This window comes from Hydrogenophaga sp. SNF1, from assembly GCF_034421675.1.
Classification (GTDB): Bacteria; Pseudomonadota; Gammaproteobacteria; order Burkholderiales; family Burkholderiaceae_C; genus Hydrogenophaga; species Hydrogenophaga borbori.
In genome coordinates this window covers 4,010,035-4,121,829 of sequence record NZ_CP139793.1, presented here as the reverse complement: position 1 = coordinate 4,121,829, position 111,795 = coordinate 4,010,035, and the positions used below count along the sequence as shown (strand labels likewise).

The 111,795-nt window shown below is 70.8% G+C and carries 96 protein-coding genes and 2 pseudogenes (1 of these 98 only partly in view); 34 read left to right on the top strand and 64 right to left on the bottom strand.

The genetic code is table 11. The features are described 5' to 3' along the window. Positions 1–122 precede the first annotated feature (122 nt). The 3 genes from SOM08_RS19705 to SOM08_RS19695 all read right to left on the bottom strand — a co-directional run bounded on the left by SOM08_RS19705 (position 123) and on the right by SOM08_RS19695 (position 4,661). A complete protein-coding gene (locus tag SOM08_RS19705) occupies positions 123–1,892 on the bottom strand; it encodes a hypothetical protein (RefSeq protein ID WP_322469563.1) in 1,770 nt (589 codons plus the stop codon). A gap of 69 nt (positions 1,893–1,961) precedes the next feature. Then, positions 1,962–3,734 (bottom strand): hypothetical protein, encoded by a 1,773-nt coding sequence (locus SOM08_RS19700; RefSeq protein ID WP_116959632.1) that lies wholly within the window; start codon positions 3,732–3,734, stop codon positions 1,962–1,964. Between the two features lie 9 nt (positions 3,735–3,743). Then, entirely contained in the window at positions 3,744–4,661 is a 918-nt protein-coding gene (locus tag SOM08_RS19695; protein ID WP_181936502.1) for a DMT family transporter, read from the bottom strand. 109 nt (positions 4,662–4,770) lie between these two features. On the opposite strand from SOM08_RS19695, the gene SOM08_RS19690 reads away from it, so the two are divergent. Both SOM08_RS19690 and SOM08_RS19685 read left to right on the top strand, forming a co-directional pair. Beyond that, positions 4,771–5,016 carry a hypothetical protein gene (locus SOM08_RS19690; RefSeq protein WP_322469562.1) on the top strand — a complete coding sequence of 82 codons (246 nt, stop codon included), beginning with the start codon at positions 4,771–4,773 and terminating at the stop codon, positions 5,014–5,016. A 22-nt stretch (positions 5,017–5,038) separates the two neighbouring features. Continuing rightward, positions 5,039–5,824 carry a hypothetical protein gene (locus SOM08_RS19685; protein WP_116959634.1) on the top strand — a complete coding sequence of 262 codons (786 nt, stop codon included), beginning with the start codon at positions 5,039–5,041 and terminating at the stop codon, positions 5,822–5,824. Positions 5,825–5,837: 13 nt separating this feature from the next. Here the strand turns inward: SOM08_RS19685 and SOM08_RS19680 are convergent, their stop codons facing one another. From SOM08_RS19680 to SOM08_RS19670, 3 genes are read right to left on the bottom strand one after another with little or no spacing between them, the layout of a single operon-like run. Continuing rightward, positions 5,838–6,731: an NAD(P)-dependent oxidoreductase gene (locus SOM08_RS19680; protein WP_181936503.1), complete on the bottom strand. Its 894-nt coding sequence runs from the start codon at positions 6,729–6,731 to the stop codon at positions 5,838–5,840. Positions 6,732–6,786: 55 nt separating this feature from the next. After that, positions 6,787–7,923 carry a PilT/PilU family type 4a pilus ATPase gene (locus tag SOM08_RS19675; RefSeq protein WP_116959636.1) on the bottom strand — a complete coding sequence of 379 codons (1,137 nt, stop codon included), beginning with the start codon at positions 7,921–7,923 and terminating at the stop codon, positions 6,787–6,789. Positions 7,924–7,948: 25 nt separating this feature from the next. Then, the gene (locus tag SOM08_RS19670) at positions 7,949–8,992 is read right to left on the bottom strand and encodes a type IV pilus twitching motility protein PilT (protein WP_116959637.1); all 1,044 of its coding nucleotides are present in this window, start codon (positions 8,990–8,992) and stop codon (positions 7,949–7,951) included. A gap of 41 nt (positions 8,993–9,033) precedes the next feature. Here SOM08_RS19670 and SOM08_RS19665 point away from each other — a divergent pair, with 41 nt between their 5' ends. After that, positions 9,034–9,756, top strand: coding sequence for a YggS family pyridoxal phosphate-dependent enzyme (locus SOM08_RS19665; RefSeq protein ID WP_070399419.1), 723 nt, complete (start codon positions 9,034–9,036; stop codon positions 9,754–9,756). Between the two features lie 115 nt (positions 9,757–9,871). On the opposite strand, the gene SOM08_RS19660 is transcribed toward SOM08_RS19665, so the two are convergent. Continuing rightward, the gene (locus SOM08_RS19660) at positions 9,872–10,342 is read right to left on the bottom strand and encodes an Lrp/AsnC ligand binding domain-containing protein (protein WP_116959639.1); all 471 of its coding nucleotides are present in this window, start codon (positions 10,340–10,342) and stop codon (positions 9,872–9,874) included. Between the two features lie 98 nt (positions 10,343–10,440). Between SOM08_RS19660 and SOM08_RS19655 the strand changes: the two genes are divergently transcribed. From SOM08_RS19655 to SOM08_RS19645, 3 genes are read left to right on the top strand one after another with little or no spacing between them, the layout of a single operon-like run. Next, a complete protein-coding gene (locus tag SOM08_RS19655) occupies positions 10,441–13,437 on the top strand; it encodes an L-glutamate gamma-semialdehyde dehydrogenase (protein ID WP_322470719.1) in 2,997 nt (998 codons plus the stop codon). A gap of 47 nt (positions 13,438–13,484) precedes the next feature. Further along, positions 13,485–14,543: a cupin-like domain-containing protein gene (locus tag SOM08_RS19650; protein ID WP_322469561.1), complete on the top strand. Its 1,059-nt coding sequence runs from the start codon at positions 13,485–13,487 to the stop codon at positions 14,541–14,543. Between the two features lie 28 nt (positions 14,544–14,571). Beyond that, a complete protein-coding gene (locus tag SOM08_RS19645) occupies positions 14,572–15,912 on the top strand; it encodes a glutamine synthetase family protein (protein ID WP_116959641.1) in 1,341 nt (446 codons plus the stop codon). A 15-nt stretch (positions 15,913–15,927) separates the two neighbouring features. Here SOM08_RS19645 and SOM08_RS19640 read toward each other — a convergent pair whose 3' ends face one another. Further along, a complete protein-coding gene (locus SOM08_RS19640; protein ID WP_322469560.1) occupies positions 15,928–18,864 on the bottom strand; it encodes an EAL and GGDEF domain-containing protein in 2,937 nt (978 codons plus the stop codon). A 245-nt stretch (positions 18,865–19,109) separates the two neighbouring features. Between SOM08_RS19640 and SOM08_RS19635 the strand changes: the two genes are divergently transcribed. Together SOM08_RS19635 and SOM08_RS19630 are read left to right on the top strand one after the other, a co-directional pair. Continuing rightward, entirely contained in the window at positions 19,110–19,415 is a 306-nt protein-coding gene (locus SOM08_RS19635) for an RNA recognition motif domain-containing protein (protein WP_239478184.1), read from the top strand. Between the two features lie 35 nt (positions 19,416–19,450). Beyond that, a pseudogene (locus SOM08_RS19630) lies at positions 19,451–21,271 on the top strand (carboxyl transferase domain-containing protein); the annotation flags it as partial. A gap of 7 nt (positions 21,272–21,278) precedes the next feature. Here the strand turns inward: SOM08_RS19630 and SOM08_RS19625 are convergent. The 3 genes from SOM08_RS19625 to SOM08_RS19615 are packed head-to-tail and all read right to left on the bottom strand — an operon-like array spanning position 21,279 to position 27,182. Beyond that, positions 21,279–21,764 (bottom strand): response regulator, encoded by a 486-nt coding sequence (locus SOM08_RS19625; RefSeq protein ID WP_070399425.1) that lies wholly within the window; start codon positions 21,762–21,764, stop codon positions 21,279–21,281. After that, positions 21,761–25,630 (bottom strand): PAS domain-containing protein, encoded by a 3,870-nt coding sequence (locus SOM08_RS19620; protein WP_322469559.1) that lies wholly within the window; start codon positions 25,628–25,630, stop codon positions 21,761–21,763. The genes SOM08_RS19625 and SOM08_RS19620 overlap by 4 nt, the downstream gene beginning before the upstream one ends. Positions 25,631–25,679: 49 nt before the next feature. Further along, the gene (locus tag SOM08_RS19615) at positions 25,680–27,182 is read right to left on the bottom strand and encodes an FAD-linked oxidase C-terminal domain-containing protein (RefSeq protein ID WP_322469558.1); all 1,503 of its coding nucleotides are present in this window, start codon (positions 27,180–27,182) and stop codon (positions 25,680–25,682) included. A 184-nt stretch (positions 27,183–27,366) separates the two neighbouring features. Here SOM08_RS19615 and SOM08_RS19610 point away from each other — a divergent pair, with 184 nt between their 5' ends. Beyond that, positions 27,367–27,789 carry an Hsp20/alpha crystallin family protein gene (locus SOM08_RS19610; RefSeq protein WP_070399428.1) on the top strand — a complete coding sequence of 141 codons (423 nt, stop codon included), beginning with the start codon at positions 27,367–27,369 and terminating at the stop codon, positions 27,787–27,789. 31 nt (positions 27,790–27,820) lie between these two features. On the opposite strand, the gene SOM08_RS19605 is transcribed toward SOM08_RS19610, so the two are convergent. Beyond that, positions 27,821–28,690 (bottom strand): LysR substrate-binding domain-containing protein, encoded by an 870-nt coding sequence (locus tag SOM08_RS19605; protein WP_322469557.1) that lies wholly within the window; start codon positions 28,688–28,690, stop codon positions 27,821–27,823. A 106-nt stretch (positions 28,691–28,796) separates the two neighbouring features. Then, positions 28,797–29,645: a formyltetrahydrofolate deformylase gene (gene purU / locus SOM08_RS19600; protein ID WP_322469556.1), complete on the bottom strand. Its 849-nt coding sequence runs from the start codon at positions 29,643–29,645 to the stop codon at positions 28,797–28,799. A 119-nt stretch (positions 29,646–29,764) separates the two neighbouring features. Here purU and SOM08_RS19595 point away from each other — a divergent pair, with 119 nt between their 5' ends. Then, positions 29,765–31,108, top strand: coding sequence for an aminotransferase class III-fold pyridoxal phosphate-dependent enzyme (locus SOM08_RS19595; RefSeq protein ID WP_116959649.1), 1,344 nt, complete (start codon positions 29,765–29,767; stop codon positions 31,106–31,108). Here SOM08_RS19595 and SOM08_RS19590 read toward each other — a convergent pair whose 3' ends face one another. Next, positions 31,109–31,906: a ChaN family lipoprotein gene (locus tag SOM08_RS19590; protein WP_322469555.1), complete on the bottom strand. Its 798-nt coding sequence runs from the start codon at positions 31,904–31,906 to the stop codon at positions 31,109–31,111. A gap of 21 nt (positions 31,907–31,927) precedes the next feature. Here SOM08_RS19590 and SOM08_RS19585 point away from each other — a divergent pair, with 21 nt between their 5' ends. Continuing rightward, positions 31,928–33,055, top strand: a complete 1,128-nt coding sequence (locus tag SOM08_RS19585; RefSeq protein WP_416186974.1) for an AbrB family transcriptional regulator — start codon at positions 31,928–31,930, stop codon at positions 33,053–33,055. Between the two features lie 33 nt (positions 33,056–33,088). On the opposite strand, the gene SOM08_RS19580 is transcribed toward SOM08_RS19585, so the two are convergent. The 3 genes from SOM08_RS19580 to SOM08_RS19570 all read right to left on the bottom strand — a co-directional run bounded on the left by SOM08_RS19580 (position 33,089) and on the right by SOM08_RS19570 (position 35,205). Then, positions 33,089–33,373, bottom strand: coding sequence for a DUF3567 domain-containing protein (locus SOM08_RS19580; protein WP_116959652.1), 285 nt, complete (start codon positions 33,371–33,373; stop codon positions 33,089–33,091). Between the two features lie 162 nt (positions 33,374–33,535). Beyond that, on the bottom strand, positions 33,536–34,303 hold the full coding sequence (locus SOM08_RS19575; protein WP_181936504.1) for a DUF3108 domain-containing protein: 768 nt from the start codon (positions 34,301–34,303) through the stop codon (positions 33,536–33,538). Between the two features lie 17 nt (positions 34,304–34,320). Beyond that, a complete protein-coding gene (locus SOM08_RS19570; protein ID WP_116959654.1) occupies positions 34,321–35,205 on the bottom strand; it encodes an IclR family transcriptional regulator in 885 nt (294 codons plus the stop codon). A gap of 83 nt (positions 35,206–35,288) precedes the next feature. Between SOM08_RS19570 and SOM08_RS19565 the strand changes: the two genes are divergently transcribed. Then, the gene (locus SOM08_RS19565; protein WP_116959655.1) at positions 35,289–36,302 is read left to right on the top strand and encodes a fumarylacetoacetate hydrolase family protein; all 1,014 of its coding nucleotides are present in this window, start codon (positions 35,289–35,291) and stop codon (positions 36,300–36,302) included. Between the two features lie 29 nt (positions 36,303–36,331). On the opposite strand, the gene SOM08_RS19560 is transcribed toward SOM08_RS19565, so the two are convergent. Further along, positions 36,332–36,691, bottom strand: coding sequence for a TraR/DksA family transcriptional regulator (locus SOM08_RS19560; protein ID WP_116959656.1), 360 nt, complete (start codon positions 36,689–36,691; stop codon positions 36,332–36,334). Between the two features lie 109 nt (positions 36,692–36,800). Here SOM08_RS19560 and SOM08_RS19555 point away from each other — a divergent pair, with 109 nt between their 5' ends. The 3 genes from SOM08_RS19555 to SOM08_RS19545 are packed head-to-tail and all read left to right on the top strand — an operon-like array spanning position 36,801 to position 39,824. Further along, positions 36,801–37,643, top strand: coding sequence for an enoyl-CoA hydratase/isomerase family protein (locus tag SOM08_RS19555; RefSeq protein WP_175442845.1), 843 nt, complete (start codon positions 36,801–36,803; stop codon positions 37,641–37,643). Between the two features lie 29 nt (positions 37,644–37,672). Continuing rightward, positions 37,673–38,500: a PhaM family polyhydroxyalkanoate granule multifunctional regulatory protein gene (locus tag SOM08_RS19550; RefSeq protein ID WP_322469554.1), complete on the top strand. Its 828-nt coding sequence runs from the start codon at positions 37,673–37,675 to the stop codon at positions 38,498–38,500. A gap of 31 nt (positions 38,501–38,531) precedes the next feature. Beyond that, on the top strand, positions 38,532–39,824 hold the full coding sequence (locus SOM08_RS19545; RefSeq protein WP_116959658.1) for an FIST signal transduction protein: 1,293 nt from the start codon (positions 38,532–38,534) through the stop codon (positions 39,822–39,824). Between the two features lie 4 nt (positions 39,825–39,828). Here the strand turns inward: SOM08_RS19545 and SOM08_RS19540 are convergent, their stop codons facing one another. Together SOM08_RS19540 and SOM08_RS19535 are read right to left on the bottom strand one after the other, a co-directional pair. Further along, positions 39,829–40,479: a ProQ/FINO family protein gene (locus SOM08_RS19540; RefSeq protein WP_116959659.1), complete on the bottom strand. Its 651-nt coding sequence runs from the start codon at positions 40,477–40,479 to the stop codon at positions 39,829–39,831. A 53-nt stretch (positions 40,480–40,532) separates the two neighbouring features. Beyond that, positions 40,533–41,264: a helix-turn-helix domain-containing protein gene (locus SOM08_RS19535; RefSeq protein WP_116959660.1), complete on the bottom strand. Its 732-nt coding sequence runs from the start codon at positions 41,262–41,264 to the stop codon at positions 40,533–40,535. A gap of 135 nt (positions 41,265–41,399) precedes the next feature. Here SOM08_RS19535 and SOM08_RS19530 point away from each other — a divergent pair, with 135 nt between their 5' ends. Then, complete coding sequence (locus SOM08_RS19530; RefSeq protein WP_322469553.1) at positions 41,400–43,349, top strand: MFS transporter; 1,950 nt, start codon at positions 41,400–41,402, stop codon at positions 43,347–43,349. Positions 43,350–43,352: 3 nt separating this feature from the next. Here SOM08_RS19530 and SOM08_RS19525 read toward each other — a convergent pair whose 3' ends face one another. Together SOM08_RS19525 and SOM08_RS19520 are read right to left on the bottom strand one after the other, a co-directional pair. Continuing rightward, entirely contained in the window at positions 43,353–45,704 is a 2,352-nt protein-coding gene (locus SOM08_RS19525) for a PAS domain S-box protein (RefSeq protein WP_322469552.1), read from the bottom strand. Further along, entirely contained in the window at positions 45,701–48,031 is a 2,331-nt protein-coding gene (locus SOM08_RS19520) for a PAS domain S-box protein (protein WP_322469551.1), read from the bottom strand. The genes SOM08_RS19525 and SOM08_RS19520 overlap by 4 nt, the downstream gene beginning before the upstream one ends. A 116-nt stretch (positions 48,032–48,147) precedes the next feature. Between SOM08_RS19520 and SOM08_RS19515 the strand changes: the two genes are divergently transcribed. Then, positions 48,148–48,927, top strand: coding sequence for a hypothetical protein (locus tag SOM08_RS19515; protein WP_322469550.1), 780 nt, complete (start codon positions 48,148–48,150; stop codon positions 48,925–48,927). A gap of 80 nt (positions 48,928–49,007) precedes the next feature. On the opposite strand, the gene SOM08_RS19510 is transcribed toward SOM08_RS19515, so the two are convergent. The 3 genes from SOM08_RS19510 to ssb all read right to left on the bottom strand — a co-directional run bounded on the left by SOM08_RS19510 (position 49,008) and on the right by ssb (position 50,943). Beyond that, complete coding sequence (locus SOM08_RS19510) at positions 49,008–49,367, bottom strand: hypothetical protein (protein WP_116959664.1); 360 nt, start codon at positions 49,365–49,367, stop codon at positions 49,008–49,010. A 251-nt stretch (positions 49,368–49,618) separates the two neighbouring features. Then, positions 49,619–50,224, bottom strand: coding sequence for a LuxR C-terminal-related transcriptional regulator (locus SOM08_RS19505; RefSeq protein WP_239478182.1), 606 nt, complete (start codon positions 50,222–50,224; stop codon positions 49,619–49,621). A 221-nt stretch (positions 50,225–50,445) separates the two neighbouring features. Continuing rightward, a complete protein-coding gene (ssb, locus tag SOM08_RS19500; protein ID WP_322469549.1) occupies positions 50,446–50,943 on the bottom strand; it encodes a single-stranded DNA-binding protein in 498 nt (165 codons plus the stop codon). Between the two features lie 116 nt (positions 50,944–51,059). On the opposite strand from ssb, the gene SOM08_RS19495 reads away from it, so the two are divergent. Further along, the gene (locus SOM08_RS19495) at positions 51,060–52,529 is read left to right on the top strand and encodes a chloride channel protein (protein ID WP_116959666.1); all 1,470 of its coding nucleotides are present in this window, start codon (positions 51,060–51,062) and stop codon (positions 52,527–52,529) included. On the opposite strand, the gene SOM08_RS19490 is transcribed toward SOM08_RS19495, so the two are convergent. From SOM08_RS19490 to SOM08_RS19465, 6 genes are all read right to left on the bottom strand, one after another. After that, entirely contained in the window at positions 52,530–53,699 is a 1,170-nt protein-coding gene (locus tag SOM08_RS19490; protein WP_116959667.1) for an MFS transporter, read from the bottom strand. 155 nt (positions 53,700–53,854) lie between these two features. Continuing rightward, entirely contained in the window at positions 53,855–55,222 is a 1,368-nt protein-coding gene (locus tag SOM08_RS19485; RefSeq protein WP_322469548.1) for a CoA-binding protein, read from the bottom strand. Further along, a complete protein-coding gene (locus tag SOM08_RS19480; RefSeq protein WP_245980994.1) occupies positions 55,203–56,291 on the bottom strand; it encodes an NAD(P)H-dependent flavin oxidoreductase in 1,089 nt (362 codons plus the stop codon). Before SOM08_RS19480 ends, SOM08_RS19485 begins: the two co-directional genes overlap by 20 nt. Next, positions 56,291–57,271, bottom strand: coding sequence for a tripartite tricarboxylate transporter substrate binding protein (locus SOM08_RS19475; RefSeq protein ID WP_116959670.1), 981 nt, complete (start codon positions 57,269–57,271; stop codon positions 56,291–56,293). Before SOM08_RS19475 ends, SOM08_RS19480 begins: the two co-directional genes overlap by 1 nt. Before the next feature lie 24 nt (positions 57,272–57,295). Further along, entirely contained in the window at positions 57,296–58,459 is a 1,164-nt protein-coding gene (locus SOM08_RS19470) for an acyl-CoA dehydrogenase family protein (protein ID WP_322469547.1), read from the bottom strand. 12 nt (positions 58,460–58,471) lie between these two features. Then, on the bottom strand, positions 58,472–59,317 hold the full coding sequence (locus SOM08_RS19465; RefSeq protein ID WP_416186973.1) for an IclR family transcriptional regulator: 846 nt from the start codon (positions 59,315–59,317) through the stop codon (positions 58,472–58,474). 181 nt (positions 59,318–59,498) lie between these two features. Between SOM08_RS19465 and SOM08_RS19460 the strand changes: the two genes are divergently transcribed. Further along, positions 59,499–60,656, top strand: coding sequence for a CaiB/BaiF CoA transferase family protein (locus SOM08_RS19460; RefSeq protein WP_245981018.1), 1,158 nt, complete (start codon positions 59,499–59,501; stop codon positions 60,654–60,656). A gap of 40 nt (positions 60,657–60,696) precedes the next feature. Here the strand turns inward: SOM08_RS19460 and SOM08_RS19455 are convergent, their stop codons facing one another. From SOM08_RS19455 to SOM08_RS19445, 3 genes are read right to left on the bottom strand one after another with little or no spacing between them, the layout of a single operon-like run. Next, a complete protein-coding gene (locus tag SOM08_RS19455) occupies positions 60,697–61,182 on the bottom strand; it encodes a MaoC/PaaZ C-terminal domain-containing protein (protein WP_116959673.1) in 486 nt (161 codons plus the stop codon). A gap of 5 nt (positions 61,183–61,187) precedes the next feature. After that, entirely contained in the window at positions 61,188–62,210 is a 1,023-nt protein-coding gene (locus SOM08_RS19450) for a YhdH/YhfP family quinone oxidoreductase (RefSeq protein WP_181936505.1), read from the bottom strand. Between the two features lie 29 nt (positions 62,211–62,239). Next, positions 62,240–63,460: an acyl-CoA dehydrogenase family protein gene (locus tag SOM08_RS19445; RefSeq protein ID WP_322469546.1), complete on the bottom strand. Its 1,221-nt coding sequence runs from the start codon at positions 63,458–63,460 to the stop codon at positions 62,240–62,242. A gap of 186 nt (positions 63,461–63,646) precedes the next feature. On the opposite strand from SOM08_RS19445, the gene SOM08_RS19440 reads away from it, so the two are divergent. Further along, on the top strand, positions 63,647–64,765 hold the full coding sequence (locus SOM08_RS19440) for a CaiB/BaiF CoA transferase family protein (protein ID WP_116959675.1): 1,119 nt from the start codon (positions 63,647–63,649) through the stop codon (positions 64,763–64,765). A gap of 86 nt (positions 64,766–64,851) precedes the next feature. Further along, positions 64,852–67,908: an excinuclease ABC subunit UvrA gene (gene uvrA / locus SOM08_RS19435; RefSeq protein WP_416187023.1), complete on the top strand. Its 3,057-nt coding sequence runs from the start codon at positions 64,852–64,854 to the stop codon at positions 67,906–67,908. A gap of 28 nt (positions 67,909–67,936) precedes the next feature. Here uvrA and SOM08_RS19430 read toward each other — a convergent pair whose 3' ends face one another. The 3 genes from SOM08_RS19430 to SOM08_RS19420 are packed head-to-tail and all read right to left on the bottom strand — an operon-like array spanning position 67,937 to position 70,581. Further along, entirely contained in the window at positions 67,937–68,815 is an 879-nt protein-coding gene (locus SOM08_RS19430; protein ID WP_322469545.1) for a MipA/OmpV family protein, read from the bottom strand. After that, positions 68,812–69,354, bottom strand: a complete 543-nt coding sequence (locus tag SOM08_RS19425; protein ID WP_245980995.1) for an RcnB family protein — start codon at positions 69,352–69,354, stop codon at positions 68,812–68,814. The genes SOM08_RS19430 and SOM08_RS19425 overlap by 4 nt, the downstream gene beginning before the upstream one ends. A gap of 39 nt (positions 69,355–69,393) precedes the next feature. Further along, a complete protein-coding gene (locus SOM08_RS19420; protein WP_322469544.1) occupies positions 69,394–70,581 on the bottom strand; it encodes a DUF4382 domain-containing protein in 1,188 nt (395 codons plus the stop codon). Between the two features lie 127 nt (positions 70,582–70,708). On the opposite strand from SOM08_RS19420, the gene SOM08_RS19415 reads away from it, so the two are divergent. Continuing rightward, on the top strand, positions 70,709–72,256 hold the full coding sequence (locus tag SOM08_RS19415) for a CYTH and CHAD domain-containing protein (protein ID WP_116959680.1): 1,548 nt from the start codon (positions 70,709–70,711) through the stop codon (positions 72,254–72,256). A 30-nt stretch (positions 72,257–72,286) separates the two neighbouring features. Here SOM08_RS19415 and SOM08_RS19410 read toward each other — a convergent pair whose 3' ends face one another. The 6 genes from SOM08_RS19410 to SOM08_RS19385 all read right to left on the bottom strand — a co-directional run bounded on the left by SOM08_RS19410 (position 72,287) and on the right by SOM08_RS19385 (position 78,527). After that, positions 72,287–73,270: a DUF1513 domain-containing protein gene (locus SOM08_RS19410; RefSeq protein ID WP_322469543.1), complete on the bottom strand. Its 984-nt coding sequence runs from the start codon at positions 73,268–73,270 to the stop codon at positions 72,287–72,289. A gap of 190 nt (positions 73,271–73,460) precedes the next feature. Continuing rightward, positions 73,461–74,501 (bottom strand): imelysin family protein, encoded by a 1,041-nt coding sequence (locus tag SOM08_RS19405; RefSeq protein WP_116959682.1) that lies wholly within the window; start codon positions 74,499–74,501, stop codon positions 73,461–73,463. Beyond that, positions 74,501–75,961, bottom strand: coding sequence for a di-heme oxidoredictase family protein (locus SOM08_RS19400; RefSeq protein WP_322469542.1), 1,461 nt, complete (start codon positions 75,959–75,961; stop codon positions 74,501–74,503). The genes SOM08_RS19405 and SOM08_RS19400 overlap by 1 nt, the downstream gene beginning before the upstream one ends. After that, complete coding sequence (locus tag SOM08_RS19395; RefSeq protein WP_322469541.1) at positions 75,958–77,112, bottom strand: imelysin family protein; 1,155 nt, start codon at positions 77,110–77,112, stop codon at positions 75,958–75,960. Before SOM08_RS19395 ends, SOM08_RS19400 begins: the two co-directional genes overlap by 4 nt. 102 nt (positions 77,113–77,214) lie before the next feature. Then, on the bottom strand, positions 77,215–77,817 hold the full coding sequence (locus tag SOM08_RS19390; RefSeq protein ID WP_116959685.1) for a glutathione S-transferase family protein: 603 nt from the start codon (positions 77,815–77,817) through the stop codon (positions 77,215–77,217). Next, on the bottom strand, positions 77,814–78,527 hold the full coding sequence (locus SOM08_RS19385) for a glutathione S-transferase family protein (RefSeq protein ID WP_322469540.1): 714 nt from the start codon (positions 78,525–78,527) through the stop codon (positions 77,814–77,816). The genes SOM08_RS19390 and SOM08_RS19385 overlap by 4 nt, the downstream gene beginning before the upstream one ends. A 161-nt stretch (positions 78,528–78,688) precedes the next feature. On the opposite strand from SOM08_RS19385, the gene SOM08_RS19380 reads away from it, so the two are divergent. Both SOM08_RS19380 and SOM08_RS19375 read left to right on the top strand, forming a co-directional pair. Further along, entirely contained in the window at positions 78,689–78,973 is a 285-nt protein-coding gene (locus tag SOM08_RS19380) for a hypothetical protein (RefSeq protein WP_322469539.1), read from the top strand. A gap of 169 nt (positions 78,974–79,142) precedes the next feature. Continuing rightward, the gene (locus SOM08_RS19375) at positions 79,143–79,685 is read left to right on the top strand and encodes a hypothetical protein (protein ID WP_322469538.1); all 543 of its coding nucleotides are present in this window, start codon (positions 79,143–79,145) and stop codon (positions 79,683–79,685) included. An 8-nt stretch (positions 79,686–79,693) separates the two neighbouring features. Here the strand turns inward: SOM08_RS19375 and SOM08_RS19370 are convergent, their stop codons facing one another. From SOM08_RS19370 to pyrF, 3 genes are all read right to left on the bottom strand, one after another. Then, the gene (locus tag SOM08_RS19370) at positions 79,694–81,127 is read right to left on the bottom strand and encodes a DUF1501 domain-containing protein (protein WP_322469537.1); all 1,434 of its coding nucleotides are present in this window, start codon (positions 81,125–81,127) and stop codon (positions 79,694–79,696) included. Between the two features lie 10 nt (positions 81,128–81,137). Beyond that, positions 81,138–82,979: a DUF1800 domain-containing protein gene (locus tag SOM08_RS19365; protein WP_322469536.1), complete on the bottom strand. Its 1,842-nt coding sequence runs from the start codon at positions 82,977–82,979 to the stop codon at positions 81,138–81,140. Between the two features lie 150 nt (positions 82,980–83,129). Then, a complete protein-coding gene (pyrF, locus tag SOM08_RS19360) occupies positions 83,130–83,972 on the bottom strand; it encodes an orotidine-5'-phosphate decarboxylase (protein WP_116959695.1) in 843 nt (280 codons plus the stop codon). 75 nt (positions 83,973–84,047) lie between these two features. Between pyrF and SOM08_RS19355 the strand changes: the two genes are divergently transcribed. Continuing rightward, positions 84,048–84,959 carry a DMT family transporter gene (locus SOM08_RS19355; RefSeq protein WP_116959697.1) on the top strand — a complete coding sequence of 304 codons (912 nt, stop codon included), beginning with the start codon at positions 84,048–84,050 and terminating at the stop codon, positions 84,957–84,959. A gap of 15 nt (positions 84,960–84,974) precedes the next feature. On the opposite strand, the gene SOM08_RS19350 is transcribed toward SOM08_RS19355, so the two are convergent. From SOM08_RS19350 to tsaB, 3 genes are all read right to left on the bottom strand, one after another. Beyond that, complete coding sequence (locus SOM08_RS19350) at positions 84,975–85,820, bottom strand: uracil-DNA glycosylase (RefSeq protein ID WP_322469535.1); 846 nt, start codon at positions 85,818–85,820, stop codon at positions 84,975–84,977. Continuing rightward, entirely contained in the window at positions 85,817–86,362 is a 546-nt protein-coding gene (gene rimI / locus SOM08_RS19345; RefSeq protein WP_116959910.1) for a ribosomal protein S18-alanine N-acetyltransferase, read from the bottom strand. The genes SOM08_RS19350 and rimI overlap by 4 nt, the downstream gene beginning before the upstream one ends. A gap of 140 nt (positions 86,363–86,502) precedes the next feature. Beyond that, positions 86,503–87,264 (bottom strand): tRNA (adenosine(37)-N6)-threonylcarbamoyltransferase complex dimerization subunit type 1 TsaB, encoded by a 762-nt coding sequence (gene tsaB, locus SOM08_RS19340; protein ID WP_322469534.1) that lies wholly within the window; start codon positions 87,262–87,264, stop codon positions 86,503–86,505. Between the two features lie 61 nt (positions 87,265–87,325). On the opposite strand from tsaB, the gene dacB reads away from it, so the two are divergent. Further along, positions 87,326–88,795: a D-alanyl-D-alanine carboxypeptidase/D-alanyl-D-alanine-endopeptidase gene (gene dacB / locus SOM08_RS19335; protein ID WP_245981004.1), complete on the top strand. Its 1,470-nt coding sequence runs from the start codon at positions 87,326–87,328 to the stop codon at positions 88,793–88,795. 4 nt (positions 88,796–88,799) lie between these two features. On the opposite strand, the pseudogene SOM08_RS19330 reads toward dacB, so the two are convergent. From SOM08_RS19330 to purE, 3 genes and pseudogenes are all read right to left on the bottom strand, one after another. Next, positions 88,800–89,796, bottom strand: a pseudogene (locus SOM08_RS19330) (L-threonylcarbamoyladenylate synthase). 13 nt (positions 89,797–89,809) lie between these two features. Continuing rightward, complete coding sequence (locus SOM08_RS19325) at positions 89,810–91,048, bottom strand: 5-(carboxyamino)imidazole ribonucleotide synthase (RefSeq protein ID WP_322469533.1); 1,239 nt, start codon at positions 91,046–91,048, stop codon at positions 89,810–89,812. An 88-nt stretch (positions 91,049–91,136) separates the two neighbouring features. Beyond that, complete coding sequence (gene purE, locus SOM08_RS19320; protein WP_322469532.1) at positions 91,137–91,631, bottom strand: 5-(carboxyamino)imidazole ribonucleotide mutase; 495 nt, start codon at positions 91,629–91,631, stop codon at positions 91,137–91,139. A 77-nt stretch (positions 91,632–91,708) separates the two neighbouring features. On the opposite strand from purE, the gene trxA reads away from it, so the two are divergent. After that, entirely contained in the window at positions 91,709–92,617 is a 909-nt protein-coding gene (trxA, locus tag SOM08_RS19315; RefSeq protein WP_116959707.1) for a thioredoxin, read from the top strand. An 82-nt stretch (positions 92,618–92,699) separates the two neighbouring features. On the opposite strand, the gene SOM08_RS19310 is transcribed toward trxA, so the two are convergent. From SOM08_RS19310 to SOM08_RS19300, 3 genes are all read right to left on the bottom strand, one after another. After that, positions 92,700–93,608: a phosphoribosylaminoimidazolesuccinocarboxamide synthase gene (locus SOM08_RS19310; RefSeq protein WP_116959709.1), complete on the bottom strand. Its 909-nt coding sequence runs from the start codon at positions 93,606–93,608 to the stop codon at positions 92,700–92,702. Between the two features lie 118 nt (positions 93,609–93,726). Then, positions 93,727–94,725 (bottom strand): tripartite tricarboxylate transporter substrate binding protein, encoded by a 999-nt coding sequence (locus SOM08_RS19305; protein ID WP_116959710.1) that lies wholly within the window; start codon positions 94,723–94,725, stop codon positions 93,727–93,729. 68 nt (positions 94,726–94,793) lie between these two features. Continuing rightward, complete coding sequence (locus SOM08_RS19300; protein ID WP_322469531.1) at positions 94,794–96,488, bottom strand: long-chain fatty acid--CoA ligase; 1,695 nt, start codon at positions 96,486–96,488, stop codon at positions 94,794–94,796. A 166-nt stretch (positions 96,489–96,654) separates the two neighbouring features. On the opposite strand from SOM08_RS19300, the gene SOM08_RS19295 reads away from it, so the two are divergent. After that, on the top strand, positions 96,655–97,482 hold the full coding sequence (locus tag SOM08_RS19295; protein ID WP_116959713.1) for an IclR family transcriptional regulator: 828 nt from the start codon (positions 96,655–96,657) through the stop codon (positions 97,480–97,482). Positions 97,483–97,560: 78 nt separating this feature from the next. On the opposite strand, the gene fba is transcribed toward SOM08_RS19295, so the two are convergent. Next, a complete protein-coding gene (gene fba / locus SOM08_RS19290; RefSeq protein WP_116959715.1) occupies positions 97,561–98,625 on the bottom strand; it encodes a class II fructose-bisphosphate aldolase in 1,065 nt (354 codons plus the stop codon). Between the two features lie 164 nt (positions 98,626–98,789). Here fba and SOM08_RS19285 point away from each other — a divergent pair, with 164 nt between their 5' ends. Further along, the gene (locus SOM08_RS19285; RefSeq protein ID WP_181936508.1) at positions 98,790–99,554 is read left to right on the top strand and encodes a DUF481 domain-containing protein; all 765 of its coding nucleotides are present in this window, start codon (positions 98,790–98,792) and stop codon (positions 99,552–99,554) included. An 18-nt stretch (positions 99,555–99,572) separates the two neighbouring features. Here the strand turns inward: SOM08_RS19285 and pyk are convergent, their stop codons facing one another. After that, on the bottom strand, positions 99,573–101,000 hold the full coding sequence (gene pyk, locus SOM08_RS19280) for a pyruvate kinase (RefSeq protein ID WP_070399482.1): 1,428 nt from the start codon (positions 100,998–101,000) through the stop codon (positions 99,573–99,575). A 235-nt stretch (positions 101,001–101,235) separates the two neighbouring features. On the opposite strand from pyk, the gene SOM08_RS19275 reads away from it, so the two are divergent. Beyond that, positions 101,236–101,394: a hypothetical protein gene (locus SOM08_RS19275; protein WP_322469530.1), complete on the top strand. Its 159-nt coding sequence runs from the start codon at positions 101,236–101,238 to the stop codon at positions 101,392–101,394. A gap of 33 nt (positions 101,395–101,427) precedes the next feature. Here SOM08_RS19275 and SOM08_RS19270 read toward each other — a convergent pair whose 3' ends face one another. The 6 genes from SOM08_RS19270 to SOM08_RS19245 all read right to left on the bottom strand — a co-directional run bounded on the left by SOM08_RS19270 (position 101,428) and on the right by SOM08_RS19245 (position 105,903). Then, positions 101,428–102,780, bottom strand: coding sequence for an ATP-binding protein (locus tag SOM08_RS19270; RefSeq protein ID WP_116959719.1), 1,353 nt, complete (start codon positions 102,778–102,780; stop codon positions 101,428–101,430). Next, a complete protein-coding gene (locus SOM08_RS19265) occupies positions 102,777–104,195 on the bottom strand; it encodes a CHASE3 domain-containing protein (protein ID WP_116959721.1) in 1,419 nt (472 codons plus the stop codon). The genes SOM08_RS19270 and SOM08_RS19265 overlap by 4 nt, the downstream gene beginning before the upstream one ends. Before the next feature lie 12 nt (positions 104,196–104,207). Further along, positions 104,208–104,633 (bottom strand): response regulator, encoded by a 426-nt coding sequence (locus SOM08_RS19260; RefSeq protein ID WP_116959723.1) that lies wholly within the window; start codon positions 104,631–104,633, stop codon positions 104,208–104,210. 169 nt (positions 104,634–104,802) lie between these two features. Then, entirely contained in the window at positions 104,803–105,123 is a 321-nt protein-coding gene (locus SOM08_RS19255; protein ID WP_070399486.1) for a BON domain-containing protein, read from the bottom strand. A 25-nt stretch (positions 105,124–105,148) separates the two neighbouring features. After that, entirely contained in the window at positions 105,149–105,586 is a 438-nt protein-coding gene (locus SOM08_RS19250; RefSeq protein ID WP_116959726.1) for a BON domain-containing protein, read from the bottom strand. Positions 105,587–105,657: 71 nt separating this feature from the next. Continuing rightward, positions 105,658–105,903 carry a CsbD family protein gene (locus tag SOM08_RS19245; RefSeq protein ID WP_116959728.1) on the bottom strand — a complete coding sequence of 82 codons (246 nt, stop codon included), beginning with the start codon at positions 105,901–105,903 and terminating at the stop codon, positions 105,658–105,660. Positions 105,904–106,145: 242 nt separating this feature from the next. Here SOM08_RS19245 and SOM08_RS19240 point away from each other — a divergent pair, with 242 nt between their 5' ends. Then, a complete protein-coding gene (locus SOM08_RS19240; protein ID WP_116959730.1) occupies positions 106,146–106,778 on the top strand; it encodes a response regulator transcription factor in 633 nt (210 codons plus the stop codon). A 16-nt stretch (positions 106,779–106,794) separates the two neighbouring features. On the opposite strand, the gene SOM08_RS19235 is transcribed toward SOM08_RS19240, so the two are convergent. Beyond that, positions 106,795–108,240, bottom strand: coding sequence for a phospholipase D-like domain-containing protein (locus tag SOM08_RS19235; protein WP_322469529.1), 1,446 nt, complete (start codon positions 108,238–108,240; stop codon positions 106,795–106,797). Positions 108,241–108,489: 249 nt separating this feature from the next. On the opposite strand from SOM08_RS19235, the gene SOM08_RS19230 reads away from it, so the two are divergent. The 3 genes from SOM08_RS19230 to ngg form a co-directional block, all read left to right on the top strand. Next, positions 108,490–108,654, top strand: coding sequence for a DUF1328 domain-containing protein (locus SOM08_RS19230; RefSeq protein ID WP_009515886.1), 165 nt, complete (start codon positions 108,490–108,492; stop codon positions 108,652–108,654). A 429-nt stretch (positions 108,655–109,083) separates the two neighbouring features. Then, entirely contained in the window at positions 109,084–110,856 is a 1,773-nt protein-coding gene (locus SOM08_RS19225) for an N-acetylglutaminylglutamine amidotransferase (protein WP_116959734.1), read from the top strand. A 22-nt stretch (positions 110,857–110,878) separates the two neighbouring features. Then, positions 110,879–111,795 carry the 5' portion of an N-acetylglutaminylglutamine synthetase gene (gene ngg, locus SOM08_RS19220; RefSeq protein WP_116959736.1) on the top strand. The gene runs 814 nt beyond the window's last position, so 917 of the gene's 1,731 nt are visible here — the first part of the coding sequence; it begins with the start codon at positions 110,879–110,881; its stop codon lies off the right edge, out of view.

The window sequence follows — 111,795 nt, the reverse complement described above, 5'->3', positions numbered from 1 at the left end:
GATGGTGTTGTTGCGTCGAACGAATTCGAATCGCAAGTTGATTGAAGCTGAATTGCCTTCTTGATGGTAATGGCGTAGGATTGAGAGAAGCTGTTCTTGCCGGCTCGGCTAAACGATCAACTTTACGGAAGACCCAATTGCCGCATGGCTTTGGCCACGCGCTGGCGCAAGGGATTTTCGGCGCTGCCCATGGAGAGGTACGACGACACGGTCAAGTCCGGTGCCTCGGTTCTGAGTTGGTAGAGGACGGCCAGTCCTTCGTCGATCTGCCCAAGCTCTGTGTGGGCCGTCAATAGCAGGCGCAGCGTGGGGATATGGTGCTTGTTGGCCTTCAGTGATTGACGCCCATAGGCGATGGCCTGCTTCAACTGATGATTGGCAATAAAGGCATTACCCGTGAGCAGATCGAAAAAGTACTGCAAGGGGTCGACCGGCGATAGATTGCGCGCGAAGCTCGCTTCGGACACTGACAAAGAACTCGAGCCCCAACTGGCCGAATAGAGGCTTTTGAACAGCCAAGCCATGGGCTCGCTGGGATTGGCTTCGATGGCCAAGGTCAGGTGACTTCGCGCCTGCTGAGGATCGTTTAGCAATTGGCTCTGGATATAGCCCGTGACCGCCAGCGCCATCGCATGGTTGGGATCGATCTGCAAAGCGCGCAGGGCCTGCTCGCGGGCTTGCTGGATGTCTCGGCCCACGTTGGCACTTCTACCCTTGATCACGTTCAAGGCATGCCACATGGCCAACCAGGCACGGGGCAGGGCGTGCCCAGGATGTCGTCCGGTCAAGGCGACCCAGGCATCGCGCCCGCGCTCAAATATCGCGTCCGAGTGGCTGTGCGTCATCGAAATGCTCGCCAGCATGAGATGGCCGCTGTCCAGGTTTGGCAGGGGTAGCGACAAGGCTCGGCTGAGTTGGGCCTGGCCCAGGGCCTGCGCCACGGCGCGTGCCAATTCGTGCAGCAGCTCGCTGGCCTCGTGAAACAGGTCGGGCAGTGCCCGCTGCAGTTGCCCTGTCCACAACAGCGTCTGGCTGTGCAACTCGACGAGTTCGGCGGTGACGACGAGTCGGCGGTTGCGAATGCTGTAGCGGCCCGAGAAGACGAAGTTGATTCCCAGATGGTGCTTGATCTTTTTGAGGTCCTTGGCGTCGTGCAAGGCGGAGGTGGATCGCGGGGAGATCACCCGCAATCCCACGCTATGGAACAAGCGCGTGACGACCCCCTCGGCAATCAGTTCGCCGATCACCCAGTGCATGGACTCCGCAGCGTCTGCCCGAAAAGGCATCACGGCCAATCCCGGGCGAAGGTCGCTGCCCACTACCGCCACTGCGCGGCGTGAGATGTCTGAACATCTGGGGCGGGCATGAAACAGGCGCACCATTTGATCAGGCCGCCCGGCTCGATGCCCCAAGTCCTCAAAGTCCGCATCGAGACCGTTGACCAGCCGGTCGCGCAGCTCGGCGGTCACCAGAACTTCTCCAGGTCCGGCCCATGTGGTGAGTGCCGAGATCGATTGCATGTCTCGGTCGAGCGATTTCTTTTGTTCGCAGGGAAGGTGGGCCAGATGGGCAACGGCGTGCAAGTGCAATTGGCTGGACCCATCGTCTTGCGCATTCAGAGAGTCTGCCAACTGGTTTAAGGCAAATGCTGCTTGCAGGCAGTGATGAGCATCTTCGAAGGCGATTACCAACCCAGTGCCCGTGTCCCTGACGATCTGACCTTCGTGACGCGACAACACTTGCCGCAGCGCACTCCCTGCCCATCGAAGCCACCGCTCCGCGGGCAATGCTTCTCCGCCCGCTGCGCTCCGACAGAGCCTGGCAATGTTGATCGCCAGTAGCGGGCGCTCTACCAATCCATGGTGTGAAATGGCGGCGTCGGCAGTTTGCAAGTTGGGGTCAGCGACGCGAAGGGCCTGCAAAGAGAGGGCGTGGTCAATGGGGCTCAGGTGCTCACGTACTCAGGTCTCGGGAAGGCCCAGTTGCCGCATGGCATTGGCGATGCGCTGGCGCATGGGGCTTTCTGCGCTGCCTATGGCGAGATACGAGGACACAGTCAGTTCCGGTGCCTCGGCTCGCAACTGGTTCAGGATGGCCTTGCCTTCGTCGAACTGCCCCAGTTCCGCATGAGCCGTCAGCAGCAAACGCAGCGTGGGAACGTGGTGCTTGTGGGCCCGCAATGACAGGCGTCCGCAGGCGACTGCTTGATCCAACTGGCGGTCAGCCAGCAAGGCATTGCCCGTGAGCAGGTCAAAGAAGTATCGCAAAGGGTCGACGGGCGAAAGGGACCGCGCGACGTACGCCTCGGTCACCGACAGGGAACTGGAGCCCCAGCCAGCGGAATACAGGCTTTTGAATAGCCACGCCATGGGCTCGCTGGGGTTGGCTTCAACGGCCGACGCCAGATAGCGGTTCGCCTGCTGAGGATCGCTCAGCAACTGGCATTGGATATAGCCTTCCACCGCGAGGGCCATCGCATTCTTGGGTTCGACGTCCAGCGCATGCTGCGTCTGCTCGCGGGCCTGCCTGATGTCGCGGGCCACGTTGCCACTTGTTCCCTTGACCACATTCAAGGCGTGCCACATGGCCAACCACGCACGGGGCAGTGCGTGTTCGGGGTGCCGCATGGTCAACTCGTTCAAGGTTGCGCGCCCACGATCGAAGGCCTTGCTGGAATGGCTGTGCACCATCGAAATTCCGGCCAGCATCAGAAAGCTGCTGTCCAGGCTCGGCAGCGGACGCGTCAAAGCCTGGCTCACCTGCGCCTTGTCCAGCGCCTGCGCCACCGTGCGCGCCAACTCGTGCAGCAGTTCGCTTTGTTCCTGCAGCAGATCGCGCAGCGCGTGCTGCAATTGACCGGTCCACAGAAGGGTGTGGCTGCGCGCTTCGGCCAGTTCGGCCGTCACCACGAGCTTGTCGTTGCGTATGCTGTAACTGCCCGACAGGATGAAGGTCGCGCCCAGATGTCGTTCGATCTCGGCGAGTTCGCCACTGCCGCGCAGGGCAGACGTGGATTGCCGCGCGATCACCCGCAGGCCGATGCTGTGGGACAAGCGCGCGATCACCCCATCGGCGATCAACTCGCCGAGCACCCAGTGCTTGACTTCTGGTGCGTTGGCCTGAAAGGGAATAACGGCCAAGGCCGGGCGGAGGTCCTGATCCTCTGCGGTAAGGCGGTCCGAAATGGCCCCGTGGGTTGGATGGGCCCGGAATAGGCGCACGGGTTGGACGAACGACTCCACCCAATGGCCCAGGTCTTCGAAGTCGGCGTCGAGACCGTTGGCCAGCCGATCGCGCAGTTCGGCGGTGACCAGGACTTCGCCGGGCGCGGCCAATGCCGTCAACTCCGAGGTCAGTTGCACGTCGCGATCGACGGGCTCAAGCTGGCCGTGGCCATAGCTGGCCAGATGCGCACCCGCGCGCAACTGCAAATGCTTCGAGGCATCTGTCCGCCCATTCAAGGCATCCGCCAGCTGATTCAGCGCAAAGGCCGCCTGCACACAGTGGCGAGCGTCGGCAAATTCCATCATCAGGCCGTGGTTCGTTTGCCTGACGATGTGCCCCTTGTGGTGCGACAGCAACTGCCAATACGCATCGCCCGCCCACTGCTGAAGTCGGTCCATGAGCGGATCGGTTCCGCCCCAGGTACCTGTCGTGTTGTCGGCGATGTCCATCGCCATCAGTGGGCGTTCTTCGATCCGGGAACTGGGGAAGGTGGTGTCGGCGGCACTCATGGCGTGATCTCAGGACTGAATGCGGTTGTTCCTTGAAAAGGGAGCGGATTTCGCAGGGTCGATGCCGGCGAGCACACTGGCGATGAGGATGCCCGAACTGACCAGCACTACCGCCATGGCCTCATGGGGATGGATGCCGTCGCCGACGATAGCCCGGCCAAGGAACATGGACAACACGGGGATGGCAGCGAAGAAGACGGCAACGCGTTGGCTGCCGAGTTGGCGCGTGGCGTAGCTGGCCAACAGAACAGCGCAGGCCCCCATGCCGAGGCCCTGGAAGATTGCCTGAGCCAGCACCTCCGAAGCGGGCGCCGTCCAGAGTGCGGACGACGCAGGCGATGCCAGCAGCAACAGTCCCCCAACGATGCCCGAATACACCGCCACCAATGCCGCGGCCTGCATGGGGTCCACCTCATGTTGTTGGACATACACGAGGTAGGCCGCCGCCAGTGCCGACGACAGCAGAAAGAACAGGTCGCCAATCCATATCCGGTTTTCGAAGGACGTCCACGACGAGTAGCCCAGCAGCATTAGCGCGCCCATGGCGATCAAGGCAAGACCCAGGGTTTGTCGCCAATCTGGCGCTGCCCCGTACCCCAGCCGGCGCCACAGCATGACCCAGACCGGGAGAAAGCCCGGCCCCAAGGCGGACGCATGACTGGCGGGGGAGAACTGAAGGCCGGCGATCGCTGTCAGGTGCATTCCCCAGCCGTGCAGAAAGGCGAGCGCCAAGCCGGTCACCGCCAGTTTCCTCGGCAACTGCCGCCAATGGATCAGCAGGAATGGCAGAAACACCAGCCCGCCGATGCCGCAGCGCAGCAGGACCAGGTCCAGAGGGCCCAGATGGTGCGTGAGGGACAGTCGCGTGACCGCTGGCGCGCTGGACGCCAGAAGCACCACAGCCACTGTGGCTCCGTAGGCGTTCAAGCGACGGTTGGATGGCGCGAATTGCACGGTACTCCCCCTGGTGGTCTGATCGACCCGGCTCGCGAGCGGGCCAGTCTAGTCCTTTCTTTGAAACTTTCAGGAGATTCTGATGAACATCACTCAAAGCTCATCTTCGAACCGTGCCACCGAGAAAAAGGCCGTCATTGGTGGGGGGTGGATCACCACGCCAGCCGTGGCGGCGCATGTGCGCCGGCATCTGGCCGATGCGGAATATCGGGTACCGCAACAGCCTGCGGGCGGTGATAGAAAGGCGCTCATCGGTGGCGGCTGGATCACAGCGCCTGTTGTCGCTGCGCATTTGCGGCAGAAAATGCGGACCACGCCCCAGCGCTGATCCTTTCAGAAAGCCCCGCACCATGCCCCAGCAGCCGGATAGGCAACCGCAACCCACCATCAAGTTCCACCGCATCTATCCGGCTGCCATCTCGCCCATGCGGGCCGACAAATCCGCGCTGGGCCTGATGCCCACGATGGCTTACCGCCATTGCGAGGCCATGCGAGTGGCCTCTTCTTTCGGTTGGTATGCCTTTCCGGCGGAGGAGGTCCACCTCCGCTGGAACGGCGCCGACGTTTTCGTCAGGGAAGGTGGCGGCCAGTGGCAGCCACTGGTGCGGTCCGAGTTGCCAGGGTTCGCGGACCACTGGAACGAACACGCGCCGGCCGACCTGGTGGACCTGGCCCCGCCCTTTCTGACACGCCTGCCCATGCCCGGCCTGGTGCAGGTCTGGACCGGCCTGCTCTGCAGCACCGCCCCCGGCTGGAGCGTGCTGGTGCGCCCGCCGAGCAATATGCGCGGCAGTTTTCTCTATTCCGCGTTCGAAGGAATCATCGAGACCGACCGCTACCGGCCGTGTCCCCTGTTCATGAACATCCAGCTCCTGGCCACCGACGTGGACATCATGTTGCCCAAGACGGTGCCGCTGCTGCAGGTGCAACCGCTCTTGCGCGAGACCTACGACGAGCGCGCGCATGCGTCGCAGGAAGTGGATGGCCTGGGCGCGCAGGACGACGGCGCGCCGGCCCTGAGTCCGCAGGAGTGGCAGGCCTACCGGCGCACCATCCGCGTCGAAACCGAGGGCCTGCCGCCCGAGTCAGGTCACTACGCCGCCGACACGAGAAAGCGGGACAAGTCCGGCGACTGAGGCCGGACGCCGCTCACTTCAGCCGCTTGATCAGGCTGGACGTGTCGTAGCGCTGGCCGCCCATGGCCTGCACGTCGGCGTAGAACTGGTCCACCAGCGCCGTGACGGGCAGGCGCGCGCCGTTGCGCTTGGCCTCGTCGAGCACCAGGCCCAGGTCCTTGCGCATCCAGTCCACCGCGAAGCCAAAGTTGAACTCGCCGGCCACCATGGTCTTGCCGCGGTTGTCCATCTGCCAGCTTTGGGCCGCGCCTTTGCCGATGACCTCGAGCACGAGGTTCATGTCCAGCCCTGCCTTCTGGCCGAAGGCGATGGCCTCCGACAGGCCCTGCACCAGGCCGGCGATGCAGATCTGGTTGACCATCTTGGTGAGCTGGCCCGCGCCCGGCGCGCCCATGAGCGTGAAGGCGCGCGAGAAGGCCATGGCCACCGGCTTGACCGCATCGAAGGCCGGTTGATCGCCGCCACACATGACGGTGAGCAAGCCGTTCTCAGCGCCCGCCTGGCCGCCGGAGACGGGCGCGTCCACGAAGGCGATGCCCAGGGCCTTGGCGGCGGCATACAGCTCGCGTGCCACGTTGGCCGAGGCGGTGGTGTGGTCCACGAGGATGGCGCCGGGCGCCATGCCGGCGAGGGCGCCGTCGGCGCCCAGGGTCACCGAGCGAAGGTCATCGTCGTTGCCCACGCAGCAGAAGACGATGTCGGCGCCCGCCGCGGCTTCGCGCGGCGTGGCCTTGAAGGCACCGCCGTGCTGCCGGGCCCAGGCCTCGGCCTTGGCGGTGGTGCGGTTGTAGACGGTGACCTGGTGGCCGGCCGCTTTCAGGTGGCCTGCCATGGGACTGCCCATGACCCCCAGTCCGAGGAAGGCGACGCGGCGCGAGGGAGTGGCTTCGTAGGTCTTGGGGTTCAAGGCGGGTCTCCTGGGTTGGCTGTGGTGCAACCCGGAATGGTACCCAGACCCCAGGTCAGACGATGGTCAGGTGCTCGGTGCCGGCCGCCAGGTCCAGGGTCTTGGCGCGTTGGCTGTTGAGCTTGATCTGCAGGCGCAGGTCGTTGAGCGAGTCGGCGTTGCGCAGCGCGTCCTCGTAGGTGATGAGGTTGGACTCGAAGGCGTCGAACAGGGCCTGGTCGAAGGTCTGCATGCCCATCTGGGTGCTCTTCTTCATCACTTCCTTGATCTCGGCCACTTCGCCCTTGAAGATCAGGTCGGAGATGAGGGGCGAGTTGAGCAGGATCTCGACCGCGGCGTAGCGGCCCTTGTTGTCCTGCCGCGGCACCAGCCGCTGCGAGATCAGCGAGCGCAGGTTGAGCGACAGGTCCATCAGCAGTTGGGCGCGGCGCTCTTCGGGGAAGAAGTTGATGATGCGGTCCAGCGCCTGGTTGGCGCTGTTGGCGTGCAGCGTGGCCAGGCACAGGTGGCCGGTCTCGGCGAACTGGATCGCGTGCTCCATGGTCTCGCGGTCGCGGATTTCTCCCATGAGGATCACGTCGGGCGCCTGGCGCAGGGTGTTCTTGAGCGCCGCCGCCCAGCTTTCGGTGTCCAGTCCGACCTCGCGCTGCGTCACCACGCAGTTCTTGTGCGGGTGCACGAACTCGATCGGGTCTTCCACCGTCACGATATGGCCGTAGGAATGCTCGTTGCGCCAGTCGACCATGGCCGCGAGCGAGGTGGACTTGCCCGAGCCGGTGGCTCCCACCAGGATGCACAGGCCACGCTTGGACATGGCCACGTCTTTGAGCACCTGTGGCAGGCCCAGCTTGTCGATCGTGGGCAGCACGGCGGGAATGGTCCGCAGCACCAGGCCGACCTTGCCCTGCTGGATGAAGGCATTGCAGCGAAAGCGCCCGATGGCGGGCGGCGAGATCGCGAAGTTGCACTCCTTGGTGCGCTCGAACTCGGCGGCCTGCTTGTCGTTCATGATGGCGCGCGCCAGCGCCAGCGTGTGGCCCGCCGTCAGCGGCTGAGGCGAGACCTTGGTGACCGCGCCGTCGACCTTGATCGCGGGCGGGAAGTCGGCCGTGATGAACAGGTCGCTGCCGCCGCGGCTGAGCATGAGCCGCAGCAGGTCGTTGATGAATTTGGATGCCTGATCGCGTTCCATCTGGTGCCCCTTGCCCCGTGTGGGATCAGCCCGGGAAGTTCTCGGGAATCTTGGCCTTGCTGCGCGCCTCGGCCGGGCTGATGATGTTGCGGCGCACCAGATCGGTGAGGTTCTGGTCCAGCGTCTGCATGCCCGCGCTGTTGCCGGTCTGGATGGCCGAGTACATCTGCGCCACCTTGGCCTCGCGGATGAGGTTGCGAATGGCGCTGGTGCCCAGCATGATTTCGTGCGCGGCCACGCGGCCGCTGCCGTCCTTGAGCTTGCACAGCGTCTGCGAGATGACGGCCACCAGCGACTCGGACAGCATGGCGCGCACCATCTCTTTTTCCTCGGCGGGGAAAACGTCGATGATGCGGTCGATGGTCTTGGCGGCGCTGGAGGTGTGCAGGGTGCCGAACACCAGGTGGCCGGTTTCGGCCGCCGTCATGGCCAGGCGGATGGTCTCCAGGTCGCGCATCTCGCCCACGAGGATGGCGTCCGGGTCTTCGCGCAGGGCCGAGCGCAGGGCGTTGGAGAAGCTCAGGGTGTGCGGGCCCACCTCGCGCTGGTTGACCAGGCACTTCTTGGATTCGTGCACGAACTCCACCGGGTCTTCCACGGTGAGGATGTGGCCGTACTCGGTCTCATTGAGGTGGTTGATCATGCCGGCCAGGGTGGTCGACTTGCCCGAGCCCGTGGGCCCGGTCACCAGCACCAGGCCGCGCGGACGCAGCGCCAGGTCGGCGAAGATCTTGGGCGCGTTGAGCTGCTCCAGCGTGAGGATCTTGCTCGGGATGGTTCGGAACACGGCGCCGGCGCCGCGGTTCTGGTTGAAGGCGTTGACGCGAAAGCGCGCCAAGCCCTCGATCTCGAACGAGAAGTCGCATTCCATGAACTCCTCGTACTGCTTGCGCTGGCTGTCGTTCATGATGTCGTACACCATCGAATGAACGGCCTTGTGGTCCAGCGCGTCGACGTTGATGCGTCGCACATCGCCATGCACCCGTATCATGGGCGGCAACCCGGCGGACAAATGAAGATCGGAAGCTTTGTTCTTGACGCTGAAAGCCAGCAGTTGGGTGATGTCCATCCCGGGTTTTTCCGTGTGATGAGGGGCAGTTGCAAACGATTATGACGACGATCGCAGGCAATCTCCAGCAAGTGAAGGAGCGCCTGTGGCGCGCTTGCGATGGGGCTTCGCGAGGCAGCGCAGAGGTTACGCTGCTCGCGGTTTCAAAGACCTTCGGGCCCGATGCCGTCCGTCAGGCCCATGCCGCCGGCCAGACGGCTTTCGGCGAAAACTATGTGCAGGAAGGCGTCGAGAAGATCGCGCTGGTGGCCGAGTCGCTGCCGCGCGCGGCCATCGAATGGCACTGCATCGGACCGGTGCAGAGCAACAAGACGCGGCTCGTTGCCGCGCAATTCGATTGGGTGCAATCGGTCGATCGCCTGAAGATCGCGCAGCGCCTGAGCGAGCAGCGCCCGCCCGAGTTGCCGCCGCTCAACGTGTGCCTGCAGGTCAACGTGGACGGCGGACCGAACAAGGCCGGCGTGCCGCCGGCCGAGTTGCCCGCGCTGGCCGAGGCGGTGGCCGCGCTGCCGCGCCTGCGCCTGCGCGGCCTGATGTGCATTCCCGAACCCGCGCCCGACTTCGAGTCGCAGCGCGCGCTGTTCGCGCTGGCGCGCGCGGCCTACGACGACCTGCGCGCGCGGGGCCACGCGCTGGACACCTTGTCGATGGGCATGAGCGAGGACCTGGAGGCCGCGGTGGCGGCGGGCGCCACGATGGTGCGCGTGGGCCGGGCGGTGTTCGGCGCCCGGGCGCCGAAGCCGGTGGCTTCGCCCGCGGCCTGATCGCGCCGCAGGCGCTGGCGATCCCCCGGCCCTGGCCGCGGGCCGCTGGCGAGGTCATGCCCTGCCCGGCGCAGCCTCTGCAAGCGCCGTGTTCATGCGCGCATGCGCTGCGGCATCACAGCGGCAGGCGCGTGCTGGTCTTCACTTCCTCCATCACGGCGTAGGTGCGCGTCTCGCGCACGCCGGGCATCTGCCACAGCACCTGGCCGGCAAAGGCTCGGTAGGCCGCCATGTCGGCCATGCGGGTCTTGAGCAGGTAGTCGAAGCCGCCGGCCACCATGTGGCATTCCAGGATGTCGTCGTGCACCTGCACGGCGGCGCGGAACTGGTCGAAGACATTGGGCGTGGTGCGGTCAAGCAGCACCTCCACGAAGACCAGCAGGCCGCGCCCGAGCTTGTGCGGGTCCAGTCGCGCCTCGTAACCCTGGATGACGCCTTCGCGCTGCAGGCGCTGGGTGCGCGCCAGCACGGCCGTGGCCGACAGGCCCACGGCCTCGGCGAGCTTGAGGTTGGGCAGGCGGCCATCGGCCTGCAGCAGGCGCAGGATCTTGAGATCGATGCGGTCGAGGTCGGGAGGGGGATGCATGCCGAATTATTCACTTTCATTGTTCAAAAATCAGAGAAAAATTCAGCCAAATGGCGATCACGATGCGGGAATTCACCATCCTGCAGACCCCAGCCGCCATGCTCCATCCCATCCCCCAGGCCCCGCTCCCGCGCACCGACCGCCTGCCCGACCCCTACCGCGCCGAGGCCGGCGTGCTCGCCGACCGCCTGGCCGCGCTGGATGGCGCGCTCGACTGGGCGGCGGTGAAGGCCCAGGCCGGGCCCTGGGTGCGCGTGGTGCGCGAGAACCCGCCTGCCTTCTGGGCCCTGGAGCGCCTGCTCACCGAATACCCCATCAGCAGCGACGAAGGCCTGGCCCTGATGCGCCTGGCCGAGGCCCTGCTGCGCGTGCCCGATGCCGAGACCGCCATCGCGCTCACCGCCGACCAGCTGGGCCGGGCGGATTTCGACGGGGCGTCCGACGCGGCGATGGCGCGGCTGTCCTCGGCCGCCATCGCGCTGAGCAAGCGGTGGTTGCCCGCCGAGGGTGAGGCCCCCGGCCTGGTGGCACGCGTGGGCGCGCGCTCGGTGGTCGCGGCCACGCTGCGCGCGGTGCAACTGCTGGGGCGCCAGTTCGTGCTGGGCGAGGGCATCGAGGACGCGCTGCGCCGCGCCGAGGCCGGGCGGCGTGCGCAGCCCAGGCTGCGCCACAGCTTCGACATGCTGGGCGAGGGCGCGCGCACCGAGGCCGACGCCGAGCGTTACCTGGACAGCTACCGCCACGCGCTGGAGGCCATCGCGCGCCGCGCCGACCCCGCGCGCCATCCCTCGCTCAACGACGGCCTATCGATCAAGCTCAGTGCCTTGCACCCGCGCTACGAACCGGCCCAGCACGAGCGCGTGATGCGCGAGCTGGTGCCGCGCGTGTGGACCCTGTGCGAACGCGCCGCGCAGGCCTCGCTCAACCTCACCATCGACGCGGAAGAGGTGGAGCGGCTGGAGCTGTCGCTCGATGTCTTCGAGGCCCTGGTCGCTCGCGTGGGGCGCGAATGCCCGCGCTGGGAGGGCCTGGGTCTGGCGCTGCAGTCCTACCAGACGCGAGCGGTCGAGCTCGTTGCCGAGGTGGCCGCGATCGCTCGCCGCCACGGGGTGCGGCTGATGTGCCGGCTGGTGAAGGGCGCTTACTGGGACAGCGAGATCAAGCGCGCGCAGGAGCTGGGGCTGGCCGGCTACCCGGTGTTCACGCGCAAGCACCGCAGCGACGTGAGCTACCTGGCCTGCGCAAGCGCCCTGTTCGACGCCGACGATGCGGTCTTTGCGCAGTTCGCCACGCACAACGCCGGCACCATCGCCGCCGTGCTGCAGATGGCGCGTCGGCGCGGCACGGCGCGTTTCGAGCTGCAGCGCCTGCACGGCATGGGCGAAGGCGTGTACCGCGAGGTGCTGCGCGAGGGGTCGGTGGGCTGTCGCGTGTACGCCCCCGTCGGCGCGCACCGCGACCTGCTGGCCTACCTGGTGCGCCGCCTGCTGGAGAACGGTGCCAACTCGTCCTTCGTGCACCAGCTCGCCGACGAATCGGTGGCGCTGGACACGCTGCTCGAATCGCCTTTGGCGCGTTGCGCCGGCGAGGGTGGCGGGCCTGCCTTCGCCCCGCCCCCGCGCCTGTACGGCGTGGCGCGCCCCAACAGCGAAGGCCTGGACCCGGCGGTGGCCGCGCACCGCGAGGCACTGGCCGCCGCCTGGCGCCAGACGACCGTGCCCCCGGTGCCGGAGGCACGGCCCGACGAGATCGCGCCGGCCGTGCGGCGCGCCGTGGAGGCCTTCGAGGCCTGGAACCAGCGCCCCGTGGCCGAGCGCGCCGCCGCGCTGCGCCGCGCCGCCGACGCGATGCAGGCGCAGCTGCCGCCGCTGTGCGCCCTGCTGGTGGCCGAGGCGCGCAAGACCTGGCCCGACGCCATCGCCGAGGTGCGCGAGGCGATCGACTTCCTGCGCTACTACGCGGCCGAGGCCGAGCGCCTGCTGGCACCGCAGGAGCTGCCCGGCCCGACCGGCGAGCGCAACACCCTGCGCCTGCACGGGCGCGGCGCCTGGGTCTGCATCAGTCCCTGGAACTTCCCGCTGGCCATCTTCACCGGCCAGGTGGCGGCCGCGCTGGTCACGGGCAACACCGTGCTGGCCAAGCCGGCGGAGCAGACGCCCGCGATCGCCCGCGAGGCCGTGCGCCTGCTGCACGCGGCGGGCGTGCCGGCCGCGGCGCTGCAGCTGCTGCACGGGCCGGGTGACACCGTGGGCGCCGCCCTGGTGGCCGACGCCGCCGTGGCCGGCGTGGCCTTCACCGGCTCCACGCCGGTGGCCAAGGCCATCCAGCGCGCGCTCGCGGCCCAGGACGGACCCATCGTGCCCCTGATCGCCGAGACCGGGGGCGTGAACGCCATGCTGGTGGACAGCAGCGCCCTGCCCGAGCAGGTGACCGACGCCGTGGTGCAGAGCGCCTTTCGCAGCGCGGGGCAGCGCTGCTCGGCGCTGCGCCTGCTGTGCGTGCACGAATCCATTGCCGACGGCGTGATCGAGATGGTGCGGGGCGCGGCCCGCGCGCTGGTGGTGGGCGACCCTTCTGATCTGGCCACCGACGTCGGCCCGCTGATCGACGCCGAGGCCTTCGCCGGCGTGGCGCGGCACCTGGCGCGCCTGCGCGCCACGGCGGTGGCGCTGCTGCCCGAGGGGGAGGACGCGGCCACGCACACCGTGGCGCCGCAGCTGTTCGAAATCCGCGAGGTCGCCGAGGCCTCGCAGGAAATCTTCGGCCCGGTGCTGCAGGTGCTGCGCTGGCGCGGTGACCCGAAAGCCGTGATCGCCCAGGTCAATGCCCTGGGCTATGGCCTCACGCTGGGCCTGCAGACCCGCATCGACAGCCGTGCGCTGGCGCTGGCCGCGCAGGCGCGCGCGGGCAATGTCTACGTCAACCGCAACACCATCGGGGCGGTGGTGGGGGTGCAGCCCTTCGGCGGCGAAGGCCTGTCGGGCACCGGTCCCAAGGCCGGCGGGCCGCACTACCTGCCGCGCTTCTGCGCCGAGCAGACGCTCACCATCAACACCACGGCCGCGGGCGGCAACGTGGCGCTGTTCGTGGCCTGAAAAGCGGCCCTGTCGGCGGCGAAGGCGGTGCCATACTGACGCCCCGCATGAGTACCCCGCCCGTCGCCTCTCCCGCACCGCGCCCGCGCGAGGCCGGCTTCCGCGCATTGGACGCCGGCTGGCGCCAGTGGATCGCCGAAAACCGGCTGCGCCGCTGCACCCCGGAGTCCATGCTGGCGACCATGGTGCAGGCGGGGCTCGATCCGGCCGAATGTGAGCCGGCGATCCGCGCCATGGACAGCGACCCGGTCTTTCTGGCCGCGCGCCAGTTCCAGCAACTGCAGGACAAGCTGGCCTCGGTGATGGCCAACCAGCAGCGCCTGCTCGAGCTCGACCCGCTGTACGGCCACGTGGAGAAGCGCAGCCAGGTGTCGCCTGGCGAATTCCTGGACAAGTACATCGTGGGCAGCCGCCCCGTGGTGCTGACCGACGTGGGGCGCGACTGGCCCGCCATGGGCCGCTGGTCGCCGCAGGACCTGCGCGAGCGCTTCGGCCACCTGGACGTGCAGGTCCAGGCGGAGCGCAGCGCCGACCCGAACTACGAGCGCAACAAGCTCGACCACCAGCGCCACACCCGCCTGGCCGACTTCGTGGACCGTGTGCTGGCCGGCGGCGCCACCAACGACTACTACCTCACCGCCAACAACGAGCTGCTGAGTCAGCCAGGCTTCGCGCCCCTGCTGGACGACATCGGCAGCCTGCCGGTGTTCTGCGACCGTTCCGAGCTGGCGCGCCGCGCCTCGTTCTGGTTCGGGCCGGCCGGCACGGTCACGCCCCTGCACCACGACACCCTCATGCTCTGCCACACGCAGATCGTGGGGCGCAAGCGCTGGCGCTTCATCTCGCCGCTGCAGACACCGCTGCTCTACAACCACTTCGAGGTCTACAGCCCGGTGGACCTGGACCGGCCCGACCTGGCGCGCTACCCGCTCTTCGCCCAGGCCAAGGTGCTGGAGGTGGTGGTCGAGCCCGGCGAGACCGTGTTCCTGCCGCTGGGCTGGTGGCACCAGGTCACGTCGCTGGACGTGAGCCTGTCCTTCTCCTACTCCAACATCGCGGTGCCCAACGAGTACCGGTTCGACAACCCCCGCATCACCAACTGGTAGCCCCGGCATTCCCGGGGGAGACGATCGCATGACAGACGCCCAGCGCATCCAGCAGTGGCTCGACGAGCACCGCATCACCGAGGTCGAGTGCCTGATCCCCGACATGGCGGGCCAGGCGCGCGGCAAGATCGTGCCGCGCCACAAGTACGACCCGGCCGTGGGCCTGCGCCTGCCCGAGGCCGTGCTCACCATGACCGTGACCGGCGACTACCCCGAGAAGGACTACACCTCGGTCGCCGACCCCGACATGCAGCTGCGCCCCGACCCGGCCACGCTGCGCCCCGTGCCCTGGGCCAAGGAGCCGACGGCTCAGATCATCCACGACTGCTTCTCCTTCGATGGCAAGGCGGTGGACCTGTCGCCGCGCAACGTGTTGCGCCGCGTGCTCAAGCTGTACGAGAACGAGGGCTGGAAGCCCATCGTGGCGCCCGAGATGGAGTTCTACCTGGTGCAGGTCGAGCCCGACGAGGACATCCCGCTCAAGGCCCCGGTGGGGCGCACGCGCCGCAGCGAGGCGGGCATGCAGAGCTTCTCGATGGACGCCATCAACGAGTACGACGACATCTTCGACGTCATGTACGACTGGTGCGAGGCCGAGGGCATCCAGCTCGACACCCTCATCCACGAGATGGGCACGGCGCAGATGGAGATCAACCTGGACCACGGCGACCCGCTGCCGCTGGCCGATCAGGTCTTTCTGTTCAAGCGCACCATCCGCGAGGTGGCGATCCGCCACCAGATGTACGCCACCTTCATGGCCAAGCCCATGCAGGGCCAGCCGGGCAGCGCCATGCACATCCACCAGAGCGTGGTGGGGCTGGCCGATGGCCAGAACATCTTCAGCCGCGCCGACGGCGAGGCCTCCGAGCGCTTCTTCCATTTCATCGGCGGCCTGCAGACCTACCTGCCGGCCGCCATCGCCTTCTTCGCGCCCTATGTGAACTCGTACCGGCGCCTGTCGCGCTACACCTCGGCGCCGATCAACCTGAGCTGGGGCTACGACAACCGCACCTGCGGGCTGCGCGTGCCGCATTCGGCGCCGCAGGCGCGGCGGGTGGAAAACCGGCTGGCGGGGGTGGACGTGAACCCTTACCTGGCGCTGGCGGCCAGCCTGGCCTGCGGCTACCTGGGCATGAAGCAGGGCATCAAGCCCACCGAGCCCCTGTCGGGCAGCGCCTACGAGCAGCCGCACCAGCTGCCGCGCCACCTGGACGACGCGGTCGAGAACCTCATGCGCTGCGCGCCGCTGGTGGAGCTGTTCGGCGAGCACTTCATCCAGACCTACGCGGCGATCAAGGACACGGAGTACCGCGAGTACTTCGACGTGGTCAGTCCCTGGGAGCGGCGCTTCCTGCTGCTCAACGTCTGAGGCGGGCGGGCGCGCTCAGCCCACCACCACCATGCCCGACACGGGGTTGGACAGCAGCGCGTCCAGCGCCTCGACGGGCAGGGGCTTGGCGAACAGGTGGCCCTGGAACTGGTCGCAGCCCTGGTAAGCCAGGAAGTCGCGCTGCTCGATCGTCTCCACGCCCTCGGCCACCACCTGCAGGCTCAGCGACTGCGCCAGCGCGATGATGGCGCGCGAGATCGCCGCGTCGTTCGGGTCGGTCAGCACGTCGGCCACGAAGGCGCGGTCGATCTTCAGCTGGTCCAGCGGCAGCCGCTTGAGCAGCGACAGCGAGGAGTAGCCCATGCCGAAGTCGTCCAGCGAGAGCGTCACGCCGAGCGACTTCAGCATGCCCATCTTCTCGATGGTGATCTCCATGCGGTCGGCCAGCAGGCTCTCGGTGAGCTCGAGCTTCAGCCGCTGCGGCCGGATGCCGCTGGCGCGGATGCAGGCCATCACCGAGTCCACGAAGTCCGGGTGGCGGAACTGGCGCACGCTCACGTTGACGGCGATGCTGAGGTTGGCCGTCTCCGGCCGCTTGGACCAGGCCGCCAGCTGACCGCAGGCCGTCTCCAGCGCCCACAGGCCCAGCGGCAGGATCAGGCCGGTGTCTTCCGCCACGGGAATGAACGCCGCCGGCGAGAGCAGGCCGCGCTCCGGGTGGTTCCAGCGCAGCAGGGCCTCTACGCCGATGATCATGCCGGCCTTGTCCACCTGCGGCTGGTAGTGCACCACGAACTCGCGCCGGCGCAGGCCGTCGCGCAGGTCGGACGCGGTGCGCGCGTTGTCGCTCATCTCGGCCTGCATCGCCGGGTCGAAGAAGGACAGCGTGTTGCGGCCCATGGACTTGGCCTGGTACATCGCCAGGTCGGCCTGCTTGAGCAGATCGCCCACGTCGGCCTGCGTGCCGTGGAAGATGGTGACGCCGATGCTGGGCGTGGCGAAGTGCTGGTGGCCAGTGAGCGCGAAGGGCTCGCGCAGGGTCTGCAGCACCTTGTTGGCCAGCACGCGCGCCTTGTGCGCCGCCGCCACCGGGCTGGGACTGAGGTCGTCGGCCATCACCACGAACTCGTCGCCACCCAGGCGCGCCACCAGGTCGGTCTTGCGCACGCTGGAGGTCAGGCGCTGCGCGACCTTCTTGAGCAGCTGGTCCCCCATCTGGTGGCCCAGGGTGTCGTTGAGGATCTTGAAGTTGTCCAGGTCGATGAACAGCAGCGCGCCGTGCTGGCCGCTGCGCGCGCTGCTGGCCAGGGCCTGCTGCAGCCGGTCGAGCAGCAGCTGGCGGTTGGGCAGGTCGGTCAGCGGGTCGTAGAAGGCCAGGTGGCGGATCATGTCCTCGGCCGTCTTGCGCTGCGTGATGTCGCGTCCCACCGCCACCCAGTGCGTCACCTCGTCCGCGCTGGGCTGCACCGACACCACCTCCAGCTCGACCCAGAACAGCGCGCCGTTCTTGCGCCGCACCATCAGCTCGGTGCGGGCCTTCTGCGTGTCGCGCAGGCCGCGCGAGATCTCGCGCAGCTTGGACACCGCCGGGTCCAGGTCGAGCAGCATGCCGGGCGACTGGCCCAGCACCTCGGCGCGCGAGTAGCCCGTGTGCAGCTCGAAGGCGTCGTTGACGAAGACGATCTTGGGCTCGTTGCGCAGCTCCTGCGCGCCGGTTTCGGCGATCAGCACGATGTCGTTGAGCCGCGCGACACTGGTCTCCAGCAGCATCAGCTGCTCCTGCGAGCGGCGGCGTTCGGTCACGTCGCGGAAGTACACGGCCAGGCCTTCGGCGAAGGGATAGGCCCGCACCTCCAGCCATTTGCCCAGGGTGGCGAACCAGTCCTCCAGTTCCACGCGCCGGTTGGTCTGCAATGCGCGGCCCAGGTGTTCCTTCAGGCGCTGCGCGACGCTGGGCGCGAAGCCGTGCCAGACCTCCACGCCCAGCAGGTCGGCCGTGGTTTTTTGCAGCAGGCGTTCGCTTTCCTGGTTGAGGTCGGTGAAGCAGCACTGGCGGTCCAGCGTGACGAAGGCCTCGGTGATGCTGGCCAGCGTGGTCGTCAGGCGCATGGCCAGGCGCAGGGTTTCCTGCTGGGCCTGCTTGGTGGCCGAGATGTCGTGCACGGTCACCTGCACGCGCATGGGGTTGCCGTTGTCGTCCAGCACCGCCGCGCCCACGACGCGCACCCACTTGGGCCCGCTCGTCTCGATCAGCACCTGCACCTCTTCGTCGAAGGGGTCGGCGCTGGCGGCGCAGCGCTCCAGCCGCTGGCGCAGGCCCTGCCGCCACTCGGGCGCATGGTGTTCCAGCAGGTCCTCCAGGGTGCGCGGCTGCGCCTCGGGGCCGATGCCCAGCAGGCTCAGCAGGCCGGCCGAGCAGTCCACGCGCTCGCCCGAGGTCTCCACCGACCAGCTGCCCAGGCCCGCGGTGCGCTCCACCAGCTCGATCTGGCCCTGGTGGCGGCGCTGCATCGCCACCTGCGTGGCCAGCAGCTCGCGCTGGTGGCGCTGGGTCAGCACCAGGTCGGCCGCGGTTTCGCTCATCAGGCCGATGCCGATTTCGTTGCGGCGCTCTTCCCGCGGGTGGTGGTCGAGCAGCAGCAGGAAAGCGCCCGGCGCGCGGGCCAGCGGCAACCAGTGCAGGTGATGGACCGCGCGCCGGCCACGGCCCAGGTCGAGCGGCACCCAGCGCGATTCGCGGTGGGTGTCGCCCACCCAGGTTTCCTGCGTTCCCAGGGTCCGGGCGATGTCCAGCGCCAGCTCTTCCATCGGCGCGTCCAGCCCGAAGCGGCCGAGCACGCGAACACCTGTATCCGAGCGTTCGAGCAGCAGGGCGGCCGCGGCGCGGCCTTCGCGCGCGGCCAGATGGGCGGCGCGGTCGAAGGCCTCGCGCGGCTCGGGGAACCGAGTGGCGTCGGACGTCGGCACATTTGAGGGACGGGCGGTGCGCATGGTGGCCTTAGGATAGCGAGGCTGGCGCGGTCCGCGCCGGCGGAACGGTCCGGGTACGCGCCCACCGTTCGTGAACTACCGCACGTCGCGCCGCGTCGCGACGGATTTTTGTAACAGACTTGTGACTTTTTGTAGCCTCTGCCCTAGCATCCGACCCATTGTCATTGGTGCACCGCGATTCAAGGACACACTCCATGCAAGCCATGTCCACCACTGACATCCGAACCGATGGGGGAGCCCGCAAGGTGAGCGCACTCGCAGAACTCCGGCAGCACAACGATGTGTCGAGCCTGAAATCGGCCCTGCACCAGCTGTGCAGCGAATTCGGCCGCATTTCGCGTCTGGACATCCTCACGGCCATGCACGAAGGCACCAAGCAGGCCATCTGCTTCCTGCGCATGGAACGCCCCGAGCAGGAGCAGCAGCTCATGAAGACCCTGGGCGTGGGCCGTTTCGGCGGCGAGGTGGTGTTCGTGCTCAACCTCAACGTGCCGAGCAAGCAGAACGATTTCGGCCCCTCGTCGCAGTGGTGCGACTCCGACATCTACTGAGCGGCCCCGGGGCGCGCTCCCACCTCCCCTAGACCTTGCGCTCGCCGCTCCAGGCCCAGGTCGTTCAATGGCTGGTGCAGCCGGGCGATCCGGTTCGCCTGGGCCAGCCGCTGCTGGTGGTCGAGGCCATGAAGATGGAGCATGAACTCCCGGCCGAGCGCGACGGCCGCCTGGCCGACCACCTGGTGGCCCCGGGCGAGACCGTGAACGCGGGCGATCCGCTCTGGCGCATCGAGCCGCTCGAGCCGCTGGGGGTGCCGGCACCGCCCCCCGCCGCCCAGCCTCCATCGCCCGCCGCTCCCGCCGCCGACAGCGAAGCGCTGCAGCGGCTGCGCGCCCGGCTGGCCTTCGTGGAGGACGCCGCGCGCCCCGAAGCCGTGGCGCGGCGCCATGCGCTGGGCCTGCGGACCGCGCGCGAGAACGTCGCCGACCTGTGCGACTCGGACAGCTTCATCGAATACGGCGCGCTCGCCGTGGCCGCCCAGGCCGCGCGCCGCGGCGAGGCCGAACTGATCGCGCAGACGCCGGCCGACGGCCTGGTCACCGGCATCGGCGCGGTCAATGGCGCGCTGTTCGGCGCCGAGCGCTCGCGCACGGCCGTACTGGCCTACGACGCCACGGTGCTTGCCGGCACGCAGGGCATGCGCAACCACCAGAAGACCGACCGCCTGCTGGGCATCGCGCTGGACCAGCGCCTGCCCGTGGTGCTGTTCGCCGAAGGCGGTGGGGGCCGGCCGGGCGACACCGACATGCCCATCGTGGCGGGCCTGCACGTGGGCACCTTCGCGGCCATGGCGCGCCTGTCGGGGCGGGTGCCGACCATCGGCGTCGCGGCCGGCCGCTGCTTTGCGGGCAACGCGGCCCTGCTGGGCTGCTGCGACCTGGTCATCGCCACGCGCGGCAGCAACATCGGCATGGGCGGCCCGGCCATGGTCGAGGGCGGTGGCCTGGGCCGCTTCCCGCCCGAGGCGATCGGCCCGGCGCAGGTGCAGCACGCCAATGGCGTGATCGACCTGCTGGTGGACGACGAGGCGCAGGCCGTGGCCGCGGCGCGCCGCGCCCTGGCCTTCTTTCAATGGCGTGTGGCGCCGCTGCCCTCGCCGCCGCCCGAGCGGCTGCGCGAGGCCTTGCCCGCCAGCCGCTCGCGCAGCTACGACAGCCGCGCGGTGTTGCATGGCCTGGCCGACGGCGGCAGCGCGCTCTGGCTGCGCGAAGGCTTCGGCCTGGGCATCCACACCGCGCTGGCGCGCTTCGACGGCCGCGCGGTGGGCGTGCTGGTGAACAACCCGCGGCACCTGGGTGGCGCCATCGATCCCGACGCCGCCGACAAGGCCGCGCGGTTCATGCGCTGGTGCGATGCCCATGGCCTGCCGCTGCTGAGTCTGGTCGACACGCCGGGTTTCATGGTCGGCCCCGAGGTCGAGGCGCGCGCCCAGGTGCGGCACGCGAGTCGCCTGTTCGTGGCGGCGGCGGCCTTGCGCGTGCCGTTCTTCAGCGTGGTGTTGCGCAAAGGCTTTGGCCTGGGCGCCATGGGGATGACGGCCGGCGGCTTCCATGCGCCGGGCTTCACAGTGGCCTGGCCGGGCGCCGAGTTCGGTGCCATGGGCCTGGAAGGGGCGGTGCGCCTGGGTTACCGCAAGGAACTGGAGGCGGTGCCCGAGGGGCCGCAGCGCCAGGCGCTGTTCGATGAACTGCTGGCGCGGCAGATGGCCCAGGGCGCGGCGATTCCCATGGCCACCACGCTGGAGATCGACGCCGTCATCGACCCGGCGGACACGCGGGCCTGGCTGTTGCGGGGGCTGGAAGGCGCCAAGCTGCGCGACGGGCCGGCCGTGCGCACGGTAGACCCGTGGTGAGGCGCCGCTAGAGCAGCTCGCCGAAACCGGTGCTGCGCACGCCCGCGGTGGCCAGCGGCGGCGCGGTCTGGTTGATGTTCACCCAGAACTCGCACACGTGTTTCATGGCGCTGAGGAACTGCGAGAACTCGGTCGGCTTGGCGATGTAGGCGTTGGTGCCGGCGTCGTATGCGCGCAGCAGGTCGCTCGGCTCGGTGGACGAGGTGAGCACCACCACGGGGATGTTGTGCAGGATGTCCGAGCTCTTGATCTCGCGCAGCACGCCGATGCCATCGAGCAGCGGCATCTTCAGGTCCAGCAGCACCAGCACCGGGTTGCTGCCCGGGCGGTTGGCGAACTGGTTGCGCCGGAACAGGTAGTCCAGGGCCTGCATGCCGTCGGAGACGTGCGTCACGCGACCGTCCAGACCGTGGCGCGAGAGCGCGAGCTTGGTGAGTTCGGCGTCGTCGGGGTTGTCCTCGACGAGAAGGATGGCATCGGCGGTCTTGTTCATGGTTCCAGGGGTGCCGGCATGGAATCGGTGGGATCGGGTGCTCGGGGGCCGTCGATGGGAAGGGCGAAATGGAAGACGCTGCCTTCACCCAGGCGGCTTTCCGCCCAGATGCTGCCGCCATGGCGCTCCACGATACGACGGGTCAGGGCAAGGCCGATGCCCGTGCCCTCGAATTCCGACGCGCGGTGCAGGCGCTGGAACACGCCGAAGAGTTTCTGCGCGTACTTGGTGTCGAAGCCGACGCCGTTGTCGCGCACGGAGAAGGTGTAGCCGCGCACCGGGTCCAGGTGCCAGCTGACCCCGATGACGGCGCGCTCGCGTGGCCGCGTGTACTTGAAGGCGTTGCCCAGCAGGTTGGCCCACACCTCGCGCAGCAGCAGGGCGTCGCCGTGCACGATGGGCAGGTCGGAGGCGATCTGCCAGTCCACCACGCGCCCATCGGTGTCGTGCGCGAGCTGCGAGACCACGGCGCTGACGAGGTGGTTGAAGTCGACCGGCGCGATGTTCACCGCCGCGCGGCCCAGGCGCGAGAAGGCCAGCAGGCCATCGATGAGCTGGCTCATGTGGCGCGCCGAGTTGCCGATGGTGGCGAGGTAGCGCGTGGTGGTTTCGTCGCGCTGCAGGCCCAGGTGCTCTTCCAGCAGGCTCACGAAGCTGGAGATGTGGCGCAGCGGCGAGCGCAGGTCGTGCGAGACCGAGTAGGAGAAGGACTCGAGGTCCCGGTTGGCGGCCAGCAGCTGCTCGGTGCGCTCGACGACGCGCTTTTCCAGCTCGTCGTTGATGTTGCGCATGAGGTCGTCGAGCTGCTTCGCGTCCGTCATGTCGCGGTTGATCTTGGCGAAGCCCTTGAGGTCGCCGCGCTGGTCGCGCAGCGCGATCAGCACCGAGTGCGACCAGTAGCGCGAGCCGTCCTTGCGCAGCTGCCAGCTCTGCACGTCGTGCTGCCCGCGCGAGGCGGCCAGGCGCAGCATGCGCTCGGCGTCGGCGCGGCCGGCGGCCTCGTCCACCGGATCGAACAGCACGCCGTAGTGGCGGCCCAGCATCTGCACGGGCGAGTAGCCGTCCATGCGCTGGGCGCTGTCGGTCCAGTCGGTGATGAAGCCGTTGGCGTCGAGGAAGAAGATGCAGTAGTCGCGCAGGTTGTCCACCATCAGGCGGAAGCGCTGCTCGCTTTCCAGCAACTCGGCCGAGCGTTCCTGGATGCGTTGCTCGAGCTCCTCGTTCAGGTGGTTGACGCGTTCCTCGACGCGCTTGCGCTCGGTGATGTCGATGATCTGCACGAACACGCCGCGGACCTTGCCGTCCGGCCCCGGGTCGGGCAGGTAGTTCGCGCTCATGAAGATCGGCGTGCCGTCGGGCATGCGGCGCCAGGCCTCGAAATGCTGCGAGGTGCCGGCCAGCGCGCCGCGCATGCGCGGCTCGATGTCGGCCCAGATGTCGGGGGCCACGCAGCGGCTCAGGTGCTGGCCCACGATGCGCTGCGGGTCCATGCCGTAGACCCGCAGGTGCTCGGCGTTGGCGAAGCGGAAGTGCAGGTCCGCGTCGAGGTAGGCGATGAGGCCCGGCACGCGGTCGGTGATGGACTGCAGGAAGTGCTGCTGGCGGCGCAGCGCGTCCTCGGCCGCCCGGCGGCGGGTGATGTCGACCACCGTGGTGTTGCTGCGCAGGAAACGGCCCTGCGGATCGCGCACCGTGGTGGACGAGACCAGCGCGTAGAAGCGTGTGCCGTCGCGGCGCAGCATCTCGTACTCCACGCCGTCGAGCGCGTCGTCCTGCAGCATGCGGTGCATGTGCGAATCCAGCAGCGGCACCTGGTGCGGCGGGATCACGTCGCGGAAGTTGAGCTTGCCCACCACCTCGTCGCGCGTGTAGCCCAGCCACTCCAGCTCGGTGTCGTTGATGGAGACGAAGATGCCGTCGATGTCGAGCGAGTGGTAGCCGCAGGGCGCGCGGTTGTACAGGGCGTTGGCCTGCTCGAGCGCGCGCGCGAGCCGCTGGTTGGCCTGCGAGACGCGGTCTTCCGAGGCCTTGCGCTCGGTGATGTCGATCATCTGGATGATCAGGCCCTGCACCTGGCCATCCATCTGGAAGGGGATGTATTCGATGCTGGCGTAGTACGGCTCGCCGCCCGGGAAACGGCGTTCGCCCTCGAAGCGCTGAGGCTCGCCCGCGAGCGCGGCGCTCAGGCGGTCGCGCACGGACTCGTAGACCTTGCGGTCGGCGATCTCACTGAGGTGCAGGCCGACCACCGAGTCGTGCGAGCGGTCCTCCCGCCAGCGGGTGTAGCTGGCGTTGGCGAAGCGGCAGATGAGGTCGCGGTCGAAGAAGGCGATCTGCACCGGCGCGTTGTCGCTGATGGTCTGCATGAACCGGCTCTGCGCGGCCAGCGCCTGCTGCGCCGCCTTCAGGGCGGTGATGTCGATCAGTGTGTTGTTGGAGCGCAGGAAGCGCCCCTTGCTGTCGCGCACGGCCGTGCTGCTGACGAGCGCCGAGAAGGTGCTGCCGTCGCGGCGGCGCACCACGGTCTCGATCGGGTCGAGCTTCTCGCCGGCGACCAGGCGGTTCAGGCGCTCCAGCACCAGTTCCTGGTTGCCGTCACCGGGTGGCACCATGTCGCGCACGTTGAGCTTGCCGATCACCTCGTGGCGCTCGTAGCCGAGCCAGTCGAGTTCGGTGCGGTTGATGAGCACCAGGGTCCCGTTGGCATCGAACGAGTGGTAGCCGCAGGGGGCCTGGTTGTAGAGCGCCTGCGCCTCGGCCAGCGCCATGCTCACGCGCTCCTTGGCTTCGGCCAGTTCCTCGGTGCGTTCCTTGACGCGCTTTTCGAGCTCGGCATTGAAGCGGCGGATCTCGTCCTGCTGCTGGTGCAGTTCGGTGATGTCGCGCGAGACCGCCAGCAGCATGACGGGCTGGCCCTGGGCGTCGCAGATCGGCGTGAGCGCGGTGTCCCACCACTTGGGCGTGCCCTTGAAGGTGTTGCCAAAGGCGACGAAGCGCGAGCCCTTGCCCTGGCGCGCGGCGGCGACGGCGTCGCGCGCGAGCGTGCCACCTTCCTCGGGCCACCAGGTGGTCCAGTCGCTCAGGCGCACTTCCTCGAAATCGTCCACCTCGACCAGCCGGCAGCCCTGCTCGGTCATCTGCACCACGCGCCCTTCCAGGTCGAGCACCTTGGTGCAGTCGGGGCTGCTGGCGATGATCTGGCGGTTGAGTTCGTCCTTGATGCGGGCCTCGGCCTCGAGCACGCGCATCGGGGTGATGTCCTGCACGAAGCCGAGCTGGCTGACGACACGGCCGCTGGCGTCGCGCAGCGGTGCGTTGCGCGTCAGCACGTACACGGTCTCGTTGCCCGGCTTGACGATGCGGAACTCGACGTTGAGGCTTTCGCCGCGCGAGATGCCACGCACCCAGGCGGCCTGCACGCGCTCCAGGTCTTCGGGGTGCACGCGGGCGAGCCAGCCGAAGTTGGGAAAGTCCTCGCGCTGCAGGCCGAAGATCTGCTGCAGCTGGCTGTCGATGTGGGTCAGCAGCCCGCCCTCGTCGGTGCGGAACACGCCGATGGGGAACACGCTCGCCAGCGCGGCGAACAGGGCCTCGAACTCGAGTTTGGCCTGGGCGGGACGGCCGTCGCGGTCGGCGTCCAGGGCCGAGGCCAGTGACAGCGGCAGGTCGGCGCGCAGCCCCGGCTGGCTCGCGTCGGCGGCCGGGTTCAGGCCGCTGAGCTGCTGGGCGTAGCGCTGGCGCAGGTACTCGTTCTCGGCGCGCAGCGTGCGCAGCTCCAGCTGCATGGCCCGCTCGCGTTCGCTGACGCCGGCCTCGCCGTCGCGGCGGGCCAGGGGCGCATCGGTGGGCGAAAGGCGGGCGCTCATTGGAGGCAATGTACCCCAGCCCAGGGGGCCTGCCGCGTGGAACAGCGCCCTAAAACCGGGGGAGATCCGGGTGCGGCAACCGCCCGCCGCGCACCAGCAACCGCCCGTACTCCGCACAACGTTGCAAGGTCGGGATCACTTTGCCAGGGTTGAGTAATTCTTTGGCATCAAAAGCGCGCTTGATGCCGAACATCTGATCGTTCTCTTCCGCGCTGAACTGCACACACATGCTGTTGAGCTTTTCCACACCAACGCCGTGCTCGCCGGTGACGGTGCCGCCCATGGCGACGCTGGTCTCCAGGATGTCGGCGCCGAAGCGCTCGCAGCGCTGGAGCTGGTCGGGGTCGTTGGCGTCGAACAGGATCAGCGGGTGCAGGTTGCCGTCGCCCGCGTGGAAGACGTTGGCGCAGCGCAGGCCGTAGGTGGTCTCCATGGCCTGGATGGCCAGCAGGATGTCGGCCAGGCGCTTGCGCGGGATGGTCGAGTCCATGCACATGTAGTCGGGGCTGATGCGCCCGCTTGCCGGGAAGGCGTTCTTGCGGCCACTCCAGAAGCGCAGGCGCTCGGCCTCGTCGCGGCTGACGGTGATGGCGGTGGCGCCGCAGCCGCGCAGCACGGCACTCATGCGCTCGATTTCCTCGGCCACCTCCTCGGGCGTGCCGTCGCTTTCGCACAGCAGGATGGCCTCGGCGGAGAGGTCGTAGCCGGCGTGCACGAAATCCTCGACGGCGGCCGTCATGGGCTTGTCCATCATTTCCAGCCCGGCCGGGATGATGCCGGCGGCGATCACCGACGCGACCGCGTCGCCCGCCTTTCGCACGTCGTCGAAGCTGGCCATGATGCAGCGCGCCAGCTGCGGCCTGGGCACCAGCTTGACCACCACCTCCACGGTGATCGCCAGCATGCCCTCGCTGCCGACCACCAGGGGCAGCAGATCGAGGCCGGGCGTGTCCAGGGCCTCGCCGCCGAAGGTGACGGGCTCGCCTTCGATGGTGAAGCCGCGCACCTGCAGCACGTTGTGGATGGTCAGGCCGTACTTGAGGCAGTGCACGCCGCCCGAGTTCTCGGCCACGTTGCCGCCGATGGTGCAGGCGATCTGGCTGCTGGGGTCGGGGGCGTAGTACAGGCCATGCGGCGCGGCGGCCTCGCTGATGGCCAGGTTGCGCACGCCGGCCTGCACGGTGGCGGTGCGCGAGCGCGGGTCGATGCGCAGGATGCGGTTGAACTTGGCCAGGGACAGCACCACGCCCAGGGCATGCGGCATGGCGCCGCCGGACAGGCCGGTGCCGGCGCCGCGCGCCACCACGGGCACGTCCAGCGCGTGGCAGGCCTTGAGCACGGCGGCCACCTGGGCCTCGGTCTCGGGCAGGGCCACCACCATCGGGCGCTCGCGGTAGGCGGTGAGGCCGTCGCATTCGTAGGGGATGGTGTCCTCGGGCTGCCACAGCAGCGCGTGGGCGGGCAGCAGGGGCGCCAGGGCGCGCACCACGGCGGCCTGGCGCTCGGCGCGGGCCAGGCGCTGGGCCTGGTCGGGGTGGGGTGGGGCGTTCATGGCGGGGGCGTGGGTGGCGGATCAGTGTAGGCGCGCCGGGCCCGGCGGGGGTTGAAAAATCCTGCAGCGGCTGTTGACGAGCGGCGGGGCGCGGGGTCTTGAAATGTTCCGGGGGCGACTTCAGTTGGGAGGCTCACCGGTGCCGCGGTGGTCGCGGCGCCCTCGAATCTGGAGGACTTTCACCATGACCGGACTCATTGCCCGCAACAGCCTGTTCGATGACCTGTTCCGCGACGTCGCGCCCGGCTTCTTCGTCAAGCCGCTGCACGGCGACGCCCTGCCCGCGCAGATCAAGGTGGACGTGAAGGAAACGCCCGTGGCCTACACCGTGGACGCCGAACTGCCGGGCGTGGCCAAGGACGACATCCAGGTCACCATCGAGGACGACGTGGTTACCCTGCGCGCCGAGGTCAAGCAGCAGGACGAGCAGCGCGACGGCCAGCGCGTGCTGCGCAGCGAGCGCTACTACGGCGCCGTCTCGCGCGCCTTTCAGCTGCCGCAGCGCGTGGACAAGGACGCGTCCAAGGCACGCTTCGACAACGGCGTGCTGCGGCTGACGCTGCCGAAGAAGGCCGCCACCTCGGCCCAGCGCCTGGCGATCGACTGAACGGAAAGCGGGTGGGCGCCGTGGGCGGCGCTCACCCCATGGCCTGCTGCAGCCAGCGCGCAAACGCCGCGCACTCCCAGCGCTCCATGGTGCCGGTGCGCCAGCACAGGTAGTGCGCGTGCGGGCTGGGCACGCGGCGCGGGTACAGGGGCACCAGGGCGCCGCTGTCCAGCCAGGGCGCGGCCAGCTTGTAGCGCAGCAGGCCCACGCCCATGCCGGCCGCGGCGGCGTCGCACATCAGGCCGATGTCGTTGAACTGCGAGCCCTCGGTGGGTTCGGGCCAGTCCAGCTCGTGCGCGGCGAACCAGGTGCGCCAGGGCTCCAGCGGGCTGCGCAGCAGGGGCAGGCCTTCCAGGTCCTCGGGCGCCTCGAAGGGGCCGTGCTCGCGCGCGAAGGCCGGCGAGGCCATGGGCGAGACCTCGTCCTTGGCCAGCAGCAGGTACTCCACGTCGGCGTAGCGGCCGGTGCCGTAGCGCACCATCAGGTCGGCGTCCTCGGCCACCACGTCCAGCAGCGGGATGCTGACCTGCAGGGTGAGGTCGATCTCGGGGTAGGTGTCGCTGAACTGCTTGAGGCGCGGCAGCACCACCGAGCGCGCGAAGGTGGGCGTGATGGCCAGGCGCAGCTTGCGCCGCCCGGGCGCGGCCTTCTGGCTGGGGAAGCGTTGCAGGGCGCCCAGGCCGTCGCGCACGTGGGTGAGGTACTCGATGCCGTCGGTGGTGAGCGAAAAGTCCGCGCGGCCGAACAGCTTGGTGCCCAGGATCTCTTCCAACTGGCGGATGCGGTGGCTCACCGCGCTGGGCGTGACGTTGAGCTCGTCGGCCGTCTGCGTGACGCTGCGCAGCCGCGCCAGGGCCTCGAAGGCCAGCAGGCACTGGATGGGCGGGATGCGCGCCGTCATCACGCCCCCACGCTCCGCCGCTGGCGCGGGTCGCTGCCCCCCACGGGGGCTGGCCCGCCTTGGGGCGGCCCGGCGGCGGTCCGTTCGGCGTTGATGAGGTCTTGCATCACTTGAAGACGACGGTCTTGTGCCCGTTGAGCAGCACGCGGTGCTCGCCGTGCCACTTCACGGCGCGCGCCAGCACCTGGCTTTCGGTGTCGCGGCCGAGGGCGGTGAGGTCTTCCACCGTGTCGGTGTGGTCCACGCGGGCCACGTCCTGCTCGATGATGGGCCCCTCGTCGAGGTCGGCCGTCACGTAGTGGGCGGTGGCGCCGATCAGCTTCACACCGCGGTCGTGCGCTTGGTAGTAGGGCTTGGCGCCCTTGAAGCTGGGCAGGAAGCTGTGGTGGATGTTGATGGCGCGGCCGGCGAGTTCGCGGCACAGCTCGTTGGACAGGATCTGCATGTAGCGCGCCAGCACCACCAGCTCGGCCTGTTCGGCGCGGATGATCTCCAGCTGCTTCGCCTCGGCCTGGGCCTTGGTGGCGGCCGTCACCGGGATGTGGTGGAAGGGCACGTTGTAGCTGGCCGCCAACTGGTAGAAGTCGCGGTGGTTGCTGACGATGGCGCGGATGTCCAGCGGCAGCAGGCCGCTCTTCCAGCGGAACAGCAGGTCGTTGAGGCAGTGGCCTTCGCGGCTCACGAAGAGCACGGTGCGCAGCGGTTGCGCGAGCGGGTGCAGGCCCCAGCGCATGCCGAAGGGTTCGGCGAAGGCACCCAGGCGCTCGCGCAGCTCGGCCTGGCTCAGTTGCGCGCAAGCGAATTGCACGCGCATGAAGAACAGCCCGGTGTCGTGGTCGTTGTACTGGGCCGCCTCTTCGATGTTGCCGCCGTGCTGGAACAGAAAGCCCGAGACGGCGTGCACGATGCCGGGGCGGTCCTGGCAGGACAGGGTGAGGACGTAGGTGTTTTCCATGGCGGCGCGATTGTCGCAGGGTGGCCGCCAGTGGGCCTGGCGCGGGGTCGGGCAGTGGCGCCCCCGGCGCGCGGGGGCGGTGCCAGAATGCCCGGATCACCGCTCGCAGGAGACGCCGCATGGCCTACAACGACTTCAACATGGACAACCAGTGGTTGCCCTTCACGCCCAACCGCAGCTTCGCCAAGGACCCGCGCATCTTCGTCGCCGCCGACGGCATGCACTTCACCACGCACGACGGCCGCCAGGTCATCGACGGCATTTCCAGCCTGTGGTGCGTGGGTGCGGGCCACAACCGCCAGCCCATCAACGAGGCCATCAAGCGGCAGCTGGACACGCTGGACTACGCCACCGCCTTCAGCGTGAGCAACGACAAGGCCTTCCGAGCCGCCGAGATGATCGCGGCCCTGGCGCCCGGCGACCTGAACAAGGTGCTGTTCTGCAACTCAGGCAGCGAAGCGGCCGACACCTCCATGAAAGTGGCCCTGGCCTACCACCGCGCGCGCGGCGAGGGCCAGCGCAACCTTTTCATCGGCCGCGAGCGTGGCTACCACGGCGTGGGCTTTGGCGGCATGTCGGTGGGGGGCATCCCGGCCAACCGCAAGGTCTACGGCACCAGCCTGCTGCCGCGCGTGGACCACCTGCGCTTCATCCACGACCCGGTGAAGCACGCCTTCGTGCAGCACCAGGAGCCGGTGTGGGAAGAGGACATCTTGCTCGAGCTGGAGAACCGCATCCTGCCGCTGCACGACCCGAGCAACGTGGCGGCGGTGATCGTGGAGCCGGTGGCCGGCAGCGCGGGCTGGTACGTGCCGCCCAAGGGTTACCTCAAGCGCCTGCGCGAGATCTGCGACAAGCACGGCATCCTGCTGATCTTCGACGAGGTCATCACCGGCTTCGGCCGCCTGGGCACGGCTTTCGGCGCCGACTGGTACGGCGTGCAGCCCGACATGCTGAACTTCGCCAAATGCGTCACCAACGGCGTCATCCCCATGGGCGGCGTGGTCTGCAGCCAGCGCATCTACGACGCCATGATGGGCGCGCACGGCAACGCGCCCGACCACGCCATCGAGTTTTTCCACGGCTACACCTACTCGGGCCACCCGGTGGCCTGCGCGGCGGCCATCGCCACGCTGGAACTGATGCAGAAGGAGCAGCTGTTCGCGCGCGCCGGCCAGATGGGCCAGGTGCTGAGCGACGCCATGTTCAGCGCCATCAAGGGCCTGCCGCACGTCATTGGCATCCGCAGCCTGGGCCTGGCCTGCGCGGTGGAGCTGGCGCCGCTGGCGGGCATGCCCGGCAAGCGCGCCTTCGACGTCTTCCTGGATTGCTTCCACCGCGGCGTGCTGGTGCGCAACGCGGGCGACAACCTGGTGTTCGCGCCGCCCTACATCGTGGAGCGCGAGCACATCGAGACCATGGTCTCGGTGCTGGCCGACGCGATCCAGCGCCTGAAGGACTGATCAGCGCTTGAAGCGCTCGCGCAGCCCGGCGCAGTGGTCGCGCTCGGGCAGCGCGGGCGTGGGCCAGACGACGTCACCCGGCGCGTCGGCGCCGGCCGAGCCCGCGCGCGCCACCACCACGCGGCGGGCCTGGCCGGCGGGCAGGTGCAAGGGCACCCCGATGTCCGTGCGCACATGGCCGTTGCCGGCGATCAGCAACACCGTGCGGCCCGGCGCCAGGGCCTGGAGCGCGGTGTCTGCCAACGAACGGTCGCGCGCGAGCTGGATGCGCGTCATCGGCGCGATCTGGCTGTCGGGCAGCAGATCGCAGTGGCCTTCGCGCACGGCGGTGCGCTGGCGGTCCAGCACCGAGGCGTCCACCGACCGGTCCAGCGCGGTGTCGGCCATGGCCTCGCGCATCCGCGCGCGCGGCAGGTTGCCGCCGAGCACGGGCACGCCCGCGCGCACGGCGGCCATCACCACCGGCCCGTAGACCGGCCAGGGCCAGGTGGCGCCCTGGTCCCAGGCCAGGGCCTGGCGCACGGCGTCTTCGCTGGCGTCGCGCGGCAGCTGGCGCGTGTCGCGGCCGGCCTCGGCCATCTCCATCACCACGGCCGCGAGTTCGCCGCGTGTGGCCAGGGCCTGCACCAGTTCGCGCTGCAGCTGCTGGTGCTCGGGCGCGTCGTGCTGCTCGCCCACCAGCAGCAAGGGCGTGGGCGAGGTGCGCGCGAGCAGGGTGGGCAAGTCCCTGGCGGGTGTCTGGGCGCAGGCGGCGAGCCACAGCGCGGCCAGGCCGGTGGCGGCAAGGGAGGGCTTCATGCACCGATACTACGGTCCCGTATGGCGCCCTCTGCGCCGCCCGAGATTTCCCGAGTGCCTTTCCCTGTGTCGCGCTTCGGGCCGGCGTCCTGGACGCGCACGGCCCTGACCCTCCTGCTCGCCTACGCCGCCGCCCGCCTGTGCGTCTGGCTGGGCACGCCCATTCCCTGGATGATCGGACCGCTGCTGGCCAGTGCCCTGGTGTCGGTGCTGGGCGCGCCCACCGAAAGCTGGACACCGCTGCGCAACGCCGGGCAGTGGGTGATCGGTGCGGCCCTGGGCCTGTACTTCACCCCGGAGGTGGGTGCCCTGGTCGCCGGGCTGTGGTGGGCGATCGTCCTGGGCGTGGCCTGGGCGCTGCTGCTGGGCCTGGGCTTCGCGGCCTGGCTGCGGCGCCAGCACGCGGCGCGCCTGCGGCTGCCGCCCGCGCAGCTGATCGCCACCACCTATTTTTCGGGCGCCATCGGCGGCGCGTCCGAGATGACCTTGCTGGCCGAGCGCCAGGGCGCGCGCACCGACCTCGTGGCCGCCGCCCATACCCTGCGCGTGCTGCTGGTCACGGTCACCATTCCCTTCGCCCTGCAGGCCGCGGGCGTGCATGGGCTGGACACGCTGCCGCCCGCCATCCGCGAGGTGCACGCGGGCGGGCTGGCCCTGCTGGGGCTGATCACGCTGGCCGGTGCCCTGGGCATGCAGCGCCTGGGCCGCGCCAACCCCTGGTTCATGGGCGCGCTGGTGGTGACCATGGCGATCACGCTGGCGGGCGTGCAGCTCTCGGCCCTGCCGCTGGCCTTCACCAACGCGGCCCAGCTCTTCATCGGCGTGAGCCTGGGGGTGCGATTCACGCCGGCCTTCGCCCACACGGCGCCGCGCTGGCTGGGTTCGGTGGCGCTGGCCACCTTCGCCATGATGGCCCTGTGCGCCGGCTTCGGCTGGGTGGTGGCGCGGCTCACGGGCCTGCACCCGGTGACCATGCTGCTGGGCACCTCGCCAGGGGGCATTGCCGAAATGGCCATCACCGCCAAGGTGCTGCAGCTGGGCGTGCCCGTGGTCACGGCCTTCCAGGTCTGCCGCCTGGTGGCGGTCTTGGTCCTGGCCGAGCCGGTGTACCGCTGGCGCTATGCGCGGGCACAAAAAAGCCTGGCATAGCCAGGCTGGGGGTGGCGGGGCGCGGTGGCGCGCTCAGTGCATCACGACCGGGTTCTGGGCCAGCGAGGCGTAGCCCTCCAGCGTGTTCTCCACCTCTTCCTGCGAGGGGCTGTTGCGCTGCCATTCCACGATCTGGGCCTGGAACATCTCGGCCCAGGAGCCGTCGAGGTAGACCTCCTTGCCCGAGCGCTTGTCCACGATTTCGAAGCCATGGCGCGGGATCTGCGGCCCGGTGTCGGCGGGCGCCTCACCTTCGGCAGGCGCGTTGGCCAGGATGTGGACCACCGCGAACGCTTCCGAGTCGTACAGCATGTGCATGGACTTGATTTCCTTTCCGCCAATCGCTTTCGGCGCTGATGCCGTTATATCGGCAAATCGCACTCCCACTGGAGCAGGGGTATGCCCCAGTTGGGGACCCGCCGGCTTTTTTCAATCGGCTTGTGGCGTTTGAGCCGAAACCGGTTCCGGGGTGCCCAGCGGCTAGGGCAAACGGGCGAGCCGTTGATCGGCCACATCGCCATTGGGCTGGGCGATGCGCAGGCGCACCGGCAGGTGGCCCAGGGAAGGTGCCAGCCAGACCTCGACTGTGCTGTCGTGGGGCTTGCGCGGGGTGCGTTTCAGCAGCCGGGCCTCGATGTTGCCGGCCGGCAGGCGCAGGGTTTCCAGCGCGCCCACCTCGAACTGCCAGATCTCGGCATCGCCCAGGCCGGCCACCTGGAAGCTCAAGACGTCGCCGGTCTGGCGCGGCTGGGCCCGCAGCAGGCCGGCGAGCTGCAGGAACAGGCTCAGGCGGTCCTGCGCGCCAGGCAGCCACTCGGCCTCGGGCGCGTTGTTGCTGAACCGGATGCGCTTGGCCTCGGGCTCGAACTGCACGGCGCGCTCGCTGCTGCGCTTGTCGGCGAACCGCGTGGGCCGCAGGCCGTCGGGGCCCACGCTGCCCTGGCTGGTCTGCACGCGCTTGCCGAGCAGGGGCATGGCGAGTTCCAGGCGGGCCTCGTAGTTCGGGCCCTCGCGGCGCCAGGAGAGGCTGCCGGTGGCGCGGTAGTCGAAGCCCTTGGCCTGGCCGAACACTTCGTAACTCAGTTCGCTCGCTGGGGGAGGGTCGCTTCGCGGGGCGGTGGCGCTGGCGGCGGGCGCCGGTGGCGCGGCGGCGAACGCGGGGCCACTCCCCTGGGGCCCGAGCGCCGCGGCGAAAGCTGCCAGCACGCCGGCGCCCAGCGACAGCCACGGGCGGGGTCTCGGGGCCACGGGTTGCTTGTGTGGATTCATGGCTGGTCGGACCGGGGCGCCGCTTCGCGGTGCCCGAGATCGGCGCTCAGCCGACGGGCGGCGTCGCGCAGCGCGGTCGCCGGGCCGCCGTCCCAGTCGGTGTCCAGGGTGGCCACCGAACCCAGCACTACCATGGCCAGCACCATGCGGCCCTGCACGTCGAACACCGGGGCGCCAAAGCCGGCCACGCTGGCCTGCAGGCTGTGCACCACGCGCGCCACGCCACGGCGGCGCACCTCGTCGAGCATTTCCTGCACCTCGGTCATGGAGGTGGGCAGGTCCAGCGGCAAGGGGCCGTTGCGCGGCAGCTTCTTCAGGCGCGCGAGTTCCTCGCGGATCATGGGGCCGACGCGCTGGGCGTCGTGGCCCTCGTCGCCCATGAAGGCGGCAAAGCAGCGGCCGGTGGCGGACGACAGCAGGGGCATCACGTCGCCCAGGCGCAGCGCCACGGGCACGGCCTGGGGCGCCTCGGTCCAATGCACCATGGTGGGCCCCTGGTTGCCCCAGACGGCGATGGCCAGGGTGTGGCCCGTGAGCGGCAGCAGGGCGTCGATGCGCTCGCGCGCCAGGCGCACGGCGTCGATGCGCGACAGGCTGGCCAGGCCCAGGCGCAGCGCGGCCGGGCCCAGGTCGTAGCGGGTGCTGGCGCTGTCCTGCGTGACCAGGCCCAGGCGCTGGAAGCTCACCAGGTAGCGGTGGGCCTTGGCCGCGCTCATGCCCGCGGCGGCGGCCAGGTCGCGCAGCATCAGTGCGCCGCTGGCCCTCGACAGGGCGTTCAACAGTTCAAAGCCGACCTCGACCGATTGGATGCCCGCGCGCTGGGGTTCGCTGTCGTCGCTCTCGTTGGCGGGGCTTTGGTCTAGAATCTCGCTCTTACGCATAGGTTAATCGATTTCACTATCCGTAATTATCGCCCCAAAGCCCCCGGGGCACCCATCCACTCAAGAGGCAGCAGGAGATACGCATGAAACTCGCCACCTACAAGGACGGCTCGCGCGACGGACAACTGGTGGTGGTCTCGCGTGACCTGAGCACGGCCCATTATGCGACCGGCATCGCGAACACCCTGCAGCAGGCCCTGGACGACTGGAACTTCATCAGCCCGCAGTTGCAGGACCTGTACGTGACCCTGAACCAGGGCAAGGCGCGCCACGCCTTCCCCTTCGATCCGGCCATGTGCATGGCGCCGCTGCCGCGCGCCTACCAGTGGGCCGACGGCTCGGCTTACCTGAACCACGTGGAGCTGGTGCGCGCCGCGCGCAACTCCGAGGTGCCGGCCAGCTTCTACGAAGACCCGCTGATGTACCAGGGCGGCAGCGACGACTTCATCGGCCCGATGGACGACGTGGTGGTGCCCAGCGAGGACTACGGCATCGACTTCGAGGCCGAGATCACCGTCATCACCGGCGACGTGCCCATGTGCGCGACGCCCGAGCAGGCGCTCGAGGGCATCCGCCTGGTGATGCTGGCCAACGACGTGTCGCTGCGCAACCTGATCCCCGCCGAACTGGCCAAGGGCTTTGGTTTCTTCCAGAGCAAGCCCGCCACCGCCTTCAGCCCCGTGGCCGTGACGCCCGACGAGCTGGGCGACGCCTGGCAGGGCGGGCGCCTGCACCTCACGTTGCAGAGCACCTGGAACGGCCGCAAGGTCGGCATGTGCGAGGCCGGCCCCGAGATGACGTTCCACTTCGGCCAGCTCATCGCCCACATCGGCAAGACGCGCAACGTGCGCGCCGGCTCCATCGTCGGCAGCGGCACGGTGAGCAACAAGGGCGTGGAAGTCGATGGCCGCAAGGACTGGCCCAAGGGCTACAGCTGCATCGCCGAGAAGCGCGCGATCGAGACCATCCTCGACGGCAAGCCCTCCACCGCCTTCATGAAGTACGGCGACACCATCCGCATCGAGATGAAGGGCAAGGACGGCCAGTCCATCTTCGGCGCGATCGACCAGAAGATCGCGCCGCTGGCCAAGGCCTGAATCCGGCCCAGGGCGCGGACCGCGCCCGATCAGCGCTCGGCGCGCGTTTGGCAGTCCAGGCAGCGGTCGGCCGTTGGCTGCGCGTGCAGGCGCGCGGCGGGTATTTGCACACCGCAGTCCAAACACAGGCCGTAGCTGCCGTCGGCGATGCGCGCGAGCGCGGCGTCGATGGCGGCCAGTTCGCCCGCTTCGCGCTCGCCCAGCACCGAGCCGAGGTCGAAGGCCGGGTCCGCGACGGCGTCGTTGTCGTCCGCCGCCCGGGCGCGCTTGTCGGCCGCCACCTCGGCGCGGCTGCGGACACCGCCGCGCTGGGCGTACAGGCGCTCCAGCAGCGCCTGGCGCGCGGCTCGCAACTGGATCTCGAAGGTGTCGGAAATGAACGTGGTCATGGGGGCCTCCTGCGTGCCCGCCATCTTGGGCCCGGGCGGCACCGTGGCGCTTGATGCAGGTCAAGCACAATCGATCGGTTCAGGACCAGACGACCATCAGGAGACCACCATGAGCCCGACCATCGACTACAGCCGCTACCAGACCCTGGAGATCAGCCGCCGCGGCCCGCTGGTGAATGGCACGCCCAGCGTGCTCGACATCCGTATGCGCGCCGACGGCCCCGGCGGCAACGGCAAGCTGCCCACCGCCGGCCATGAAGGCCACTGGGAGCTCAGCGAAATCTGGCGCGACGTGGGCCGCGACGACAGCGTGCGCGCGGCCGTGCTGCGCGGCAGCGGCATGGGCTTTTCCGGCGGCGGCGACCTGGCCCTCGTGCAGGACATGGCGACCGATTTCGAGGTGCGCTCGCGCGTCTGGAAGGAAGCGCGCGACCTGGTCTACAACGTCATCAACTGCGACAAACCCATCGTCAGCGCCATGCACGGCCCGGCCGTGGGCGCGGGCCTGGTGGCCGGCCTGCTGGCCGACATCTCCATCGCCGCGCGCAGCGCCAAGATCGTCGACGGCCACACGCGCCTGGGCGTGGCCGCGGGCGACCACGCGGCCATCGTCTGGCCGCTGTTGTGCGGCATGGCCAAGGCCAAGTACTACCTCATGCTGTGCGACGCGGTGAGCGGCGAAGAGGCCGAGCGCATCGGCCTGGTCTCGCTGGTGGTTGACGACGACCAGCTGCTCGACAAGGCCTACGAGGTGGCCGATCGCCTGGCCGGCGGCAGCGCCAGCGCGATCCGCTGGACCAAGTACTCGCTCAACAACTGGCTGCGCCAGGCGGGCCCGAGTTTCGACACCTCGCTCGCGCTGGAATTCATGGGTTTTGCCGGGCCCGACGTGCGCGAAGGTGTGGCATCCTTGCGCGAGCGCCGCGCGCCGCGCTACGGCGTCGACGGCTGATCCCCGGTCCTTTCATCGAGGAGTTCGCCATGAGCGATGCGTCCGCCAGCGGCTTCGGCAAGTTCGTGCCGGGTTTCGATTTCCTGCAGAACCTGGCCACGCAGGCCGCCGGCGGCATCGCTCAGGGCATCGGGCAGAACATCCCGCAACTGCCCAACCTCAGCCACTGGGTGGCGCCCACCTTCAACGTCGAGGAACTCGAGAAGCGCATCGAGGAGCTCAAGGCCGTGCACTACTGGCTGGACCAGAACGCCAAGGCCCTGGGCGCCACCATCCAGGCGCTGGAGGTGCAGAAGATGACCCTGTCCACGCTGAAGTCCATGAACTTCAGCATGGGCGACGTGGCCAATGCGCTCAAGCTCAAGACGGCCGAGGTTGCCGCCAAGGCCAACCCCTTCCCGGGCCTGGAGGTGCCGCCGCGCACCTACGGCACCACCGAAGCGGCCAAACCCGCGCCCGCGCCCACGCGGCGCAAGCCGGCGGCGAAGAAGGTGGCGGCCAAGGCCGACAAGGCCGCGTCGGCCGCTCCGGCGGGCGGCGTGGTCGACCCACTGCAGTGGTGGGGCGCGCTGTCCCAGCAGTTCCAGCAGATCGCGACCAACGCCCTGAAGGACGCGGCCAAGCAAGGCGCGCTGGACACCACGCGCCAGGTCGCCACCGACCTCACGGACGCCGCCGTGAAAACCGCCACCGGCCTGGCGGGCCAGGCCGCGCGCAGCGCCGCCGGCACCGTGGGCCGCGGCATGGGGGCGGCGGCGGGCGTGGGCCGCGCGGCGGCGCGTGCCGTCTCGTCGGGCGCCCGGGCGGCACCCGCCAAGAAGGCGGCGCCCCGCAAGGCGCGCGGCAAACGCGCTTGAACCCGCGGGCCCAACGAGGCTCGAACTCCGCATGAAACGTTTCCCCCAGGCGCACGCCACCCACCCGCAATGGCGCATGGCCGCTGCCATGGTGGTGGCGCAGCTGCGCGCGCAGATGGCCCTGCCCGACCACGCCAGCCAGCCCTCGCTGGGCCTGCTCTACATCACCGACCACTACGCTGGCGAGGCCGAGGCCCTGCTGGAGTGGATGAGCGCCGAGCTGCCCGAGGTGACCGACTGGGCCGGCACCGTGGGCGTGGGTGTCTCGGCCAGCAACGTGGAGTACTTCGACGAGCCGGCCCTGTCGGTGATGCTGTGCGACCTCAGCCCCGACCAGTACCGTGTGTTCAGTGGCGTGGCCCCGCTGTCGGCCAGCGGACGCGCGGACGGCGGCGAGGGCTTCGTCGCCCACACGGCGCTGGTGCACGCGGACGCCGGCACGCCCGAGGTGGGGGAGCTGATCGCCGAAATGGCCGAGCGCACCGGCAGCGGCTACCTGTTTGGCGGCCTGGCGGGCAGCCGCGGTCCCACCCTGCAGTTCGCGCTGGGCAGCGCGGGCACCCTCAGCGGCCACGGCGCGGCCAGCGGTGTGTTCCACGGTGGGCTCAGCGGCGTGGCCTTCGGGCGCGGTGTGGGCATCGTCTCGCGCGTCACGCAGGGCGCGCAGCCGATCGCGGCGACCCATGTGGTCACCGAATCCGACGGTCACCTGGTGGTCCGCCTGGACGGCGAGCCCGCCCTGGACGTGCTGCTGCGCGAACTGGAGATCTCGCTCGATCACCCCGAGCACGCCATGCGGCGGCTGCGCCACACCCTGGTGGGCGTGACCCGTCCTGGCCCAGACGGCGCCCCGCTCGCGCCGAGCGAGGCCTCGCACCGGCGCGGCGCCTTCGGGCACGAGGTGATCGTGCGCCACATCATCGGCCTGGACCCGGTGCGCCGGGGCGTGGCCATCGCCGAGCTGGCGCCCGAGGGCTCGCGGCTGGCCTTCTGCGAGCGCCATGTGCAGGCGGCGCGCGCCGACCTCATGCGCGTGTGCGCCGAGGTGCGCGAGGAGCTGGAGCCGGAGGAACTGCTGTTCGGCGCGGGCGCGGCCGAGGTGGAGGCCGCGCCGCGGCCGGCGCGCTCCATCGCGGGCGCGGTGTACGTGAGCTGCGCGGGCCGCGGCGGGCCGCACTTCGGCGGGCCGAGCGCCGAGCTGCAGATCGTGCGCCACGCGCTGGGCGACGTGCCGCTGGTGGGTTTCTTCGCCGGTGGCGAGATCGCGCACCACCGGCTCTACGGTTACACCGGCGTGCTGACGGTCTTCGTGCGCGAGGGCTGAGCCGTCAGCGGCGCTGGCGCGCGCGCTCCAGGGCGCGCTGCGCGTCGTCCGGCGTCATGCCATAGCCGTCGGCGAAGGCCGCCACGCTCAGGCCGCTCGATTCGAACGCCCGCAGCAGCGCGGCCTCGCGCGCGATGCGCGCGCTGGCTTCGTCCAGCGCGGCCTCGGTGGCTGCGTTGATCGCCTCGTCGCGCCCGCGCACCAGCGTGGCATAGGCCTCGCGGCCCAGACCGCTGGCCTCGAAGGCGCGCGCGATGCGCTGGCGCAGCTGCGGCGCCAGGTCCTCGGGGCTGCGCGACTGGCGGCGGCGGTACACCTCCACGATGGCGTGGTGGCGCTGCTCGGGGGCGACCACCTCCACCGCCTGGCCCTGCAGGTCGCGGCGCGGCTGGCCCGAGCCCACGGCGTTGAGGTAGCGCGTGCTGCGCGTGTGCAGGCCCAGGGCGGCCTTCAGGGCCTCGGCTTCCAGCGCGTCGCCGTGCGCGGCGATCAGGTCTTCGAAGATGCCGCGCTTGAGCGGGCGCGGCTCGTCGCCGAACAGGGCGGGGTGCCACTCGGCCAGCTGCGCCAGCAGCGGGTGGCGCGGCGCGGACGGGGCCTTGGGCGTCTTGGGGCCCTGGCGCGGGCGCCGGGGCGGGGGTCGGGTCTCGTTCATGCAGGGGTCGGTTCGACAGGCAAGCCCGCGATCATGCCAGCGCTGCGGCCGGTTCAGCGGCGCAGGTGGGTGAAGGCCTCGAATTCCCAGCTGCGCATGGCCAGCACCAGGGTGTAGCCCTCGCGGTCCTTCTCGGCCAGTTTCTGGTCGGTCTGGTGCTGCTGCGCGAAGTCCTGCGCCACGCGCTGCAGGCGCTCCAGGAACAGCGGCGCCAGCGTGCGGCTCACCGAGCCGTGCACCAGCATCAGGCCCTCGCCGGGGCCGTCGAAGCCGCCCGCGAAGTAGTCGAGCAAGGCGTGTTCGCGGAAGAAGTTCATCACCGCGCCGTGCGGCCGCCAGCGGAAGGTCTTGGCGAGCTTGAGGCGGTAGCGGTTGAGCGGACGCAGCTCGATGATGCCGATGCGGTCGAGCTGGGCCAGGAACTTCACGCAGTCGGCTTCGCTGAGCCGGTAGGTGCCGGTGATCTGCTCCACCGTCCATTGGCTCAGCACGCAGATGGCCACCAGCAGCAGCTTTTTGTCGGCCACCACGGCCCGCTCCTGCGCGGGCGTGAGCTCGGTCACCAGCGGCTGCGCGTCCGCCACGCGGCGCGCGAGCTCGGCGAAGTCGAGCTTGAGCGCGCGGCAGATGGCGTCGATGCGCGAGAGCGACATGTCGCCCTTGGCCAGCATGCGCTTGACGCTGGACTCGGCCATGCCCATGGCGCGCGCCAGGTCGGCGTAGGTCATGTGCGCGGATTTGAGTTCCCGCTTCAGGGCGGTGACGAGGTCGGCGGTGGTGCTCATGGGCGTTGAGAGTATCGAAATCCGGTACCGTGCATGATGCCAGCCGATCCCGTATCGAAATCCGCCCGGTGGGTGGTGTGGGCGGGCAGAATCCGCCGCGCGCCTTTCCGGCGCCCACCCAGAGGAGCAGACGCCATGACCACCGCCACGCTGTCCCCGGACACCGGCGCCGCGCCCGGGGCCCCGGGCCACAACCAGTTCGCCCTGCTCAAGCAGCGCCGCTTCGCGCCCTTCTTCTGGACGCAGTTCCTCGGCGCCGCGAACGACAACCTCTTCAAGTTCGCCTTCACGGTGCTGGTCACCTACCAGCTGCAGATCGGCTGGCTGCCCGCCAGCCTGGCGGGCCTGGTGATCGGCGCGCTCTTCATCCTGCCCTTCCTGCTGTTCTCGGCCACCAGCGGCCAGCTCGCCGACAAGCTGGACAAGCGCTCGCTCATGGTCTTCGTCAAGCGGCTGGAGATCGGCATCATGGCGCTGGCCGCCTGGGGCTTCTTCGGCCAGCACATCGCCGTGCTGCTGGCCTGCACCTTCCTCATGGGCCTGCATTCCACCCTGTTCGGGCCGGTGAAGTTCGCCTACCTGCCGCAGCACCTGAGCGAGCGCGAGCTCACCGGTGGCAACGGCATGGTGGAGATGGGCACCTTCGTCGCCATCCTGCTGGGCAACGTGGCGGGCGGCCTGATCATCGCCGTGCCCGAGATCGGCGCGCACCATGTGGGCTTCGCCTGTGTGGGCCTGGCGCTGCTGGGGCGCTTCGCCTCGCACCACGTGCCGCCCACGCCGGCCACCGACCCGGCGCTGGTCATCAACTGGAACCCGGTGAGCGAGACCTGGCGCAACCTCAAGCTGGCCCAGGGCAACACGGTGGTGTTCCGCTCGGTGCTGGGCATCAGCTGGATGTGGTTCTTCGGCGCCGTCTTCCTCAGCCTGTTCCCCGCCTTCGCGCGCGACGTGCTGCACGGCAACGAGCAGGTGGCCTCGCTGCTGCTGGTGGTGTTCTCGGTCGGCATTGGCGTCGGCTCGCTGCTGTGCGAGGCGCTGTCGCGCCGGCACGTGGAGATCGGCCTGGTGCCACTGGGTGCCATCGGCATGAGCGTGTTCGCCATCGACCTGTACTTCGCCACGCGCGGCCTGCCGTCGGCCGAGGTGATGGCGCTGGGGGCCTTCCTGTCGCAGCCGGCGCACGCGCGCGTGCTGATCGACCTGGCGCTGCTGAGCCTGTTCGCCGGCCTGTACAGCGTGCCCATGTACGCGCTGATCCAGATGCGCTGCCGGCCCACGCACCGCGCGCGCATCATCGCCGCCAACAATATCCTCAACGCGCTGTTCATGATCGCCAGCGCGCTGGTGGCCGGCGCGCTGCTGCAGATGGGGTTCACCATCCCGCAGATGTTCCTGGTGGTGGGTCTGGCGAACGCGGCGGTGGCGTTCTACATCTTCATGCTGGTGCCCGAGTACCTGCTGCGTTTCGTGGCCTGGGTGGCCTCGCGCCTGGTCTACCGCTTCCGGGTGAGCGGCGACGAGAGCATCCCCACCGACGGCGCGGCGGTGCTGGTGTGCAACCACGTGAGCTTCGTCGACGCGGTGCTGATCATGGCCGCGAGCCCGCGCCCGATCCGCTTCCTCATGGACCACCGCATCTTCCGCCAGCCGCTGCTGGGCGGGCTGTTCCGCCTGGCCAAGGCGATCCCCGTCGCGCCGCAGAGCGAAGACCCTGGCGCCTACGACGCCGCGTTCGAACGCGCCGCCCAGGCGCTGCGCGAGGGCGAACTGGTGGCCATCTTCCCCGAAGGCGGCATCACGCGCGACGGCCAGCTGCAGGCTTTCCGGGGCGGCGTGATCAAGATCCTGGAGCGCGCCCGCGCGGATGGCCTGGAGGTGCCCGTGATCCCCATGGGCCTGACCAACCTGTGGGGGTCCTTCTTCAGCCGCATCGAAGAGCGCCGGGGCGAACGCGTGGCCATGGTGAGGCCCTTGCGCCGTGGCCTGTTCAACCGGGTGGGCCTGAACGTGGGCGCGCCACTGGCCGCGCCGGGCCTCACGCCCGACGGGCTGCGCGAGCGGGTGGCGGCGCTGCTCGTCTGAGGTTCAGGCCTCCAGCGCGGCGAGCAGGGCGTCGGGCTCGACGGGTTTGTGCAGGAGTGGGAAGCCGAGTTCGGAGGCTTCCTGTATGCGCTGTGGGGAGGTGTCGCCGGTGAGGATGTAGGTGGGCACGGGAGCGGGCAGGCAGGCGTGCACGGCGGCGATGGCCTGCACGGCGGTCATGTTGCCGCCGAGGCGGTAGTCGGAGAGCAGCAGGTCGATCTCGTGGGCGTGAGCGATGGCCAGCACGACGGCCTCGTCGGCGGAGCTGGCGCACCAGACCTGGTGGCCCCAGACCTGCAGCAGCTGCTGCATGCCCATGAGGACCTGTTCCTCGTCGTCGATGACGAGCACGCGGCGCGCGCCCGGGGCTGGCGCGGCGGTGGACCGCTCGCTGCGCTGGGCGGGTTCGGTGGGGGAGGGCGCGTGGGCGTGGGCGTGGGGGTGTGTGTGCGTATGCGCGTGCGTGGGTGAGTGCGTGGGTGTGAGCGAGGGTGTGTTCGTGTGCGCGGGTGCGCGTGGCACGCTGATGCAAAAGAGCGAGCCGCGCCCGGGGGTGGAGCACACGCGCAGCGGCGCGTCGATCAGGCGGGCCGATCGCTTGACGATGGACAGGCCCAGCCCGAGGCCATGGGACTGGCTGCGCCGCGAGTGGGCGGCGTCGATTTGGTAGAACTCCTCGAAGATGGCCTCCAGTTGCTCGGGGGCGATGCCGATGCCCTGGTCCCAGACCTGAATCTCCAGGCGATCGCCGCGCGATCGGGCGCCCAGCAGGATGCGCCCGCGCGGGGAGTAGCGGATGGCGTTGGCCATGAGGTTGGAGAGGATGCGGCGCAACACGGTGGCGTCGGTGCGCACCCAGGCCGAGGAGCTGGCGACGTGCAGGCGCAGGCCCTTCTCGTGGGCGAGGTCGGCGAACTCCTGGTCGAGTTCGGCGAAGAGCTGGGCCAGGGGCAGGGCGGCGAGCTCGACCTGCACGGCGTTGGCGTCGAGGCGGGAGACGTCGAGCAGCATGTTGAGCAGCTGGCCCAGGCCGTCCAGGGAGGACTGCATGCGCCGGCAGATCTGGGCGAGCTCGGTGCTGGGCACGCAGGTGGACTGGGCCATGGCGCGCAGGGCGGTGAGGAACAGGCCCAGGGCGTGGATGGGCTGGCGCAGGTCGTGGCTGGCGGCGGCCAGGAAGACGGACTTGGCGCGGTCGGCGGCCTCGGCGCGGTCCTTCTGCGAGCGCAGGTCCTCGATGAGGGTGTGGATGCGCGCCTGCGCCTGGCGCCGGTCGCGGATGTCGCGGATGACCACCGCGCGCAAGCGCTGCGACTGGCGCCAGACCGAGCGGCCGATGAACTCCACCGGACGCGACTCGCCGCGCGGGTTGATCAGCGAGGCCTCGGTGGTGCTGTCCTCGGTCCCGAGCAGCACCGCCGCGGTGCCGAACCGGTCCACCGGGTGCACGCGATCAAGCAGCGAGGTGCCGAGCAGTTCGCGCCGGTCGGCCCCCAGCAGCGTGCACGCGGAGGGGTTGACGTCGGTGATGGTGCCCCGCTCGTGGAAAACCAGGCCTTCGGCGTTGGCGTTGAGGAATTTCTGCAGGCGTTCCTCCGACTCGCGCAGCGCGCCCTCGGCCTCGTGCTGCTGCGTGATGTCGCGGGTCAGCGAGCCCGAGCCGATGGGGTGATGCTGCTCGTTGCGGATCGCCGCGAGGGTGATGTTGACCCATTGCCGCGACCCGTCGCTGCGCTCGAGGTACCGCGTGAACGACACGGGGGTTTCGGGCTCGCCCGAGGTCAGGAGCACGCGGTCCTGGAACGGGGCGTTGAGCGTGTTGGCGGTGCCGATCACTTCGGAAATGTGCCGGCCGATCATGCGCTGGGGGTCGAGCCGGTATTGCCGGACGTACCGCCGGTTGGCGTAGCGCAGCAGTTGGTCCCTGTCGTAGAACGCGATCATCACCGGCACGGCGTCGCCGAAGGCGCGCAGGAAACCCGATTCCTCGCGCGCTTCGACGCAGCGGTCGAGGTGGCTGGCGAGATCGGACAGGATGCAGAGCCAGGCGCCGTGCTCGGGCAGCCAGCGCGCGCTCAGGCGCAGCCGCGCGGTCTGGCGGGGCCCGCCGCGCGGGGTGGCCCGCGACAGGTCCTGTTCGAAGGGGGCTGTGGCGCGCAGGCGCTCGCGCAACAGGCGCCGATGGGGCTCTTGCAGGTCCTGCGCCCAGTCTTCCTGCGGCGCCAGGGGCCCCAGCCAGGCCTGCAGGGCGGCGCTGGCGTGCCGCACCGTGCCGTCGGCCGCCAGCACCAGCACCGGGCCCGGCAGCAGAGTCCACGGGGCCTCGGGTGAACGAGATGGCAGGGCGGTGATCACGTCGGGCTTCTGAGGGCGGCGAGCAGGGCGTCGGGCTCGACGGGTTTGTGCAGGAGTGGGAAGCCGAGTTCGGAGGCTTCCTGTATGCGCTGTGGGGAGGTGTCGCCGGTGAGGATGTAGGTGGGCACGGGAGCGGGCAGGCAGGCGTGCACGGCGGCGATGGCCTGCACGGCGGTCATGTTGCCGCCGAGGCGGTAGTCGGAGAGCAGCAGGTCGATCTCGTGGGCGTGAGCGATGGCCAGCACGACGGCCTCGTCGGCGGAGCTGGCGCACCAGACCTGGTGGCCCCAGACCTGCAGCAGCTGCTGCATGCCCATGAGGACCTGTTCCTCGTCGTCGATGACGAGCACGCGGCGCGCGCCCGGGGCTGGCGCGGCGGTGGACCGCTCGCTGCGCTGGGCGGGTTCGGTGGGGGAGGGCGCGTGGGCGTGGGCGTGGGGGTGTGTGTGCGTATGCGCGTGCGTGGGTGAGTGCGTGGGTGTGAGCGAGGGTGTGTTCGTGTGCGCGGGTGCGCGTGGCACGCTGATGCAAAAGAGCGAGCCGCGCCCGGGGGTGGAGCACACGCGCAGCGGCGCGTCGATCAGGCGGGCCGATCGCTTGACGATGGACAGGCCCAGCCCGAGGCCATGGGACTGGCTGCGCCGCGAGTGGGCGGCGTCGATTTGGTAGAACTCCTCGAAGATGGCCTCCAGTTGCTCGGGGGCGATGCCGATGCCCTGGTCCCAGACCTGAATCTCCAGGCGATCGCCGCGCGATCGGGCGCCCAGCAGGATGCGCCCGCGCGGGGAGTAGCGGATGGCGTTGGCCATGAGGTTGGAGAGGATGCGGCGCAACACGGTGGCGTCGGTGCGCACCCAGGCCGAGGAGCTGGCGACGTGCAGGCGCAGGCCCTTCTCGTGGGCGAGGTCGGCGAACTCCTGGTCGAGTTCGGCGAAGAGCTGGGCCAGGGGCAGGGCGGCGAGCTCGACCTGCACGGCGTTGGCGTCGAGGCGGGAGACGTCGAGCAGCATGTTGAGCAGCTGGCCCAGGCCGTCCAGGGAGGACTGCATGCGCCGGCAGATCTGGGCGAGCTCGGTGCTGGGCACGCAGGTGGACTGGGCCATGGCGCGCAGGGCGGTGAGGAACAGGCCCAGGGCGTGGATGGGCTGGCGCAGGTCGTGGCTGGCGGCGGCCAGGAAGACGGACTTGGCGCGGTCGGCGGCCTCGGCGCGGTCCTTCTGCGAGCGCAGGTCCTCGATGAGGGTGTGGATGCGCGCCTGCGCCTGGCGCCGGTCGCGGATGTCGCGGATGACCGTCATGCGCAGCCGCTCGCCCTTGATTTCCATGGTGCGGCCGATCAGCTCGACCGGGATCGTCTCGCCGTTTGCGTGGTGGATCTCCGACTCGAAGTAGGCGTCCGCCCCGCTGCCGATGGCCACGCGCGAGCGGTCCCGGTGGCGCCTTGGGGTCATCGACACCACCGTGCGCCCGACGAGTTCGGCGTGAGGGTGGCCCGAGAGCTGGCAGGCGGCCGGGTTGGCGTCGGTGATGGTGCCGTCGCGGTGGAACAGCACCCCCTCCGCGCTGACCTCGAGAAAGCGCGACAAGCGTTCGCGCGAGGCGCGCAGGGCCCTCTCGGCGCGGTGGCGTTCGGTCACGTCGGTCATCAGCACGAAGGTGCCGCGCAGCCGGCCATCGGGCCAGCGGTCGGCGCAGAGGGAGACCTCGAGGACCTCTTCATCGTCCGCGCGGCGGCGCCGGTGCAGGAAGGTCAGGTCCTGGCCACTGCGGGCGTACGACCTGCCCGCCCTGCGCAGCCGAAGGCGTTCGTCGGGCGTGAGCAGATCGGCCACGGTGCGGCCCAGGATCGAGGTGTCGTCGTGACCCATCGCGCGCGCGAACCGGTTGTTGGCGAACAGGCAGCGCACCTTGGGCGGGGCGCTGAAGTACGCCAGCTGCATGGGCAGCTGCTCGAACAGCCGGCGGATCCAGCCGGTGAGCGCGTCGTGCGCCTGCCGCTCCACTTCCTGGTCCGTGACGTCGACCAGGTAGCAGCCGTGCGCGCGCTGCACCGGGTCCCACCATCCCGCGCAGCGGTAGTGGGCGACGCCCTGTGCGGGGCGCCACAAGCGCAGGGGGAGGGTGAAGTCGCGCGCGCGTGACAGGGCCTGCAGCAGGTGCAGCCGGCTGTCGTGATCGAGGCCGTTGCGCCAGTCACCGCCCCAAGGCGCTTCTTGCATGCACGATTGCCAGTCGGGCGACGCCGCCAGCACCTCGCCCACCGCCGACAGCAGCGCGCCGATGCCGGGCACCAACGCCCAGCTGGCGGCGGCGCTGTCGGGTGGCATGGGGGTGGCAACAGGCGGCAAGGTGCTGAAGCCGGTCAATATAGTTCCCGCGCATTATTGAATCGGGTCGCTCGCGCGCCAAGACTCAAGGGGTCTGATCTGCAAGGAGGATGAGCGTGCACGCAGCCGGTTCCACCCCGCGTTTTCCCCCACCGTCCGGCACGCCACCGCGGGTGGCCGTCTCGCCAGGCGCGCTGCCGGTCGGCGCCGTCCTGAACCACGTGGCCCGCCTGGCCGCCGATGCGGCCGACGCACGCCAGCGCACGATCGCGGCGGTCGATGCCTGCGCCCGCTTGATCGCGGCGCGACAGCGCCTGACCCTCGCGCTCGACGGTCAGCAACGCATCGAGCAACTCATGCAATTGGCCGATGGACGCGAGCGGGCGCGCCGCCTGCGACCGGATGAGCGCGAGGCCCTCCAACCGCACCTCGAGGCGGTGTGGGCCCGGGCGGCCCAGGCCTTGGGCGAGTGGCGCGACGCGGGCCACCACTTCACCGGCGTGACCCATCTGTTGCCCACTCAGCTGTCGCACGCCGTGGCACAGGCGCCCGCATTGACCCCGCTCGCTGGGCAGGTGCTCATGCAGGCCCAGGTGCGCGAGGCGGGGGGCGGCCCTTCCGACGAGGTCGACGTGGCCTCGTGTCGGTACATGGCCGCGCACCGGCGCTGCCAAGAGGCCGAGGCACGGGCCCGCGCCGCGCGCGTGGCGCGGGGCCAGGCCGAGTCCGGTTGGCGCATGGGTCGAGGCAGCCTGTCGGGCGTGGCCGGCGCCTGCCTGGCCGAAATGGCGAGCATGGACGCCTGGCTCGCGGCCGAGGCGCGGCGGGCCGCCGCGCGTGGCGCCTTGTGCGCGCTGACGGGCGGCCTGATGTGGCAGCTGCCGCTCGAGCGCTGAGGAAAAAGTGGGGAGGGGCATAAAAAAAGCCGTTCACGCCCGAAGGCATGAACGGCTCGGTGCATGGGCCGCCGGCCGATTCAATGCACCGCGGTGGCAAACCCTTCAACCGTCGCGGGCGTGCGGAACCACAGGCCCGCGAAACCGCTGTAGCGCGTCAGGTTGCTGAGCCGGATGCGCTTGTCGACCTTCTTCTCGAAGTACGGCAGGCGGTTCAGCATCTGGATCACGTTCGGCTCCCAGCGCAGCACCTTGATGAAGGCGGCGTAGATCTCCACGCCTGCGGGGCTGAAGCCCACGGGCCGCACGCTGACGCGCACGACCTCGGCTGTCAGCCCCAGGACCTGGAAGCACTCGTTGATGAGGGTCTCGTAGTCGGCGGCGATGGTGGTGGGCATGATTTCCGAGTCAATGTCCGAGTCCATCGGTTCGTCGTTCATTCGGGTCGTGCTCCGGATGCCGAGTCGCTGCATCACGCCGTTGGCCAGTGCTTGTCTCATGGTTCCACCTCGTTGGTGAGTGAGCGTTCGTGCGTTTGTCGGGGGGTGGCTGCACGCGCGTTCAACATGGACTTCAGTATCCGGACGCGGGGCGTCGGTCTCAATAATGCGCGAGCACTATTTTGATTTTTCGCTCGTTCACACGGGTCCCGGCGACCCGGTTGTCCCTCTGAAAACGCGGGCGCGGATGCTCAGAGATTGGAGCCGACGTCGGGGGCTTCCATGAGCCCCGACTGCATCGCGTAGGCCGCGATCTCCGCGCCGTTGTGCAGGCCCAGCTTGAGCATCACGTTCTGCCGGTGCTTGCGCGCCGTGAGCACGCTGATGTGCAGCGCGTCGGCGATTTCCTGGTTGGTGCCGCCGCGCGCGATCATGCGCACGATCTGCTGCTCGCGCTGCGTGAGGGTCTGCGGCAGGCCCTGGGCGTTGGGCCGCTTGTTGGCGGAGCTGTCCAGGCCCTTGGCCACCTGCGGGCTGATGTAGCGCCGACCCTCCATGACGGCGCGGATCGCGTCGAGCAGTTCGGCGCCCTGTTCGTGCTTCAGCACGAAGCCGTTGACCCCGGCTCCGAAGGCATTGGCCACCGATCCCGGGTAGACGTTGCCCGTGACGACCAGGATGCGCAGGTTGGGGGCCACGCGCCGCACGCGTCGCGCCACCTCGACGCCCGAGCTGTCCGACAAGGCCAGGTCGAGCAGCAGCAGGTCGGGCTTGTGGAACTGCACCAGCAGCTCGACATCGCTGCCCTTGGCCGTTTCGGCCACCAGATCAAAGTCGCCAGCGGACTGCAGCAGCATGCCGATGCCTTGGCGAACGAGTGCGTGGTCTTCAGCAACAACAACCCGGACCATGAGAACCTCTTGAGATGAACGGTTAAAACCCCGCCGAGAATAATCAATTGGTCAACAGATTTCAGATATTTTTACTTCATAAGAATCAATTTTTTCGAGCCGTCGGGGCCGTGCGGCCAAAAAAAACCCACCGTTGCGGTGGGTCAGATTACGCGGTTTGCGCGAATTCAGAAAGGGATGTCGTCGTCCATGTCGTCGAAGCCCGTGGGCTGGCGCACCGGTGCGGGGGCGGGGCGCGGCGACGGGGCCGGGCGGCTGGTGGGCGCCGCCGCTCGGGGCGCGGCGGCGGCGCGCGGCGGGGCGCCGCCGTCGTCGCCACCGCCCATGCCTTCACGGCCGCCGAGCAACTGCATCTCGGTCGCGATGATGTCCACGGTGTTGCGCTCGACGCCGCCCTGGTCGGTGTACTTGCCGTACTTCAGGCGCCCTTCGACGTACAGCGGGCGGCCCTTCTTGACGTACTCGCCCGCGATTTCGGCGAGGCGGTCGTAGAAGGTCACGCGGTGCCACTGCGTCTCTTCCACGGTCTCGCCGGTGTTGCGGTCCTTGCGGCGGCTGGAGGTGGCGATGCTCACGTTGGCCACGGCCTGGCCGGAGGGCAGGTAGCGGATCTCGGCGTCGCGGCCGCAGTTGCCCACGAGGATGACTTTGTTGACGGATGCCATGGGAATTCCTTGCGTGTCGGTTGGGGCCGCATGTGGCACGCGGCCGGCCGGAGGATTGTGCCGCATGCACCCGGGCACGCCGGTGTGATTTGCCGCGAAGGGAATAATCGGTCTTCATGAGACAGCGCGAGCCCGACTTCTTCCAGAACCTGCAGGATGAATTTTCCGATTTGAGGGCCTGGGTCGACCGCAGCGTGGTGCTCGCCTATGCCGTGGTCGCCGGGCTGTTCGTGGTGGCCTTCACCTGGCTCAGCGAGGCGGCCTTCGAGCTGTTCAAGCACCTGCACGGGCGCGCGCCGTGGGCCGTGCTGGTGTGGACGCCCTGCCTCACGGCCCTGATCGTGTGGTGCACGCGCCGCTTCGCGCCGGGCGCGGGCGGGTCGGGCATCCCGCAGGTCATGGCGGCCCTGGACCCCGGCATCACGCCCGGCATGCGCGCGGGCCTGGTGTCGCTGAGGCTGACCTTCGCCAAGATCGTGCTGGGTGTCGCGGGGCTGCTGGCGGGCCTGTCGGCGGGGCGGGAAGGGCCTTCGGTGCAGGTGGCCGCCGGGGTCATGCACGATGCGCGCCGGTGGCTGCGTCCCGGGTCGGCGATGGGAGAGCACGCCTTGCTGGTGGCTGGCGGCGCCGCCGGCATGGCCGCGGCATTCAACGCGCCGCTGGCCGGCGTCGTCTTCGCGATCGAAGAGCTGTCGAAGAAGATGGAGTCGCGCAACAACGGGCTCATCATCGCCGCCATCGTGGTGGCGGGTCTGGTGGCGATCTCGGTGTTCGGCAACCTCACCTACTTCGGCTCGATCGAGGTGCCGCGCCTGAGCTGGCAGGCCTTCTGGCCGGGCCTGCTGGTGGCGCTGGTGTGCGGCGTGCTCGGCGGCCTGTTCAGCCGCTTGCTGGCAGCGTCGCTGCAAGGCCTGCCCGACCGCGTCAGCGCCTACCGACGGCGCTATCCGGTGCGATTCGCCGCGGTGGCCGGCATGGGGGTGGCGGTGATCGGCCTCGTCACCGGCGGCGCCACGTTCGGCGCGGGCGCGGAACAGGTTCGACTCATGCTCGCCGGCGAGGCCGAGACCTCACCCTTGTACGTGCTGCTCAAGCTGGTCGCCACCTGGCTGACCTCGTGGAGCGGCGTGCCCGGCGGCATCTTCGCGCCCTCCCTGTCGATCGGCGGCGGCATCGGCCACGACATCGCCATGCTGCTGGGCGGCGACAACGCCCGCCTGCTGGCACCCAGCCTGATCGCGCTCGGCATGGCGGGCTTTCTGGCCGCCACCACGCAGGCCCCGCTCACGTCCTTCATCATCGTGATGGAGATGATCAACGGCCGCTCCATGGTGCTGAGCCTGATGGCGTCGGCCATGCTCGCCAGTCTGGTCGCGCGCCTGATCAGCCGGCCGCTGTACTCCGCGCTGGCCGGGATGATGGTGCGCAAGCTGCGCCCGCGCGCGGCGCCCGCCGCGGTGCCGGACTCGGATCTGTCCAGCGAGCCGGCCACGCAGCCGAACCCCGACGCGCAGCGGCCAGGCGGTGCCCCGCCCGACGGGGAGCCCCCCAGCGAGCCCGGCCCCTTGCCCGAGCCGCCGCGCTGATCAGCGCGCGGCCGCGCTGGGGCGCATCCCCCAGGCGATCAGCAGCCAGAGGGCGAGGACCGCGGCGCTGGCGCCAAAAACGCCCGGCGCGCCCCAGGCGCGCGACACCAGGCCCCCCAGCGAGCCGCCGACAAAGATGCCGAGCGACATCAGCGTGTTGAAGACCCCCAGCGCGGTGCCTCGCTGATGGGGCGCGGCCAGCCGGGAGGCCAGGCTGGGTTGGCTGGCCTCCTGGGTGTTGAAGCCCACGAAGTACAGGCACAGCAGCACCCCCAGCAGCGGCAGGCTGGGCTGGTGGAATTGCGCGAGAAACCCCAGCTGCACCAGCCCGAGCAAGGCGATGGTGCCGAGGTAGACGGCGCGGAAATGGCCGCGCCGCTCCAGTCGGAACAGGAAGCCGCCCACGATCAGCAGCGAGACCACCAGCGCCGGCAGATAGGCCTGCCAATGCCGCGCCGGGTCCAGCCCGGCCTGCACCAGCAGGGCCGGCACGGACAGCCAGGTCATGATCTGCGCCGCGTGCAGCGCGAACACCCCGGCATTCACGCGCAGCAGGTCGCGTTGGCCCAGGACCTCGCGCAGGCTGGCGCGCGGCGCGTGCGCCTGCCGGGCCGGCTCGGGCGGCACCACCCAGGCCACCACCGCCATGGCCGCCAGGCTCAGCGCCAGCGTCATCAGGAACAGGCCCGACAGGCCGACATGCGGCACCAGCGCCGGCGCGGCCACCAGGGACAGCGCGAACATCAGCGCGATGCTGATGCCCACCAGGGCCATGGCCTTGGTGCGCACGGTGTCGCGCGTGAGGTCGGCCAGCAGGGCGGTGACGGCCGCCGAAATGGCGCCCGCGCCTTGCAGCGCGCGGGCCGCCAGCAGCCACTGCACCGACGGCGCCCAGGCCGCGAGCGCGCTGCCGGCGGCAAAGACCGCCAGCCCCAGCAGGATCACCGGCTTGCGGCCGAAGCGGTCCGAGGCCATGCCCAGCGGCACCTGAAGGAAGGCCTGGGTGAGGCCGTACATGCCCATGGCCAGGCCGATCAGGGCCGGGTCGTCGCCGCCGGGGTAGCGCCGCGCTTCCAGTGCGAACACCGGCAGCACGATGAACAGGCCCAGCATGCGCAGGGCGTAGATGGCGGCCAGCGCCGCGCTCGCGCGGCGTTCGCCGGACGTCATGCGGTGCTGATCGACAGGCGGGGCGGAAGGGGAGGGGGCGGTGCGCGAAGCGGTCAAGGCGGACAGGGGGGTCGACAGGCCAACCCTGCATTGTCCGTGATCGGCGCTGGCGGGCCGGCGGCGGGCCGGATTCGGCCCCGCGCGCCGGCGCCGGTTCAGGCCGCCGCCGCTTCCACGGCCCGGGCGGGTTCGTCGAACACCTCACAGCCCTGCGCGCGCAGCCAGGCCTGCTGATCGGCGCCGAGGATGCCGCTGAGGACGAGCCGCGCCGCCGCCGGCTCGGCGCGCAGCCGCGCGATGCCTGCCTGCAGCAGCGGCCACACGCCCGGCGCCTGGGCCGCGGCCGCGAGGAACACGGCGAGCGCGCGGTACTGGCCGCAGGTGGCCGCGTCGTGCAGCGACCGCACCAGCACGGCCGGCTGCGCGAAGACCTGCCCCGTCACGTCGATCGGGTTCAGGGTGGACGCGAAGGGGATGGCCTGCTTCAGCCGCTGCGCCGCGGCGTCGGGCAGCGGCGGCAGGCGCAGGCCCAGCTCTTCGGCGCGGTCCGCCATCATGATGCCCACCCCGCCCGAGATGCTGAACAGGGCAATGGCCTGGCCGCTTGCGGGGGAGGCCGCCGGGCCGGGTCGGGCCGCGTCGCCGAACAGCTCGCCGATGCGCGAGACCTGGCGCGCGCCGCAGGCCTCGAACAGGTCCCGGTAGACCTCGGCATCGCCGGTGTCGCTGCCCGTGTGCAGCCGGGCGGCGCGGGCGCCGGCCGGCGTGTGGCCCACCTTGACCACCGTCACCGGCTTGCCCGCCGCGCGCGCGGCCAGCAGGGCCTCGCGCAGGCGGCCCAGGTCGCGCGCACCTTCCAGGTACACCAGGATGGCGCCGCAGCGCGGCTCGCGCACCAGCCAGTCGATCGCGTCGGCCACCTGCACACCGGCTTCGTTGCCGGTGGTGATCCAGTGGCCGATGTCCACGCCGGCCCGCCGCGCGAGCGTGTAGGCGTAGCCGCCGAAGGCGCCGCTCTGGCTGACCAGGGCCACGTTGCCGCCGGCGGGCGCGTCGGCCAGCACGACGGGCGAGAAGGTCGCGAACAGGCGCTCGTGGAAATTCATGGCCCCCAGGCAGTTGGGGCCCAGCAGGGCGATGCCCGCCTCGCGCGCCCGCTCGCCCAGGCGCTGCTGCAGGCGCGCCCCGTCCGCCGACACCTCGGCGAAGCCGGAGCTGAAGACGATCGCGGCGCGCGCGCCCGTGCGCACCAGCTGGTCCATGGCGTCGTCGCAGGCGGCGGCGGGCACCGCGACGAGGGCCAGGTCCACCGGCGCGCCGATCGCATCGAGCGAGGCGAAGGCGCGTTGGCCCTGGATCTGCGGGGCCGTGCGGTGCACCGGGTAGATCGCGCCCGTGTAGCCGTGCCGCAGCAGCAGCCGGATCGGCATGCCGCCGACCTTGTTGGACTCGGTGGAGGCGCCGATGACGGCGACGGAGCGCGGCGCCAGCAGCGCGCGCAGATCAGGCCGCGAGGCGCTCAAGGCGGCTCCAGGCCCGCTCCATGCCCTCCACCAGGCCGGCCATCTGCTCGGCCACCGTGGTCTCGCCCTGGATGGCGAACACGCTTTGGCCGGCGGCCTCGTAGATCAGGCGCGGATCGCCGTGCTCGTGCATGGAGGCGAACACGTCGCCGGTCAGCACCTGCTGCAGCGGCATGTCCAGCGGCCGCGGCGCGCCGGCTTGCTGCCAGGCGTCGATCCATTCGCTGCGCACCACGCGGCAGGGCTTGCCGCTGTGCGCGCGCGTGATCAGGGTGTCCTCGCTCGCGCTGTCCACGAGCCGCTGCAGCAGCGCCGCCGGCGTGTGGTTCTCGCGCGCCGCCATCCACAGCGTGCCCAGCCAGGCGCCCTGCGCGCCCATGGCGATGGTGCCCAGCACCTGCTCGCCGGTGCCGATACCGCCAGCGGCCAGCACCGGCCGGTCCTCGGCCACGGCGATGACCTGCGGCAGCAGCGACAGCGTGCCGACCGGGCCGGTGTGGCCGCCGGCGTCGTAGCCCTGAGCCACCAGCACCTCGACGCCCATCTCCATGGCCTTGCGCGCGTGGCGCACCGAACCCACCAGCGAGAAGGTGAGCTTGCCGCGCGCCTTGGCCCGTTCGATGAGATCGGCGCGCAGGCCGATGGCGGTGGCCACGCCGCGGCAGTTGGACGCCAGCACGGCCTCGATCTGTTCGTTGAACAGCGCCTCGGATCGCACCTGCGTGGTGAAGAAGCTGGGCTTCACCGGCGGCTTCACGTCGAAGCGTTCGCGCAGCCCCTGCACGAAGTCCCGGTGCTCGGCCGGCAGCGCCTCGCGCAGCTCGTCGATGCTGGCGGCCTGCGGCACGCGGCTGGGCAGCATGAGGTCGATGCCGTAGGGCATGTCGCCCATGCGCCGCTGCACCTCTTGCAGGATGTGCGGGATCTCGTGCGGCAGCTCGCGCGCCAGGCCGAGCACCGGGAAACCCCCGGCCTGGGCGATGGCCACCACGACGTCGACGGAGTGCGAGAAGCCGAAGATCGGGTGGCGAACGCCCAGGCGCTCGCAGATCGGGGTGCGCAGCGCCATCACTGGGGTTCGATGCCGGCTTGCTTGATGACGCGGCCCCAGCGGGTGAATTCGCTGCTCACGAGGGCGTCGAAGTCGGCGCCGCTCTGCGGCGCGAACTCCATGCCCATGCCCTCGAACTTGGCCTTCATGTCGGGCGTGGCCAGCACGGCCGCCACGTCGGCGGACAGCTTGCGCATGACGGGCTCGGGCACCTTGGCCGGGGCCACCAGGCCGAACCAGGTGCCAACGTCGTAGTTGGGCAGCTTGGCGGCCTCGGCCACGGTGGGCAGGTCGGGCGCGGCGCTGGCGTGTTTCGCGGTGGTCACCGCCAGGGCGCGCAGCTTGCCTGCCTTCACGTGCTGCATGGCCAGCGCCGCCGTCAGCGGCATCATGCTCACGCGGCCCGCGAGCAGGTCGTTCAGGGCGTCGGGCTGGCCCTTGTACGGCACATGCGTCAGCTTGATGCCGGCCTCCTGCGCGAGCAGCTCGCCGGCCAGGTGGTTGGAGGTGCCGATGCCGGCGGTGGCATAGGTCACCGGCGCGCTGCTCTTCTTGGCCAGGTCGATCAGTTCCGGCAAGGTGTTCGCCGCCACGCTCGGGTGCACCACGATGACGTTGGGCACCACCCCGATACCGGCCACGGAGCGGAAGTCGCGCACCGGGTTCCATGTGACGTTCTTCTGCAGGCTGGGGATCACGGCGTAGCCCGGGCTGACCAGCAGCAGGGTGTAGCCGTCCGGGTTCGACTTGGCCACGAAGTCGGTGCCGATGGAGCCGCCCGCGCCGGTCTTGTTCTCCACGATCACGGGCTGCGGGTAGCGCGCGGACAGCTTGTCCGCGATGGCGCGCGCGATCGAGTCCACGATGCCGCCCGCCGAGAAGGGCACGATGATGCGCACCGGCTTGTTGGGGAAGCTGTCCTGGGCGAAGGACGGCGCGGTGGCCAAGGCCAGTGCGCTGGCGGCGCTGGCCAGCAGGGTGCGGCGGCTGAGGGTCATGTTTGTCTCCTGGTTGTGGTGGGGTCAATCGGTCGCGGCCATGGCCATGGTCCGCTTGGCAATATTGGTCAGGTGTATCTGGCTCGTGCCTTCGTACAGCCGGAACAGGCGCACGTCGCGGTAGAAGCGCTCCGCCACGTTGTCGTTGATGTAGCCCTGGCCGCCGAACACCTGCACGGCCCGGTCGGCGACGCGCCCGCACATCTCGCTGGCGAACAGCTTGCACATCGAGGCTTCCATGGTCACGTCGAGGCCGTCGTCGCGTTTGCGCGCGGTCTCCAGCAGCAGGGCGCGCGCGGCGTGTACCTCGGTGTTGCTCTGCGCGATCATTTGCTGCACCAGCTGGAACTCGGCGATGGCCTGGCCGAACTGGCGGCGGCTGGCCGCGCGCGCGACCATCTCGTCGACCAGGCGGATGGCCGGGCCGATGCACAGGCCCGCCAGGTTGATGCGCTGCTTGTTCAGGGCGCGCATCGCGGTGCGGAAACCCTGCCCTTCCATCTCGGGGCCGCCGACGATGGCGCTGGCCGGCACGCGCACCCGCTCCAGCACCACCTCACCCACGGGCGAGCCGTGCTGGCCCATCTTGCGGTAGGCCTCGGGCGTCGACAGGCCCGGCGCGCCGCGCTCGACCAGGAAGGCGGTGATGCCGCGGGCGCCCTTGCCCTGCGGGTCGGTGCGCGCGAACACGGTGAACAGGTTGGCCAGGGGCGCGTTGGTGATGAAGCACTTGCGCCCCGAGATCAGGTAGTCGCCGCCATCGCGAACGGCCACGGTCTTCTGCGCGGTCGCGTCCGATCCCGCCTCGGGTTCGGTGAGCGCGAAGCAGCCGGTCAGTTGCCCGCTGGCCAGCCGCGGCAGGTACTGGCGCCGCTGTTCTTCGGTGCCGTCCACCACCAGCGACTCCGAGGCGATGCCGGTGTTGCCGCCGAAGCGGGCGCGAAAGGCGGTTGCGCACTGCGAGACCTCGATGTTGACCAGCGACAGCTCCTCGCTCGTGAGGCCGGCGCCGCCATAGGCTTCGGGGATGCTGTGGCCGAACAGCCCGAGGGCGCGCATGCGCTCCACCAGCGGCTCGGGGATGCGGTCCTCGCGGTCGACGTCCGCTTCGGCAGGGATGCACTCGTCGCGCACGAAGCGACGGACTTCGGCGAGCAGCGTCGAAAAGGCGTCGGGGTCTCGGATCATGGGGTCGGGTTCTCAGTTGGTGGCGCGAACGCCGTAGGCGAGCTCGATCTGGCGCACCGCTTCCAGCAGCAGGGGAGCCACCTCGCGCGAGAGCTTGTCCTTGGGCAGGCTGTAGCCGATGAGCGTGCAGTTCATGGCCACCGGCTGCTCGCGGGCGGGCAGGCGGATGGGCGCGGCGATGGCATGGACGTCCTTGCGCCAGTCGCCGCGCGAGTGGCAGAAGCCGTGGGCGGCGAACAGCTTCTGGTCGGCCTCCCAGGCCGCGCGGTGCTTGTCGTACATCTCGCGGTCGTGCACCTTGAGGTAGTTCAGGATCGCCGTCTGCTCCGGCTTGGGCAGGCTCTGGATGAGCGCGCGGCCCATGGCCGAGGCCAGCAGCGGGCGGGTGCTGCCGATGTCCGGCCAGTGGTAGTTGGCCTTGTCGGCGCGCACGGCATCCAGGTACACGACGTCGGCGCGGTCGCGCATGCCGAGGTTCACCGAACAGCCGGTCGCGCGCGCCAGCTGCTCCATGAAGGGCCGCGCCACCTGGCGCACCTGGGCGCCGGCGAGCACGGGATGGCTCAGGGACAAGACACCGCTGCCCAGGCGGTACTTCTGCAGCGCGGGATCGCGCGTGAGGTAGCCCAGCAGCGTGAGCGTGTAGGTGAGCCGCGAGACCGTGGGTTTGGGCAGGCCGGTGCGTTCGGCGATCTCGCGGTTGCCCAGCACCGGATCCGCCACCGTGAAGGCGCGCAGCACGTTGAGGCCACGCGCCAGGTTCATGGAGAACTGGCGGTCCTCCGCGAGGTCGTGGGGATCGACGAGGCCGGGGAGGGTGATCGAGGTCATGCGGCGTTTCGCTTGCTTGGTGGCCATGATGGGTACTTCGAAAGACGGGGTAAACGGCTGTTTCGCTGTGCGAAACATCGATTGTGGGCAGCGAAAGGCTCTGGCACAACGGCGTGGCGCGGCCGACCGCGGCCGCAGACTCAAGGACCTCACCGTGACCCCGACCCCCAGCTCAGCAGGCGCCCTCGCGGGCGTGCGCATCCTCGACATGGCCACCGTGCTGGCGGCCCCCATGGGGGCGACCCTGTGCGCCGACCATGGCGCCGAGGTCGTGAAGCTGGAACTGCCCGATGGCAGCGACGCCCTGCGCGGCCTGCAGCCGGTGCAGGACGGCGTGCCGCTGTGGTGGAAAGTGGCCAACCGCGGCAAGCGCGGCATCACGCTGGACGTGCGCCAGGCGCGCGGGCGCGAGCTGTTCCTGTCCCTGCTCCCGCGCTTCGACGTGCTGGTGGAGAACTTCCGCAGCGGCACGCTGGACCGCTGGGGCCTGGACATCGCCACCTTGCACGCGGCCAACCCGCGCCTGGTGGTGGTGCGGCTCACCGGCTTCGGCCAGACCGGGCCGTACAAGGCGCGGCCCGGCTACGCGCGCATCTTCGAGGCCATGAGCGGCTTCACCAACCTGACCGGCGAGGCCGGCGGGCCGCCGCTGCACAGCAACTTCCCGGTCGGCGATGCCGTGGCGGGCCTGTTCTGCGCCTTCTCCATCGCGTCGGAGATGGTGCGCCTGCGCGGTGACCCGAACGCCAAGGGCGTGGAAGTGGACCTGGCGGCCACGGAGGCGCTGTTCCGGCTGCTCGATTGCCTGCCGGTGGAGCACGAGCGGCTGGGCCAGGTGCGCCGGCCCGAGGGCAACCGCGCCAGCTACACGGCGCCGTCCAACATGTACCGCAGCCGTGACGGCCAGTTCTTCTCGCTCGTGGCCTCGTCGAACGCGATCTTCGCGCGCCTGTGCGAGGCCATCGGCGAGCCCGAGCTGGCCAGCGACCCGCGCTTCAACACCAACCCGGCGCGTGTGCAGAACCTGGTGGCGCTGGACCAGCGCCTGAGCGAGTGGTTTGCCCGCCACGACTACGCCGAGCTCGCCAGCCGCCTCGAACAGGCGGGCCTGCCCTTCAGCAAGGCTTACACCATCGAGGACATCGAACAGGACCCGCACTTCATCGCGCGCGGCGCCATCGTGCGCCTGCCGGACCCGGACTTCGGCAGCCTGCCCGCGCCCTGCGTGGTACCGCGCGTGGTGGGACGTGAGATGAACGTGCCGCGCACCGGGCCGTCGGTGGGTGAGCACAACGCCGAGGTGTACGGCGCGCTGGGGATTGGCGCCGAGGAGCTGGAGCGGCTGCGGGCGCAGGGCGTGATCTGAGGCGCCCTCCGGGGGCGCGGTGGCGCACCGCGCCCGTTCTTCAGCTGGCCGGTGCGCGCTCCGGGTCGCGGAGGTACATGCACTGCACCTCCATGGTGTGCACGGCGGTGCCGTGCTGGTTCACGATCTCGCGCCGAAAGCCCACCACGCCGCGGTCGCCCTTGCTGGTGGGGTGGGTCTCGATCACTTCCATCACCAGGTGCACGGTGTCGCCGGCTTTCACCGGCGCGTGGATGCGCCACTTGTCGATGCCCAGCATGGCCACCAGCGTGCCGTCGTTCAGGCCCGACTGGCAGAGCAGCCCGGTGGACACCGCGAAGACCAGCGGGCCGTGGGCGATGGGCTCGCCATAGGGCTGCGTGCGACAGAACTCGTGGTCCATGTGCGGGGCGTTGAAGTCGCCCGAGACACCGGCGAAGTTGACGATGTCGGCCTGCGTGATGGTGCGCCGCGCGGTCTGGAAACGGTCGCCAAGCGCGAACTCGTCGAAGTACCTGCCGCGCGGGCGGGTGGTGGGGGTGCTCATGGGGATCAGGCTCCTTCGAAACGCAGCAGGGCGCGGCCCGAGTTGCGGCCCGCCAGCTGCGCCTCGCTGAAAGACAGCAGCTCGTCCAGGCCGATGAAGCCGAGCTGCGGGGTCAGGCGGTCGAAGTCGGGTTTCCAGTCGCCGCCCAGGCGCGCCCACAGGCGGTGGCGCTGCTCCCAGGGCGCGTTGGCCACGATGCCCACGAGCTTGACGGCCCGCATGATGAAGGGCAGCACGCTGCCGTCGAAGCTGTTGCTGGCGGCGTTGCCCACGCAGGCCACGCAGCCCTGGTCCTGGGTGGAGCGCAGCAGCCAGGCCAGCAGGGGGCCGCCGACGTTGTCGATGGCCGCCGCGAACTGCGCCTTCTCCAGCGCGCGCGGGGGCGCGGCCAGGATCTGGCCCGCGTCGAGCACCTCGCTGGCGCCGGCGGCGCGCAGCGCCTCGGCCTGTTCCATGCGGCGCGTGATCGCGACCGCCCGGTGGCCCGTGCGCGCCAGGATGCCCAGCGCGCTCAGGGCCACGGCGCCGCCCGCGCCGGTGATCGCCACGGGCCCCGAGTCCGGCCGCAGGCCCTCCATCTGGAAGCGCTCCAGCGCCATGGCCGCGGTGAAGGCCGGCACGCCGAGCGCGGCGCACTCCAGGGCCGTCAGGCCGGCGGGCAGGGCCTGCACGTGGGCCGCGGGCACGCGCACGATCTCCGAGAAGCCGCCGTCGAAGGCGATGCCGGTCTGGAAACCGTGCACCAGCACCGTCTGGCCCGGGGCGAACGCGGCGGCGTCCGAGCGCAGGACGTCGCCCACCAGCTCGATGCCGGCCACGCGGGGGAAGCCGCTGATGATCTTGGCCTTGCCGTGCAGCGACAGGCAGTCCTTGAAGTTCACGCCCGCGTAGCGGTTGCGAATGACCACCTCGCCGGGGCTGAGATCGTCCAGCGTGAGTTCTTCCAGGCGGCTCTCGGCGCGGCCGTCCACCATATGGGTGCGAACGGCGCGAAAGCGCGGGGGGATGGCGGTGTGGGCGCTGGGCATCGTTGATTGACCTCTCGTCTTGGCTTTGATCAGTAGTCCACCAGGGAGCCTTCGTGCAGGCAGGGGTTGCGTTCGGCGCCGCGCGCGCGGCGCACCCAGTCCCGCCCGATCACGGTCTTGTGCACCTCGCTGGAGCCTTCGCCGATCTGGTTGAGCTTGGCGTCGCGGAAGAAGCGCTCCAGGGGGAAGTCCTGCAGGTAGCCGCGCCCGCCGGTGAGCTGCAGCGCGTCGGTGACGACTTTCATGCACAGGTCGGTGGCCTGCAGCTTGGCCATGGAGGCGTAGGTGGCGACGTCGGCGTCGCCGCGGTCGTACTTCTCGGCCACCAGGGACAGCAGCGCGCGCGAGGCCTCGATCTGCGTCGCCATGTCGGCCAGCATCCATTGCACGCCCTGGTGTTCGCCCAGGGTCTTGCCGAACACGCTGCGGTCGACGGCGTAGGCGGCGGCGATCTCCACCGCGCCGATCGCGCGGCCCAGGGCCATGGCGGCGTGGCCGATGCGCGCGCGCAGCAGGGCGTCCTGCGCCAGGCTGAAGCCCTCGCCCTCGGCGCCCAGGCGGTGCGAGGCCGGCACGGCCACCTGGGTCAAGCTGAGGGAGGCGATGGGCACGCCGTACCAGCCCAGCTTGCCCACGTCGGGGCTGATGGTGAAACCGGGCGCGTCGCGCGGCACCAGCGCGGCAAGAAAGGTCGAGGGCTCGTCCTCGGCGCAGCCCACGATGACGAACCAGTCGGCGGTGCTGGCGCGGGTGATGAACTTCTTGCGGCCGGTGATGCTGTAGCCGCCGGGCGTGCGCCGGAACACGGTCTTGAGGCCGCGCACGTCGGAGCCGGCCTCGGGTTCCGTCAGGCCGAAGGCGGCCTGCAGTTCGCCGGTGCACAGGCCGGGCACCAGCTGCTGCTTCAGGGCCTCGCTGGCGCCGGCCACGATGGCGCGCGTCGACAGGTCGGTGCCCGTGATGAGCGAGGCCGAGGTGCTGCACACGCGCCCCAGCTCTTCGATGATCCGGATGCGCAGCTGCTGTCGCGCGTCGCTGCCGCCATAGGCGCGCGGAAAGGCGGTGGCCACGATGCCCTCGCGGGCGAGCAGGCGGAAGTGGTCCCAGGCGAACACGTCCTGGCGGGCCACCTCGGCGGCCTGGGGGCCCAGGGTGTCGCGGCAGAGCCCGCGCACGCGCTGGACCATGGCCTGTTCGTCGCTGGTCAGTCGGTGCAGGAAGTGGTCGCCGAAGAGAGTCGGGTGGTTCATGGTGCGGGCCTTTGCGCGGCATCATGCGGCGCAGGGCAGGCCGAGTCGAGACGGTGTTTCGATGTGCGAAACGGCGCCTTGCGCCCGCGCCAGGGCGGTGGCCTGATGGGCGCTTCACACCGGCCGTGCCATGCCCCCGACCCCTTGCCTTCGACCGTTCGCCCACGCGCCTGGGGAGTGCCCGCCATGACGCGGCAAGGCCCGCTGGCCGGCCTGCGCGTGTTGGAGATCGAGGCGATCGGCCCGGTGCCGCTGGCCGCCATGCTGTTGTCCGACCTGGGCGCCGACGTGTTGCGGGTGGACCGGCCGGCGGCGCCCGAGCTCGGTGTGCCGCGCGACCCGCGCTTCGAGCTGAGCGCGCGCGGGCGCCGCTCCGTGGTCATCGATCTGAAGGAACCGGCCGGCGTCGAGCGCGCGCTGTGCCTCGCCGAGCGGGCCGACATCCTTCTGGAGGGCATGCGCCCCGGCGTGATGGAGCGCCTGGGCCTGGGGCCCGACGAATGCCTGGCGCGCAACCCGAGGCTGGTCTATGGCCGCATGACGGGCTGGGGCCAGCACGGTCCCTTGGCCGACACGGTGGGCCACGACATCAACTACATCGCCACCACCGGCGTGCTGCACGCCATCGGTCCGCGCGACGGGCCGCCGGCCGTGCCGCTCAACCTGGTGGGCGACTTTGGCGGCGGCGCCCTGGTGCTGGCCTTCGGCGTGCTGGCCGCGCTGCACGAAACGCGCGCCAGCGGCCAGGGCCAGGTGGTGGACGCCGCCATGGTCGATGGCTCGCTGGCCCTGCTGGCGCCCGTCATCGGCCGCTGGCAAAGCGGCGCCTGGCGCGATCAGCGCGAGGCGAACGCGCTCGATGGCGGCGCGCACTTCTACGGCTGCTACGCCACCTCGGACGGCCAGGCGGTGGCGGTGGGCGCCCTGGAGCCGCGCTTCTACGCGGCGCTGCTCAAGGGCCTGGGTCTGTCGCCGGACGCGCTGCCGCCGCAGCACGACCGCAGCGCCTGGCCCGCGATGCGCGCGCGCCTGGCGGCCCTGTTCGCCCAGCACCCGCGCGAGCACTGGGTGAAGGTGTTCGAAGGCACCGAGGCCTGCGTGTCGCCGGTGCTGTCGATCGCCGAGGCCACGCGCAACGCCCACCTGCGGGCACGCGGCAGCCTGCTCGAGCTCGACGGCGTGCTGCAGCCGGCGCCCGTGCCCCGCTTCTCGCGCACGCCCGGCGCCGTGGCGGGGCCGCCGGTGCCGCGGGGCGGTGGCGGGGAGGACGCGCTGGCCGACTGGGGCCTGGCCGCCCCGGGCTAGGCGGTCCGGGGCGCGAATGCGCTGCGGTTTATCATGCCCGGTTGCCCTGCACGAACCGCGCCTTGAACCCGATCCCGCCCGCCGATATGCCGCCCACCGACCTGAGCCCGGGCGATGCCGCCGCCCCACCCAAGGTGGCCGACGCCGACGCCCGCTACCTCGGCGATGCCATGCGCCTGCGCGGCGCCACGCTGTCGGTGCGCGGCGCGCGCACGCACAACCTCAAGAACATCGACCTCGACATCCCCAAGCACCGGCTGGTGGTGATCACGGGGCTGTCGGGCTCGGGCAAGTCCAGCCTGGCCTTCGACACGCTCTACGCCGAAGGGCAGCGCCGCTACGTGGAAAGCCTGTCGGCCTACGCGCGCCAGTTCCTGCAGCTGATGGACAAGCCCGACGTGGACCTGATCGAAGGCCTGGCGCCGGCCATCGCCATCGAGCAGAAGGCCACCAGCCACAACCCGCGCTCCACCGTGGGCACGGTGACCGAGATCCACGACTACCTGCGCCTGCTCTACGCGCGCGCCGGCACGCCGCACTGCCCCGACCACGACCTGCCGCTGGCCGCGCAGAGCGTGGCCCAGATGGTGGACGCCACCCTGGCCTTGCCCGAGGGCACGCGGCTGATGGTGCTGGCGCCCGTGGCGCGCGCGCGCAAGGGCGAGTTCGCCGAGCTGTTCGCCGACATGCAGGCGCGCGGCTACGTGCGCTTTCGCGTCGATGGCGCGGTGGTGGAGGCCGAGGCCCTGCCGGCGCTGAAGAAGAACGACAAGCACGACATCGACGTCGTGATCGACCGCCTGAAGGTGCGCGCCGAGGCCGACGCCGCCGGCACCCATACGCAGCGCCAGCGCCTGGCCGAGAGCTTCGAGGCCGCGCTGCGCCTGGCCGACGGCCGCGCCCTCACGCTCGACATGGACTCGGGCGAGGAACGCGCGCACTCGGCGCGTTTCTCCTGTCCGGTGTGCCACTACACCGTGGCCGAACTCGAGCCGCGACTGTTCTCCTTCAACTCGCCCCTGGGCGCCTGCCCCACCTGCGACGGCCTGGGCCACACCGAGTTCTTCGATCCCGCGCGCATCGTCGCCTTCCCATCGCTCAGCCTGGCCAGCGGCGCCATCAAAGGCTGGGACCGGCGCAACGGCCACTACTTCTCGCTGGTCGAGAGCCTGGCCGCGCACTACGGCTTCGACGTGGACACGCCCTGGGAGTCGCTGCCCGAGGCGGTGCGCCAGGTGCTGCTGTTCGGCTCGGGCGACGAGGAGATCCGCTTCCAGTACGCGCTGGACGGCGGCGAGCGCGCGAACAAGCGCGTGAACAAGAAGCACGCCTTCGAGGGCATCGTGCGCAACTTCGAGCGGCGCTGGCGCGAGACCGACAGCGCCACCGTGCGCGAGGAACTCGCGCGCTGCCGCGCCACGCGGCCCTGCCCGGAGTGCGGCGGCGCGCGCCTGCGCCGCGAGGCGCGCCACGTCTTCGTGGGCGAGGGCGCGCAGCGCCGCGCCATCTTCGAGATTGGCCACGTCACGCTGGGCGAGGCCCTGCGCTGGTTCGCCTCGCTCGCGCTGAGCGGCGCCAAGGGCGAGATCGCGGGCCGCGTGGTGCACGAAATCCGCCAGCGCCTGAGCTTCCTCAACGACGTGGGCCTGAACTACCTCAGCCTGGACCGCAGCGCCGACACGCTCTCGGGCGGCGAGGCCCAGCGCATCCGCCTGGCCAGCCAGATCGGCAGCGGCCTCACCGGCGTGATGTACGTGCTTGACGAGCCCAGCATCGGCCTGCACCAGCGCGACAACGACCGCCTGATCGGCACCCTGCAGCACCTGCGCGACCTGGGCAACACCGTGCTCGTGGTCGAGCACGACGAGGACATGATCCGCGCCGCCGACCACGTCATCGACATGGGTCCGGGCGCCGGCGTGCACGGCGGGCGCGTGATGGCCCAGGGCCGCTGCGAGGACGTGGTCGCGGTGCCCGAGTCGCTCACCGGCCAGTACCTGGGCGGCACGCGCCGCATCGAGGTGCCGGCCCGGCGCACGCCCTGGCAGCCGGCGCGCGTGGCCACCGTGCCGGCCGAACCGGTCAAGCCGCGCTTCCCGAGCGCCAGGGGCCGCGCGGCGGCCGTGCCGCCGGCCTCGGCCGCCGACGGCGGCCAGGCGATCCGCGTGCTCGGTGCCAAGGGCCACAACCTGCGCGGTGTCTCGGTGGACTTCCCGGTCGGTCTGTTCACCTGCGTCACCGGGGTCTCGGGCTCGGGCAAGTCCACGCTGGTCAACGACACGCTCTACGCCGCCGTGGCGCGCGCCATCTACCGCTCGCACGACGAGCCGGCGCCGCACGAGGCCATCGAGGGCCTGGAGCACTTCGACAAGGTCATCAACGTCGATCAGTCGCCCATCGGCCGCACGCCGCGCAGCAACCCGGCCACCTACACCGGCCTGTTCACCGGCATCCGCGAGCTGATGGCCGAGGTGCCGGCCGCGCGCGAGCGCGGCTACGGCCCGGGCCGCTTCAGCTTCAACGTGGCCGGCGGGCGCTGCGAGGCCTGCCAGGGCGACGGCGTGGTCAAGGTCGAGATGCACTTCCTGCCCGACGTCTACGTGCCCTGCGAGGTCTGCCACGGCCAGCGCTACAACCGCGAGACGCTGGAGGTGCTCTACAAGGGCAAGAACATCGCGCAGATCCTGGAGCTCACGGTGGAGCAGGCGCACGCCTTCTTCGGCGCCGTGCCCACACTGGCGCGCAAGCTGCAGACCCTGCTGGACGTGGGCCTGTCCTACATCCAGCTCGGGCAGGCCGCCACCACCCTGTCGGGTGGCGAGGCGCAGCGCGTCAAGCTCGCGCTGGAGCTGTCCAAGCGCGACACCGGGCGCACGCTCTACATCCTGGACGAGCCCACCACCGGCCTGCACTTCGCCGACATCGAGCTGCTGCTCAAGGTGCTGCACCAGCTGCGCGACGCCGGCAACACCATCGTGGTGATCGAGCACAACCTGGACGTCATCAAAACCGCCGACTGGGTGATCGACATGGGCCCCGAGGGCGGCACCGGCGGCGGCACCGTGGTGGCGCAGGGCACGCCGGAAGCCGTGGCCGCGAACCCGGCCAGCCACACGGGGCGTTACCTCAAGCGCCTGCTCTGAGGCCGGTGGCGCTTGAAGCCCTGCCGTCTCATCGGTTGCGGTAGGCCAGCCCCAGGCCCGCGCTGAAGGTGGTGGGCCGCGTGGCCAGCGGGCTGCGCCGCGCGGCGCCCTGCAGCTGCGCCACGCCCAGGCCCGCGTAGCCCACCCAGTGCCGGTTGATGGCGGAGGTGAGGCGCCAGCCCAGCGACAGGCTGTCCCAGCCCGAGCCGATGGCGTAGGCGGGCAGTCCGGTGGCCGCGGCGCCCTCGGGGCCGATGCCGTAGTGCGTCTGGCGGAACGTGCCGTTGGCCCAGCCGGCACCGAAGGACAGGTCCCAGTGCGTGTCGCGCGAAAGGCGGTGGCGGTAGTTCAGGCCCGTGTCCAGGCGCAGCCCGCCGTCGCGGCCCAGCAGGTCCTGCGAGGCCCGGCTGGTCAGGCTCCAGTGCTCGCTGAGCGTCAGGCCCAGGGTGAGCCGGCCGCGCACGGTGGCGCGCACCTTGCCCAGGCCGTGGTAGCGCGGGTCCTTCTCGTCGCGCCAGTCGCGGCCCTCGTCGATCGAGAGCGAGGTGTTGAGCGTGAGCCTGTCGCCGCGCGCGAGCTGGGTGCTCACGCCGCTGTCCACGGTCTCGCGGCCCTGGTTGAGCAGGGCGCTGGCACCGGAACTGGCGAAGCGCCAGCGCCCGAGTTGAAAGGCCCAGATGCCGCCCAGCGAGAGCTTCTGCTCGGCGGTGCCCAGCGGGTTGGCCGAGGAGCCGATGGCCGCGCCGATGAGGTAGTCGCGGCTGGCCTGCAAGGCCAGGTCGTCGCGCGGTGCCGGCGGCGCCGATGCCGGGGCCGGCTCGGCGGTGGGGGCTGCGTCGCCGCGTTCCTGCGCGAGCCCGGCCGCGGCGGACATCAGCAGCGCCGCGGCGGCCAGCGCGGGCTTCACAGCCGGCCCAGGTCTTCGATGGCGTCGACCACGATGCCGGTGCCGATGGCGATGAGCAGGATGTCGGTGGCCACGCGCACGTACTTGTGGCCCGCCGGCGGCACGCCCAGGCGGATGGAAATGGCGTCTGGCACGGGGTAGTAGACGACGTCGCGCGGCAGGGGCGCGCCGCGGTGCCACTTCTTGGCCTGGCCGGGGGGCATGCAGCCGTTGTGCTTCTTGGCCAGGCCGGGCGGGCAGTGGCCGGCGCGCCAGCGGGGCTCGTAGTACTCGACGGCGGCGCGGCGCTGCGTGTCGGTGAAGTAGCCGCCGATCTGCACGTTCACCGAGAGGTTCGTCCGGTCGCCGTCGGGACGGACATACCGGGTGCCGCCGTCGCGATCGCCACGGTCGCCGCGGTCATCGCCCTTGTGGGGTTTGCCGCCTTTGTGTTTCTCCTCGGACTGGCCGTGTTTGCCGCCGCCAGCGTGCGGGGGTTTCTCGGCCAGCGTGGGCGCGGCGGCCAGGGCCAGGGCGGTGCCCAGGAGGAGGGCGGACAAGGAGCGGGACGGAATGGGCATGGCTTGAGGCTCTGCGGTTCAGGGGAAAACAAAATCCTGGTCGATGGTGTCGCTGGCGGCCGCGGTCAGGGGACCGGCGGTCTTGCTCACGCCGCCCGTGGTGGCGCGCAGCGTGAACTGGCCCGCCGCCGCGTTGTCGGCCGAGAAGCTCAGGCTGCTGCCGGCGGCGTGCTGGGCCACCTGCGGCGCCGCCACCGCGTTGCCGGTGTAGGCGTATTCGCCGGTGACGGCGTTCACCGGCCGCTCCACGAGCGTGAGGGTGTCGCCCGCCGTGAGCGTCTGGCGCAGGGCCACGGTCGCGTCGAGCTCGGTGGGCACGGGCGTGAGCGAGACCTGCCCCGTGAAGATGGCCGTGCCCGAGGCGGGCGGGTCGATGCGCTGGCCGGCCGGCGCGGCGCGCACCAGCTGACCGCTGAACACCTGCAGCTGGCGCACCGCCGCCGTGGCCCGCCCGGGCGTGACCACCACCAGCGTGTACTCACCCGGCTCCACGGGTTGCAGCTTGAACAGGCCGTTGGCGTCGGCCACGGTGGCGCGGCGCACCTCGCCGTTCTGCTGCAGCGAGACGCTGGCGCCCGCCGTGGCCGCGGCGAGGGAGACCTCGCCGATCACGCCGGTCTCCACACGCGGCAGCGTGCGCAGCACGGGCTTGAGCAGGTACTGGCCCGAACCCCCGGCCACCACCACGGACCGGCAGGCGTCGAAGTCGATCACCACGTCGGTCAGGCCGTCGCGCTGCACCGCCAGGCTGGTCTGCACCTTCAGGCCCGACTGCTGGCCACTGGGGGTTTTGAGCGGCACCCTCACGCCCGGGTTGCCGCTGAGCACGATCCAGTTGCGGTCGGCCTGGGCGCCGGTGTTGGGCGCCAGCACCAGGCGCAGGCGGGTGTAGGTGCCGGCGGGCACGCGCGTCTGCCCGAGGTCGAGCAGGGCGCCGTTGGTGTAGTCCAGCAGATTGACGCTGAGCGGCGGGTTGACGGGGATGGAGCGCCAGCCCGGGTCGCTGTCGGGCGCGTCGGCGGTGTGCACGCGCACCTCGTTCACCGTGACCACCACCTCGTCGTAGCCGCAGGCGGGGTTGTCGGTGAGGGCCACGCGCAGCGTGCCGCTGCCGCCGTTCCCATCGCCGCCACCACCACCACAGGCGGCCAGCAAGCCCAGCAGGGCCGCGCCCAGCGCGGCGCGCATCCAGGACATCGTGTGCATGTTTGTCTCCAACGACACCGCCGCGCTCAAGGGGGCGCGCCAGCGGTCATTGTTGGCCGAGGCGGCGCCCGCGTGGTAACCGGCTGTAAGGTAGCGACCCTCAGGCGAACTGTGGTCTGATCGATCGATGCCACAGGAAACCGAGCTCAAGCTCGCGCTGCACCCCAAGGACGCCGGGCGTTTGCTGGCCCACCCGCTGCTGGGCGGCCTGCCGCGCGTGGGCCAGCGCCTGTTCAACACCTATTTCGACACCCCCGAGCTGGCGCTGCGCGAGGCGCGCCTGGCCTTGCGCGAGCGCCGCGTGGGCGCGCGGCGCTGGCTCACGGTCAAGACCTCGGGCAGCAGCGTGGGCGGCCTGTCGCGGCGCGGCGAATGGGAGGTGCCCAAGCCGCGCGGGCGGGTCGATTTCGCGCGCGTGGTGGACGAGCCCGCGCTGGCCGCCGCCCTGCAGGACTGGGCGCCCCGGCTGCGCGCGGTGTTCCGCACCGACTTCGTCCGCCGTGCCCTGGTGGTGGAACACGCGGGCGCGCGCATCGAACTGGCGGTCGACGACGGGCACATCAGCGTCGGCAGCGCCCGGCGCGCGCGCCGCGAGCGCCTGCTCGAGGTGGAGCTGGAGCTGCTGGACGGCCCGGTCGACGCGCTGTTCGACCTGGCGCACACCCTGGCGCTCGGCCCCGAGGGCCAGGCGGGGCGTGCGCTGCGCCTGCACCCCGAGCCGCGCAGCAAGGCCGAGCGCGGCTACGCCCTGTTCGCCGGCCAGGCCGCCATGCCCCGGCGCGCCACGCCGCTGGCGTTGGCGCGCGGCATGGCGGTGCGCGAGGCCTTCCAGGCCGCCAGCCTGGCCTGCCTCACGCACCTGCAGGCCAACGAGGCCGAGCCGCGCGCGCTCGCCGACCTGCCGCTGGCCGGCGCGCCGCTGCCCGACCCGGAGTTCGTGCACCAGCTGCGCGTGGCCCTGCGCCGCCTGCGCACCGGCCTGCGGCTGTTTCGCGAGCACCTGCCGCGCCGCTGGGTGGCGCACTGGTCGGCGCACTGGAAGGGCCTGGCCGACGCGCTGGGCGCGGCGCGCAACTGGGACGTCTTCGCCACCGAATGGCTGCCCGATCGCCTGCCCGACAGCGACGCCCGCGCCGAGGCCCAGGCCCTGCGCGCCTGGGTGGACGCCCAGCGCCGCGCGGCCAACCTCGCGGTGGCGCGCCGGCTGGCCGACCCGGCGCACGCCCTGGCCTTGCTGGCCTTCACGCGCTCGGTGTTCGCGCTGCCGGCGCCGCGCGCGCGGGTGAACCTGCCGCGCTGGGCGGTGGCCCGGCTGCGCGCCGGCCATGCACGGTTGCGCGAACAGGCGCGCGACGCGCGCCGCCTGGGCCCCGACGGCCGCCACGAGTTGCGCCTGGCGCTGAAGAAGCTGCGCTACACGCAGGAGTTCCTGATCGGCCTGCTCGACCCCCAGCGCGCCGCGCGCAGCACCGCCACCTTGGCCGAGGCGCAGGCGCTGCTGGGAGAGTTGAACGATCTGGCCACGGCGCAAGGCCTGCTGCAGCAGGTGCCGGCCCGTGTGGCGCCCACGCTCGTGGCCGCCTTGCAGTCGGGCCTGCAGGCGCAACTGGAGGCGGGCCTGCTGGCCCTGCCGGCCATGGAGCGCGCGCTGGAGCGCTCGCCACCGCCCTGGTGAGCGAACCGCGCCGGGGCGGGGGCCGGGCCCTCAGGCGCGCGCGCTCACCCAGTGGTTGTCGAGTTGCAGCGCGGACGACAGGGTCTGGCGCTCGCCGTCGTGCCAGGTGACCGCCGCGCCAGCGGCCCAGGCGTGCCCGGGCCGCGCGGCCAGGGCGCCGGCCGAGGGCAGGTTCACCCGCTCGGCGATGGCACCGCGCGCATCGAGTCCCAGCAGCGCGTTCGCTCGCGTGGCGCTGAGCCAGAAGCCGCCGCCGGCGCGCGCGCAGATGTCGGCGCCATAGCCGCGCGCGTGGGCCATGGGGGGCGCGGCGCGCAGCGCATCGCCGTCCCAGGTGGCCAGCAGGGGGGCGTCGCGGCGCGCGGCCTCGTCGTCGTGTTCGGCCTGCAGGGCGATGCCCACGCGCCGGCCCACCGGGTCCCAGGCGAGGTGGCGCACGCTCAGGCGCGGATCGTCCAGGCGCCACTGGCCCAGCAGTGCGCCCGAGGCCGGGTCGAGCGCCACCAGCGAGGGGTCCATGCGCGACAGGTCGCGGTGGCTGCGGCCGGTCTCGCTTTGCGTGGGGATGCCGCCGTTGGCCACGATCAGCGCGCCGGCCGGGACGCGGCCCAGGGCCTCGGGCAGCACCAGCATTTCGTGCGGGTCCATGCCCTGCGTGGCCCACTCGCCGGTTTTCTCCAGCGTGCGCGGATCGCGCACGCCGATCAGCCCGGCGGCGTCGGCCTGGTTGGTCTCGGTGGTCCACACCGCGCGCCCGTCGCAGGAGGGCAGCACGTGGCCGTTGAGCCGGCGGTCGTCGTTCACCCAATGCCACTGCGCCGCGCCGCTGTCGGGCCGCCAGCGCAGCAGCCAGTCGCCGGGGCGGCGCGCGGCCACCAGCACCGCACCGTCGGCTTCGAGGGCGAGGCCGTGCGCGCGCGTGGGCAGCGACAGCTGCGCCAGGGCCGATACGTGGTCCTCATCCACGCGCAAGACGCCCGCGAAATACCGGCCGCGCTCAGCCCAGCTGGCCATGAGCCGGCTGTGGGGGGCGTCGCCTGCCAGCGCGCGGGTGCCCAGGCCAGCGGCCAGCCAAGCCAGGACACCACGGCGAGTCAGTCCGGTGGCGAGCGAGGCGTCCAGGAACACCGCGGATCCGGCTTCGCCGGTCCGCTGGTGTGGTCCCCGGAAGGGGACGCCGCGCAGCGGCGCAGGGGGGAGCCGTCTAGTCGCCATCGGCACTGGAGAAACCCAGGTTGACTTCGAGGCTGCCCGCCACCTCGGACTGCATCAGCGTGGTCAGCTTCTTGAGCGCGCGCGCCGCCGCGTCCACGCCGGCGGGGGCGCCCGGCTGCACGCCCTGCATCGCGCGGTCGGCCTCGTCCACGGTCGCGCGCCAGCGATCGGCCAGCGCGATGTGTCCGCGCCCGCGCAGGTAGGACTCGATGCTCACCCGGCCCGCGCCGATGGCGGGCGCGCCGCTGTCGGGCTGGCGCGCCAGGGCGCGCAGCTCGGCCCAGCCGGCGGCCCAGGCCGCGCCGGTCTGGCCGCTGGGCAGCCGCGCGAAGGCGGGCGCCGCGCCGCGCGTTTCGGCCTCGCGCAGGGGTTTTTCCATGCCCGTCCAGCGCAGGCGCTCCAGGCCGCCCAGCCATTGGTTGATGAACTCCACGAAGGCCGTGACGGCGGCCTCTTCTTCGGGCGGCGCGGCGGCCAGCGCGTCGAAGGCGGCGCGCAGGGCCTCGGCCTCGCGCTGCACGGCCTGCGCGGCCAGCACGGCGTAGGCGCAGGCGCCGCTGCGCGGCGCGGCGGGCGCGCTCCACAGCAGGTACTCGATGGCGGGCAGGCCCTTGGCGGGCGTGCCCACGCGTTCCATGTCGTCCAGGGACTTGGGCTCGCGCGCCAGCGAGCGCTTGAGCAGTTCGGGACGCAGCGGCTGAAAGTCGATCTCGCGCAGCGAGCGGCGCTCGATCAGCGGGCCCACGGCCACGGCGGCCAGCCGTTCCCAGGCCAGCACGGTCTGCGTCCAGGCCGCGCGCGCCGGCGCCAGCGCGGCCGGGCCGGCGCAGTGGCCTTGCAGCGCCTGCACCAGCGTGGGCGCCTGCTCGGCGAAGGCGCGCGCCAGCGGCGCGGTGTGGTCGCGGTACAGGGCGGCCACCGCGTCGGGCGGGTAATAGTAGGGCGCGGCGGCCTGCGCCCACAGCGCGCCGGGCGCGCACAGCAGCAGGGTGAGTGCCGCGCCAACCCGCCAGCGGAATCGGGTACGCATCAGAGGCTCTCCACGAATTTCACCAGGGCGCGGCGGTCGGCCTCGCCGAACTTCAGCACCTGCTGCTTGCTGGCCTCGGCCTCGCCGCCGTGCCAGAGGATGGCCTCGAGCACGCCATTGGCGCGGCCGTCGTGCAGCAGGCGGGTGTGACCGTTCACGTCCTTGATCAAGCCGATGCCCCACAGCGGCGGCGTTTTCCACTGGCGGCCGTTGGCCAGGAAGTCGGGCCGGCCATCGGCCAGCGCCTCACCCATGTCGTGCAGCAGCAGGTCGGTGTACGGGTGGATGGTCTGGCCCTGCAGGGCCCGGCTGGTCAGGCGCGGGAAGGGGCCTTCGGCCGTGGTGTAGGTGGGCCGGTGGCAGACCGCGCACTGCGCCTGCGCGAACAGCCGCTGGCCCCGCAGCACCTGCGGGTCCTGGATGTCGCGGCGCGCGGGCGGCGCCAGCGTGGCCTGGTAGAACACCACCTCGTCCAGGGTCTTGGCGTCGATCTCGGGCTGGCCGTTGCGCGAGCCCTTGGGCGCGGCCAGGCAGTCCTTCTGCCGGGGCGTGCAGGTCTCGTCGGGGAACTGCGCCGAGGTGATGCCGATGTCGCCGTGGAAGGCGCCCGCCGTCTGGTGGGCGATGGTGGCCACGTTGGCCTTCCAGCCGAAGCGGCCGAGCATCTCGCGCTGCGCGAACACGTCCCACACGCGGTTGGGCTGGCCCTTGATGGGGCCGGGCAGCGCGGCCTGGGCCTCGGCGTTGGCCAGCACCTCACTTTCGGGGATGGCTTCGAGCAGGCCCACGCCGATGACCTGCGGCGCGATGCGCGGGCTGATCATGGCGCCCGGGGCGAAGGGGCCGTAGGCGAGGCGGTCGACGATGTACTCGGGCTTTTGCAGCGTGTAGGGCGTGCCGTCGGCGAAGCGGCCCTGGATGGCCTGCCAGCGCAGGCGCACCCGGCCCTCGGGCTTGACGCCCTGGATCGCCGCCGTGTTGAGCTGGTCGCCATAGACCGGGTCGTGCTTCGGGCCGCCGTGCGCGTCGCTGCCGGGCACCGACAGGCGCAGCAGCAGGGCCAGCGGTTCCTGGTCGGAGATGCCGCGCTTCCACGGTGGCGGCTCACCGCGGCCGTCGAACAGGTGGCAGGCGCCGCAGGAGCGCGCCAGGAAGTTCGGGCCCAGGCCGTCGCGCGCCTTGGTGCTCGCGGGGGCCTCGACCCAGTTGCGCTTGAAGAAGGAGTTGCCGATGACGAAGCGCGTGCGCTCCGGGTCGGTGAGGTTGGCGGCGGGGAAGGAGAAGGCGTTCTGCCCCGTGGCCCAGACCGTGGTCGCGCCGCCGGTCTTCTCGCCCAGGGGATCGGGCGCCGCGTCGGTGGGGCCGGCCGGGGCAGGCGCTTGTGCCGCCGCCTGCAGCGCGGCGACCGAGGTGAGCGCCGCCACGCCCAAGGCCGCGGCGGCCCAGGCCGCTCGCTTCACGGTTGCACCAGCGTGAGTTTGGCGATGCCCACGGCGGCGGCGGCGGCCACGATGTCCTTGGACTGCTCGGTCAGGCTCTTGATGGTGGCCTCGATCTTCGGGCGGCCCGCCGAGCCGGCGACGATGGCGCGGTCGAAGGGCGCGGGAATGGCTTCGGCCGACTCCACCGAGGTGCGGATCTGCTTCGTGGTCTTGTCGGCCACGCCGGCGTTCCTGGCATTCACCAGGTCGCGCAGGCTGGGGCCCTGCAGGGTGCTGCCGTCGGCGCGCACGTAGCGGCCCAGCCAGACGTTCTCGATGCCCTTGGCGTTGGCCACGGCGTCGCGGTGGGTGTTGTCGGAGAAGCAGCTGTGCTCGTCTTCCTGGTCCTGGCTGGCCAGGGCCACTTCGAGGCGCTCGCCGGCCAGTTCGCCGCGCGAGAGCGAGCCCATGGCCACGAACATCTTGCGCAGCGACTCGTTGCCGCCCTTCTCGAACTTCGCGCGGTAGTTGTTCTTGGCGCCCGGCGCCCAGGCCTTCACCAGGCCGCCCAGGTCGTCCACCAGCAGGTCGGTGACGGTGTTGAGGTACTGGCGTCGGCGGTCGGCGTTGGGGGCCTTGCCGTCGACAAAGTCCTCGAAGCTGCGGTTGCCCGGGCCGGTCTCGGACAGGTCCTGGCCCCAGAGCATGAACTCGATGGCGTGCCAGCCGGTGGCGATGTTTTCCTCGCCGCCTTTTTCGTTCAGCGCGGCCAGCGCCTTCTTGGTGAGGGGCTGCTTCTTGTTGTTGACGAGGCCGGCGGTCTTCTTGCCGTCCACATAGTCCACGTAGGACTCGTCCATGGGCCAGGCGTTGAGCCGGCCTTCGGGGCCGTTGTCGTTGTCGATGGGGCCGCCATAGAAGCGGAAGGCCTCGGTCTGTCCATAGAACTCGCGCGCCGCCAGCCAGGCCTTGCGGGCCGCGTCCTGGGCGGGCTGCGAGGGCGCGGCGGTGAAGGCCTTGACGGCGGCCTGCAGCGCCTTGGCGGCGCTCAGCGTGTCCTCGTAATTGGCGTGCACCAGGGCCGCGTAGTGCGCGGTCACGCTCGCGGGGCTGGCACCGGTCTGGGCATGCAAAGGGGCGGCCAGGCTCAGGGCGAGCACGGCGGCGGCGGCGAGGGGCTTCAGGCGCATGGCGGTTCTCCAGGACGGAAGGGGGAAACGCCGAATTCTAAATGCAAATAATTCTTATCCTTGACTTAAGCAGGGCTGACGGGGCCGCCGTCTGACCGGGGGCTACCGCGCCGCCACCCGATCCCGCCACGCCGCCAGGGCGGCGAGGCCCTGTTCCCCCGGCTTGAACTTGAGCAGCCGCGCGAATTCGATGGTGCAGAAGGCCGTGATGTCGGCGATGGTGAAGCGCTGTCCCGCCACCCAGGGCTGGCCTTGCAGCAGGCCGTCGAGCCAGCGCAGGGTCTCCATCGCCTTGGCCTGCTGCGACGCACCGAATTCGGGGAACTGCGGCTGCTCCAGCACCGCCAGCCCGGGGTGCTGGTGGCGGATCGCCTGCGCCAGCGGCAGCGTCACGTACCACTCCACGTGCCGGTCGGCCATCTCGATGAAGGCGCGCTCTTCGGCGTCGCGGCCCATCAGGTTGGGCTCGGGCTGCAGGCCTTCCAGGTAGGCGCAGATCGCGCGCGACTCGCTCAGCACGCGGCCGTCGTCGAGTTCGAGCACGGGGATGCGCGCCACCGGGCTGCGCGAGAGCGCGGGGTGCGATTTGTGTTCGTGCGCGTTGATGTCGACCAGCACCTCCTCGATGCCGGTCATGCCCTTCTCGGCGATGAACATCTGCACGCGGCGCGGGTTGGGCGCGCGCTCGGACACGTAGAGCTTCATCGGCGGTCCTCCTTCAGGCTCTGGCCGGTTTCCATCAGCTTGCGCGCGTCTTGCGAGAAGCGGCGCGCCGCTTCGTCGCCATCGCGCGTGAGGTCCACCGTCGACGGCGGCGATTCGATGCCGCGCTGCACCGCCGGGCGCGCGCGGATGGTGTCGCGCCAGCGCTTGAGGTGCGGCAGGTCGTCGATGTCCACGCCGGACCAGCGGTGCGTGCGCACCCAGGCCCAGTTGGCGATGTCGGCGATGGAGTAGTCGCCGGCCAGGTACTCGTGGTCTTTCAGGTGGCCGTCGAGCACGCGGAACAGGCGCTTGGTCTCGCCCTGGTAGCGATCGATCACCGCCGGGATCTTCTCGGGGAAGTAGCGGAAGAACACATTGGCCTGTCCCATCATCGGGCCCACGCCACCCATCTGGAACATCAGCCACTGCAGCACGCGCGAGCGGCCCTGCGGGTCCGCGGGCATGAGCTGGCCGGTCTTCTCGGCCAGGTAGATCAGCACCGCGCCCGACTCGAACACCGCGAAGCCGCCAGCCCCGTGGTCCACGATGGCGGGGATGCGGCCATTGGGGTTGATGGCCAGGAAGTCCGGGCGCTTCTGCTCGCCGGCCGTGAGGTCCAGCACCTTCAGCGTGTAGGGCAGGCCCAGTTCCTCGAGCGCGATCGAGGCTTTGTGGCCATTGGGGGTGGCGGCGGTGTAGAGGTCGATCATGGGCAGATGCTACTGGGCGGCCCCGGCTTCATGGCGGCAGCGGGGCGATCCTGAATACGCCGTGAGGGTATGGCACGCGGCGGGCATGGAATATCGCGGCCGAATGGGAACCGCCGCCGTGCAGCGGGCCATTCGCTGGAGGCGATTCAAGGAGGCATTCCATGAACGACGGCAACACCCCGCGGCCACCGACTCGGGAAAAACCTGCCACTCGGGAGCATGCAGATGACGACCTGCTCTCGGACCAGGACGGCGCCGACATCTTCCTCGGCAACAAGGGCCTCGACCGCCTCTTCAGCGGGGCCGACAACGATGGGCTCTTCGTTCATCTGAAGCTGATCGATGCGCAGGCGAAGGCACTGCAGGGCGCGTCCAGTGAGGACAGAGGAAGAACCGAACCACAAGCCGGACAGCCCGGCTGTAGCGCTGATGGGGAGGCCCGCTGAACATGAACCCAACGAGTACCCGCATGACAAATGGAATCGTCATTTGCCTTGCATTGGCTTTGCTGGTCGCCTGTCCTACTCCAATCCGTATTGGAGCAGCGACGCTCCGCACCCATCCAACTGGGGCAGCGAGGCTGCCCGCCCGCCAATCCACTTCGACGATCAGTCCTTGCGCTCCCTCGACGCCGACACCGTGCGCCTGGGCCCAGGCATCGACCCTGGCGCGCTGCAAGCGAGCTGGTCCACGGTGGACACCGAAGAAGGCCCCTGCCGCGCGCTCACATTGAGTTGGGGCGGCCCGGGCGGCGTGCACGTGCTCATGCCGGAGGACGGCGCTATTCCCGGAGCCGGCATCGAATGCTTCGAATTCGCCGATGGCACGGTGTGGTCGATGGAGCAGATGGTTGCGCTGGTGTCGAGCGCGCCCGAACCCGTGGTGGCTGCCGTGAGCGAGTGGCCCGCCCTGGCGTCAGGGAACGATCGCTGGCGGGACATCTGGGCTCTGGGCGACAACGGTGCCAGCAATCCGTTGTCGCAAGGCGTCTTCTCAGGAGCGGAGCTCAGCCCGGCGCAGGCGACCTTCGAAGCCCAGTTCAACAACCTCATCCACGCCATGGCGGCCTTCGCACCACCGCCGATGGCCAGCTTCACGCCGTCCAGCGACACCCAGGCCAGCGCCTTCGTGCCGGTGCTGGCGGCCAACCCGTTCTGAGCCCGCCCTCAGGCCATGAACCCCAGGTTCGTCGGGTAGTCCACGCTGTTGAAGTTGCCGATGTAGGGCAGCACCTGGCCCAGTTCGCCGCCGCTCACGCCGAACCACTGCGCCAGCGTGGCCGCGTACTGGCTCACCGAGGTGCTGGGCAGCAGCCGGCCCTGGCCCACGTGCCACTGGTCGAAGCTGTCGCTGGTGCTGTTGGTCACGCTCACGGGCGGGGCCTTGCCGTAGAAGGCGCGGCCGCGCACGGCGCCGCCCACCATGAGGTGGTGCGAGCCCCAGCCGTGGTCGGAGCCGTCGCCGTTGGAGGTGAGCGTGCGGCCGAAGTCCGAGGCGGTGAAAGCGGTCACCTTGTCGGCCACGCCGAGCTGCACGGTGGCGTCGTAGAAGGCGGTGAGCGCGCCGCTCAGGCGCTCCATCAGGCCGGCCTGGCCGTTGAGCAGGTTGTCGTGCAGGTCGAAGCCGCCGAGCGAGACGAAGAACACCTGGCGCCGGCTGCCGAGCTGGTTGCGCGCGGCGATCAGCCGCGCGACCAGGCGCAGCTGGCTGGCCAGGCCGTTGTTCGCCGGGAAACCGCTGAAGGGCGCGGTGTTGGCGGGAAAGGCGTTGAGCGCGCTGGTGATGGCGCCTTCGGTGCCATAGGCGCGCGCGGTGACCAGGTTGTATTCGTTCTCCAGCGCGTGCGCGCGGGTCTGCATCGCGATGTCGACCAGCGCCGAGCGCACCGCCGGCGAACCGTAGACGTTGCCGTTGAGGCAGTTGATGCGGACCGCCCCGCCGCTGCCGACCTGGTAGCTCAGCGCCTCGTCGCCCGAGAGGAACACGGTGTTGCCGGCCACCGAGACGCAGGTGAGCACGCTGTTGGTGTTGCTCGATCGCGCCAGGTCGCCCACCTGGCCGCCCCAGCCCGTGGTGCTGCCTTCGGCGGCCGAACTCATCCACACCGATTGCTGGTCGTTGTGCGAGAACAGCTTGGGCGGGCGCGGGAAGGACGCGCTGTTGCTGTTGTACTGCTGCCGCGTGAGCGGCACCACCAGGGGCCCGACGTTGAGCTGCACGGCGGCCGCGCCGGTGTTGAAGAGGTTGGCCAGGCCCGTCATGGCCGGGTGCAGGGCGTACTGTTTGCCGTCGGGCAGCGGCACGGCGGGGTTGAGCACGGTGGCCGCCAGGTCGGCGCGCGGGATTGCGATGCCGCCGCGGATGGCGGCGTACTGGGCGTGGCTGGTGGCGTCGTAGTTGATGACGGTGTTGGCGTAGTCGTTGCCGCCGAACAGGAAGACGCAGACCAGGGCCTTGTAGTCGGTGGCGTCGAAGGCCGCGGCCTCGCCGATGGCGGCGAGGTTCATCACCGTGGGCAGGGCGGTGCCGGTGAAGGCGAGCTGACCGGCGCGGCGCAGGAAGGCGCGGCGGGTGTGTCGGGCGGGGGCGATGAAATGCATGGCGCGCTCCTCACTTCTGGATCAGGTACTCGGGGCAGGCCATCACCATGAGCACGGCGGCCCAGACCCGCCGGTTCCTGGCGTCGGCGCTGCTGGCGGCCGTGACGGTGGTGGCGTTGAGCGCGTTGACCATGAGCGTGCGCGTGGCGGGTGAGATCTGCCCCGCCGCCAGCACCAGGTTCAGGTGGTCCACCAGCGCGGCGGCGTTGGTCACCAGCGCGAGTTCGCGCGCGTAGTTGGCCTTCACGTCGTAGGCGTAGTTGTTCCACGCGGCATAGGGAACGCCCGGGTTGGGGCAGTTGATGCCGCGCTCGATCACGCCCTGCATGAAGTTGAGGTAGCCGCCCACGCTGGACTCGTTGACGAGCTGGAACTCCGGCGCCGTGGCATTGCGGGCCGCCAGGGCGGTATTGGGCGGCACGTAGCCGGGGCGGAAGAAATTGAAGACCGAGGGCGAGCGCAGCGGGCTCTGACCGAGTTGGGTGCCGGCGTCGGCCAGATCGAAGACCTTCCAGCTGCCCGCCGCCGACGTGACGTCGAAGCTGCGCGCCCACTGAATGAAGCGGACCATGGGCTCGCGCAGCTTGCCGTGGGTGCTGCTGGACAGCGAGAGGCCGCCGCGCGCCTCGGGGTCGAGCAGGATGGCGACCATCACCGCCTGCAGGTCGCCGCGCTGGCCCTTGCCGTTGTTGTTGAACTTGCTCGCCACGCGCGCCACGTAGGCCGGGCTGGGGTCGCTGGTCACCAGGCGCTGGATCATCTGGCGCGCGAAGAAGGGCCCGGTGTTGGGGTGGTTGAACAGCGTGTCCAGGGCGATGCGCAGCGCCGCGCGCCCGGGCGTGCCGGCCGGCACCGTGGCGCCCAGGAAGCGCGCCTCCAGCGTGGAGTGGCGGCTCTCGCGCAGGCTCATGGGCTTGCGCGCGAAGGCGCTGGATTCGATGGTGTAGTTCTGCCCGACCGGCGTGTGTCGCACGCCGTCGGAGGTGTCGAAGTCCCAGCCGGTGAAGACGCGCGCGAGGTGGGTCACGTCGTCCTGGGTGTAGCTCTCGATGGGGCGTCCCCCGCTCATCTTGGGCGTGCCATCGAGGTTGAGTTCGAGCAGGCCGATGGTGAAGAGCTGCATCACCTCGCGCGCGTAGTTTTCGTCGGGCACGCGGCCGGTGGAGGGGTTCTCCTTCTGGTTGCCCTTGGTGTTGAGGAAGTAGCCCATGGCCGGGTGCAGCGTCACGTCCTCGAGCAACTGGCGGAAGTTGCCGAAGGCGTTGCGCATGAGCATGTCCCACCACGAGGCGTAGGCGTGGCTGCGCCAGGTGAACTCGGCCGTGGTCAGCGAGCTGACAAAGATCTCGGACAGCGCGAGCGCGACGCGCTTGCGCATGGCCTCGCCGCCCGACAGCAGCTGGCTCCAGAGCATGAAGTCGGCCGGGTACTGGTTGAAGAAGTAGTTGTTGCTGTCGATGGCGCCATAGCCGCGCGCCTGCAGCCAGTCCCAGCCGCTCTGGCCTCGGGGCTGCTGGAACTGGCGCGCCAGCCACAGGGCGTAGCCTTCGCCGCGCAGTGCCGCGATCTCCTGCGGCGTGGAGGAGAACTGCGCCTGCTGCAGGAAGCGCGCCGCCTCGGCGTCGTTGTTCGCGGCGAGGTAGGTGTAGCCGTCGAGGGAAAAGTCCACCACGGGCACGAAGGGCGGTTCGGCCGATCCGCCGTCGCTGCCACCGCCGCCCCCCCCGCAGGCGGCCAGCGCCGCCGTGGCCGCTGCCGCGGCACCGGCGATCGCTGCGCGGGTGCGCGCCGCCGGGTCTTCGTGCTCGATCAGCGCATCGCTGGGCAGATCGTCCTGTTCGATCGTCGCCATGGCCACCCTCCATCTGGATGGGGCGCGAGTCTAGGCAGGCGACCGCGGGCGCCGATGGCGCGTTGCGCTTGGTTACAGGGGGGTGTCGTGGCGTCGCCGCATCCGCTGAGCGGCTTACCGTATGGGGGTATTTGTCAAGCCGCCGGTCGTTCAGCCGATGCGCGCCGCGTGCAATTGATCACGCGTTTTGAGGGCCGCCTGGCGCGCCGCGGCGGCGAAGTCGTCGCCCGCCGAGGCATAGAGGATGGCGCGCGAGGAGTTCACGACGATGGGGCCGGTGATGGCATCGCCCTGCAGGCGCAGGCCCGCGCGCACGGTGGCCGTGGCGTCGCCGCCCTGAGCGCCCACGCCGGGGATGAGCAAGGGCAGCGTGGGGGCGAGTTCGCGCACGCGCGCGATCTCGGCCGGGTAGGTGGCGCCCACCACCAGGCCGAGCTGGCCATTGAGGTTCCAGGGCCCCTGCGCGAGGCGCGCCACGTGCTCGTACAGCAGGGGTTGGCCGGCGACGGAGGACAGGCGCTGCGCCTGCAGGTCGTCGCCCCCGGGGTTGGAGGTGCGGCACAGCAGGAAGGCGCCCTTGCCGTGGCGGCGCAGGTAGGGCTCCACCGAGTCGAAGCCCATGAAGGGCGAGAGCGTGACGGCGTCGGCGCCGAAGCGCTCGAAGGCCTCGATGGCGTACTGCTCGGCGGTGGCGCCGATGTCGCCGCGCTTGGCGTCGAGGATCACGGGCACGCCGGGCGCGGCGCGGCGCATGTGCGCGACCAGGCGCTCGAGCTGGTCTTCGGCGCGGTGCGCGGCGAAGTAGGCGATCTGCGGCTTGAAGGCGCAGACCAGGTCGGCGGTGGCATCGACGATGGCGGCGCAGAAGTCGTGAATGCGCGAGGCGTCGTTCTTCAGGTGCGCGGGGAACTTGGCGGGGTCCGGGTCCAGGCCCACGCACAGCAGGCTCGCGTTGTCGCGGGTGGCGGCCTGCAGCTGGTCGATGAAGGTCATGGGCCGGGATTTTAGGTGGGGGCATCGGCCGCCCGCCCGGTGGACGGGATTTGGAACAACCGTACGATCGGCAGCATGCACTCGATATCGCGCCGGCAACTGGTTCTGCTCGTCCTCCTCACCCTGGTGTGGGGCATCAACTGGCCGATCATGAAGATCGGCATCGCGGGTTATCAGCCGCTCACCTTCCGCGCCCTGAGCATGTGGATCGGTCTGCCGGTGCTGGCCGGCGTGCTGTGGTGGCGCGGGGCGCCGTTCCGGATGGCGCGCGAGCACTGGGGCCAGTTGGCGTGGCTCACGGTGATCAACATGCTGTTCTGGCACACGCTGGCGGTGCTGGCGATCCAGTCGCTGTCCAGCGGGCGCGCGGCCATCCTGGGCTACACCATGCCGGTGTTCTCGGCCATCGTGGGCGCGCTGTGGTTCGGCCAGCGCCTGCCGATGCGCGCCTGGGGCGGCGTGGCAGCGGCTGCCCTGGGCGTGCTGCTGCTGCTGTGGCACGAGTTCGTGCGCCTGTCGGGCGCGCCGCTGGCCGTGGGCATGATGCTGCTGGCCGCGGCGATGTGGGCCTGGGGCACGCAGCAGATGCGGCGCACCACGCTGCCCTACGACACGCTGACGATCTCGTTCTGGATGATCGCGCTGACCACGGTCTGGATGAGCGCCCTGTCCTGGCTGTTCGAGCGCGAGGCCTGGGGCGTGATGCCGGGCCCGGTGGTGTGGGGGGCCATCGTCTACAACGCGCTGGGCGTGTTCGCCTTCGCGCAGGTGGCCTGGCTGGTGCTGGCGCGCGACCTGCCGCCGATCGCGTCCACGCTGAGCGTGATGATGATCCCGGTGTTGGGCGTGTTCAGCGGTGCCTGGCTGCTGGGCGAGGTGCTGCACTGGCAGGACTGGGTGGCGGTGGCGCTGATCATGCTGGCGATCGCGGCCGTGCTGTGGCCGGCGAGGCCGGCCGCGCCGGGCGCCGAGCCGCCGGGGGCCTAGAGCCCCCGTCAGACACTACCGATCGATCTCCATGGCCAGGCACAGGTCGGCCCAGGCCTTGGACTTGTCGATGGGTGTGCGCAGCAGGTAGGCCGGGTGGTAGGTCACGATGACCGGCACGCCCTCGTAGCGGTGCAGCCGCCCACGCAGGCGGCCGATGGGCTCGGTGGTCTTGAGCAAGGACTGCACCGCGAAGCGGCCCATGGCGATGATCAGCTTGGGCCGGACCAGCGCCACCTGGCGCGACAGGAAGGGTTCGCACTGCACCACTTCCTCGGGCGCCGGGTTGCGGTTGGCCGGCGGGCGGCACTTGAGCACGTTGGCGATGAACACCCCGCGCGCGTCCATGGCCTGGCGGTCGCGCCCGCAGGCGCGCAGCATGGCGTCGAGCAGCTGGCCGGCGGGGCCCACGAAGGGCTCGCCCTGGCGGTCTTCCTGTTCGCCGGGGGCCTCGCCCACGATCATCCAGTCGGCCTCGGTGTGGCCGACACCGAACACGGTGTTGCGCCGCGACCCGCACAGGCCGCAGGCGCGGCAGTCGGCCACGGCCTCGCGCAGCGCGGGCCAGTCGAGCGTGGCGATGTCGCTGCGCGCGGGGCTGGGGGGGGCGGCCGGTGCCGGCATCGGCGCAGGCGCAGGCGCCTGGGGCGGGCGGACCGCCGCGGGCGAGCGCCCGGCGGGTGCGGGCGTGGCCGCCGCGGCAGGCGCCGCCACGGCGCTGGTCGCCGGCTCGGGGCTGGCCGCGGGCGCGCGCGGCGGCGCGGGCACCCAGACCTTCACGCCCATCTCGGCCAGCATGGCGCGCTGGCGCACGTCGAGTTCGCGCACCCAGCCGTCGGGCGTGTCGGTCCGGTCGCTCATTCGGTGCCCCGCGTGCCGTCCAGGCCCAGTTGCATCACCACCGCGTCCTCGCGCTGCAGCGCCGACAGCGGGTAGTAGCCACGGCGCACGCCCACCTCGCGAAAACCGCAGCGTTCATACAGCCGGCGCGCGGGCGCGTTGCTCTGGCGCACCTCCAGCCACAGCGACAGGGCGCCCTGGCCGCGCGACCACAGCGCCAGCGCGTCGAGCATGAAGCGGGCCCAGCCCTGGCGCTGGTGCGGCGGGTTCACGGTGAGGTTGAGCAGGTGCACCTCGTCCACGCCGGGCATGGCCACCAGGTAGCCGAGCAGCCAGCGGCCGTCGGGCCGGGGGGGCCAGGGGCTTTCGCCCGCGTGCGCTTCGCCGATCAGCATCACGGCCGGGTAGCCGGCCTGCAGCGAGTCGCGGAAGTGCCGCGGCGACCACGGGTGGCCGTAGGCGCTGGTCTCGACCGCGTGCACCGCGTCCAGGTCGGCCTCGGTCATGGGCGTGAAGGCGATGGCGCGCGCCTGGGCCTCCAGCGGCACGGGCAGGGTGTCCATGGGCGCGGGCCACAGGCCGGTGGCCCATCCGGGCAGGGTGGCGGCCGCATCCATCGAGGGATGGCGCGGAACCGGCTTTGCCGGGCCGCTGGCATCGCCCCCTGGAGGGGGTGACGGGCAAAGCCCGGCGCGGGGGTGCTTCATGCGCCGGCCTCGCGTTCGGCCGTGGTGCGCGCGACCTTGTCGCGCACGTACAGCGGCAGGGCCTCGGCGGCGCCGACCGCGGCGCCCCGGGCCATCAGCGCCGGGGCCAGGCGCAGCAGGGCGTCGGCGGTGGGCAGGGCCGCGCGGCGGCGGCCGGGCGCGTCGCGCAGGGCGTCGGCGTAGGCCGCGAAGGCGTTGCCCGCGAGCAGGGTGCGGGTGCCGTCGGCCAGGCCCTGGTCGTGCAGCCAGCCCGCGAGGTCGGCGGGCGCGCACAGGCGGGGCGGGGCGAGGGCGACCGGCGATTCACCGTCGAGCGCGTAGGCCGCCACGTAGAGCTCGTCCATGCGCGCGTCGAGCAGTGCCACCAGGTGCGCGGGTGGCGCATGGCCGTCGCCGGCGTCGTCGGCGCGGGCCTGCTCGGCCAGGGCCAGCAGGGTGTCGACGGGCAGGACGGGCAGGCCCTGGGGGTGCCGTGGCCCGCGCGTGCCGTAGGCCAGGCCCTGGGCCACGGCGCAGGCGGTGCGCAGGCCGGTGAAGGAGCCCGGTCCGCGCCCGAAGGCGATGGCGTCCAGCCCGTCCAGCGACCGGCCGGCCTCGGCCAGCAGGCGCTGCACCTGGGGCAGCAGTTCCAAGGACGCCTGGGCGCCGCCGGGACCCTGGAAGCGGTGCACGGCCTCGCCGACCCGCCCCGAGCCCAGGGCCAGCGAGAGGGTGTCGGTGCTGGTCTCGATGGCCAGGAAGCACGGGGCGGCAGGCATCGGGCGATTATCGGCCACCGGCCTGGAGGGACTTGCCGGGACCCGGCCGATAATCGCCCGCGTGAACCGCTTCCTGTCGTCCCTGCTGTTGGCGCTGGCGATTGCCCTGCCGGCCTGTGCCCAAGGGCCTTCGCGCGAGGCGCTGCCGCCGCCGGTGGCGGCGGCGCTGGCACGGGCCGAGGTGCCCGCCACCGCCTTCGCCGCCGTGGTGGTGCCGCTGGACGGCCATGAGGCGCGGGTGCGCCACCAGTCGGGCATGCCGGTCAACCCGGCCTCGGTGATGAAGCTGGTGACCAGCTACGCCGCCTTCGACCTGCTGGGCCCCGGCTACACCTGGAGCACGCGCTTCTACACCGACGGCCCGCTGGAGGCCGGCGCGCTGCGCGGCAACCTCTACGTGCGCGGCGGCGGCGACCCCAAGTTCGTGCTCGAGCGCATCCAGGAGGCCTTCGCCGCGCTGCAGGCGCAGGGCGTGCAGCTCATCCTGGGCGACATGGTGCTCGACAGCAGCGCCTTCGACCTGCCGCCCTACGACCCCGGCGCCTTCGACGGTGAGGCCCTGCGCCCCTACAACGCCGGACCCGACGCGCTGCTGGTGAACTTCAAATCGGTGGTGCTGAGTTTCCTGCCCGACGCCGCGGCGGGCGTGGCGCGCGTGGTCAGCGAGCCGCCGCTGGCGGGCCTGGCCATCGACGCCAGCGTGCCGCTGTCCAACGGCGCCTGCGGCGACTGGCGCGGCGGGCTGCGCGCGCGCTTCGACGACCCCGGCCGCATCGCCTTCCAGGGCCGCTACCCCCTGCGCTGCGGCGAGCAGAAATGGCCCGTGGCCTACCAGGACCCGGCCAGCTTCGCGGCGCGCGCCATGGAGGGCCTGTGGCGCGCCGGCGGCGGCCTGCTCACGGGCCAGGTGCGCGCCGGCCTCACGCCGCTGGACGCCAAGTTGCTGCTCGACGCGCCCTCGCTGCCGCTGGCAGACATCCTCACCGACGTGAACCAGTGGAGCAACAACGTGATGGCCCAGCAGGTGTTCCTCACGCTGGGCCAGCTGGCGCCGCAGGCCACGGCGCTGCCCGGCAGCGGGCCGCTGCCCTGGAAGCGCAGCGGCTTCGAGCAGGCGCGCACGGTGCTGGGTAACTGGTGGCGCCGCACCTTCGGCGAGCGCGTGCCCGCGCCCGTCATCCAGAACGGTTCGGGCCTGTCGCGCGACGAGCGCATCACGCCCGAGGCCCTGGCCCTGCTGTTGCGCCACGCGGCGCGCCACCCGCAGGCCGACGCCTTCGTCGGCACGCTCTCGCTGGCGGGGGTGACGGGCACGGCGCGCCGCTACGCCGCCGATGAGCGCAGCCCGGTCTACGGCCACGCCTGGCTCAAGACCGGCACGCTGCGCGACGTCACCGGCGTGGCCGGCTACGTGAACGCGGCCAATGGCGTGCGCTACGTGGTGGTGGCTTTCGTGAACCACCCCAACGCGCCGGCGGCGCGCCCGGCGCTGGAGGCGCTGGTGGAGTGGACCGCCCGGCTGGCGGATTGAGGGCTCAGGCCGCGGCGCGGCTCAAGCGGTCGCGCACGCCGTCCCACTCGGGGCCGTCGGGCGGCGTTTCCACCCAGATCAGGCGCACGCCGGTGGCGTCGAGTTCGCGCAGCACGGCGAACAGCTCGCGCGCGGCGTCCTCGGCGTCCTCGGGCATGCGACGGCGCGGCGTGCCGCGCGCGGTCTCGATCGGGCTGCGCGCGTACAGGGCGATGTGTCTGGCGTCCTCGCCCAGCACCTGGAAGGCGGCGCGCAGCTGTCTGGCGTCCATCAGCCGCACTTTGGCGCGCGGCGCGTAGTGCGATTCCAGCGTGCCCGAGGCGCGCGGCGTGGCCCCGTCGCGCGCGCGCAGCGGCTGGCCGGCGATGGCCTCCAGCCGCGCCGGCGTGAGCACGCCCGGGCGCAGCAGCACCGGGTGGCCGCGCGTGCAGTCCACGATGGTCGATTCGATGCCCACGGGGCAGGCGCCGCCGTCGAGCACCAACAGCGCGTCATCGGCCAGCGCAGCGAACTCCTCCATCACGTGCGCGGCGCTGGTGGGACTGACGCGACCGAAGCGGTTGGCGCTGGGCGCGGCCACGCCGCGCACGCCATGCGTGGCGGCGGCGCGCAGCACGGCCTGGGCCACGGGGTGCGAGGGGCAGCGCAGGCCGACCGAGTCCTGCCCGCCGGCGGCCACGGCCGCGACCTCGGCGCGGCGCGGCAGGATCAGCGTGAGCGGGCCGGGCCAGAGCGCGGCGATCAGGCGCTCGGCGAAGGCCGGCACCTCGCGCGCGTAGTGGTCGACGGCGGCGCGCGCGCGCATCGGCCGCGACGTGCACGATCAGCGGGTGGTCGGCCGGGCGGCCCTTGGCCTCGAAGATGCGCCGCACCGCGCTGGCGTTGCCGGCGTCGGCGGCCAGGCCGTAGACGGTCTCGGTGGGCAGGCCCACGAGGCCGCCGTCGGCCAGGCGCCGCGCGGCCTGTTCGATGGCCTCGGGCCGCGACGCGTCGAGCAGCAGCGGCATGGCGGGCCTAGAGCGGCGGCAAGCCCAGCAGGGCCAGCGCTTTCGCGGCGGTGTCGCGCACCGCGGCCACCGTGGGACCGGTGATGTTGAGGTGGCCCATCTTGCGGCCCGGGCGGGCGCTGGCCTTGCCATACAGGTGCAGGTGCGTGCCGGGCAGGGCCAGCACCTCGTCCCAGGGGGGCGTGACGGGCGTGTCGCTGGCCTGCGCGTGCCGCGCGTTCGGGGCGAACCACAGGTCGCCCAGCAGGTTGAGCATGATGGCCGGGCTGTGCTGCACCGGCGCGCGCAGCGGCAGGCCGGCGACCGCGCGCACCTGCGCCTCGAACTGCGAGACGTCGCAGGCGTTCTGCGTGTAGTGGCCGCTGTTGTGCGGGCGCGGCGCCATTTCGTTGACCACCAGGTCCAGGCCGCCGCGGCCGTCGTCGACCAGGAAGTACTCGACGCAGAGCACGCCCACGTAGCCGAGCTGGCGCGCGATGGCCATGGTGGCGGCCTGCGCGCGCCGCGCCAGGGCGGGGTCGATCGCGCCGTCGTAGACCTCGGTGACGGCGAGGATGCCGTCGCGGTGCGTGTTCTTCTGCACCGGGAAGCTGACGCACTGGTCGTCGGCGCCGCGCGCCACGATGACCGAGCATTCGGCGCGCAGCGGCAGGAGGCGCTCCAGCACACAGGGCACCCGGCCCAGGCGGTCCCAGGCGGCGGCGAGTTCGGCGCGGTCCTTCACGCGGGCCTGGCCCTTGCCGTCGTAGCCCAGGCGCGCGGTTTTCAGGATGCCGGGCAGCAGCTCGGCCGCCACGGCGGCGAGCCGCTCGGGCGAGTCGATGCTGGCGTGGGGCGCGGGCCGCACGCCGTCGTTGTCGGCGGCGCAGCGCTCGAAGTGCGCCTTCTCGGCCGCCCGGTCCTGGGCAATGGCCACGCTGGCCGCGCCGGGCGCCACCGGCCGCAGCGCCGCCAGCGACGCCAGCGCGGGCGCCGGCACGTTCTCGAACTCGGTGGTGATGGCGTCGCTGCACTGGGCCAGCTGGGCCAGGCCCTTCGGGTCGTCGTAGGCGCAGCGGATGTGGTGGTGGCTGATGAGGCCGGCCGGGCTGTCGGCGTCGGGGTCGAGCACGGCGGTGCTGAAGCCCATGGCTTGAGCGGCCTGCACGAACATGCGGCCGAGCTGGCCGCCGCCCATCACGCCCAGCGTGGCGGGGCGGCCCGAGGCGTCGGTGGCGCCGGGAAGCAGGGGGAGCGATGCGTTCATGCGTTCATGCGGTCCGGCGCCGAGCCGCTGTCCGCCGGATCGGCCCCCTCGGGGGGCGGCGACCCGCGCAGCGTTGGCGCATGGGGACTCATGTATTGGGAGGAAGGGTCATGGCCCGCGCGGCCTCGGTCTGTTCGGCGCGGAAGGCCTGCAGTTTCTGGCGCAGGACCGGGTCTTCGCCGGCCAGCATGGCCACCGCGAACAGGGCCGCGTTGGCCGCGCCGGCGGGGCCGATGGCGAAGGTGGCCACGGGCACGCCCTTGGGCATCTGCACGATGCTGTGCAACGAATCGACTCCGCTGAGGTGCCTGCTTGCCACGGGCACGCCCAGCACAGGCACCACGGTCTTGGCGGCCAGCATGCCGGGCAGGTGGGCGGCGCCGCCCGCGCCCGCGATGATGGCCTTGAGGCCGCGCGCCGCGGCGGCCTCGGCGTAGGCGAACATGTCGTCGGGCATGCGGTGGGCCGAGACCACCCGCGCCTCGTGCGCGACGCCGAACTGCTGAAGGATCTGCACGGCGTGCTGCATGGTGTCCCAGTCGCTGCTGGAACCCATGACCACGCCCACGGGGATGGGGTTCATGGAATCGGCTTTCGGCCCGCGGGGCCTCCGGTAAAGTGGCGATTTTACGTTTTGCCCCCAATTACCCGAGCGCAGCCATGATCGACGTCACCATCGCCAACTTCGAAGCCGAGGTCATCGAGGCCTCGATGCAGACCCCCGTGCTGGTGGACTTCTGGGCCCCGTGGTGCGGTCCCTGCAAGGTCATCGGCCCCATCCTGGAAAAGCTCGAAACCGAATACGGCGGCCGCTTCAAGCTGGTGAAGGTCGACTCCGACCAGGAGCAGCAGCTCGCCGCGGCCTTCGGCATCCGCAGCATCCCCACCTGCGTGCTGCTCATGAACGGCCAGCCGGTCGACGGTTTCATGGGCGCGCTGCCCGAGGGCCAGGTGCGCGCCTTCCTCGACAAGCACGTGCCCGGCGAGGGCGAGCTCGTGGCCGAGGCCGAGGAAGCCGCCGCGCAGGAGGCGCTGGCCGACGGCGACACCGAGACCGCGCTGGAGCGCCTGCGCCAGGCCGTGCAGGCCGACCCGGAGAACGACGACGCGCGCTTCGACCTGGTGAAGCTGCTGCTGGAGCTGGGCGAGGACGACGAGGCCAAGGTGGCCTTCGCGCCCGTCATCGCCAAGGCCGCGGGCGTGCGCCGGCTCGACTCGCTCAAGCGCTGGATGGACGCGCGCGACGCGCAGGCCGAGGTGACCGAGCCCGAGGCCCGCATGGCCGCGCTGGACACGGCCATCGCCGCCAACAAGCGCGACTTCGACGCGCGCTTCGCCCGCGCGCAGCTGCTGATGGCCTACGGCCAGTGGACGGCCGCGATGGACGAGCTGCTGGAGATCCTGATGCGCGACAAGTCCTGGAACGACGAGCTCGCGCGCAAGACCTACATCGCGGTGCTCGACGTCATCGAGCCGCCCAAGCCCAAGGTGGCCGAAGGCCAGGTGCCCCCGGAGGACCCGACGGTGGCGAGCTACCGCCGGCGCCTGTCGTCCGTCGTGCTGAGCTGAAGCGGGCGCTCGCGCGGCGCCGCGGCGCGGGCCGCGCCTCGCAGGCCGCGGCCATGCCCGGGGGCGGGCCGGCGGTGAAGCCTCAGCCGACCAGGCGCGTGAGCGCCTCGCGGTACTTCTCGGCGGTTTTCTCGATCACCTCGCGCGGCAGGCGCGGCGCGGGCGCGGTCTTGTCCCAGGGCTTGCCGTTCACCTTGGCGCTTTCGAGCCAGTCGCGCAGGTACTGCTTGTCGTAGCTGGGCGGGTTGCTGCCCACCGCGTAGCTTTCGGCCGGCCAGTAGCGCGAGCTGTCGGGCGTCAGCACCTCGTCCATCAGCACCACGCGGCCGGCGGCGTCCAGGCCGAACTCGAACTTGGTGTCCGCGATGATGATGCCCTTCTCGAGCGCGATGGCGGCGGCCGCGCGGTAGAGCCGGATGGCGATGTCGCGGATCTGCGCCGCGACGTCGGCGCCCACCATCTCCACCGTGCGCTCGTAGGTGATGTTCTCGTCGTGCTCGCCCATGGCGGCCTTGGCGGCCGGCGTGTAGATGGGCTCGGGCAGCTGGGAGGCGTTGAGCAGCCCCTCGGGCAGCGGCACGCCGCAGACCGAGCGGCTCTCCTGGTATTCCTTCCAGCCGCTGCCGGCCAGGTAGCCGCGCACCACCGCTTCCACCGGAATGGGCTTGAGGCGCTGCACCAGCATGGAACGGCCCACCACCTGCGCCCGCTCGGCCGGCGTGACCACGCTCTCGGGGTCTTCGCCCGTGAGGTGGATGGGGCAGATGCCGAGCCCCTTGGGGCCCAGGCGGTCGAACCAGAACAGCGACAGCCTGGTGAGCAGTTCCCCCTTGCCGGGGATGGGCTCGCCCATGATCACGTCGAAGGCGCTGATGCGGTCGGACGCCACCATGAGGATGCGGTCGTCGCCGACGGCGTAGTTGTCGCGCACCTTGCCGCGCGCAAGCAGCGGCAGCGACGTGAGGTTGGAGGTGTGCAGGGCGGAGGTCATGGCGCGGTAGGAGTCGGAGGCAAGAAAAAGGCCCGTTGAACGCTCAACGGGCCTTGCGCAGTTCGGCCGGATTATCGCAAGTTGGCGCGGCCGCCGGGGCAATGCCCGACCCGGGCCCTCACTTGGCGGCCAGTCCCAGGCGTTCGATCAGGGCCTTGTCCTTGGCGAAGGTCTCGCCGGCCCATTTCTTGTAGTCCTCGCCGTTGCGGTACCACACGGCCTGGTTGAGCTGGGCCAGCACCTCCATGTGCTTCGGGTCGTCCATGGCCTTTTTGAAGGCGTCGTGCAAGGCCTTGACCACGGCCGGGTCCATGCCTTTGGGGCCGGCCAGGCCGTAGGGCGAGGTGGACACCACGCCATAGCCCAGCTCCTGCGCGGTGGGCACCTCGGGCCAGCGCTGGGTGCGCTGCTCGCCGAAGGTGACGAGCAGGCGCATCTGGCCGGCGTCGACGTACTTGTCCCAGCCGCTGGCGTCGCTCTGGGCCATCACGTGGCCGCCGAGCAGGGCGGCCTGCAGGTCGGCGTTGCCCTTGAAGGGCACGTGCACCAGCTTGACCTTGGCGTTGCCGGCCAGCTCCTCCATCAGCAGGTGCGGGCTGCTGCCGGTGCCGGTGGAGCCGTAGTTGATTTCTCCCGGGCGCTGCCGCGCGGCCTCGATGTAGTCCTTGAAGGTCTTGTAGGGCGAGTCGGCCTTGACGGTGAGGCCGAAGGTGTAGCCCGAGACGCCAATGATGTAGGTGAAGTCGTTCAGCGGGTCCCAGCTGGTCTTCTGCATGTGCGGCATGCGCAGCAGGCCCAGCGGGAACTGGGCGATGGTGTAGCCGTCGGGCTTGGCGGTCTGCGCCATGGCGCTGGGGCCCAGTGTGCCGCCCGCGCCGGGGCGGTTCTCCACGGTGATGGCCTGGCCCAGGTGCTTGCTGGCCAGCTCGGCCAGGGTGCGCAGGTGGCGGTCGGTGGAGCCGCCGGCCGGCCAGGGAATGATCAGCGTGATGGGCCGGCTGGGGTAGGCCTGCGCCTGGGCCGCGACCCAGGGGGCCGCGCCGGCGCTGGCGGCCACGCCGGCCAGCAGCAGGCTGCGGCGGCGCAGGGTCGGGGCGTGTTCTGTCGGGCGGGTCATCGTCTTGTCTCCTTGCGGGTGGGTTGCCGGGTGGCGATGGGTGCCGCGCAGCGCACGGCGCGGGGGGATCACGGGGGGGCGGCGGCGTCGCGCGCGGCCTGCTGCTCCTGCAGTTCGCGCCACATCACCTTGCCGCTGCCCGAGCGGGGCAGCGACGCCACGAATTCGACGATGCGCGGGCTCTTGTAGGCGGCCATCCGGCCGTGCGCCCAGTCGATCAGGTCCTGCTCGCTCACGCGGCCGCGCTGTCCGGGGCGCAGCACCACCAGGGCCTTGACCGTCTCGCCGCGCCGCGCGTCGCGCGCGGCGATCACGCAGGCCTCCTGGATGGCGGGGTGGTGGTACATCAGCGCCTCCACCTCGGCGGGCCAGACCTTGTAGCCGCTGGCGTTGATCATGCGTTTGAGGCGGTCGGTCATGAAGAAGTAGCCCTCTTCGTCGACGTGGCCCAGGTCGCCGGTGCGAAGGAAGCGCTGGCCGCCGATCTCGATGAACGCCTGCGCCGTGGCCTGCGGCTGGCGCCAGTAGCCCTGCATCACCTGCGGGCCGCGCAGCACGATTTCGCCGGTCTCGCCCACGGGCCGCTCGGCCCCGGTCTCGGGGTCGATCACGCGGGCGTCCACCTCGAACACGGGCAGGCCCAGGCACTGCGGCTTGGGCCGGTGCGGCGGGTTGATGTGCGTGGCGCCCATGGCTTCCGTCATGCCGTAGCCCTCGATGTAGTCGCGGCCGGTGAGGGCCTTGAGCCGCGCGGCCAGGGCGTCGGGCATGGCCGCGCCGCCGCCGCGCACGCAGCCCAGGCGGGAGAGGTCGAAGCGCTCCAGGTCCGGCTGGGCGAGGAAGTCGATCACCATGGTGGCGATGGCCTGCCACACGGTGACGCCGTAGCGCTGCATGCAGTGCGCGGCGGCTTCGCGGTCCCAGCGCGAGAGCACCACCAGCGTGGCGCCCGCGTACAGCGGCCCGTTGAGGCTGCCCGACAGGCCGGTGACGTGGAAGAAGGGCAGCACCGCGAGACAGACCGTGTCGGGCGTGGTGCCGAACCAGCGCGCGCCGCCCACCAGCGTGGCCATCACGCTGCGGTGGGTGTGCATGCAGCCCTTGGGCAGGCCGGTGGTACCCGAGGTGTAGGGCATGGCGCACAGGCCGTCGGCGCCGGTGGTGAGCGGACCCGGCGTGAGACCGGCCGCCAGCGCGTCGGCCCAGGCGGTGAGGGCGGGATGGTCGCCCAGCGGTTCGCGCGGCGCGCGCACGAAGTCGGGCACGCGCAGTTCGGTGGGCCCGCGCAGGTGGTCGCTGTAGGTGGCGACGAGGACGTGCCGCAGGCCGGTTCCGTCGGCGCCGTCCGCCAGCAGGGGGCGCAGCTGCGGCAGCAGGTCCTGCGCGGCGATGGCCACGCGCGCGCCGCTGTCGTTCACGCAGTGGCGCAGTTCCTCCACGCGGTTCATGGGGTTCACCGGCACCACCACCGCGTTGGCGCGCAGGATGCCGTAGAAGGCCAGCGCCCACTGCGGGCTGTTCTGCAGGCACAGCAGCACGCGGTCGCCGGGCCGCACGCCGCAGCGCTGCTCCAGGAAAGCGGCGATGCGCTCGGCTTCGCTCAGGGCCTGCCCGTAGCTCAGCGGCGTGTCGTAGTAGACGGTGAAGGGCTTGCGCGGGTGGCGCGCGGCCGAGGCCTCCAGGTTCCGGAAGACGTTGGCGTGCGGCGCCGCGAGCGTGCGCGGCAGGCCGGGCGGCCAGTGATCGGCGGGCGGGGGCGGCATGGTGGTGGCTGTTGTATTCCGCTGGTCGGAAAAACCGTCCGTGTGCGATCAATATGCGGCGCAGGCCACCCAAGCGTCAATGTGGCTCAGGGAAATCGAGCCCCCCGGTTCCCGGGTGATGGGGCTTAAATTCCGATCCGCGGAATAAAAAGGAAACCTTCGATCCATGGGACGCCAGCGCCACGCCCTTTCGCCCACGCCCGACGAGGCCGATCCCTCGCAGGACCGGCGCTTCGTCACCGCGCTCGCGCGCGGCCTGGTCTTGCTGCGCTGCTTCGGCCCGGCCGACCGCTGGCTCGCGCACCAGGCGCTCGCGCGCCGCAGCGGCCTGCCGCAGGCCACGGTGTCGCGCCTCACGTTCACGCTCACCAGCCTGGGCTACCTGCGCCACCGCGCCGCCACCGGCGAGTACGCGCTGAGCCCGGCGGTGCTGTCGCTGGGCTTCAGCGTGCTCTCCAATTTCGAGATCGGGCGCCTGGCGCGGCCCTTCATGGAAACGCTGGCCGAGGACACGCAGGCCGCCATCTCGCTGGGCGTGCGGCATGGCACCTCGGTGGTCTACGTGGCGCATTGCCGCAGCACGGCGCGCCTCATCCTGGGGCTGGACGTGGGCACGCGCCTGCCCTTTGCCGAGACGGCCATGGGCCGCGCGATGTGGTGCGCCTCGGCGCCGGGCATGCGCGCGCTCGTGGCGCAACGGCTGCGGGCCGAGGACCCGGCGCGCTGGCCCGAACGGGAGGCGGGCCTGCGCCGCGCCGAGGCCGATCACGCGGCGCGCGGCTACGTGGTCTCGGCCTCGGAGTGGGAGCAGGACATCGCCGCCATCGGCGTCGGCGTGGACCTGGGCGATGGCCGCGAGCCCCTGTCGCTCACCGTGGGCGGGCCGGCCGCGCGCCTCAGGGGCGCGCTGCTGCACGAGCACTTCGCCCCGGCGCTGGTGCGCACGGGGCGCGAGATCGTGGCGGCGATCCAGGCGGGCGACTGGGAAGACTGATCCGCCGCGCCGCGCCCAAGAAAAACGCCACCGACGGCCAGGCCGAGCGGTGGCGTCAGCGCCCCGGGCGCGCGGGGATCAGTTCACGACCTGGGCCAGTTCGCCCTTGGCGTACTTGGCCGCCACCACCTGCAGGCTGTCGCCCTTGATCTTGCCGGCCTGGCCTTCGCAACCGAATTCGATGTAGCGCTGCTTGCAGACCTGCTTGGCGGCCTCGCGCGCGGGCTTGAGCCACTCGCGGGCGTCGAACTTGTCGGGGTTCTCGGCCAGGAACTTGCGCACCGCGCCGGTCATGGCCAGGCGGATGTCGGTGTCGATGTTGATCTTGCGCACGCCGAACTGGATGGCCTTCTGGATTTCCTCGACCGGCACGCCGTAGGTTTCCTTCATCTTGCCGCCGTACTGGTTGATCTGGGCCAGCAGCTCCTGCGGCACGCTGGACGAGCCGTGCATCACCAGGTGGGTGTTGGGCAGGCGGCGGTGGATTTCCTTGATGCGGTCAATGGCCAGGATGTCGCCCGTGGGCTTGCGCGTGAACTTGTAGGCACCGTGGCTGGTGCCGATGGCGATGGCCAGGGCGTCGAGCTGGGTCTTCTTGACGAAATCGGCGGCTTGCTCGGGGTCGGTCAGCAGCTGCTCGCGCGTCATGGTGGCGTCGGTGCCGTGGCCGTCTTCCTTGTCGCCCTTCATGGTCTCCAGGCTGCCCAGGCAGCCCAGCTCGCCTTCGACGGTGACGCCCAGCTTGTGGGCCATGTCGACGACCTTGCGGGTGACGTCCACGTTGTAGTCGTAGCTCGCGATGGTCTTGCCATCGGCCTCCAGGCTGCCGTCCATCATCACGGAGGAAAAGCCCAGGTTGATGGCGCCCTGGCAGACGTCGGGGCTCTGGCCATGGTCCTGGTGCATGACCAGGGGGATGTGCGGGTACATCTCGATCGCGGCCTGGATCAGGTGCTTGATGAAGGGCTCGCCCGCGTACTTGCGCGCGCCGGCGCTGGCCTGAAGGATGACGGGAGCGCCCACTTCGTCGGCGGCCGCCATCACGGCCTGCACCTGTTCGAGGTTGTTCACGTTGAACGCCGGGATGCCGTAGCTGTTGGCGGCGGCGTGGTCGAGCAGTTCGCGCATGGAAACGAGCGCCATGGGATTCCCCTTTATCCGTTGAATCGTTGGTAACCGTGGTGTAACCCGCCATTTTAGCTTTTGGGTCCTGCCGGGCCGTGTCGTCACCAATGGTCACAACCCCATGGGGAACTGTCGGCGTGCAAAGCCACACGTTCAGGCTTTTGCAGAAGAAAGGAACCGCCATGGCACGCCGCCCCCTGATCGCGACGCTGACGTCTGCCGCCCTGCTGGCGCCGGCGCTCACGCAGGCCCAGGTCACGCTCAAGCCCGACGGCCAGTGGCGCTACCTGCTGAGCGCGGGCGCCAACTTTTCCTCCGGCAACAACGACGCCGCGACCCTGAACCTGGCCGCCGAGGGCGCGCGCCAGACCAACACGGACAAGTGGACCTGGGACGCCAAGGCCGACCGCGCCCGCAGCAACGGCGTGGACACCGTGGAGCGATACGGCCTGCGCACCCAGTACAACCGCGACTTCTCCATCGACTGGTTCGGCTTCGGCTCGGGCGAGCTGATGCGCGACCGGCTGGCGAACATCTCGGGGCGCTACTCGCTGGCCACCGGCGTGGGCCGCCACATCTGGAGCGACGCCTCCGGCTTCTTCGACATCTCGGGCGGCCTGGGCTACAGCTACGACCGCTACATCGCGCCCACCGTGATCGCCGACGAACTGCGGGGGTCCTACGGCCGCCTGGAGCTGGTGCTGTCGGAAGAGTCCAGCCACAAGCTCACCGACACCACCAGCTTCCGCCAGAAATTCTCGGTCTTTCCCGACCTGCGCGATTCGGGCAAGTTCCGCGCCGTGCTGGACCTGGGCCTGACGGTGGCGATGACGCAGCGCGTGAACCTGACCGCGGGCCTGAACCACCGCTACGACAGCGACCCCGGCACCAACCTCAAGAAGGCCGACACCATGTTCGTGACCGGCGTCTCGATGCGGTTCGACTGAGCGCCGCGGGGCCCGGCCTCAGCCCGCGCGGCAGATCTTCAGCGTGTTGGTGCCGCCGGGCTGGCCCATGGGCTCGCCCACGGTGATGGCGTAGACGTCGCCGGCCTGCACGATGCCGCGTTTCTTCAGGTGCGCCTCGGCGTCGGCCAGGGCGTTGTCGCGGTCCACGTTGGTCTCCATCAGCAGCGGGCGCACGTTGCGGTAGAGCGTCATGCGCCGCTGGGTCGTGAGGTTGGGCGTCATCGCGTAGATGGGGGTGCGCACGATGTGCCGGCTCATCCACAGCGCGGTGGAGCCCGAGTCGGTGAGCGCCACGATGGCCTTGGCGCCCAGGTGGTGCGCGGTGAACAGCGCGCCCATGGCGATGCTGTGGTCGATGCGCGTGAAGGTCTTGCCTTGGAAATCGGCGCCGAGCTCGTGCAGGTCGGCCTTCTCGGCCTCCAGGCAGATGGCGGCCATTTCCTGCACGGTCTCCAGCGGGAACTTGCCGGCGGCGGTCTCGGCGCTGAGCATCACCGCGTCGGTGCCGTCGAGCACCGCGTTGGCCACGTCGCTCACCTCGGCGCGCGTGGGCACGGGGTTGACGATCATGCTTTCCATCATCTGCGTGGCGGTGATGACGACCTTGTCCATCTCGCGCGCCAGTCGGATCATGTGCTTCTGCAGCGCCGGCACGGCGGCGTTGCCCACCTCCACCGCCAGGTCGCCGCGCGCGACCATGATGCCGTCCGAGGCCTTGAGGATGTTGGCGAGCTCGGGGATGGCCTCGGCGCGCTCGATCTTGGCGATCAGGCCCGGCTTGTGGCCGCCGCCAGCCACCGCGCAGAGCTGGCGCGCCAGCTCCATGTCGGTGGCGTTCTTGGGAAAGCTCACCGCCACGTAGTCGGCCTTCAGGCCCATGGCGGTCTTGATGTCGTCCATGTCCTTGGCGGTCAGCGCGGGGGCGGTGAGGCCGCCGCCCTGCTTGTTGATGCCCTTGTTGTTGGACAACTCGCCGCCGAGCTTGACGGTGGTGTGCACGGCCGGGCCCTGCACGGCGTTGACGGTGAGCACGATCAGGCCGTCGTTGAGCAGCAGGGTGTCGCCGGGCTTGACGTCGCGCGGCAGCTCCTTGTAGTCCAGGCCCACGCCCTGTTCGTCGCCGGGTTCGGTGCGCTCGGCGTCCAGCACGAACTTCTCGCCCGGCACCAGCTGCACCTTGCCCTGGGCGAACTTGCCGACGCGGATCTTGGGACCCTGCAGGTCGGCCATGATGCCCACCTCGCGGCCGGCGCGCTGCGCGGCCTCGCGCACCAGCGCGGCGCGGTCGATGTGGTCCTGCGCCTTGCCGTGCGAGAAATTCAGCCGCACCACGTTGACGCCGGCGCGGATCATGGCCTCGAGCAGGGCCGGATCGCTGGAGGCAGGGCCGAGGGTGGCAACGATCTTGGTGGCGCGCGTAGCCATGGGGTGCAGTCTCCTGAAAGGGCCGGAACACCGGCGGACATGTAATTTGGTTTCATTATCCCTGAAGAAATTTCCGTGTGGTTACAAGCGCGGAACGGCCCGGCGCCCCCTGTAGGACTGGGCCGACACGCCGAACCGCCGCCGTCCTGCGGGGCGTGGGCCGCGGCGCCCCTACAGTGGCCCTGGCGATCGATCGGGGGCGCGCCGCGCGCCACCCCGACCCCAAGGAGGACCCATGCGCCACGCCGCCCTTGCCATCCTGGCCTACCTCGGCACCGTCGTCATCGCGGTGGCGGCCAGCCTGGCGCACCCGACGTCCGATGGCGAGCGCCATTTCGTGAAGGCGGTGGCGGAGCTCGGCACCGCGGCGGCCAGCGCGTTCAGCTGGCGCTGACCCCTCCCTTCGGACCGGTCGCGCGGCGCCGCCTCAGTCCGGCACCGCCGGCGCGGCGGCGGGCGCTGCCGGCAACCGCGCCTCGATCAAGGTGCCCTGGCCCGGGGCGCTGGTGATGCGCAGCTGCCCCGCGTGCGACTCCACCCGCACGTTCATGCCCAGCAGGCCGTGGTGGCCGGCGGGCACGTCCTCGATGTCGAAGCCGCGCCCGTCGTCGCGCACCGAGAGGTGCACGGCGTCGCCGCTCTGCGCGAGCCTCACCCACACCTCGCGCGCCTGGGCGTACTTCTGCACGTTGGTGAGCGACTCCTGCACCAGCCGGTAGGCCGTGAGCTCGGTGTCCTTGCAGAGCGTCACCGGCGAGAACTCGGTGTGCACGGGAATGCCCAGTCGGCCGGCGGCCTCCTGGCACAGCATCTCCAGCGCGGGGATCAGGCCCAGCTGGTCTAGCGAGGACGGGCGCAGGTGCTCGATGATGCGCCGCTTGACCGCGATGCTCTCGTTGACGCGCTGCTCGAGGCCGGCCAGGCGCTCTTTCGCCGTCTCGGGCAGGTCGGCCACGCGGCGCAGGCGCGCCAGCTCCAGCTTCATCGCCGTGAGCAGGCCGCCCATTTCGTCGTGCAGTTCGCGCGCCACGCGGCCGCGCTCGTCCTCGCGCGCGTTCACGTGGTGGCCGGCCAGGTGGCGCAGCGCGCTGGTGCGCACGGCGACCTGCTTGGCCAGGCGCTCGTTCTCCTCGGCCTTGCGCTCGTCGGACTCGCGGATCTGCCGCATGAACAGGCTCAGCGCGAGCAGCGAGACCAGCACCAGCCCATGCAGCGCCACGCGGTTGACGAGCAGGGCGTCGTGCAGCGAGATGCGCGCGCGGGCCTGGACCGCGCCGGCGCGCTCCAGCACACCGTCGAACTCCTGGCGCAGGTCGGCGTAGAGCTGGCGGCCATGGTCGCCGCTGGCCAGCACCTGGGCCTGTGTGTTCTGGCCCTTCTCGGTCATCTCGACCCACAGCGCCAGCATCGCGTTGCGCTCCACCACGCGCTCGCGCACCTTGTCGATCGAGGCCTTGCGCTGCGGGTCGAGCGCGATCAGCCATTCGAAGGCGCCGGGCCGCACGACGGCCATGTCGTCCATGGCCGCGCGGTAGTTGGCCAGGTCGCCTTCGTTGCCGCTGGCGATGAAGGCGCGCGCCGCGGTCTCGGCGTCGGTGAGCGCCTGCAGCGTGCGCGCGGCCTGCATGCGGGCGTCGGTGAGGGCAATGCCCTGGCGCAGCGTGTTGTTCGAGTGCTGGTAGCTGCTCTCGTTGATGGCCATGACCACGATGGCCAGGGCCACGATGAGCGGCATGACCCAGCGGGTGCGGGCGACGCGTTCGATCGACGACTTGATCATGCGGGTGGGTCCTCGGGCAGGGCGGTGGGCTCGGTGGGGCGCGCGCGCCCGGGCAGTCTGACCTCGACGTGCGTGCCGTCGCCCGGTGCGCTGTGCACGGTGAAGGTGCCGCCCAGCGACTCGATGCGGTGGCGCAGGTTGCGCAGGCCCAGGGCCGAGGTGGAGCCGCCGCGCTCGGCAAAACCGCGCCCATTGTCGGCCACCGACAGCGCGACGGCGCCGTCCTCGCCGCTCAGGCGCAGCACCACCCGGCCGGCGCCGGCGTGGCGCTCCACGTTGGACAGGGCGCCCTGGGCCACGGCGAACAGCGCCTGCCGCGTCGAGGCGTCCAGTTCCAGCGGCTGCAGATCGAGTTCGACCGCCACGCCGGTGCGCTGGTGCAGCTCGTCCGCGCGCTGCTCCAGCGCGGCGTGCAGGCCCAGGTTTTGCAGCGCCGAGGGCATCAGGCCCTCCATCAGGCGCCGCTTGGTTTCGATGCCCTGGTCGAGGGTGGCGCTCAGGTGCTGCAGGCGCGCGCTCACGTCGGCACTGGGCGCGGACAGGGCGTGGCGCAGGCGGGTGAGGTCGAGCTTGGCCGTGGTGAGCAGCGCGCCCAGGTCGTCGTGCAGGGCGCGCGCCAGACCGCCGCGCTCGCCTTCGCGCATTTCCTGCAGGCCCAGATTGAGCAGGGCCAGTTCCTCGGTGCGCTGGCGCACCTGCTGCTCGAAGGCGTCGCGTTCCGCCCGCAGCTGGGCCGCGTGCGCCACCTGGCTGGCCTGCAGGGCCACGTTGTTGCGCAGGAAGAAGATGTAGGCCAGCAGGCTCAGCAGCGCCAGGCCGTGCACACCCAGGCGCCCCATTTCCAGCGTGCGGTAGATGGCGGCGCGCTCGCCCGCGATGCGGCGCTCCTCGGTGGCCAGCAGCACGTCGGCCACGCGGCGCACGGCGTCCATCTTCTCGCGCCCGATGTCGGTGAGCACCAGCCCCTGCCAGGCGGCGTGGGAGCCGGCGTCGTACAGGGAAATGGTCTCGGCCGCCTCGGACACCTTCTGCAGCGACTTTTCCTCCAGCGTGTCCACCAGCCGCGCGAGTTCGGGGTCGCTGCGGTAGTGCTCGTGCAGGCGGCCGATGGCGTTGCCCAGATCGGTGCGCGCGGCCTGGTAGGGCTGCAGGTACGCGGCGCGGCCGGTGAGCAGGTAGCCGCGCTGCGCGGACTCGATGTCGAGCAGGCGGCGCATCACGGTCTGCAGGGCATTGCGCGCGGTGTCGCGCCCGCCCAGGTTGACCAGGGAGTCGAGCGCGCGCTGGTAGGTCCATTCGGCGCCGGCGAACACGCCCACGGCCAGCAGCACGGCCAGGGCCACGCTCAGCGGCATGTGCCACCGGGCCGCGCGCCAGTGGGCGCGGCGCCAGGGGCGGGGGCGGGGGGTCGGCATGACTGCCGCGCCTCAGTGCAGGTCGCCCGGGGCGGTGGCGGTGCCGTCGGAGATGCGCTCGCAGTAGCTGATCAGGTCCTCGAGCTCGCAGGACTTGTCGAATACGCGGTCGGCCCCGAGCTGGGCGCAGCGCTTGCGGATGTCGGGCGTGGCGTAGTTGGTGAGCACCACCCGCCGCCCGGGCAGGCCGGCGTCCTGCGCGGCCTTGAGCACGCCCAGGCCCGAGCCGGTGAGCAGGAAGATGTCCACGATCATGAGGTCGAAGCGATCGCCTTCGGCCTCACCCGTGCCGGCGGCCCCGGTGAGCCAGTTCACCGCTTCCGTCTCGTTGCGTGCGTGGCCCACGACCTCGACATTGGCCAGTTCCTGCAGGGTGGACACGAGGTTGTCGTAGATGACCTTGTTGTCCTCGACGATGAAGGTGCGAAGCGGTGACACGGGGCGGACGGAGACGTTGGGCGGGCGAAGGGCCGGTGAAAGGGGAACGGGCGCGCGGGCACGGCCATGATGCCGTGTTCGCGCGCCCCCCGGGCTTCCTGTCTGCTGATGGTGTTGTAGGAGGCTTCCTACAGGCTGCCGGCGGGGAGGCGCCGGGGGCGCGCCCCGCTCAGCGCACCACGATGTCGTTGCGCACCGACTTCACCCCCGGCGTGTTGCCGGCCAGGCGGGCCGCGGCGCTGCGCTCGGCCTCGGATTTGGCGAAGCCCGAGAGTTGCACCGTGCCGTTGAGGGTCTCGACGTTGAGCGACATCGCGCTCACCGCCGGGTCCTCGGCGAAGCGCGCCTTCACGCGGGTGGTGATGGTGGCGTCGTCGATGTAGGCGCCCACGGTCTGCTGGTCGCGCGCGACCGAGCAGCCGCTGACCTGGATCAGCGCCAGGCCGGCCGCTGCGGCGAACACGGCGGTGGTGAGTCGGGTGGCAATCATGGACATCTCCTGTGGTGGGTTGTGATCAGCTGGCCTGGACGGTCAGGCGGTTCTCGACCTTCACCACGCCTTGCACGGCCTGGGCCAGGGTGGTGGCGCGGTCGCGGGCCGCGGCGGTGGGGGCCGTGCCTTTCAGCTCGACCTGCCCGTTGGTGGTGTCGACGTCGATCGCGAGCGCGCTCAACTGGTCGTCAGCGGCCAGCGCGGCGTTGACCTTGGCGGTGATGGCGGCGTCGGAGGCGTCACGGGCGATGGTGTCGGTGGCCTCCTTGCCGGCCGCCTGCATGTCCTGGCCCGCCTGGCGGGCGTCGTCGCGCATCTCGCGGCCGGCCTGCTGGACTTCGTTCACGGCGTTGTCCATGCGTTGGCCCACGGTGGCGTCTTCGCGTTCTCCGCAGGCCACCAGCGCCAGAGAGGCGAGGGCGGCGGCGGCGAGGGCGGTGTAACGGGTGCTGGCTTTCATGGTGCTTCCTTTCGAGGGCCGGCGCCGAAGGCCGGCCGGGAGGGTGAGGGGGTTGGGGGGCTGGCGGCCGCTCAATGCGGGCGGCGCGTGCCGCCGCCGGGCGGGTCGAACCAGTCGTCGCTCACGGTGCGCTCCCACGCGGCCACCTGGCGCTCGGCCTCGTCCTTGGCGCAGCCGTAGCGTTCCTGGATCTTGCCGGCGAGCTGCTCGCGGCGGCCGGCGACGACGTCGAGGTCATCGTCGGTGAGCTTGCCCCACTGTTCGAGCATCTTGCCCTTGACCTGTTTCCAGTTGCCTTCGATGCGATCCCAGTTCATGTGTTGGCTCCTTGAGGGTTGCGGGTTGCGTAGCGCCATCCGGAGGGGTGGCGTCGGCCGTTGCGCGCTGCGCCAGCCGTGAAGTCACTGTAGGAATCCGGGGCCGCGCGCGCTGTCGGGCGGATCGCCGAGCGCCTGTAGGACGGCGCCGATGCGCGCGCCCCGCTTGTAGGAAGCGTCCGACCCCGGGCGCGCGGCGGGCCTGCTAAATTGCAGCGCTCCGCTTCATCCATGAAAGACACATGATCAAGGTAGGCATCGTCGACGACCACGCCATCGTGCGCTCCGGCCTGCGGCAGTTCCTCGGCGAACACGTGGACCTGAAAGTGACGGGCGAGGCGAACAACGGCCGCGAGGCCCTGGAGCTGGCGCGCGGCGGCGAGGTGGATGTTCTGCTGATGGACATCTCCATGCCCGACCACAGCGGCGTGGATGCTCTGCAGGCCATCAAGGCGCGCTTTCCCGATCTGCCGGTGCTCATCCTCAGCGGCTTTCCCGAGGCGCAGTACGCCACCACGCTGCTGCGCTACGGCGCCAGCGGCTACCTCAACAAGGAATGCGAGCCGGAGGAGATCGTCAACGCCATCCGCCTGGTGGCGCGCGGGCGGCGCTACATCAGCCCCTCGGTGGCCGAGCTGCTGGCCGACAACGCAGTGGGCGACAGCGAGCGCCTGCCGCACGAGCTGCTGTCCGAGCGCGAGCTGCAGGTCTTCCTGCGCCTGGCCAAGGGCGAGACCGTGGGCAGCATGGCCGAGTCCATGTTCCTGAGCGTGAAGACCGTGAGCACCTACCGCACGCGCGTGCTGGAAAAGCTCAAGCTCGCCAGCAACAGCGAGCTCACCTACTACGCGCTGAAGAACGGACTGATCCAGTAGGCGGGCCGGCGCCGGCTCACAGCCAGCGTTCCAGCAGCCGCCCCACGCCCTCCATCAGACGCCCGCCGAGGCCGCGCCGCTGCCAGGCCTCCAGCGTCACGGCGCGCGACGCCTGGCGGTCGCGCTCGAACAGCGCGTTCATCTGGCCGCCGAACTCCTCGCCCAGCACGATCACGTTGAGCTCGTTGTTGGCGACGAAGCTGATCCAGTCCAGGTTGCTGGAGCCCACCGTGGAGAACACGCCGTCGATCACGGCCGTCTTGGCGTGCATCACGGCCTGGTCCATCTCGAAGATGCGCACGCCGGCCTGCAGCAGCTGCGTGTAGTACGACCGCCCCGCGTGCAGCACGAGCGAGGAGTCGCTGCGGCCGGGCAGCACCAGCTCCACCGACACCCCGCGCCGCGCGGCATCGCACAGCGCCTGCACGAACACCTCGCCGGGCGCGAAGTAGGCCATCGCGATGTGCACCTCCACTTGCGCCGCGTCGATCGCCGCGATCAGCGCCGTGTAAATGCGGTTGCCCTCGTCTCGCGGGTCGCTGGCCAGAACCTTCACCACGCGTTCGCCGGGCTCGGCGGCGAGCGGCTTGTCGGGTGGCACACCGAGTTCGCCCGGGCAGCCCTGCTCGCGCCAGGTGGTCTCGAACACCGTCGCCAGCGCCGGCACCACGGGGCCGCGCAGCTCGATCTGGGTGTCGCGCCAGCCATCGTCGATGGGCGAGGCCCCGGCCGGGGGCGCCGAGCGGCGCCACGAGGCCGATCCCGAGCCGTACACCCGGCTGATGTTGATGCCCCCCGTGAACGCCACCTGCTGGTCCACCACCAGCAGCTTGCGGTGGTCGCGGTGCGTGATGCCCCAGTAGCCGGGCCGGCGCACCGGGTTGATGGGGTTGAACTCGCACACGGCGACGCCGCCGTCCTTGAGCCGCTGGAAGAACGCCACCGGCGTGGTGATGGAGCCCACCGCGTCGTAGATCACCGCCACTTTCACGCCGTCGGCGGCGCGGCGCAGCAGCAGATCGGCCACCTCGGCGGCCACGCCCTGGTCCTCGAAGATGTAGCTCTCGAGCAGGATGCGCCCGCGCGCCTGGGCGATCGCCGCCTTCATGGCGCCGAAGGTGGCCGGGCCGTCCACCAGCAGCCGGGTGCGGTTGCCCCGGTACAGGTCGGCATCGCCCGATTGCGTGAGCGTGCGCAGGTGGTGGCGCAACAGTTCGTGGCGGCCTTCTTGGCTCAGCTCGCGCAGGGTCTGGCGTTTCTCATCCCGCGACAGCACGCCGTCGGCCCCTCGCACCGTGACCAGGCCGGGGCCGCCGCCGGCCTGGGCCAGCTGCGGCTCGCGCGGCGGCAGGCTGGTGCAGCCCGCCAGCAGATACAGCGTGAGCGCGCACAGCCAAGCCCAGGCGAACCACCAGCGGGCAGGGGGCAGGGGGCGGGGCGGGTCGAGGTCCTCGTGGCGCATGGTGGTGGGGGCGCAGTGGGGTCGCCCGCAGTGTGCGGCGCGGCCCCGCGCGGCGCCGTCGGCGCGCGCGACGGGCCGGCGTCGGACGGCGCCGACACGGCGCCCACCCGTCGGTGCGGTCCTACAGGTCGATGCGGTGCGCACTTGCAGCGCGCGGGGCGGCGAATGCCTAGAGTGAAGCCATCACAACGGTGGTCGTTGTGAATGCAACGCCGGGGTCGCGGCAGCGGCCTCGCAGAGGAGCCAGACATGCTGCATTACGCCGTGGTTTTCTTCGTCATTGCCTTGATCGCTGCCGTGCTGGGTTTTGGTGGCATCGCCGCCAGCGCGGCTGGCATCGCCAAGATCCTCTTCGTCATCTTCCTGGTGCTGGCGCTCGGCTCCATGCTGCTGGGCCTGTTCCGGGGCCGGTAGGGAAGTATCGAATAGTGGTACCGATTGTCTCCAGCGTTTGAACCGGTTCGAAGAACCGGTTCTTTTTTGGCGCTCGCGTCGTGGCGCGGCCCACCGGGGGGCGGGAACCGGCCTCCATAATATGAAAAATCATAATTAAAACTTGAACATCATGCGAATTTGAGTATGATGAACCGCTCCACCCCATCATCAACCCGCGTGCACCCCGTGCCACGGTGTGGGGGGAGCCCCGGCGCTGCCGGGCGCCCTCGGGCGATTCGCTTCCCGCATGGCCGGCCCCGCCGGCCACCCGCCTCGGACGTGCACCGGCCGATCGACGCCTTCTCCCCGCTGTTTCCAGGTTCTGTCCGGCGCTGCCCGGTCCGACCGCCGTTCCCGAAGCACCGCCTGGGCGCCGACCGGCCATCCGAACAGGAGGGCAACACCGCCATGTGTGGACTTGCAGGAGAGATACGTTTCGACGGCCGGGCCGTCGACCCCGGCGCGATCGCGCGCATGAACGACCGGCAGAGCGCCCGCGGGCCCGACGGCCAGGGCCTGCTGGTCGCCGACCGCCTCGGCCTGGGCCACCGCCGGCTCAAGATCATGGACCTGTCGGACGCCGCGCAGCAGCCCATGACCGATCCGCTGCTGGGCCTGGGCGTGGTCTTCAACGGCGCCATCTACAACCACCATGAGCTGCGCGAGGACCTGGTCGCGCGCGGCTACCGCTTCCATTCCAGCGGCGACACCGAGGTGCTGATCAAGGCCTACCACGCCTGGGGACCGGGCTTCGTGCGGCGCCTGCAGGGCATGTTCGCCTTTGCCCTGTGGGAGCGCGACAGCGGCAAGCTGCTGCTGGGGCGCGACCGGCTGGGCATCAAGCCCCTGTACCTGGCGCCGGTGCCGGGCGGTCTGCGCTTCGCCTCCACGCTGCCTGCGCTGCTGGCCGGGGGCGGGGTGGACGCCGGCATCGACGCCATTGGCCTGCACCACTACCTGTCGCTGCACGCCATCGTGCCGGCGCCGCGCACCCTGCTGCGCGGCGTGCGCAAGCTGGCGCCCGGGACGCTGCTGCACGTGGACCCCGACGGCCAGCAGCGCGAGGAGCGCTACTGGTCACTGTCCTTCGATCGCGACGCCAGCGACGAGCAGCGCTCCTTCGACGACTGGCAGGAACTGCTGCTCGACGGCCTGCGCACGGCCGTGAAGCGCCGCCTGGTGGCCGACGTGCCCGTGGGCGCGCTGCTGTCGGGCGGCGTGGACTCCAGCCTCATCGTGGGCCTGATGGCCGAGCAAGGCGTGCGCGACCTGCGCACCTACAACGTCGGTTTCGAGGACGTGGGCGGCGAGTGCGGCAACGAGTTCGTGTACGCCGACACCGTGGCGCGCCACTTCGGCACCACGCACGAGCGCCTGTTCGTGCCCGAGTCCGAGTTGCTGGACCGCCTGCCCGCCGCCATCGAGGCCATGAGCGAGCCCATGGTCAGCCACGACTGCATCGGCTTCTACCTGCTCAGCGAGGCCGTGGCGCGCCACAGCAAGGTGGTGCAGAGCGGGCAGGGCGCCGACGAGGTGTTCGGCGGCTACCACTGGTACCCCAAGCTGGACGGCAGCCAGCGCCCGGTGGACGACTACGCGGCCGCCTTCCTCGACCGCGACCACACCGAGATGCGCGCCGTGCTGCAGGACCCCTGGCTGGGCGAGGACCACACCCGCGCCTTCGTCGCCGAACGCCTGCACGCGCCGGGCGCGCGCGACCCGGTGGACCAGGCCCTGCGCCTGGACACCACCGTGATGCTGGTGGACGACCCGGTCAAGCGCGTGGACAACATGACCATGGCCTTCGGCCTGGAGGCGCGCGTGCCCTTCCTGGACCACGAGCTGGTGGAGCTGGCCGCGCGCATTCCCGCGCGCCACAAACTGGCAGACGGCGGCAAGGGCGTGCTCAAGGCCGTGGCGCGGCGCATCGTGCCGCGCGAGGTGATCGACCGCCCCAAGGGCTACTTCCCCGTGCCCGCGCTCAAGCACCTGCAGGGGCGCGTGCTGGCCATGGTGCAGGACGCGCTGCACAGCCGCGCCGCGCGCGAGCGCGGGCTGTTCCGCGAGGGCTATGTCCAGACGCTGCTGGCCGCGCCCGGTGAGCACATCACGCCGCTGCGCGGCTCCAAGCTCTGGCAGCTCGGCCTGCTGGAGCTGTGGCTGCAGACCCACCTGCGCTGACCCACGAGAGGAGACACACGAGATGAGCACTGTCCGCCACCACGCCCCGCGCGCCCTGCGCCTGGGGCGCTCGCCCATTCCCCACCAGGCCGCCGAGCGGCGCGACGCCACCGTGCACTGCGGCTGGGGCCGCCTCATCGCCGGCCACAGCTTCGACGACCCGGCCGCCGTCGCCCAGGCCCTGCTGCAGGAGACGCCGGGCGAGCGCGACATCGCCTTCTACCTGGACAAGCCGCACGTGGTGGTCTCGCACGCGCCGCAGCAGCTGTTCGTCGACCCGTCCGAGACCTTCCGCCTGGCGCTCAACACCTACGCGGCGCAGCGCGCGCGTCGCCAGGGCTTCACCATCCGGCGCCTGCGCTCGCGCGCCGACGTCGCGGCCATCAACGCCATCTACCGCGCGCGCCGCATGGTGCCGGTGGACCCGGCGCGCGTCTGGGGCGAGCGCGGCGACCGCGCCACCGTCTACGTGCTCGCCGAGGACCGCCAGAGCGGCGAGGTGCTGGGCGTGGCCATGGGCCTGGACCACACCGAGGCCTTCGGCGACACCAACGGCGGCAGCAGCCTCTGGGCCCTGGCCGTGGCGCCGCAGGCCAGCCACCCGGGCATCGGGGAAGCGCTCACGCGCTACCTGGCCGAGCTCTTCATCGCGCGCGGCCGGGCCTTCATGGACCTGTCGGTGCTGCACGACAACACCCAGGCCATCGCGCTCTATCGCAAGCTGGGTTTCCAGAACATCCCCGTGTTCGCGGTGAAACGGCGCAACGCCATCAACGAGTCCCTCTTCACTGAAGGCAGCGACCGCGACGGCCTCAATCCCTACGCGCGCATCATCGTTGACGAAGCGCAGCGGCGCGGCATCCGCGTCGAAGTGATCGACGCCGAGCACGGCTACTTCCGCCTCACCCACGGCGGGCGCGGCGTCACCTGCCGCGAGTC

Excerpts from the sequence above, each read along its gene's own strand:
- SOM08_RS19700 (WP_116959632.1), bottom strand. The coding sequence starts at position 3,734 with ATGAGTGCCGCCGACACCACCTTCCCCAGTTCCCGGATCGAAGAACGC.
- SOM08_RS19690 (WP_322469562.1), top strand. The coding sequence starts at position 4,771 with ATGAACATCACTCAAAGCTCATCTTCGAACCGTGCCACCGAGAAAAAG.
- SOM08_RS19685 (WP_116959634.1), top strand. The coding sequence starts at position 5,039 with ATGCCCCAGCAGCCGGATAGGCAACCGCAACCCACCATCAAGTTCCAC.
- SOM08_RS19675 (WP_116959636.1), bottom strand. The coding sequence starts at position 7,923 with ATGGAACGCGATCAGGCATCCAAATTCATCAACGACCTGCTGCGGCTC.
- SOM08_RS19670 (WP_116959637.1), bottom strand. The coding sequence starts at position 8,992 with ATGGACATCACCCAACTGCTGGCTTTCAGCGTCAAGAACAAAGCTTCC.
- SOM08_RS19665 (WP_070399419.1), top strand. The coding sequence starts at position 9,034 with ATGACGACGATCGCAGGCAATCTCCAGCAAGTGAAGGAGCGCCTGTGG.
- SOM08_RS19660 (WP_116959639.1), bottom strand. The coding sequence starts at position 10,342 with ATGCATCCCCCTCCCGACCTCGACCGCATCGATCTCAAGATCCTGCGC.
- SOM08_RS19655 (WP_322470719.1), top strand. The coding sequence starts at position 10,441 with ATGCTCCATCCCATCCCCCAGGCCCCGCTCCCGCGCACCGACCGCCTG.
- SOM08_RS19650 (WP_322469561.1), top strand. The coding sequence starts at position 13,485 with ATGAGTACCCCGCCCGTCGCCTCTCCCGCACCGCGCCCGCGCGAGGCC.
- SOM08_RS19645 (WP_116959641.1), top strand. The coding sequence starts at position 14,572 with ATGACAGACGCCCAGCGCATCCAGCAGTGGCTCGACGAGCACCGCATC.
- SOM08_RS19640 (WP_322469560.1), bottom strand. The coding sequence starts at position 18,864 with ATGCGCACCGCCCGTCCCTCAAATGTGCCGACGTCCGACGCCACTCGG.
- SOM08_RS19625 (WP_070399425.1), bottom strand. The coding sequence starts at position 21,764 with ATGAACAAGACCGCCGATGCCATCCTTCTCGTCGAGGACAACCCCGAC.
- SOM08_RS19620 (WP_322469559.1), bottom strand. The coding sequence starts at position 25,630 with ATGAGCGCCCGCCTTTCGCCCACCGATGCGCCCCTGGCCCGCCGCGAC.
- SOM08_RS19615 (WP_322469558.1), bottom strand. The coding sequence starts at position 27,182 with ATGAACGCCCCACCCCACCCCGACCAGGCCCAGCGCCTGGCCCGCGCC.
- SOM08_RS19610 (WP_070399428.1), top strand. The coding sequence starts at position 27,367 with ATGACCGGACTCATTGCCCGCAACAGCCTGTTCGATGACCTGTTCCGC.
- SOM08_RS19605 (WP_322469557.1), bottom strand. The coding sequence starts at position 28,690 with ATGACGGCGCGCATCCCGCCCATCCAGTGCCTGCTGGCCTTCGAGGCC.
- purU (WP_322469556.1), bottom strand. The coding sequence starts at position 29,645 with ATGGAAAACACCTACGTCCTCACCCTGTCCTGCCAGGACCGCCCCGGC.
- SOM08_RS19595 (WP_116959649.1), top strand. The coding sequence starts at position 29,765 with ATGGCCTACAACGACTTCAACATGGACAACCAGTGGTTGCCCTTCACG.
- SOM08_RS19590 (WP_322469555.1), bottom strand. The coding sequence starts at position 31,906 with ATGAAGCCCTCCCTTGCCGCCACCGGCCTGGCCGCGCTGTGGCTCGCC.
- SOM08_RS19585 (WP_416186974.1), top strand. The coding sequence starts at position 31,928 with ATGGCGCCCTCTGCGCCGCCCGAGATTTCCCGAGTGCCTTTCCCTGTG.
- SOM08_RS19580 (WP_116959652.1), bottom strand. The coding sequence starts at position 33,373 with ATGCACATGCTGTACGACTCGGAAGCGTTCGCGGTGGTCCACATCCTG.
- SOM08_RS19570 (WP_116959654.1), bottom strand. The coding sequence starts at position 35,205 with ATGCGTAAGAGCGAGATTCTAGACCAAAGCCCCGCCAACGAGAGCGAC.
- SOM08_RS19565 (WP_116959655.1), top strand. The coding sequence starts at position 35,289 with ATGAAACTCGCCACCTACAAGGACGGCTCGCGCGACGGACAACTGGTG.
- SOM08_RS19560 (WP_116959656.1), bottom strand. The coding sequence starts at position 36,691 with ATGACCACGTTCATTTCCGACACCTTCGAGATCCAGTTGCGAGCCGCG.
- SOM08_RS19555 (WP_175442845.1), top strand. The coding sequence starts at position 36,801 with ATGAGCCCGACCATCGACTACAGCCGCTACCAGACCCTGGAGATCAGC.
- SOM08_RS19550 (WP_322469554.1), top strand. The coding sequence starts at position 37,673 with ATGAGCGATGCGTCCGCCAGCGGCTTCGGCAAGTTCGTGCCGGGTTTC.
- SOM08_RS19545 (WP_116959658.1), top strand. The coding sequence starts at position 38,532 with ATGAAACGTTTCCCCCAGGCGCACGCCACCCACCCGCAATGGCGCATG.
- SOM08_RS19540 (WP_116959659.1), bottom strand. The coding sequence starts at position 40,479 with ATGAACGAGACCCGACCCCCGCCCCGGCGCCCGCGCCAGGGCCCCAAG.
- SOM08_RS19535 (WP_116959660.1), bottom strand. The coding sequence starts at position 41,264 with ATGAGCACCACCGCCGACCTCGTCACCGCCCTGAAGCGGGAACTCAAA.
- SOM08_RS19530 (WP_322469553.1), top strand. The coding sequence starts at position 41,400 with ATGACCACCGCCACGCTGTCCCCGGACACCGGCGCCGCGCCCGGGGCC.
- SOM08_RS19520 (WP_322469551.1), bottom strand. The coding sequence starts at position 48,031 with ATGCCACCCGACAGCGCCGCCGCCAGCTGGGCGTTGGTGCCCGGCATC.
- SOM08_RS19510 (WP_116959664.1), bottom strand. The coding sequence starts at position 49,367 with ATGAACGACGAACCGATGGACTCGGACATTGACTCGGAAATCATGCCC.
- SOM08_RS19505 (WP_239478182.1), bottom strand. The coding sequence starts at position 50,224 with ATGCTGCTGCAGTCCGCTGGCGACTTTGATCTGGTGGCCGAAACGGCC.
- ssb (WP_322469549.1), bottom strand. The coding sequence starts at position 50,943 with ATGGCATCCGTCAACAAAGTCATCCTCGTGGGCAACTGCGGCCGCGAC.
- SOM08_RS19495 (WP_116959666.1), top strand. The coding sequence starts at position 51,060 with ATGAGACAGCGCGAGCCCGACTTCTTCCAGAACCTGCAGGATGAATTT.
- SOM08_RS19490 (WP_116959667.1), bottom strand. The coding sequence starts at position 53,699 with ATGACGTCCGGCGAACGCCGCGCGAGCGCGGCGCTGGCCGCCATCTAC.
- SOM08_RS19480 (WP_245980994.1), bottom strand. The coding sequence starts at position 56,291 with ATGGCGCTGCGCACCCCGATCTGCGAGCGCCTGGGCGTTCGCCACCCG.
- SOM08_RS19475 (WP_116959670.1), bottom strand. The coding sequence starts at position 57,271 with ATGACCCTCAGCCGCCGCACCCTGCTGGCCAGCGCCGCCAGCGCACTG.
- SOM08_RS19470 (WP_322469547.1), bottom strand. The coding sequence starts at position 58,459 with ATGATCCGAGACCCCGACGCCTTTTCGACGCTGCTCGCCGAAGTCCGT.
- SOM08_RS19465 (WP_416186973.1), bottom strand. The coding sequence starts at position 59,317 with ATGGCCACCAAGCAAGCGAAACGCCGCATGACCTCGATCACCCTCCCC.
- SOM08_RS19460 (WP_245981018.1), top strand. The coding sequence starts at position 59,499 with ATGGCCACCGTGCTGGCGGCCCCCATGGGGGCGACCCTGTGCGCCGAC.
- SOM08_RS19455 (WP_116959673.1), bottom strand. The coding sequence starts at position 61,182 with ATGAGCACCCCCACCACCCGCCCGCGCGGCAGGTACTTCGACGAGTTC.
- SOM08_RS19450 (WP_181936505.1), bottom strand. The coding sequence starts at position 62,210 with ATGCCCAGCGCCCACACCGCCATCCCCCCGCGCTTTCGCGCCGTTCGC.
- SOM08_RS19445 (WP_322469546.1), bottom strand. The coding sequence starts at position 63,460 with ATGAACCACCCGACTCTCTTCGGCGACCACTTCCTGCACCGACTGACC.
- SOM08_RS19440 (WP_116959675.1), top strand. The coding sequence starts at position 63,647 with ATGACGCGGCAAGGCCCGCTGGCCGGCCTGCGCGTGTTGGAGATCGAG.
- uvrA (WP_416187023.1), top strand. The coding sequence starts at position 64,852 with ATGCCGCCCACCGACCTGAGCCCGGGCGATGCCGCCGCCCCACCCAAG.
- SOM08_RS19420 (WP_322469544.1), bottom strand. The coding sequence starts at position 70,581 with ATGCACACGATGTCCTGGATGCGCGCCGCGCTGGGCGCGGCCCTGCTG.
- SOM08_RS19415 (WP_116959680.1), top strand. The coding sequence starts at position 70,709 with ATGCCACAGGAAACCGAGCTCAAGCTCGCGCTGCACCCCAAGGACGCC.
- SOM08_RS19410 (WP_322469543.1), bottom strand. The coding sequence starts at position 73,270 with ATGGCCAGCTGGGCTGAGCGCGGCCGGTATTTCGCGGGCGTCTTGCGC.
- SOM08_RS19405 (WP_116959682.1), bottom strand. The coding sequence starts at position 74,501 with ATGCGTACCCGATTCCGCTGGCGGGTTGGCGCGGCACTCACCCTGCTG.
- SOM08_RS19395 (WP_322469541.1), bottom strand. The coding sequence starts at position 77,112 with ATGCGCCTGAAGCCCCTCGCCGCCGCCGCCGTGCTCGCCCTGAGCCTG.
- SOM08_RS19390 (WP_116959685.1), bottom strand. The coding sequence starts at position 77,817 with ATGAAGCTCTACGTGTCCGAGCGCGCGCCCAACCCGCGCCGCGTGCAG.
- SOM08_RS19385 (WP_322469540.1), bottom strand. The coding sequence starts at position 78,527 with ATGATCGACCTCTACACCGCCGCCACCCCCAATGGCCACAAAGCCTCG.
- SOM08_RS19380 (WP_322469539.1), top strand. The coding sequence starts at position 78,689 with ATGAACGACGGCAACACCCCGCGGCCACCGACTCGGGAAAAACCTGCC.
- SOM08_RS19370 (WP_322469537.1), bottom strand. The coding sequence starts at position 81,127 with ATGCATTTCATCGCCCCCGCCCGACACACCCGCCGCGCCTTCCTGCGC.
- SOM08_RS19365 (WP_322469536.1), bottom strand. The coding sequence starts at position 82,979 with ATGGCGACGATCGAACAGGACGATCTGCCCAGCGATGCGCTGATCGAG.
- pyrF (WP_116959695.1), bottom strand. The coding sequence starts at position 83,972 with ATGACCTTCATCGACCAGCTGCAGGCCGCCACCCGCGACAACGCGAGC.
- SOM08_RS19355 (WP_116959697.1), top strand. The coding sequence starts at position 84,048 with ATGCACTCGATATCGCGCCGGCAACTGGTTCTGCTCGTCCTCCTCACC.
- SOM08_RS19350 (WP_322469535.1), bottom strand. The coding sequence starts at position 85,820 with ATGAGCGACCGGACCGACACGCCCGACGGCTGGGTGCGCGAACTCGAC.
- rimI (WP_116959910.1), bottom strand. The coding sequence starts at position 86,362 with ATGGACACCCTGCCCGTGCCGCTGGAGGCCCAGGCGCGCGCCATCGCC.
- tsaB (WP_322469534.1), bottom strand. The coding sequence starts at position 87,264 with ATGCCTGCCGCCCCGTGCTTCCTGGCCATCGAGACCAGCACCGACACC.
- SOM08_RS19325 (WP_322469533.1), bottom strand. The coding sequence starts at position 91,048 with ATGAACGCATCGCTCCCCCTGCTTCCCGGCGCCACCGACGCCTCGGGC.
- purE (WP_322469532.1), bottom strand. The coding sequence starts at position 91,631 with ATGAACCCCATCCCCGTGGGCGTGGTCATGGGTTCCAGCAGCGACTGG.
- trxA (WP_116959707.1), top strand. The coding sequence starts at position 91,709 with ATGATCGACGTCACCATCGCCAACTTCGAAGCCGAGGTCATCGAGGCC.
- SOM08_RS19310 (WP_116959709.1), bottom strand. The coding sequence starts at position 93,608 with ATGACCTCCGCCCTGCACACCTCCAACCTCACGTCGCTGCCGCTGCTT.
- SOM08_RS19305 (WP_116959710.1), bottom strand. The coding sequence starts at position 94,725 with ATGACCCGCCCGACAGAACACGCCCCGACCCTGCGCCGCCGCAGCCTG.
- SOM08_RS19300 (WP_322469531.1), bottom strand. The coding sequence starts at position 96,488 with ATGCCGCCCCCGCCCGCCGATCACTGGCCGCCCGGCCTGCCGCGCACG.
- SOM08_RS19295 (WP_116959713.1), top strand. The coding sequence starts at position 96,655 with ATGGGACGCCAGCGCCACGCCCTTTCGCCCACGCCCGACGAGGCCGAT.
- fba (WP_116959715.1), bottom strand. The coding sequence starts at position 98,625 with ATGGCGCTCGTTTCCATGCGCGAACTGCTCGACCACGCCGCCGCCAAC.
- SOM08_RS19285 (WP_181936508.1), top strand. The coding sequence starts at position 98,790 with ATGGCACGCCGCCCCCTGATCGCGACGCTGACGTCTGCCGCCCTGCTG.
- pyk (WP_070399482.1), bottom strand. The coding sequence starts at position 101,000 with ATGGCTACGCGCGCCACCAAGATCGTTGCCACCCTCGGCCCTGCCTCC.
- SOM08_RS19275 (WP_322469530.1), top strand. The coding sequence starts at position 101,236 with ATGCGCCACGCCGCCCTTGCCATCCTGGCCTACCTCGGCACCGTCGTC.
- SOM08_RS19270 (WP_116959719.1), bottom strand. The coding sequence starts at position 102,780 with ATGATCAAGTCGTCGATCGAACGCGTCGCCCGCACCCGCTGGGTCATG.
- SOM08_RS19265 (WP_116959721.1), bottom strand. The coding sequence starts at position 104,195 with ATGCCGACCCCCCGCCCCCGCCCCTGGCGCCGCGCCCACTGGCGCGCG.
- SOM08_RS19255 (WP_070399486.1), bottom strand. The coding sequence starts at position 105,123 with ATGATTGCCACCCGACTCACCACCGCCGTGTTCGCCGCAGCGGCCGGC.
- SOM08_RS19250 (WP_116959726.1), bottom strand. The coding sequence starts at position 105,586 with ATGAAAGCCAGCACCCGTTACACCGCCCTCGCCGCCGCCGCCCTCGCC.
- SOM08_RS19245 (WP_116959728.1), bottom strand. The coding sequence starts at position 105,903 with ATGAACTGGGATCGCATCGAAGGCAACTGGAAACAGGTCAAGGGCAAG.
- SOM08_RS19240 (WP_116959730.1), top strand. The coding sequence starts at position 106,146 with ATGATCAAGGTAGGCATCGTCGACGACCACGCCATCGTGCGCTCCGGC.
- SOM08_RS19235 (WP_322469529.1), bottom strand. The coding sequence starts at position 108,240 with ATGCGCCACGAGGACCTCGACCCGCCCCGCCCCCTGCCCCCTGCCCGC.
- SOM08_RS19230 (WP_009515886.1), top strand. The coding sequence starts at position 108,490 with ATGCTGCATTACGCCGTGGTTTTCTTCGTCATTGCCTTGATCGCTGCC.
- SOM08_RS19225 (WP_116959734.1), top strand. The coding sequence starts at position 109,084 with ATGTGTGGACTTGCAGGAGAGATACGTTTCGACGGCCGGGCCGTCGAC.